Origin of the sequence: Streptomyces sp. 2323.1 (assembly GCF_900221035.1) — a bacterium.
GTDB lineage: Bacteria > Actinomycetota > Actinomycetes > Streptomycetales > Streptomycetaceae > Streptomyces > Streptomyces sioyaensis.
This window is the reverse complement of sequence record NZ_LT907981.1, coordinates 1,143,554-1,258,896: the sequence shown is the minus strand read 5'-3', so window position 1 is coordinate 1,258,896 and position 115,343 is coordinate 1,143,554. Positions and strand designations below refer to the sequence as shown.

Sequence of the window (115,343 nt, the reverse complement as noted above, 5' to 3'; positions counted from 1 at the left end):
GCATCTGCTGCTCACCCCGCAGGACGACGAGGCCCCCGCCCGGGTCGCCCGGCTGCGCGCCCTGGGGATCGGCGAATCCCCGCTGCCCGCGTTCGACGAGTTCGCCCGCAAGCTCGCCCGGACCACCCGGGCGCCGTACTCGATGGTCAACTTCATCGACGAGCGACGGCAGTACTTCGCCGGTCTCTACACGCCCGACCAGGACCGAGCCGTCGAGCTGGGGCCGGCGCCCGCCAGTGCCCAGCCGGGCCGGGTGATGGACCGGGACCACGGCTACTGCCCGCATGTCATCGTCCGCCGCAAGGCCCTGGTGCTGGAGGACGTCTGTGACTATCCGCGGTTCGCCGGCAACCCCGTAGTCGACGAGATCGGCATCCGCTCCTACCTCGGCGCGCCGCTGATCGACCGTACGGGGATGGCGCTGGGCACCGTCTGCGTCGTGGACCTCGAACCGCGCCCCTGGGGGCGGGAGGGGCTGGAGACCATCAAGTCGATGGCGGCCGAACTCGTCGAGCAGATCCACAGCATGGAGAAGCAGCACAGCGACGTGCCCTGACGCGAGCGGTCCCGGCCCCGGAGCGCGGCGTACGGCCCATGGCCGGACGCCCGGCCCGGGGCCGCCGCATGGGCGGGCCCCGGGATGCCGGCCGCGGCTCGGGGGCGCGGCCGGCCGCTCACTTCAGCCCGGTGCACCACGGGCGCCGGCGCGACCCTCCGGTGCGCTGGCCCGGCACCGTGGCCGCGGCGTCCTCACCCGGCACCGGGGCGGGGGTGCGGGCGGCGGCGTCGTCCTCCGGCCATTCCGAGGGCTCCAGCCGCAGCAGATCCGCCAGCCGGCTGGACCACTCGCCCTGCGCCCGGCCCAGGGCCAGCTCACCCAGGCGCAGCAGCTGGATGTCGGAGGTGCCGGCCGGCGCGAAGATGTGATGGGCGTCCCGCAGAAAGCGCTCGATCGGCCGGTCGGTGAACAGCCCGCATGCGGCATGGACGTCCATCGCGTCGCGCGCCGACTCCAGTGCCGATTCCACATTGACCAGCTTGGCGTTCATCAACTCGGCGTCGCAGGGCTGCCCTTGGTCCAGCAGATGCACCGCGTGATAGGCCGAGAGACGGGCCAGCAGCAGCCGCGACTGGATCCGTCCGAGCTTGAGCTTGATGGTGCTCAGATCGGCCAGCGCCTTGCCGTAGCGCTGCCGCTGGGCGCAGAAGGCCGTGGTCTCGTCCAGCACCGCCTGATGGATCCCCAGGGACACGGCGGTCAGATTCGGGCGTCCGTAGAGCACGCTGGAGGAGTAGGCGACCGACAGGCCGTCGCCCTCCCGGCCCAGCAGGTTCGCGGCCGGGACCCGGCAGTTGTCGAAGAACAGCTCACCGAAGCTGAAGCCGTGCAGCCCCATCGCGGGCTGCTGCTCGCCGACCCGGAAGCCGGGGCTGTCGGACTCGACGAGGAAGGCCGACAGGCCCCTGGAGCCCTCACCGGTGCGGACGACCACGCCGTGCAGATCGCCGACATGGCTGTTGCCGACGTAGATCTTCCGGCCGTTGAGGAGGTAGTCGTCGCCGTCGCGGACCGCGGTGGAGGCCATGCCCAGCACGTGGCTGCCGGACTGCGGTTCGGTGACGGCAATGGTCGGCAGGCAGTCGCCGGAGGCTATGGCGGGCAGCCAGGTCTTCTTCTGCTCCTCGCTGCCGAAGTGGACGATCTTCGCCACGCCCAGCTGCGACGCCTGCACCATCGCGCCCATCGCGGCGCTCACCCGGGAGAGCTCCTCGATGATGAGGGTCTTGGCGACGTGGCCGGCGCCCATGCCGCCGTAGGCGCGGTGCACGGTGGCGCCTATCCACCCCTGACGGGCGATCAGGCGGGAGAGATCACGGCAAACGGAACGGTTCTCCTCCATCTCCGCAATCCGGGGGCGGACCTCCCTTTCGGCGAAGTCCCGCACCCGTTTGCGGAGTGCCTCATGTCTCTGGTTCGTGAAATAGCCATGCAAGACGAGCCCCTCCTCCGCGATCTTCTCCGTGCTGGTCGCACCCCGCCTCGGGACGGCACCGGCGGCGCCGTCTGCAGTGAACGTTCCGGAACGTGAGCTATCGCTTACCCCGTGCAATACCCGTTGGCATACCTACTCCGGGCCGCATAAAACATCAACTGGTGGCATTTGGACGAAGAGTTGAAGCGCGAAGAAGATGCGCACCACCCCTTGTTCGACGGGGTCCGTGGCGCGGTTCCGGGGGCTTCGGAACCGCGCCACCCTTCGCCTCCCCAGCCCCTCGTGGTGGGGTGCCGTGGCTCAGTGCGAGGGGTCGCAGCAGGACTCGCGGCGCTGCTGCCGGCCCACCTCCAGCCAGTCGGCGCCGCCCGCCCGCAGCGACCGGTCGGCAGGCGCCGGGAAGGAGTCGATCAGCTGCCGCTGCTCGACGAGCCGGCCACCGCGCAGCACCGCCGAGGTCCGCACCAGCGAGTCGAAGTCCTCGAACGGATCGCCGTCCACCACCGTCATGTCGCCGAGCTTGCCGACCTCCAGCGTCCCCAGATCCCGCTCCGCGCCGAACACCCGGGCGGGCAGGGCGGTCGCGGTGCGCAGCGTCCGGGCCACGCCGAGACCGCCGCGGTGCAGCGCCCGCAGGCACAGATGCAGTCCCAGGCCCACCGGCACCAGCGGCTGATCGGTCCCCAGTGCGACCAGCCCGCCGCCGTCCAGCACCCGTCGGTAGAAGGAGACTTCGGTCCCGATGTCGGCCAGCTGCCCGGGGGTGGGGCGCTGCCCGGCGTGCTCCCGTACGACCGCGGTGTCCCAGGGCGGCATCAGCCTCCCCACCCGCGCATCGTCGGCCAGCGCCGGATCGTCACCGAGCAGTGCGCCCGCCGAGAACGGCGTGGCCAGCAGGTGGAAGTCGGTGCCGGTGTAGACCTCCTCGACGTCCTGGTAGGCGTGCCCGGAGCCGGACACCGCATGCCCGAACTCCAGCCGCTGCGTGGCCTGCAGATGGGTCGTCAGGTCCTGTCCGAGCTGTATGCCCGGGGTGAGCAGATGGCTCCCGCAGCGGACGTGGAGCCGCTGATGGGCGAAGCGCGCGGCCTCCGCCATCACCCAGCCCGGCGCCCGGACGTACGTCTTGACGAAATCCCACTCCAGTGCCGCGCCGCGCTCCAGCGAGCGGCGCAGCCCCGCGCGGGTGCGGTGTGCGCGGCCCATGCTGTAGGCGACCCGGCCGCCGTCCAGCAGCTCTCCGCAGGTCAGCAGCCGCGGCCCGGCGAGCGCACCGTCCGCCACGGCCTCCCTGATGCGGGCCTGTTCATAGGAGAAGCCGCCGCAGGAGACCGCGGTGGTGATGCCGTAGGCGAGCTGCAGCGCGGTCTGCCGTCCGCCGTACGTCGTCTGCCACGGATGGGTGTGCGCATCCCACAGGCCGGGGAGCACGGTCTGCCCGGAGGCGTCCACCCGCCGGGCCGCCCCGGCCCGGCCCGGACGGTGCGGTTCCACGGCGGTGATCCGCCCGTCCCGCACCACCACATCGACATCGGAGTGCACCTCGTCCCCGGTGCCGTCCCAGAACCGGCCCGCGTGCACGACGGTGTCCCGGGCGCGCGCGGGGCGCCGCGTGAGGGACAGCGGAACGGTCCGCGCCGCACCACCGGACACGCCGGTCAGCCGCAGTTTCCCGGCCGAGAGATACAGGAGCGTGCCGGAGTCGCCGGACCACGACGGATGGTCGGCGCTCTCGTCGGTCAGCCGCCGCGGCGCACCGTCCGGCGTCCCGTCCGGGCGCACCGGCAGCACCCACAGCGCGGACTCGGCGATCACCGCCATCCAGCGGCCGTCGGGCGACCACACGGGCCCGGAGTCATGCCGGTCGGCGATCGAGACATGCTCGGCGACCGCATACCGCCGCTCCTTCCCGGTCTCGGCGTCGAGGACCCGGATGATGTTGTAGCCCTCGCGGAATCGGCGGTTGAGGCGGTTGCGGTCGCAGTACGCCAGATAGCGCCCGTCGGGGGACCAGCTGGGGCGGCCGGGCAGGCCGCCGGCGCCCAGTGGTGCGGCCAGCACCTTCTCCGTGCCGTCGGGCAGGGTCCGTACGACGAGGTTCCCCGACATGTCCAGCGCGGCCAGCCGCCCGCCGTCCGGTGCCAGCGCGGGCAGCACCCGGCCGCCGGTGGCCAGCACCGTCTCCGTGCCGGAGGCGAGATCCCGGCGGCGCACCGCGAACAGCCCGTCCCGGTCGTCCGTGTAGAGCAGCGCCCGCCCGTCGCGGGACCAGCTCGGCGCCGAGACGTACCGGGTGGCATCGGCCCGGACCACCCTGCGCGGCGCACCGGAGCCCGAAGTGGGCGCGATCCACAGGGAGTTGAGCGCGCCGAAGGCGACCCGGCGGCCGTCGGGGGAGAGGGCCGGCAGATGGACCCCGCGCACCGGGCCCGCCGCCGTCCGCTCAAAGCCGTAGTCCTTGACGCGGTGGCCGGGGCGGTCCAGCGGCAGCCGCGCGGTGAACGGGATGTGCTCGCTCTGCCGGGGAGCGTCGGCCCGGACGATCCGGAACTGCCCGCCGACCGTCAGCAGCAGCTCCTCGCGCGAGACCCAGCGTGGCGGCACCGGCGCCACATCGCCGTCGACCGCGACCGGCACGCCGTCCACCACCAGGGTGCAGGTCGGCGCCGGATAGTCCGTGGTCCGCAGATGGGCCAGCCGCCCCGCCGGGGACAGGGCCGGCGCCAGCACCTGGGCGGCCGCGGTCTCGGTGTACTCGGTGCGCACCGCGCCCCGCCCGTCGGCCGGCACGGAGGCGACCGTACGGGAGACCAGCGCCGCGCCCGCCACCTGCCCGCGCACGAACACCAGCCGCGAGCCGTCCGGGGACCAGCAGGGGTCGAAGTCCTCCCAGGCACCGTCCTGATGCGGCCCGTCCTGGCCGGGCAGCCCGGTGACCCGGGTCAGCCGGCCGGTGTGCACCTCCAGCACCCATAACCGGTACGGGCTGCCGGCCACCGCATCGCCGCCCCGTTCCGAGGCGAAGGCGAGCCGGGTCCCGTCGGGCGACCAGGCGGGGCCACGGTCGTCCCACGGGCCGTCGGTCAGCTGCCGCAGGCCGGAGCCGTCGGTGCCGAGCGTCCACAGATGGAAGCTGCCGCCGCGGTAGGCGCAGACGGCGAGCGTGCGGCCGTCGGGCGAGTGCACCGGACGGGTGGGCTCCAGATCGGGCGGGGTCAGCGCCACCGCCTCGCCGCCGGCCCGCGGCAGCGACCACAGCACGTTCTGGACCTCGGCGATCAACCGGTCACCGGCCGGGGCGAGGGAGGCCGCGCCATTCGTGGCGGCCGTGAAGGACAGCGCGGCGCCGGACGCTCCGGCGTCCTGCGCCGCTGCTCCGGGGGCGTGGACCCCGGCCAGTCCCGCCACCGCGGCGGCCGAGGCGGTGCCCTGCAGAAATCTGCGGCGGGACAGCGGCGAGGGGGGACGGGGGAAGTTCTCGGAAGAGTCTGCGGTGTCCAACGGTCCTCCTGTGACAGGGAGTTGAGGCGCAGGCGCCGGGAAACAGCCGGCTGATCGTGTCACGCACCGCCGCGGACGGGTCAACTCCGCCACGCGCGCCCCGTGGCGTACCACGGTGCGGCGCGGAAGAGTGGGCGCCGACGACTCGTCAGCCACCGCCCCGGCACTCAGGAGACGACGCCATGCAGGCCATGCAGCCAGCTGTCCACCAGGCCCCGGACGGCGCCCGGATCGCCACCTACACCTGGCTCCCGGAATCCGGCCACCCGCGCGCCCTCGTCCAGATCGCCCACGGCGCCGCCGAACACGGCAGGCGCTACGACCGCTTCGCCCGCTTCCTGACCGGCCACGGCTATGGCGTCCTCGCCTCCGACCACCGGGGCCACGGCGCGACCGCCGCGTCCACCGGCGGCCGCGGAGTGGTCGGCGAGGACGCCTGGCGGGCGATCGTCAGCGACCTCAAGGGCATCGGCAACCACGCGGCCGCCGCCCACCCCGGTGTCCCCCTGGTGCTGCTCGGCCACAGCATGGGCTCGCTGCTGGCCCGCGACTACGCGCAGGAGTACGGTGCCGACCTCGCCGGACTGATCCTCACCGGCACCTTCCGGACCCTGCCCGGCCTGGACATCGAGGGCGCCGTCGCCGAACTGGAGGCGGAGGCCGCCGCGCACGGCCGCGGCGCCCTGTCGGCCTTCATCCCGCGGACCTTCCGCTCCTTCAACGACGCCTTCACCCACCGCACCGGCTTCGAATGGCTCTCCCGCGACGCCGCCGAGGTGGACGCCTACGTCGCCGACGAGGACTGCGGCTTCCCGTTCTGCGCCGGGCTCGCCCTCGACTGGGTACGCGCCATCCGCAAGATCAACGACCCGGACAATCTGGCCCGTATCCCGCGCGGACTGCCCGTCCATGTCGCCGTCGGGGAGCTGGACCCCTGTCATCAGGGGATGACCCTGGTCCATGAACTCCTGGAGGACTTCCGCTATCTGGGCACCCGCGATCTGACCTGGCAGGCCTATCCGGACGCCCGCCACGAGATCCTCAACGAGACCAACCGCGACGAGGTCCAGGCCGATCTCCTGGCCTGGCTCGACAAGCGCATCTGAGCAACCTCAAGCGCGCTTCAGGTCAAGCGTCGGGGCCACGGATCCGGAGATCCGTGGCCCCGACGCGGCCGGGGTCAGACCTTCCCCGGATGGAAGACGTCCTGCTCGATGAGGATCTTGTCGATCCGGGCCTTGTCCACCCGGTTCGTCACCTCCGCGACCTCCTGGCGGTCGCGTACGCACTTGGCCAGCGTGAACGCCGAGGACACCACAAAGATCAGCCCGAGGGCGAGGAACCCGCGCTCCCAGGGGCCCACGGGCAGCCTGGTGATCCCGATCATCAGCGCCGCCAGCGACAGTCCGAACGAGATCGCGGACTGCACGAAAAAGGCCGTGGTCGTCGGCCGCTGAATCGATGGAGTAGTCATGCGCGTAGCGTGGCGGCGCGGTGACAGCCGCGCATGAGTACGGGTACTCATCTCGCCGACCCGGCAGGTGGGGCCGTGCGCTACGAAATGGCAGCACCCACCCTCTGACATGCGGTATTGTTCTCGTGCGCGGTCAGCCGGGACAACCCGGCCAGAACGGGCATCGGGACGTGGCGCAGCTTGGTAGCGCACTTGACTGGGGGTCAAGGGGTCGCAGGTTCAAATCCTGTCGTCCCGACTTGCTTTTGTGCAGGTCGGAGGTCGTTTCCCTGAGGGGAGCGGCCTCTTCTGTATGTTCGCCTGCTGTTTTGCGGGGCGGCGTCCCGCTGTCTTGCGGGGAGAGGTATCGAGTCCGCGGGTGTGTCCGCGGCGTTCCGCCTGCCCGGTTCGTCCGTACGTGGCGAGCTGTCGGTCTCTGAGGGCCCGCGGGTCGTTTGCTCGTGCTGGTGCCGGGCCCTCGGAGCTGAGGGGCGCCGGGCTGTTGTGGCCGCCCTGACGTTCATGGATTCCTCCGCGGCTTACCAACTCCTCGTTTTGCAGCCCCGGTTGGCGTGCGATGCAGAGGGGGCGCACCAACACCCCGGAAATCGCTGTCATGTTGCGGGAGAGGCGCCAGCGGCCGGCTGGGTGGCCGACCGGATGGTTGCCATCGCTCACGCTCTGTGTGACCGCGCCGCCACTCAACTCCCGGTTAAGTCGGTCGGCCCCTACTGTCCGTAAGTGGACTGGTGCACCGCGTTCCCGGCATGACAGGATGAGAGGCGTAATTCCAGCGCCTTAACTGTTCGTTGGGCTCGATCGATGGGGGACGGTGGGCATGAGCGTGGGGGGCGACGGCCGGTCCAAGGAGGCGGGCAGTGCGCTCGCGGAGCGGCTCAACCATCTCTTCGCGAACATGCATCCGCCCGGGGCCCCGTACACCAACTCCTTTGTGGCCGAGGAGATCAGCGGGGGAGCGGAGGAGTACGGCGGGGTCAAGGTCACCGAGCAGTATCTGTCGATGCTGCGCAACAGCCGGCGTACGAACCCGAGTCCGGAACTGCTGCGCGCGCTGGCCAAGTTCTTCGCGGTGCCGGTGGGGTATCTGCTGGGGGACCTCTCGCAGCCGCAGGCCGCGCGGGTGGAGGAGGAGGTGCGCTTCCTCGCCGCGATGCGGGACCAGCGGGTGCGCGCCATCGCGCTGCGCTCCGTGGGGCTGCCGCCGGAGGTGCAGGACAGCCTGACGACGATCATCTGCCAGTTCCGGGAGCAGATGAATCTGCCGGCCGATCCGCCGGAGCAGGGCGGTGACCGGCGCGGTGAGTGAATCGACACGGACCGCTGAGCGCGGCCAGATCTTCGCTACCTGGCAGCGGGCCGGACACGAGGACGGGACGAGCATGCGAGTGGGGCAGATACGCAGGCGGTGCAAGCAGCTGATCAAGGAGCTGGCGCTGCCCGCCGCAATCGATCTGCGCGGGATGTGTGACATCGTCGCCGCGCGTGTGGCGCGGCCCGTCCATCTCGTGCCGATGAGCCTGGGCGGAGTGGTTTCCGGCATGACGGCCGTCACCGACGACGGCTACTGGGTCTTCTACGAGCTCAAGACCTCACCGTGGCACCAGGCGCACATCGTGCTGCACGAACTGAGCCACCTCCTGCTGGGGCACGCCCAGGATCCCGCGGTCACCGAGGACGCCCTGAAGCTGTGGACGCCGTCCGTCGATGTCGCCACCGCCATGCGGCGGATGGGCCTGACCATGGGTTTCGCCCGGCACCACGGCTACGACAACCTCGCCGAGCGGGAGACCGAGGTGCTCGGCACGCTGCTGATGGAGCGGGTCGCACCGTCCGCGGCCGAGCGGGAACTCCCCCTGGAGGGGCAGGCGGCCGAGCTGGCGGCGGCGCTCGGGCCCGCCCTCCAGCACATCCGGCGTCAGCAGGGGGCCCCCGCCGGTGGCGCCGGTGCGGACGGGGGCTCGCGTGTTTGATGTCATCTATCTGTCGTTCGGCCTGGCCGCCTGGGTGATCGTCGGGTACAAATCCGTCGCCTGGTTCCGGGACCGCAGCAATGCGGACCTGGGGCTGGCCTGCGTGATGACCGGCGGGGTGGCGACGGTCTTCCTCTTCTCCGCGCCCAGCCTCTACCGCGCCTTCGACCGGCTGGCCGGTGTGGCCAACCTCGCGATGGTGTTCCTCTACTCCTCCGTCGTGGTGTTCGCCGCGGGTGCGCTGGTGTTGCTGCTGCGCTGGACGGTGGGGGAGGGGTCGGCCGGGAGGGCCCGTGCGCGGACCGGGGCGCGCGTCGCCGTCGGGGGTGTGGCCGCGCTCTGGGCGGTGGCGATCGCCGGCTTCGCGATCGGCCGGCCGGACGCCGTCGAGCACCCCCGCGACTTCAGCACCGCGTACACCGACTCTCCTGGCGTCATGCTGTTCCTGGTGCTGTATCTGGCCATCTTCGGCTTCACCTGTGCGGCCCTGGGGACGCTGTGTCCGCGTTACGCCGCCCGGCTCGGCGGCACGTACCTGGCGCGCGGTCTGCGGGTGCTGGCCGCGGGCTGCTGGCTGGGCCTCGTCTACTGCGCGTGCAAGGTCATCGGGTTCGCCCTGTCCTGGGCGGGCCACCCGGCGCTGTGGCTCTCCAACGGCGTGGCCCCGCTGGGTGCCTCGGTCGCGGCGCTCATGGTCCTCGCCGGGTTCGCGCTGCCGGCGGCCGGCCCGCGGGTCGCCGCCTGGCGCCGGCTGCGCCGCCTCTCCCCGCTCTGGCGGACCGTCACCGCACAGACCCCGGAGGTGACGATGGAAACCTCGGCGTGGTCCGTGCGCTGGCCGTTCGCCGATCTGGAGTGGCGGGCCAACCGGCAGATGGCCGAGATCCGGGACGTCCAGCGCGGTATCCGGCGCCATGTGGAGTCCGACGCCGTGGACATCGCCCGGGAGCGGGCCCGCGCGGTCGCGCTGGACGACCGGCAACTGGCGGCGGTTGCGGAGGCCGCCGCGCTCCGTCGCGGTCTGGAGAACCGTGCGGTCGGTCATGTCCCCGACCACGGCGCGGACAGCGTGGTGGTCGCCAGCGGCAGCGAACCGGCCGAACTCACCGCGGAGTACGAGCACTTGGCCCTGGTGGCGGATGTCTACCACTCGCCGCTGATCGACACCGTGCTCACCGAGCTGCGCCAGCGCAGCGCGGTGGCGCGCAACTGAGGAACACCCCCTGAGACGGGGTGGCCCGGGACGGGGGTCCGGGCCGCCCGAACCACCGAGGCGGCACCGGTTCCTGAACCGGTGCCGCCCTCGCCGGTGTTGTGGGTGTTGCCGGACGGGAGACTACGCAGGGGGACGTCGCGGCCACACCCTAGAGTCGGGCCCATGCAGAACACCGCCCAGACCGGCCCCGACGCCCCCATCGACGTGACGCCCCTGCTCGACGATCCGTACGCCGCCTACGCCGCGCTACGCGAGGCCGGACCGGTGCACCGGATCACCGGCGCGGACGGCAGCCCCGCCTGGCTGGTCACGCGCTACGACGACGTCCGCAGCGCACTCGCCGATCCCCGGCTCTCCCTGGACCGACGCCATGCCGGGCCCGGCGGATACCGCGGTTTCGCGCTGCCGCCCGCGCTGGACGCCAATCTGCTGAACATGGATCCGCCGGACCACACCCGCGTCCGCCGCCTGGTGGTCAAGGCCTTCACCCCGGGCCGGGTCGAGACGCTGCGGGCGCCCGTACGGCGGGTGGCCGACGAACTGCTGGACGCGATGGCCGAGCGCGGCCGCGCGGACCTGATCGCCGACTATGCGGGGCCGTTGCCGATCACCGTGATCTGCGATCTGCTCGGGATCCCGCAGCGCGACCGGCGGGACTTCCTGGCCTGGTCGGACGCGCTGATCACGCCCGATCCGAGCCGGCCGGAGGGGATGAAGCAGGCGATCGGGGCGATGCTGGAGTTCTACACCGGGCTGATCGCGGCCAAGCGCGCCGAGCCGGGCGACGATCTGCTCTCGGACCTGATCGCGGTCCGCGATGACGCGCCCGCCGCCGACGGGAGCGACCGGCTCACCGAGGACGAACTGACCTCGCTCGCCTTCCTCATTCTCTTCGCCGGATACGAGAACACCGTCCACCTCATCGGCAACGCCGTGCTCGCCCTGCTCGACCACCCGGACCTACTCCGTCAGTTGCAGCAGAATCCAGCCGAACTCCCGGCGGCCGTGGAGGAGTTCCTCCGCTACGACGGCCCCGGTCCGCTGGCGATCCGCCGCTTCCCCACCCAGGACGTGGAGATCGGCGGCGTACGGATCCCGGCCGGGGACAGCGTGCTGCTGGCGATCGCGTCCGCGAACCGCGACCCCGCGCGCTTCCCTGCGCCGGACGCGCTGGACCGCGGCCGGGACCTCTCCGGGCACCTCGCGATGGGCCACGGCATCCACTACTGCCTCGGCGCGCCGCTCGCCCGGATGGAGGCGGTGACCGCGCTCGAAGCGCTCCTCGGCCGCTTCCCGGAGCTGCGACTGGACGTCCCGCGTGGTGAATTGCGGCACCGCAGGACCCTCCGGTCGCGTGGCCTGATTTCGCTGCCCGTCGCCTGGGAAACGGCGAGCGAACAAGTTTTTGAGGCATAACCGTTCGCTCATGCGGTAGAAAGGTGTCTGAGCCCGCCCGGTGTGCATCCCCCGTCGCACCGGGCGGGCCTTTCTTTGCACCCGTTGCAGTTGCGATATGCCGGGCGGGTGGCGGCACGATGGCCCGTCTGGCTCAACTGTGCTGCGGGTTGCCGTCCCACTCCATAGCGTGACGGCATGGCAACTCACGCGCGGATGTCCAAGACGGCAGCGGCGACGGCGGCGATCGCCCTCGCCGGGGTCTCACTGACGTGCATACCGGCCGCGGCGGACGGGGCGACGGGCCGTCAGGCCGGCGTGGCCGATGCCGGGGTACAGGCGGTCACCGCCCCCGGCATACCGCGGCTGCCCGGCGGGCTGTCCGCACTGTCCTGGATGGTGGCCGACGCGGACACCGGCAATGTGCTGGCCGCGAAGAGCGCGCACCGCAAGCTCGCCCCGGCCAGCACCCTCAAGACGCTGTTCGCGGTCACCGTCCTTCCGAAGTTCCCGGGCGGCACCGTGCGCCAGGTCAGCTCCGCGGACCTCGAGGGTGTCGGGGCCGGCAGCAGCGTCGTCGGCGTCCGGCAGGGCCGCCGCTACACCGTCGCCGACCTGTGGCGCGGGGTCTTCCTGCGCTCCGGCAACGACGCGGTGCACGTGCTGGCGTCGATGAACGGCGGCTGGCAGACCACCGCGCGGGAGATGCAGCAGACCGCCCGCAGGCTCGGCGCGCGCGACACCACCGTCAAGTCCCCGGACGGTTATGACGCGCCCGGCCAGGTGTCCTCCGCGTACGACCTGACCATCTTCGCCCGCGCCGGACTCGCCAACGCCGACTTCGCCCGCTACTGCGCCACCACCAGTGCCCAGTTCCCCGGCGCCGGCGGCACCACCCGGATCGAGAACACCAACCGCATGCTGGTCGGCTCGCACGGGCTGGCCCGCTACCCCGGCATCATCGGCGTGAAGAACGGCTACACCTCCAAGGCCGGCAACACCCTGATCGCCGCCGCCCGCCGGAACGGCCGCACCCTGCTGGTCACCGTCATGAACCCGCAGTCGACGCAGGCCAACGGTGTCTACAAGGAGGCCGGTTCGCTGCTGGACTGGGGCTTCGACGCCGAGGGCAAGGCCCAGCCGGTGGGCACCCTGCACGCCGTGAGCGCCTCCTACGACGGTGGCGCCCGGCCGGGTCCGGTGGCAGACCGGACGACCGGGGCCGCGGCCCGCGACGGTTCCCCCTGGCGCTCCACCCTGGTCCTGGGGGCGGGCGGCGCCGGCGTCGCGGCGATCGGGCTGGGCGCCCTGCTCACCCGCTGGCGGCAGGCGCGCGGCCGTGGCGGAGCGGGGCGCGGCACGGCGTAGGCCGGCGGCCGGTGGGGCGTACGGCCGGCGAGCGGCGGTGACTGGGCTGGACGGCTGGGGGTAACGGCCGGCGAGCGGCGGTGGCTGTGCCGTACGGCTGGTAGGAGGGCTCCGTCTGTCCCCGCGGAGCCCTCCTCACCCCTCGGCGGTGGGGCGGTTTTCGGTCGTGTCGCCGGTGGTCCGGAGCCGGGGCGCGGTCTCCGCCGCCGGTACGGCCCCGGAGCCGGTCAGACGTCCGGTCAGCTCCCGGGACCAGGCGAGGAGTCCCGCGATGTCGATCCCGTAAGGGGCCGCGTCCGCATACGGGGCGAGGGCCGACGTCCCCCGGTCGAGCAGCGCCGTGCCGCCCACGGCATTGCCGCGTGCCGCATGGGTGAGTCCCACCGCGAGCTGGGCGAGTCCGCGCCACAGCTCGCGCTCCGCCTCCGGCGCCGCCTTCCAGGCGTCCTCCAGCACCTCATGGGCATGGAACGGCATCCCGTCGTCGAGCAGCCGCTGTGCCTCGGCCAGCGATTGTGCGGGTGTCCGCGCCACCCCCTCGGGCTGCCGCGCCACCCCCGGGGAGCCGTAGGGGAGCGGGCGGCCGAGCCCATCGCGGGGGCGGGCGCTGCGGGCCCGCCCCTCCTCGTCGCGGTCCCGGCGGAGTGGCCCTGCGGCCCGCCGCTGGGGGGTGCCGGGGGTCCCGGGCTCGCCGTTCCGGGCCGCGTCGCCTTCGTCCCCGCCCGCGCCGTCCGCCGTCGCGGCGCCGCAGTGCTCGCAGACCTCACCGCCCGGCCGTTCGCGGATCCGGCCGCAGGCCGCACACACCTGGTCCAGCCAGCAGGCCGGATCGCCGCCCTCGGTGCCCGGCCGCGGGGGGCCGGACGTCCGGGTCGGGGGCGGGCCGGGTGTGTCGGGTGTCTTGTCCGCGTCGTTCACCCTTCGATTGTGCGGTGTCGGGCCGGCCGGTGTCAGTCCCGCTCGACCTCGTAGAAGCAGAAATGATCTTTGATCGGGGCGACCTGGTCATGCGGCTCGGGGTAGGCCCACACGACGTCCTCCGGGCCGCCGGGCAGCGACCAGTAGGAGGCCGTGCCCTTGAAGGGGCACACGGTGTGCGTGTCGGAGGGGACCAGCAGCTCGGTCCGTACGTCCTCGGGCGGGAAGTAGTACCGCACCGGGTAGCCGGTCTCCGCGAGCAGGAGCGGGCGGTTGCTCTCGGCGATCAGCCGGCCGTCGATCTCGACGCGGACGTGCTCGCTGCCCTGGGTGACGTCGATGTGGTGGCCTTTAGTCGTGCTCATGGTCGTGTCTCCTTCTCCTTGCCGGATCGGTGGCGGGACCGTCTTCCAGGATGGCACCGGCCCGGGGTGGCGTCCCCGCGCGGCATCCGGCACCCCCGACGGCCGCCCCGCTCCTCACACCTCCCGGATCCCGTGCCCCGCCCACGAGGGCGCCGGAGCGACCAGCCCGATGAGGAAGGCACGGGTGGCCTCCGGCAACGGCGCCGCCCGGCCCGCGGACCGGTCGATGTGCAGGGTGAACAACTCCTCCGTGGCCACCGGGTCGCCCGCCGGCGCACCGGCGAACATCTCGTGGAGGAGGCGGAGCTTCTTGCCGTCCACACCCAACACGGTGGTACGGACGGTGAGTTCGGTGTTGCGGGCCACCTCGTGGAGGTAGCGGACATGTGCCTCGACCGTGTAGAGGGAGCAGCCGGAGCGCTCGCGGTAGGAGGGGCCGAGCCCGGCCGCCGCCATCAGGGCATCGGTCGCGAAGCCGAAGACCAGGACGTAGTAGGCCTCGCTGAGGTGGCCGTTGTAGTCGATCCAGTCGTCCTGGACCCGTCGGCGGAAGAGCGGGAGGCCTCCCGGCGGGTGCGGGCTCATCGTGACGTGTCTCCCAGCCGGCCGGTGGCGCGCAGGACATCGATGACGCCCTGGTCGCGCGCGGCGACCAGGTCCGCATAGCTGCGGTCGCCCGCCGCCTCCGCACAGCCCTCGACCATGGCGTCGCGCAGCGCACGGTCCAGCTCCGGCGCCTCCAGACGGGTCCACGGCGACTTCAGGGACGGGCCGAAGTGGTCGAGCATGTGCGCCATGCCACCCTCGCCGCCGGCCAGCGCGAAGGTCAGGCAGGGGCCCATGAACGCCCAGCGCAGGCCAGGGCCTTCGGTGATCGAGGCGTCGATGTCCGCGACCGAGGCCTCGCCGTTCGCGACCATGTGCAGCGCCTCGCGCCACAGTGCCTCCTGGAGGCGGTTGGCGATGAAGCCCGGCAGTTCGCGGTCCATGGTGAGGACGGACTTGCCCGCCACCTCGTAGAAGCGGGACGCCCAGGTGACGGCCGCGCGGTCGGTCCGTTCGCCGCCGACGACCTCGACCAGTGGGATCAGGTACGGCGGGTTGAAGGGGTGGCCGACGACCAGGCGGCCGGCGTCCCCGGCCGCGGTCTGCATATCGGTCATCGGGTAGCCGGAGGTGGAGGAGGCGATGACCACGCCCGGCCGGGTCGCGGCGGTCAGCTCGGCGAGCAGCGAGCGCTTCAACTCCAGCTTCTCGGGGGCGCTTTCCTGGACGAAGTCCGCGTCGGCGACCGCCTCGGCGAGCGTGCCGGCGACGGTCAGCCGGTCCGGTGCGGCGCCCTCGGCCAGGCCTATCTGTTCCAGCGCGGGCCAGGCGGTGGCCACCAGACGGCGGAGCTTCTCCTCTGCGTCGGGGGCCGGGTCCCAGGCGGTGACGTCGTAGCCGCGGGCGAGGAAGTGGGCGGCCCAGCCGCCGCCGATCACTCCGGCGCCGATACAGGCGACACGGCGTACGTCCTCGGGGGCGCAGGGGGCGGGGAGGGTTTCAGGCATGGTGAGCGGCTCCAGGCGGAGAGGTGGAGGAGGTGTGTGCGGGCGCGGGGTCAGGCGCGCGGCTTCAGCCCCAGCCGGGCACGTGCCTGGTCGGGTGTGGCGACCGTGGCGCCGAGCAACTCGGTGAGCTGTACGGCACGTTCGACCAGCTGCCCGTTGGTGGCCTTGACGCCCTTGCTGAGGTAGAGGTTGTCCTCCAGGCCGACCCGGACGTTGCCGCCGAGAAGGATCGACTGGGCGGCCCACGGCAGCTGCATCCGGCCGAGCGCGAAACTCGCCCACTGCGCGCCCTCGGGCAGCATGTGGACCATGGACTGGAGCACACCCGGGTCGGCCGGGGCGCCCCAGGGGATGCCCATGCACAGCTGGAAGACCGTCGGGTCGTCCAGCAGCCCCTCGCCCAGCAGCTGCTGGGCGAACCACAGCTGACCGGTGTCGAAGATCTCCAACTCGGGCCGTACGCCGAGTTCCTGGATGCGCCGGGCGCCGGCCCGCAGCATGTCGGGGGTGGAGACATAGAGGGTGGATCCGTCGCCGAAGTTGAGCGAGCCGCAGTCCAGGGTGCAGATGTCGGGCAGCAGTTCCTCGACGTGCGGGAGCCGCTCCAGGCCGCCCACCAGGTCCGTACCGGGCAGCTGCCGGAGCGGGCGTTCTGGGTCGATCACCAGGTCGCCGCCCATGCCGGCGGTGAGGTTGATGACGACGTCGGTGCCGGTCTCCTTGATCCGCTCGACGACCTCCGCGTACAGCCGCGGATCGCGGGAGGGGGCGCCGGTCTCGGGGTCCCGTACATGGATGTGCACCACGGCGGCGCCCGCGGACGCCGCTTCGACGGCCGACGCGGCGATCTGCTCGGGCGTCACCGGGACGTGCGGGGAGCGGCGGACGGTGTCACCGGCGCCGGTGAGCGCGCAGGTGATGATGACCTCGTTGTTCACGGGAGTCCCTTCGGTGGGTGTGCTGAGGGGCGGCTTCAACCGGCGGGGGTCAGCTCGCTCTCCACGAAGGCGAGCAGGGCGGCGTGCATGGTGTCGGGGCCGGTGCTGTCCGGTGCCGTGGCCAGCACCTGTGTGGCCAGGCCGTCGATCAGTGCGGTCAGCCGTAGCGCGGTGAACTCCGGATCGACGGCGCGGAAGACGCCCTGGTCGATGCCGCGCCGTACGACGTCGGCGACGGTGCTGCGCCACTGCCGGTAGTAGTGCTCGTGGAGCCGGCCGACGGCGGTGGAGCGGGCCGCCTGGGCCCACAGGTCGAGCCAGACCAGCCACTGGCGGCGCTGCTGTTCGGTGCGCGGGGTCTGCAGCGCGATCAGCTGCCGCAGCTCGGCACCGGCGTCGGGGGCCTCGGCCAGGCCGGCGGCGCGGCGTTCGGTGTCCTCGTCCATGCACCAGCGCACCGCGGCCTCCAGCAGCTCGTCGCGGCCGGGGAAGTGGTAGTGGACGGCGGCGGGGCTGGTGCCGCAGGCGGCCGCGATGTCGGCGACGCGTACGCCGTGGAAGCCGTGTACGGCGATCAGCCGGACGGTCTCCCGCACGATCTGCAGCGGCCGGCCGCCCTCGGGGACGGCTGCCGGCTCGCGGTCGGCCCCCGCGGCGGGCCGGGCCGGGGCGCCGAGCAGCCAGCCGGTGTCGACCGCCCCGATATCGGCGATCCGCACGATCTCGGCGAGGGTGAACCGCCGGGTGCCGCCCAGTGACCGGGACAGCTTCGAGGGGTCCATCACGATCCGGCGGGCGAACTCGCGGTGGCTGCAGCCGAGCCGGCCGATCACCTGCCGGACACGGTCCGTGACATCGCCGGTGTCGTCGGTGACCCGGTCTCCGGGGGCGTCGTCCATGGTCCGGGACCGTAACAGCGCGTTGAGAACATCGCAATAGTGTGGGGGAGGGAGGGGGGGTTCTCATCGCCTTATTCGCACCGAAACAGGCGGTGGGGTGTTGAGGTAGCTGATGCATGAGTCAGTTTGCCGAGGTGGTGGTTCCGGGGCTCTACGGAGGGAATCGACTGGAGACGCCGCAATCCGGGCGAATGTGGCAAAGTGACGTCATGGCTGACCGGGGAGCGAAGCTGCCCGCCGTGTCGGTGCCGGACGACTGGCCCGCCCACCCGGACCTGACCCTGGCCCTCAACGGCATGGGTGGCTTCGACTGGGACCTCGACAGCGGGCTGATGCACATGGATGCGCCCGCCCTCGAGGTGTTCGACATGCTCCCGGCGGACTACGACGACCGTCCGGAGACCCTCAGGTGTCGCCTCCCGTCCCATGAAGCGGCCCGTCTGGACGCCCTGGTCGCCCGGGCGCTCAAGGACGGCAGCGACTCCTACGGCGCGTACTTCCGGGTGCGGCTGCGCGACGGCGAGCTGCGCTGGACCCACAGCCAGGGCAGCATCCGGCGGGACGGCAGAGGCCGGCCCCGGCGCATCATCGGGGTGGTGCGCGACGCCAGCCAGGAGTACACCCACGCGGCGGAGCGGCTCGCCGGCGATGAGGAACGCCGTCGGCACACCAGCGTCGTCGAGCGCACCACCGCCGCCCTGGCACACGCCAGAACGGTCGGTGACGTGATCGCCGTGCTCGCCGACGAGCAGGGGCTGAGCCGGCTGGGCGCGGAGAACGTGATCCTCGGCCTCGTCGAGGCGGGCCGTATCCGGCTGATCTCCGAGGGCAAGGCGGGCAGCTTCGTACCGGACCTCGAATACACGCGGGTGGGGGACGAATTCCCGATGAGCGAGGTCGTCCGCACGCTCACCCCGCGGTATGTGTCCAGCCGTGCGGAGTTCCGGCGCGGCTGGCCGCGGCTGTGGCCGGCCATAGAGCCGCTGAACGTCAACTCCGCGGCCTATCTGCCGCTGATCGCCCAGGGCCGCCCGATCGGTGTGATCGGCCTGTTCTTCGAGCGCGAGAGCGACTTCCGCGACCAGGAACGCAGCGTCCTGCTGGCGCTCGGCAGCAGCATCGCGCAGAGCCTGGCCCGCGCCATGCTCTACGACCAGGAGCACGATCTCGCCGCGGGCCTCCAGCAGGCCATGCTGCCCCGCCGGATCCCCGGCGTCGCAAACGCGCAGATCGCCGTCCGCTACCGCTCCGCCCGGATGGGCCGGGACATCGGCGGCGACTGGTACGACGTTATTCCGCTGCCCGACGGCCGGATCGCCGCCGTCATCGGCGACGTCCAGGGCCATGACACCCAGGCCGCGGCGCTGATGGGCCAGCTGCGGATCGTGCTGCGCGCCTACGCGGCCGAAGGGCACGCCCCGGCCACCGTCATGGCCCGCGCCTCCGCCTTCCTCAACGAGCTCGACACCGACCGCTTCGCCACCTGCACCTATGTCGATGCGGACCTGAGCACCGGCGCGGCCCGGATCGTCCGGGCCGGCCATATCGACCCCCTGTTGCGGCACGCCGAGGGCATCTGCCGCAGACTGCCGGTGGCCGGCGGGCTGCCGCTCGGCATCGCCTCCGAATTCCGCCGGCTCGACTATCCGGTCACCACCGTCCAGCTCGCCCCGGGCGACACCCTGCTGTTGTGCACCGACGGCATCGTCGAACAGCCCGGCACCGATCTCGACGAGGGGATGCGGCAGTTGGCCCGCGAGGTCCGCGACGGCCCCCAGGACGTCCAGCAACTCGCCGACCGGCTCTGCGAGTCGGCGGGCGCCCGGACCGGCGAGGACGACATGGCGCTGCTTCTGCTGCGCCGCCTCGGCGCCCCGGAGCACGACATCGTCGGACGGTTCCGTCAGCACATCGCACCCGCCGACCCCGACGGGCTGTCGGCCGCGCGGCACATGATCCGGGCCGCGGTACGCGCCTGGGGCGCGGCCGAGCGGGCCGAGGAGATCGAGCTGGTCGCCGATGAGCTGATCACCAACGCGCTGCTGCACACCGACGGCGAGGCCGTGGTCAACATCCGTATGCCGCACAGCGTCGGGCGGCTGCTGCGGCTGGAGGTCGAGGACCACTCCAGCAGCCTGCCGCGGCGCCGGGAACCGGGCGAGGCCGGTGTCTCCGGCCGCGGTCTGCTCCTCGTGGACCGCTTGGCCGATGTCTGGGGTGTGGAACCGCGCGGCAGCGGAAAGTGCGTATGGTGCGAGTTCAACTGCTCCTGACCGGCCAGGCATCGGGCTGCGCCGGCCACGGGTGGTCAGCACAGCGGGCGCCGAGGGGTCGGCACGGTCGAGTGAGGACGGATTTATGGGATCGCGGGCGGAACAGCGCGAGGAAGCCCGCCGGCTGGCGGCGCAACTGACCTCGGAGGGCGTCCTGAACGTGGCGCTGACCTGGGTGGACAATGCTGGCATCACCCGGGTCAAGACCGTTCCGGTGCAGCGGTTCGCGGCGGCCGCGGAGCGCGGCGTGGGGATGTCGCCCGTCTTCGACGTCTTCACCTCCGACGACGACATCACCGAATCCGAGCACGTCGGCGGGCCCGACGGGGACCTGCGGCTCTTCCCCGACCTGGACCGCGTCGTCGTCCTCGCGGCACAGCCCGGCTGGGCCTGGGCGCCGGTGGACCGCTACGACCAGCTCGGCCGGCCGCACCCCGCCTGCCAGCGACAGTTCGCCCGGCGGATGGTGGAGCGGGCCGGCGCGGCCGGTCTGGAACTGCGGATGGGCTTCGAAACGGAGTGGGTGGTCACCCGCGCCCCGGCGGGGCACGGCCCGGCCGCCGAGGGCGCGGACGAGGTGCTCGACTACCCCTGCGCGGGCCCCGCCTACGGCATGACGCGCGTCGTCGAACTCTCCGACTACCTCCGGGACGTCACCGAGGCGCTCGCCGTCCAGGGCCTGGACGTACTCCAGCTCCACCCCGAGTACGCCCCGGGCCAGTTCGAGGTCACCACCGCCCCCGCCGATCCGGTGCGCGCCGCCGACGACGTGGTGCTGGTCCGGGAGACCGTCCGCGCCGTCTCCGCCCGGCACGGGCTGCGTGCCTCCTTCGCCCCGTCGGTCGTCGCCGGCCAGGTCGGCAACGGCTGCCACCTCCACCTCGGCCTCTACCGCGACGGGGCGAGCCTGCACCGGACCCCCGGCGCCGAATGGGGCCTGGCGCCGGACGCGGTGGCCTTCCTCGGCGGACTCGTCGACGCCCTGCCCGCCCTGCTCGCCATCGGCTGCCCGTCACCCGCCAGCTATCTGCGGCTGCAGCCCTCCCACTGGGCCGGCGTCTACCAGTGCTGGGGCGTGGAGAACCGGGAGGCGGCGCTGCGGCTGATCACCGGCGCCCCCGACGACCCGGACGGCGGTCACGCCGAGGTCAAGACGTTCGATGCCGCCGCCAATCCGTATCTCGCCGTGGGCACGGTCATCGCCGCCGGACTGCACGGCATCGAATCGGCGGCGCAGCTGCCCGACCCGCAGACCGGCGACCCGGGCGTACTCGGCGTCCGCGAGCGGGCCCGGCGCGGCATCGTACGGCTGCCCGCCACCCTCACCGAGGCCGCCGACCGGCTGGAGAAGTCGGCCCCGCTGCACGAGGCGATGGGAGAGGTGCTGCACGGCGCGGTGCTGGCCGTGCGGCGCGCGGAGGAGGCCCACTTCGCCGAGAGCGAGGCGGAGGAGATCGCCGCCGCCACCCGCTGGCGGTGGTGATGCCCGCCGACGTCGCGGGAGTTGGCCCCGGCGCCGCCGACGGCCTGCCGCCGCTGGTGGACCACCACTGCCACGGCGTGCTCCGGTACGAGCCCGACCCCGGGACGTTCTCCTCGTACCTCACCGAATCGGACCGGCCGCCCGCGACCGGCACCACCTTCTTCGACACCCAGGCCGGTTTCGCGGTACGCCGCTGGTGCCCGCCGCTGCTCGACCTGCCGGCGCACTGCCCGCCCGACCGCTATCTGGCCCGCCGCCGCGACCTGGGCCCGGACGAGACCCGGCGCCGGCTGCTGCGCGCCACCGGCATCGGCAGCTACCTCCTGGACACCGGGCTGCCCGGCGACCTGACCGGCCCCGCCGAGACAGCCGCGGATGGCGGCGGCACCGGCTACGAGGTCGTACGGCTGGAGACGCTGGCCGAGCGCACCGCGGCCGGTGCCCGGGACGCCGAGGAGCTCACCGACGCCCTCGCCCGCGCAGTCCGCGACGCCGCGCGCACCGCCGTCGCTTTCAAGACAGTCGCCGCCTACCGTCACGGGCTCGCGCTGGACCCCGTGCCGCCCGCCCCCGGTGCGGTGCACTCCGCCGTCCGCTCCTGGATGGCCGCGGGCACCCCCCGCCTCACCGACCCGGTCCTGCTGCGCCACCTCATCGAACTGGCCGTGGCCACCGGCCGCCCCCTCCAGCTGCACACCGGATTCGGCGACCCCGACCTCCGCCTCGATCACGCCGACCCCGCGCTGTTGACCGGGCTGGTCCGGGCCACCGCCGACACCGGCACGGACCTGGTGCTGCTGCACTGCTACCCGTACCACCGTCAGGCCGCCTACCTGGCGAGCGTGTTCCCGCACGTGTATGCCGACGTCGGGCTGACGCTCAGTCATACCGGCTCGCGCGCGGCGGCCGTGCTCGCCGAGTTCCTGGAACTCGCGCCCTTCGGCAAGCTGCTCTTCTCCACCGACGCCTACGGCCTGCCGGAGCTGTACGTGGTCGGCAGCGCGCTGTTCCGGACCGCGCTGGCGGCCGTCCTGGGCGACTGGACGGCGTCCGGAGCCTGGTCGGCCGACGACGCCCGGCGGGTCGGCGCGATGATCGCCGCGGGCAACGCGCGCAGGGTGTATGGGCTTCCGGACGATTGAGCGGGGCAGTGGGTCGCTGGCGGAGCGCTGGCGTACGTGGTGGGTGAACGGGCCTGCGGGCCGCTGGCTACTGGGCAGCTGAGCGGGCCTGCGGGCCACTGGCGAACGGGCAGCTGAACGGGCCGGTGGGTCACTGGCGTACCGGGCGGCCGCGGAGGTGGCGCGTAAGGGGTGAGTGCCCCGGGCGCCTCTTCTCGCCCTGTCGTCCCATCCGTCCCGACGGCGTGCTTTACTGCGCCGCGTGGCCCCTACAACAACCTCTGAAAAGGGCGAAATACCCCTGCGCTCCCGGATATTCGCCGATCTGACCCCGCTGCGCACCTCCCCGGACTACCGCCGTCTGTGGTGCGGCAACACCATCTCCTGGATGGGCCAGCAGATGACCGCACTCGCGGTCTCGCTACAGGTCTACGCCCTCACCCACTCCACCTTCTCGGTCGGTCTGGTGGGCCTGTGCGCCCTGGTCCCGCTGGTGGTCTTCGGGCTGTACGGCGGCGCCATCGCCGATACCGTCGACCGCCGCACCCTGGGCCTCTACAGCGCCGCGGGCGCCACCGCGATGTCCCTCACACTGGCCGTCGCCGCACTGGCCGGATTCCACCGGGTCTGGCTGCTGTACGGGGTCGTCGCCGTCCAGGCGGTCTGCTTCGCGTTGAACTCACCGGCCCGCTCGTCGATGATCCCGCGGCTGCTGCCCGCCGAGCAGCTGCCGGCCGCCAATGCCCTCAACTCCCTGACCGGCAACCTCGGTCTGATGTGCGGGCCGATGCTGGGCGGCGTCATCGTCGGTCTGTGGGGCTACCAGACCGCGTACCTGATCGATGTGGTGGCCTTCAGCGGTTCGCTGTATGCGATGTGGCGGCTGCCGTCCATGCGGCCCGACCAGGGGGAGGGGCCGCGGCGCCGGGCCTCCGTACTGGACGGGCTGCGGTTTCTCGCCACCCGGCCGAATCTGCGGATGACGTTCTTCTCCGATCTGGCGGCGATGGTGCTCGCCCAGCCGCGGGCGCTGTTCCCGGCGGTCGCGGTGCTGTGGTTCGCCGGGGACGCCAAGACCGTCGGGCTGCTGGTCGCCGCGCCCGCGGTGGGCGCCGTGCTGGGCGGGCTGTTCTCCGGCTGGCTCGGCAGGATCCGCCGGCACGGTCTGGCCATCCTGCTCGCGGTGGTCTCCTGGGGCGCGGCCGTGGCCTGCTTCGGACTCTCCCGTCAGCTGTGGCTCGGCCTGTTCTTCCTGGCGGTGGCCGGCTGCTCGGACACCGTCTCGATGGTGTTCCGCAGCACCATGCTCCAGGCGGCGACACCGGACGCGATGCGCGGCCGCCTCCAGGGCGTCTTCATCGTCGTGGTCGCGGGCGGGCCGCGGCTGGGCGACTTCCTCGCCGGGTCGGTGGCCGATCTGACGTCCCCGGCGACCGCGGTGATCGGGGGCGGGGTGGCCTGTGTCGTGGTGGTCATCGGACTGGGCCTTGCCCGGCGCGGGTTCGCCCGTTACGACGCCCGGGCGCCACGGGCGTGAGGAGCGGGTGCTGTTCCCCCCCACCCCCGAACCCACCCCCCGCCCCCTCCCCCGAAGGGGGAGGAGGGGGAGGGGGCGGGGGCGGGGGAGAGCTCGCCGGGCCTCGCCGAGGGCTCCGAGCCCCCGAGACCCGAGCCCCTATAACCCCGCCCTTGCCCCCATAACCCTGCCCTTCATAACCCCGCCCTTGCCCCTGTCAGAAGCGGGTCGGCTGCCCCGTCAGTACCGCGTCAGCGCCGTATGCCCATACGCCGTGCCGATGGCGATGTGCGGATGCCGGGACGGCCGTACCCACGACAGGATCCGTGCCATCGCCCCGGCCGGTACGGACACACAGCCGGCCGTGGCGCCCTTGCCGTGGACGTGGAGGAAGATCCCGGCGCCGCGGCCGTGTACCGGACGGTGGTAGTTGAAGCCGGTGACCAGGGCCCGGCTGTATTGCGTGGGGTGGTCCGCCAGCCGTTCGGACTCGGCGGCCGCGCAGTCCGGCGGCAGGGGCGCCACCCAGCGGTTGTAGGAGGCCGAGGCGTTGTCCTCGCACCACCAGGAGTCCGCGCCGACCCGGCGGTAGGGGACGGTGGTGCCGGGCGGCGCCGGGGCGATGCCGAAGGCGAACGGCAGGTCGTACAGGCCGGTCGGGGTGGTCGAGGTGCCCTGCACCCGGGTGCGGCCCTCGGTCAGCCCGTGGGCGCCGAACCGGGCCGGTGCCCAACCGGCCCGCTGCCAGCGGCCGTTGTGGCGCTGCCACCACATCACCGTCCCGGTGGTGGCGCGCGGGGTGCGCGCCTGGGCGGTGATGAGCTGGTCGCTGCCCCCGGTGTCCGCCATACGGGAGGGAAGGGGGACGCGGGAGCCGGCGGGCGGCGGGGCGGCCGCCGGGGCGGGCGCGCAGAGTCCGAGGAGCAGCGCGGCAGTCGCCGCCAGCAGTACGGCGGCCCTGACCCCGGCCGTCCGGCCCGCGCCTCCGGCCGAGGTCCTGGCCCCGGCCGCGGCCGGGTGCATCGTCCTGGTACGCGTACGCGTCATGGGCATGACCGCACGGTAGAGCGCGACGGGCCCGCCGGGCGCCGTCCGATCAGGTCACATACGCCGCCCCCGGCCCGGCGCAATCCGTCCGCCGCAATCCACCGTGCGCCGGGGCCATGGACGGGCGAAACTCGGGTACGGGGCCCATGTGCCACTAGACATCTCATTCTGGAGGCCCACCGTGCAGCGGCAACCCCATACGCGCAGCGATCGCACGCTCGACCGCGAGCCGCAGCCCACCCCGGATCCGGGAGGGCCGCCCCCGAACCCCGTCCCGGACCCGCTGCCCGGCCCGCCGAGCCCGCCCGGCCAGCCGGACCCCATCCCGCCGGAACCGTCGCCGATCCCGCGGCCGCCGGGACCCGATCCCGACCCGGTCCCGGAGCCGTCCCCGGCCCCCTCACCGCTCTCCTAGGAGCCGCCCGGACCGACGCCCCGTACTCCGCGGGTGCCCCGCCCGCACCATCAAGGAGGTGCTGATCATGGCCATCGCCACGGTCAACCCGGCCACCGGCGAGACCCTGAAAACCTTCGATGCGCTCAACGCCGGCGAGATCGAAGACCATCTGGTCCGGGCGGACCAGGCCTTCCAGGAGCACCGCCGCACCAGCTTCGCCCGCCGCAGGGAACTGCTCCGCAAGGCCGCCGAGCTGCTCGACGCCGACCAGGACGGCATCGCCCGCACGATGACCACGGAGATGGGCAAACCGCTGGCCCAGGCGCGCGCGGAGGCCGCGAAGTGCGCCAAGACCATGCGCTGGTACGCCGACCACGCCGAGGAGCTGCTGGCCGACGAGCACCCCGACCCCGCCGACGTCAGCGACTCCGGCGCGGCCCGCGCCGTGGTGCGCTACCGCCCCCTCGGCACCGTCCTCGCGGTGATGCCCTGGAACTTCCCGCTCTGGCAGGTCGTCCGGTTCGCTGCACCCGCCCTGATGGCGGGCAACACCGGGCTGCTCAAGCACGCCTCGAACGTCCCGCAGACCGCGCTGTACATCGAGGAGCTCTTCCGCCGCGCGGGCTACCCCGAGGGCTGTTTCCAGACCCTGCTGATCGGGTCCGGCGCCGTCGAGGACATCCTGCGCGACCCGCGGATCGCCGCCGCGACGCTGACCGGCAGCGAGCCGGCCGGCCGCGCGGTCGCCTCGGTCGCCGGCGACGAGGTCAAGAAGACCGTCCTCGAACTCGGCGGCAGCGACCCGTTCATCGTGCTGCCCTCCGCCGACCTCGACAAGGCGGTCCGCGTCGCGGTCACGGCGCGCGTCCAGAACAACGGTCAGTCGTGCATCGCGGCCAAGCGGTTCCTCGTGCACGACGACATCTACGACGCGTTCGCCGAGCGGTTCACCGACCGGATGGCGGCGCTGACCGTCGGCGATCCGATGGACGAGAAGACCGAGGTCGGGCCGCTCGTCAGCGAACAGGGCCGCTCCGACCTGGAGGAGCTCGTCGACGACGCGGTCCACAAGGGTGCCGCGGCGCTGTGCGGCGGACGGCGGCCGCCACAGCACCGCACGGGCTGGTTCTACGAGCCGACGGTGCTGTCCGGCATCACCCCCGGCATGCGCATCCACTACGAGGAGGCGTTCGGGCCGGTGGCCACGCTCTACCGCGTCGCCGACGTGGACGAGGCGGTGCGGATCGCCAACGACACGCCGTTCGGCCTCAGTTCCAACGCCTGGACCCGGGACCCGGACGAACAGGCCCGGCTCGCCCGCGATGTGCAGGCCGGCGGTGTCTTCTTCAACGGGATGACCGCCTCGCATCCGGGCCTCCCCTTCGGCGGCGCCAAGCGCTCGGGCTACGGGCGGGAGCTGTCCGGGCACGGCATCCGGGAGTTCTGCAATATGACGACGCTGTGGTACGGGCCGGAGGACTGAGCAGCACGGGGCGGGGCCCGACGGGGCGCTCGGCAGGCCGCGACGGACGCCCGGTCACTTCGCCCCAACGCGCCTGCCCCGAAGCGGTTTTCGTCCTGGAGCTCAGGGTGTACCTTCCCGTCAGGCCGAGTCGGCCCACGGCCAGGTCGGCCGGCTCGGCCGCCCCTCTGTGAAGGGCAGCGGACGACCCCAGGGAAGGGCGCGTCCGCCTCCTGATGCGTCGTAGGCGCATGGCGCAAGGTGAGTTGATCCAAGATCAGGCCGGCTCCTCCGGCACCACGAACTCACACCACAGCGCCTTGCCCGCACCGCGTGGCTCCGCGCCCCAGCGGTCCGCGAATGCCTCGACCAGCAGCAGCCCCCGGCCGGAGGTCGCGGTCTCCCCGGGGCTGCGCCGCCGCGGCCAGCGGCTGGAGCGGTCCTCGACCTCCAGCCGGATCCGCCGGGGGGTGCCGGGCAGCAGCTCCACGGAGACCAGGGCACCGCTCTCGGTGTGGGTCAGCGCATTGGCGATCAGCTCGGAGGCGGCGACCTCGATGTGGTGGCTGACCGAGCCCGCCCGCCACTGGTCCAGCGTGCGGCGCAGCGCCGCACGGACCTCCGCGGTGCCCGAGGGGTCGGCCTGATGGACATGCAGCCGTAGCCGGGGTGTGGTCGCGGGCCCGGGGCCGGGGAGCCGGTGCAGCAGCAGGAGAGCCATGTCGTCCTCCGACCCGGGGGTGGCCCACAGCTGGTCCGAGAGCCGGTCGGCCAGCGCCTCCAGCTCCGTGGGGCCCTCGCGGACGGCCTCGGACAGCGCGTCGATGCCGGCGGAGATGTCGTGGCCGGGCTGCTCGACCAGCCCGTCGGTGCACAGCAGCAGCGTCGACCCGGGCTCCAGGAACAGCTGGGTCTCCGGGAAGTGGTCGTGCCCGAAGGCGGTGGCCAGCCCCAGCGGCAGGCCGCCGCGGACCTCGGGCCAGTCGATGTGCCGGGAGGCGTTGCTGATCAGCGGGCCGAGATGGCCGGCCCGGGCGAGGTGCAGCGCCCCGGATTCCAGATCGGCCTGGATGTAGGTGCAGGTGGCGAAGCGTTCGGTGTCCAGCTCGGACAGAAAGCGGGAGGCCCGTACCAGCACCGTCTCCGGCGAGTGCCCCTCGCTGGCGTAGGCCCGCAGCGCGATCCGCAGCTGGCCCATCACGGCGGCCGCATGGGTGTCATGTCCCTGGACGTCGCCGACCACCAGCCCGGTCCGCCCCTGGGGCAGTGCGATCACGTCGTACCAGTCGCCGCCGACGTCCCGTCCGACGCTCGCCGGGTGGTAGCGGACGGTGACCGCGCCGCCGGCGATGGGCGGCAGCCGGCGCGGCAGCATCGTCGCCTGCAGCCCGGTCGCGAACTCCCGTTCCTGGTCGAAGAGGGTCGCCCGCTGCACGGACTGGGCGACCACACCGGCCAGTGCCAGCGCCAGATTCCTGGCCTCCGGCGACGGCACCGCAGGCTCCGCGTTGAACAGCCCCAGCGCCCCGATGACGGCGTCCTGCGCGACCAGCGGCAGGAACGCCGCGCTGCCCGTCGGCAGCACCTCGGTGTACGGGTGCAGCCGCGGAAAGCGGGCGATCATCTCACTCCGGCTGCTGAGGAAGAGCGGGCGCCGCGAGCGCGCCGTGTCGGCCAGCGGCAGGGCGTCGTCCAGCCGCGAGGTCATCATGTCGTCGGGCACCTCGCCCTCCAGACCGGCGGCGGCGATCACCTCGAACCGGTTGTCGGTGACCAGACCCAGCAGCAGCCCGTCCGCGCCGAACCGCCGGGCACCGCCGCTGTCGGTGAGCACCCGGGTCACGTCCTTGACGGACAGCGCGCGGGCCAGCGCCGCGGTGGTCTGCTGCACCATCACGGTCTGCCGCTGCCGCTCCTGCTGGAGCGAGCGCAGCAGCGCGGAGTCCGCCAGTTCGCTGGTCGCCTCCCGGACGATGCCGATGATCCGGTACGGCATGCCGTCCGCGTTGTGCAGGATCCGCCCCTGGGCGTGGGTCCAGCGCTGGGTCCCGTCGCGGCACTGGACCCGGAAGTACGCGCCGTAGGAGGAGTGGCCGTCCCGCAGGGCCTGGGCGAGCGCCTCGTCCAGCCGCAGGCCCTCCTCCGGGGGCACCCGGGTGACCAGGGACATCGGCGCACCGTCGTATTCGTCCGGGCGCAGATCGAAGACGCCCATGGCGCCGGGATCCAGATCCATGAACCCGCGGGCCAGATCCCAGTCGAAGGTGCCCATCCGGTTGAGTGACAGCCGCTCGCGCAGGCCGACGGGCTCATGGTGCGACACCCCGGGCGCGGTCTCGGTGACCGGGCGCCAGTCCCGGTCGGCCAGGGGGTCGTAGTCCTCGCCGGACGGTTCCACGATCCGGCCGGTCATGGCGCGCCACGTCTCGCGGCCCGGCGGTCCGCGGCGCGCCGTCCGACCCCTGCCGGGCAGCCGGGCATCAGGGCAGGCCGCGCCGCGCCGAGCACGTCACGTGCCCTCGGTCGCGGGCCGTTGACCGGGGCCGATATCCACCGGAACGCGGCCATGCGAACACCCTAGGCGCGGGTCGGAAAACCCGCATTTCCGGCGCCGCGACTCCCCTTGCCCTGCTGCTACAGGCGGGGGCAAGGGGAGTCGCGGCGCCGGCCCGGGAACGGCTCCGCCCGTCAGGCGTGGGCGCCCGCCGGCGCGGACACCGGCCGGGTCTGCCGCGTCCGGTGCGCCAGGGTGGCCTTCCGGGTCGCCACGTCCACGGTGTACGCCTCGATGGTCAGCCGCGCGCCGGACACCTTCAGCAGCATGAACCCGTGGTCGGAGAAGTTCTGCCAGGCTGCCGGGTTCCCGAAGTGCGCCTTCCCGTCCTCCGTCTTGGCCGACGCCCCGCACACCACCTGCCGGGTGCCGCCCGTACGGGCCGTCGGCTCCAGGATCTGCAGGGTGTGATCGTGACCGGACAGGATCAGATCCGCCCGGCCGGCCACCACGTTGTCGTACATGTCCTTGAGGTGGACGCCGCTGGTGTAGTTCCCGATCTCGAACCCGTCGTAGGAACCGGCGCTGCCGTGCTTGCCGTTGTTGAGGTACGGGTGGTGACCGATCACCACCTTCCAGCGGGCCCGTGAGGCGCGCAGCGCGCCGTCCAGCCAGCTCCGCTGCTCGCGCATGTACGGCCCGTCCCACCGGTAGTGGGGGTCGATCTGGGCGACGTACGACGACCACGGAATCGTGTCGATCGCGAAGAACTCCACCAGCGGATCGGCGGCCGGCAGCGGCACGCTGTAATAGCGGCTCGGCATGTACCAGCGCCGCGAGGTGGCGGCGTAGGCGACCTCACGGTCACCGCGGGACGGGGCGCCGCCGCTGCCCGGAATGAGCCCGGAGCAGTCGTGATTGCCCAGCACCATCAGCCACGGCACATCGATACCGCTGTTCGGCTTCTCGAATTTGTCCTGGAATTCCGAGTCGTCGTCGGATTCCGGCCCGTTCTCGTAAATGTTGTCGCCGAGGCCCACCGCCAGGCCGACCCGCTCGGCCCGGCAGACATCGCGCGCGGCGGCCGCCACCGCGTACTGCGCCTCGTCGCCCGTCCCCGCGTCTCCGGTGACCAGAATCGCGAACTCGCCCTTGCCATTGGGGTGTTCGGGGAACGGGAAGGCCCCCGGGGCCCCGCGGCGGGCGGCCGCGGAAGCGGGCGACTGCGCCGGCGACGGCAGCACCGCGAGCGCCGCACCGGCCATCGCGCCGCCCAGCAGCGTCCGCCGGTTCACGAAGGGCACCGTGCGCCCCGTCGTGGGCATGGACGGCCCCCCGGCCGTCGTGGCCGAGCCGGTGTGCAGCCACTCCTGCTCGGTCATGTCCGCCTGCGGCGGGATCAGTTCGTCCTCACACATGGAGGGATTTCTTTCACGGCAGGCCGAGGCCGTGGTGACGGATCGATGAAGGGGAAGTGGACGTATGGAGACCGGGAGCCGTGAATCTACGGATCGGTAACATAGCGTGTTCCGGGGGGTGTCAGGGCGTGAGCGAAGCCCCCTGGGCGGACCCGGTGCACGGCCCGGGACGGCTCCTACTGATGACTCGTCAGGCGGCGTAGGGTGCGGCCGAGATGGTGGACGTACCGGCGCTGGAAGAACGGGACCAGCGGGCCGGCGAGGCGGGTGAACGTCCCGGCGGGGCGGCTGAAGGCGGTCACCGTGAACCACACCGAGCCGTCGGCGCGCAGTTCGGCGACGAACGCCTCCTCACCGCACTCGGGATGCCCCGGCCGGGTCCCGTATCCGAAGCCGATGCGGTGCTCCTCGGCCACCGTCCACACCACGGTGCACGGCGCCCGCAGCCGCAGCGGTCCGATGCCCAGCGCGACCTCGACCCGTACGCCCGGCGCGGCCCGCGGGGCGTCGGCCCGGATGCCGGCGCCCGCCGCACGGTGCATCCGGAAGGTGGTGATCGCCTCGCCCGCCGCCGTCAGTGCCGCCCGCCCGTGGCCGATCGGCAGCTCCTCGTGGAGGTGGTGGTAGCCGGGCGGCAGCGGGGTGCGCCGGGTGCCGCCCTCCTCGGGGTAGGTCAGGTCGTTCATGGGTGCTCCTGGCGTGGGCGGCGGGGCGGGACGGCGTGACCGTACGCGGCGAACCGTCCGGCCGCAACGACGTTCGCCCTGCCGGCGAGCAGGGGCGGGCGCGCGGACGTGCCCGCTACCGGAACCGGCGGGCAGGGGTGCGCGGACGTGGCGCTACTGGAGCCGGAGGATCCGGACGGGGCTCCGGCTCAGACGGGGCTCCGGCTCACCCGTCCGCGTCCGCCGCCCCATGTCGCCCCGCCCCCGCGGCGAACCGCGCCGCGCCCTCCCACGCCTCGGCCAGGACGGCCTGCCCGTAGGCGAGTTCCCCGGCCATCGCCGACTCCTCGTCCCGGCCCTCCTGGTCCAGCAGGGAGGCGCGGTCGCTGCGCAGACACGCCTGCGGGAAGCGGGCGATCTCCGCCGCCAGGAGCTCCGCCTCCGCGCGTGCCGAACCGGCCGGCACCACGCGGTGGACCAGTCCGATGTCCAGCGCCTCCGCGGCCGGCACCGGCCGCCCCGTCAGCACCAGGTCCATCGCCCGGCTCGCGCCGATCAGCCGCGGCAGCCGCACCGTGCCTCCGTCGATCAACGGCACGCCCCAGCGCCGGCAGAACACGCCCAGGACCGCGTCCTCCTCGGCCACCCGGAGATCGCACCACAGTGCCAGCTCCAGACCGCCGGCTACCGCATGCCCGGCGATCGCCGCGATCACCGGCTTGCCGAGCCGCATCCGGGTCGGCCCCATCGGCCCGTCCCCGTCCGCCGCCACGCGGTTGCCGCGCTCGGTGCCGATCGTCTTGAGGTCGGCGCCGGAGCAGAACGTCCCGCCCTCGCCCCACAGCACCGCGACCCGCGCCCCGTCATCGGCGTCGAACTCCCGGAAGGCATCGGCCAGTTGCGCGGCCGTCGCGCCGTCCACGGCGTTGCGGGACGTCGGCCGGGAGAGCACCACCGTCGTCACCGGACCGGCGTGCTCCACCCGTACGGACATCAGGCCGCGCTCGCGGGCTGCGGCCGGACGTGCTCCAGGACGGCCGTCAGATCGACGCCGGCCGGCAGCGTGCCGAAGGCATTGCCCCACTCCCCGTCGAGCCGCGAGGCGCAGAACGCATCGGCGAGGGCCGGGTGGCTGTACCGCACCAGCAGCGACCCCTGGAGGACCAGCGCCATCCGCTCCGCCAGCGACCGGGCCATCAGCTGCGCCCGCTCCGGACCGGCCGCCGAGCCGAGCATCTTGCGGAGCCCGGCCACCGCCGCGTCCAGCCGGCGGTCGGCGCCCGTCGCGGTCTCCACCTCGGCGAAGAACGCGTCCAGCGCGGCCGGTTCCTTGCCCAGCGCCCGCAGCACATCGAGCGCCGCGACGTTCCCCGAGCCCTCCCAGATGGACAGCAGCGGCGCCTCCCGGTAGAGCCGCGGCATGCCCGAGTCCTCGACGTAGCCGTTGCCGCCCAGGCACTCCAGCGCCTCCGCCGCATGGGCGCTGCCCCGCTTGCACACCCAGTATTTGCCGGCCGCCAGCGCCAGCCGGCGCAGCGCCGCCTCCCCGGCGTCCCCGGCCTGCGAGCGGTCCACCGCCGTCGCGAGCCGCATCCCCAGCAGCGTCGCCGCCTCCGACTCGATCGCCAGATCCGCGAGCACCGCGCGCATCAGCGGCTGCCGGTCCAGCTCGCGGCCGAACGCCCGCCGGTGCGCGGTGTGGTGCAGCGCCAGCCGGAGCCCGGCCCGCATCCCGGCCGCCGAGCCCAGCACACAGTCCAGCCGGGTCATGTTCACCATCTCGACGATGGTCCGCACCCCACGGCCCGGCTCGCCGACCGGCCAGGCCACCGCCTGGTCGTACTCGATCTCGCTGGACGCGTTGGAGCGGTTGCCCAGTTTGTCCTTGAGCCGCATCAGCCGCATGCCGTTACGTGTGCCGTCCGGCAGCACCCGCGGCACCAGGAAGCAGCCGAGCCCCTCCGCGGTCTGCGCCAGCGCCAGGAAGAGGTCGCTCATCGGCGCGGAGGTGAACCACTTGTGGCCGGTGATGCGGTAGGTGCCGTCGCCGGCCGGCACCGCATGGGTGGTGTTGGCCCGTACGTCGGAGCCGCCCTGCTTCTCCGTCATCGACATGCCCGCGATCAGGCCCGACTTGGTCAGCGGCGCCCGCAGCCCGAAGTCATAGCTGCGCGCGGCCAGCAGCGGCTCGTACTGCGCGGCCAGCTCCGGTGCGGCGCGCAGCGCGGGGACCGCGGCGTACGTCATCGAGACCGGGCAGCCGTGTCCCGGCTCGGCCTGCGACCAGACGTAGAACTTCGCGGCGCGCACCAGATGCGCGCCGGGGCGGTCGTCGGCCCAGGGCGCGGCGTGCAGACCGTGCTCCACGGCGACGGTCATCAGCTGATGCCAGGCCGGGTGGAACTCGACCTCGTCGATGCGGTGGCCGAACCGGTCGTGGGTGTGCAGCCGCGGCGGCTGCTCCTCCGCCCAGCGGGCCTGGTCCTGGACCGCCGCCGAACCGGCCAGCGCACCGAGTTCGGAGACCTCCCGCACGCCCCACCCGGCACCGTCCCGGCGCAGCGCCTCCAGCAGGGCCGGCTCGTCCGCCGTACTGAACCCGGTCAGCGGCGGAGCCTGATTCACGACTTCATGGGTGACGGTCATACCGTTGACGTTACAGAAGCCGAACACCTGTGGGAAGACTGTAATAGAACGGCTGGCTAGAGTTTCGGGCACCTATGAACGACGACGACACCGGTACCCGCGGCGAGCGAGCGGCCGCCGCGCTCGCCCTGCGCCCGCTCACCGCCCGCTCCATCGTGCTGAGCACCCTGCTGGGACATCACCCGCCGCGGCTGCCGGCCCGTGCCCTGGTGCGCGTCGGCGAACTCTTCGGCATCGCCGAGGGCACCGTCCGGGTCGCGCTCTCCCGCATGGTGGCCGCCGGCGACCTGCACCAGAGCGACGGCTCGTACGCACTCACCCCCCGGCTGCTGGCCCGCCAGACCCGGCAGGACGAGAGCCGCTCCCCGCGGACCCGCCCCTGGAGCGGGGACTGGGAGATCGCCGTGATCACCAGCCCGGAGGGCCGGCCGGCCGCCGAGCGCACCGCGCTGCGCCAGGCGATGGCGGCGCTGCGGCTGGCCGAACTGCGCGAGGGCAGCTGGCTGCGCCCCGCCAACCTCGACCGGCCCCGCCCCGCCGTCGTCACCGAGCAGTGCACCTGGCTCACCGGCACCCCGGACGGCGACCCCGTGGCGCTCGCCGGCCGGCTGTGGGACCTGCCCGGCTGGGCGCGACGGGCCCGCGACCTGAGTGCCGCACTGGCCCGTGCCGCGACCCCCGCCGACCGCTTCACCGTCGCGGCCGCCGCCCTCCGTCATCTCCTCGCCGATCCGCTGCTGCCCGCCGGGCTGCTCCCCGAGGACTGGCCCGGCGACCAACTCCGTCTGGACTACGCCGAGTTCGAGAGCGAGCTGAGCGATCTGCTGCGGCAGTACGTGGCCGACTAGGGGCCGCCTCTTCTTAGACTCTGGACGTTTAGTCCAGCCTGGACTTATAGTCCAGCCATGGAGAGCATGGAGGAGAACTCCGACCCCCGGGTGCGGACGTGGGCGCCGGTCTGCCGGGCCGTTGCCCTGCTGCTCGGCCCGTACGCCGAGGTGGTGCTGCACGACCCGGACACCGACCGGATCCTGGCCATCTGGAATCCGATGACCTCCCGAGGGCCGGGGGATCCGTCGCTGCTCGGCGAGCTGGACACGCTCGATCCGACGGCCCGGGACGTGTTCGGGCCCTACGAGAAGCTGCTCGCGGACGGCCGGCGGCTGTCGTCGGTCAGCGCGGTCCTGCGTGACGCGGACGACACGGCGTCGGCGGTGCTGTGCGTGAACCTCGACCGCACACCGCTGGAGCAGGCCGCGGCCGTGCTGTCCGCCTTCGGCGCTCCGTCCGCCCCCCGCCCGGAGCCGCTGTTCGAAGAGGACTGGAGCGAGCGTGTCCAGCACATCGTCGGCGCGTACGTGCGCGAGTGCGGCCGCCCGGTGGAACGGCTGACCCGCCAGGACCGCCTGGCCGTCCTCGCCCGGCTGGAGGAGGCCAAGGTCTTCGCCGTCCGCCGCGCCGCTCCGGTCGTCGCCGGCACCCTGCGGGTCTCCCGCTCCACCCTCTACGGCCTGCTGGCCGAACTGAGAGCATCCAGCGCAAAGGACCAGACGTCATGACCCGGCTGCCCGACTTCCGCCTCGAAACCTACTTCTCCCAGTGGGAGTTCACCGCGCGCCACCACCTGACCGCCTCCGACGTCCAGACGATGACGCTCGGCGAACTGCTCGCGCTGGCCGACGACCAGGACCGCGCCGCGTTCGAGAACCTGTCCCTGGGCTACACCGAGACCTACGGCGATCCGGCGCTGCGCGAGGTGATCGCCCAGACGTACGAGCGGGCGGACGCCGCCGACGTCATCTGTTTCGCCGGCGCCGAGGAGGCCCTGTACCTGGCGATGAACGTGCTGCTGGACGCCGGGGACCATGCGGTGGTGGTGACTCCGAACTACCAGGCGGCCGAGACCGTGCCGTTGGCGCTGTGCGAGGTCACCGGCGTCGCTCTCGACCCGGACCGGGACTGGGCCCTGGACCTCGACCGGGTGAAGGCGGCGATCCGGCCGCACACCCGGGTGGTGTCGGTGAACTTCCCCAACAACCCCACCGGCAAGGTCATCAGCGCCGCGGACTTCACCGAACTGGCGCGGCTGTGCGACGAGCGCGGCATCCACCTGTTCAGCGACGAGGTCTACCGCGGCCTGGAACGCGATCCGGCCCGCACCCTTCCGCAGGCCGCGGACCTGTCCGAGCGCGCCTTGTCGCTGAACGTGACCTCGAAGTCGCTGGGCCTGCCCGGCCTGCGGATCGGCTGGATCACCTGCCGCGACCGGGACCTGCTCACCCGGCTGGAGCGGGCCAAGCACTACACCACCATCTGCAACTCCGCCCCCGGCGAGGTGCTGGCCCGCATCGCGCTCAAGGCCCGGGAGACGATCCTGGACCGCAACCGGGCCCTGATCGAGCGGAACCTGCCGGTCTTCGACGCGTTCTTCGCCGAGTTCGGGGACCTCTTCGAGTGGCAGGCGCCGGACGGCGGCTGCGTCGCCTACCCCCGCTACCGCGGCCAGGAGGGCGTGGAGGAGTTCTGCACCCGCCTGGTGGCGGAAGCCGGCGTCCTGCTGCTGCCCGCGAGCATTTACCGCTCCGAACTCACCCCCACGCCGGCCGACCGTTTCCGTATCGGCATCGGCCGCCGCGATCCGGAGCAGGGCCTGGCCGCCTTCGCGCAGTGGATGCGGGCACGGCGATGACACCGTCCGTCTTCGACGCCGCCGCCATCGAACGGGTCGCCACCACGGACCTGGTCCTCGATGCCGTCCGCGGTGCGCTGATCGCCCACGCCAAGGGACAGACCACCGTGCCGCCCCCGCTGCACCTGCAGTTCCCCGACGCCGACGGGGACTGCCACGTCAAGGCGGGCCTGGTCACCGGCGCCCAGGACTTCACCGTCAAGATCGCCACCGGCTTCTACCGCAACCCCGCAGCCGGACTGCCGTCCCAGCACGGCCTGGTGTGCGTGGTCAGCGCCCGTACGGGCGAGGTGCGCGCGATCCTCGACGACAAGGGGCTGCTGACCTCGTGGCGTACCGCGGCCGCGGGCGCACTGCTCACCCATGCCATGGCCCGTCCGAACGCTGCCACCCTGGCCGTCTTCGGCACCGGAGAACAGGCCCGCCTCCAGGTCGAATGGCTGGCCGGACTCCGTCCGATCAGCACGGTGCTCGTCCACGGACGCGACCCCGGCAGGACCCGGGCGCTGTGCGAGACGTTCACGGCGCAGGGCCACCGGGCCCGGCCCGCCTCCGCCGAAGAAGCCGCGGGCGTCGACATGGTCCTCACCACGACGCCGGCCACCTCCCCGGTCCTGCGGGCCGCGCATGTCCCACCGGGCACGCATGTGACCGGGGTCGGCACCGACATGCCGCACAAGAACGAACTCCCCCCGGAGCTCTTCGCCCGCGCGGCACTGATCGCGACCGACGACCACGAACAGTGCCTGGACCACGGTGACTTCGGCCATGCGGTCCGTGCCGGAGCCACGACCGCCACCGGTGACCTCCCCGCCGGTCTGCTGCTCGACGGGCCCTTCGCGCGTCCGGACGAGGCGGTCACGGTTGCGGACCTGACCGGCGTCGGCGCACTCGACGCAGCCGTCGCCTCAGCCGTCCTGCGGGAATTGACCCGGTAGACCCGGCCTCACAGCGGCAGCACACACACCGGGACCGGTGCCACGAACGGCGCGCCGGCGCTGCACAGCGCCCCGGTCCGGGCGTCCACCGAGAACACCGTCACCGACCCCGACTTCTGGTTCGCCGCGAACAGCCACCGCTGGTCGGGCGAGAAGGCGATCTGCCGGGGGAAGTCCCCGCCCACCGGCACGGTGTCCAGCAGCCGCAGCCGTGCCCCGGCCGCCTCCACGGCATAGCGGGTGAGGCTGTTGTGACCGCGATTGGCGAGATAGGCGAAGCGGCCGTCCCGGGTGACCAGGAACTGCGCCGGAAAGCTGGTGCCCGGTCCGGTCCCCGTGGACTGCGGTGCACCGGGCGTCAGTTGACCCGTCCGGCGGTCGTAGCGGCAGACCACGACCGTGTTGTCGACCTCGTTCGCCAGATAGGTGAAGGCCCCCGAGGGATGAAAGGTCAGGTGCCGGGGGCCGGCGCCGGGCCGCAGCGCCGCCGCCGAGACCTGGACGAGCCGTCCGGCCGGCTCGTCCAGCCGGTAGGTGTAGACGGTGTCATTGCCGAGGTCGACCGCCAGCACGAACCGGCCGTCCGGGCTGGTGATGATCTGGTGGGCATGCGGCCCGTCCTGGCCGGGACCGGGCGGCGGGCTGGAGTGGGTGACCAGGTCCGTGCGTTCGCCCAGCGCGCCCGTGGCCGGGTCGATCGGGTGCACGGCCACGCTGCCGGAGAGGTAGTTGGCGCTGAGCAGCCGGCGCCCGCCGGGATGCACCGACAGGTGACAGGGCCCGGCGCCGCCCGTCGACCGGCTCCCCAGTACGACGGGCGGGCCGTCCGGCCGCAGCGCCATGGCGGTCACCGCGCCCTGCTCCTGCTCATCGACCGCGTAGAGGGTGCGACCGGAGGGTGCCATGGCGAGATAGGAGGGGTCGGCGACCCCCGCCACGACCCCGGTGGTCGTGATCCGCCCGGTCGTGGTGTCGTACGCACCGACTCCGACGCCGGTCCCGCCGCCCGGGCGGGAGGTGTACGTCCCCAGGAAGAGCGGCCGGGTGCCGGCGGGCCGGCGGACGGGGCGGCGGGTGGCGGGTGCGGGCCGCGCGTCCTCCCGGGTCGGCAGCGCCGCACCCGTCCCGGCGGTCGCGGTCAGCCCGGCCGCGGCGCCCAGGAACCGCCTGCGGCCGATTCCTGTCCCGGCCCTCGTCCCCGTACGTGCTGCGCTCATGCCACACCTCGGTGTTCGGCGGCGGTGGTCGGTGATGGGGTGACGTGGCAAGGGTGGCTCGTCCCGCCTGCGGAGGCAAGCGGGGCAGGGGTGCCGGGCCGTGGTGTGCCCCCAAGCCGAAGCCCGCGCACGCTGGTTGACCCTGACGTGCCCCTACACCCTCATGATGACCATCAGCCCACCCGTAGCACTCGAGTCGTACGGCACAACCCATACAGGGACGGACTCGCCGGACCCCTCCTCGCTCATAGGTTCGTGATCAAGGCACGGAAATGATCGGGAGGCCACAGATATATGTACGGCAAGGCATTCGCCCCGGAATACCAGGGCGAGTTGGGCGCGGCACTGGGCGTGAACTCCTCCTACGAGGAGGTGCTGGCCACGGCGAGCCGCGCACAGGCCGACGCGGGAACCGCACTGGAGCGGGCCCGGGCCGCGCTGGCGGTCGCCGAGGCCAACCGGCGGCTCGGCCGGGTGAGCGAGGCGGGCCACGCCTGGCGGGAGAGCTATCGCAGCGCCCGCACCGCCGGTGACCCCGGCGCCATGGCCTGGGCGCTGTGGAGCGGCGGCACGCTGGCCCGGCAGTGCGGAACCCTGCCGCTCGCCCGCCGGCTGCTCGCCCATGCCGTCGCCCTGGCCGAGGGCAGCGGCGACCGTCTCGCCCACGGCTATGCGCTCGCCGGCCTGGCCGAGACCGGCCGCATCCAGGGCGACTACGCCGCGGTCGCCGACCTCCATGAGCAGCTGCTCGAACAGGGCCGCAAGCACGGCGAGGCCCGGCACATGGTCTGGGCGATGTCGGGCATCGCCCAGATGCACCGCAACACCGGCGACTACGACAAGGCCCTGGAGCTCTTCGAGGAATCCGCCCGCATAGCCGCCGACGCCGATGACGCCCGCGGGCGCGCCTGGTCGCTGCGCGGCGTCGCCGATGTCCTGTCCGTCCAGGGCGAGACGGACCGGGCGCTGACGCTGCTGTCAGAGGCGGAGGCCATCTGCCGCACCATGGATCTGGCGAGCGCGCTCGCCTACAACCACAAGATGCGCGCCAACGTCTTCTTCCGCGCCGGACAGTACGTGTCCGCACGTGAGACCTACTCCCTCGCGCTGCGGGAGTTCAGCGAGATGCAGGAGCCGCGCGGGGTGGCCCTCTCTCGCCTCGGCCTGGTCAAGTCCCGCGCCCGCCTGGGCCGTGACCGGGACGAGTCGCTGGCCGAACTCGACACGCTGGAGCGCGACTTCACGAGGATCGGGCTGCGCCACGCCCGCGAGATGGTCATCGCCTTCCGTACAGAGCTGACCGCCCGACCGGCGCCAGAAACTCCCGCTCCTCGGTCCGGTGCCACCACGCTCCGGTCTCCCGCAGTTCCCGCCACGTCGTGAAGCGGTAGCGGAAGACCCGGGCCCTGATCCGGGCCGGCGGCAGATCGGGGAACGGATTGCTGCGCAGCAGCCGCAGGGTGTCCCGGTCGTTCTCCAGCAGCCGCGCCACGAACGGCACGAACCACGCCCGCGCGTAGGCGGGCGACAGTGCGGCGAACCACATCAGCCAGTCCAGCCGCAGGTGGTACGGCGCGAACTGGCGCGGCAGCCGCCGCACCTCGCCCGGCTTGCCGTGGAACTCATACGCATGCCAGGTGGTCTCCGGCCCGGTCACCGCGTCCGCCGTCCCCTCCACCACGATCTCCCGGCGCACCCGGGTGATCGTGCCGAAGGCGCCGTACGAATTGACCAGATGCAGCGACTCGTAGGACGTGTTCATCATCTGCTGCCGGGTCAGCAGATTGCGCGCCGGCCGGTAGCTGAGCACGAGCACACCGGCGGTGGCGAGCAGGACCAGTACCTCGAACCACACGGGGGGCGCGGCGAGCGGCGCGGCGGGCCCGCCCCACAGCGGGGCGGCGGCCGACATGGCGAGCGCGATGGTCACCCAGTTCAGCCAGGCGAAGTTGCCGGACAGCACCAGCCAGAGCTGAGTGATGACCATCGCGGCCGCGGCCCATCCGGCGATCGGCTGCGGAGTGAACAGCAGGACCGGCACGGCGAGTTGGGCGACGTGGTTGGCGGCGGTCTCGACCCGGTGGAGGGGCCGCGGCAGATGGTGGAAGAACCAGCTCAACGGGCCGGGCATCGGCTGGGTCTCGTGGTGGTAGTACAGGCAGGTCAGGTCCCGCCAGCAGCGGTCGCCGCGCATCTTGATCAGCCCGGCCCCGAACTCCACCCGGAACAGCACCCAGCGCAGCAGCCACATGATCAGCACCGGGGGAGCGGTGTCGTCGTTGCCGAGGAACACCGCCAGCGAGCCCGCCTCCAGCAGCAGCGACTCCCAGCCGAAGCCGTACCAGGTCTGCCCGACGTTCACGATGGACAGGTACAGCACCCACAGTGCGGCCCACATCAGCATCGCCGCCCACAGCGGGACGGCGTCCGCGGCCCCCGCGACCACGGCCGCGGACAGCGCGACCCCGCACCACGACCAGAGGGCGAAGAAGCGGTCCGAGTAGTGCCAGTGGAAGACCGAGGGCGCCGCACGGAACGGCACCCGGGCCACAAAATCGGGCACCGGCAACAGGCCGCGTGCCCCGATCAGCGCGCGGAACTGGCGCACCGCCGCGAGGAACGCGCACAGATAGAGCGCGGCCAGCATCCGCTGGAAGACGAGCCGCCCGAGCCAGTAACCGGAATCCGAGAACCATGCCACCCGCCCATGGGTAGCACTGAGCCGCGCGCTCTGCGGCACGGCGCGCGGCCTCGGCGGACGGTATCCCCCGCTCACTCTCCAGCGTAGAGAGCGGGGCGAATGCAGCAACCCGAGGTCCGTTGCGGTGAGTGCGGTGAGGGCCGTTCGGGTGAGTGATGTGCATCACAAATTCCGCCGGATTTCCCGCCGCTTATGGGGGGTGGATTTTCCGCCTTGCCCACGCATTCCCTTCGCGCTGGAAAACGTCGAGCGCGCCGCGTGCGGCGTAGTTACTCTGAGGGTCGACGGACGACCTTTCTGGGAGACGCCAACACCATTGGCCCGTCGCGGGAACGCCACAAACCTTGGCTGACCTCCCGGTTTGTGAATACGGCGCCACCGCGTCAGACCAATACCTCGATGAAGGAGTGCGTGGTGGCTTTGCACAAGGCTCAACACAAGCAGCCCCGTTTGAAGCAGGGCGAGCGGCCAGGCCGGATCAAGGAAGTCCGTAACCTGGAAGCCTGGGATCGCTGTGCCCCGGTGCGTCTGGCCGGCTGCGAGGACGACCCCTCCGAGCCCAATATCTTCCGCGGCATCGACTGATCGGCTGATCCCTGCGCCGGCCCCGACCCCCGGGCGCGTTCGTTCGGGGGTCGGGGCCGGCGCCTCGGTCGCGACAGCGGCCGTCCTCGTGCCCGTCCACCGCCGCGACTGAGGCGCCGTCCCGTACCAGCGGGGCCCCTGCCGCCCGGCGGCCCTGACCCGAACGGCCCAACCGAGGGCGCAGGGGGCCCGCCCCCCGGCCGGCGCGTTCGTCGCCCGTCGTGATCGGCCCGTACGCCCCGGGCGGTCGCGGTCAGTCGGCGTACAGCTGACGCTGCGGCACGAGCTGCTGGGACTGGCTGGGGCTGGACCACAGCAGCTTCAGATAGGCCTCGCCGGCCTGTTCCGTGTGGTCGATCCGGATGCGGTGCCGGTGCCCGGCCTTCAGGGTGACCGTCCCCTTGTCGGCCTTCGGGCCGTGCGGGGTGACGTTGTCGATCACCAAGGTGCCGTCGATCCACAACCGCACCGTGTCGTCGGAGACGGTGGTGAAGGTGTAGGTCTCGTCGAAGCGCGGCTGGATGCTGCCGGTCCAGCGGGTGCTGAAGTGATCGGCGGGGATCTTCGGGTCCGGTGAGCCGTCGAAGCGGTAGGACTTGTTCACCGTCGGGTCGACGGTGGTCACCGCGGGCGGGCCGGTGAAGGAGTCGTTCGCCCAGCTCTGGGCCGTCAGTCCGGTGCCGGTGCCGGCGGGCGCGGCGGCCGGCGGCCGGATCGTGAGCCGGATGACGCTCGCCAGCGGATCGGGAGCGGCGCCGGACGGGGTGAGGTCGAAGCCGTCCCCGGCCGGGGTGACCCTCACCTGCTGCGCACTGCCCAGCACCCGGGCCGCGGTGATCGCGAACGGGCTCCTGGCGGCGAGGTGGAGAGCGGAGCCGGCGGCCGGCCAGGAGGTGACGGAAGCGTACAGCTCGTTGCCCCGGCGGGAGACCGCGCCCCAGGACGGGGCCGCCACCAGCCCGGTGTGCCCGGCGCCGTGGACCGCGGCGCCCTGACCGTGCGCGGCCAGCCACCGGCCGGCCGTGCGCAGCCGGTCGACGGCCGGCTGCGGGAGGCGCCCGAGCCGGTCCGGGCCCACGTTGAGCAGGTAGTTGCCGCCGCGGCTCGTCACCGCCAGCAGATTGCGCAGCACGGTGGCCGGGGACTTCCAATTGCTGTCGTACCTGGCGAAGCCCCAGTGGTCGTTGAGCGTCATACAGCTCTCCCACAGCTGCCCGTCGACCGGCTCCGCGGGGATCTCCTGCTCCGGCGTGCCGAAGTCACCGTCGACCAGCTCGCGTTTGCCGACGCGGTTGTTGACGATCAGACGAGGGTTCAGGGCGTGCAGATACGCCTGGAGATCCGCACCGTCCCGGCGTGACCAGTGGTTGGCGGGGTTGTCCGTGTCCCACTCGCCGTCGAACCACAGCAGCGCCGGATCGTAGTTGTCGATCAGCTCCTTGAGCTGGCCGTACATCCGCTTTTTGTAGCGTGGGAAGGTCTCGGGAGCGGCGAAGTCCGGGTCGTGCCAGTCCCAGATCGAGTAGTAGAAGCCCAGTCTGATCCCGGCGGCGTCGGCGGCCTTCTTCAGCTCGGCGAGGATGTCGCGGTGGGGGTCGAAGGCGGAGTGGTCCCGCAGATTCCAGGTGTTCTGCTTCGTCGGCCACATCGCATAGCCGTCGTGGTGCTTGGCCGTGATGACGATATAGCGCTGCCCGGCCTCCTTCGCGGCCCGGACGATCGCCTCGGCGTCGAAGGCGGACGGGTTGAAGGTGGCGGCCTGCCGCTCGTACGCCTCGTCGGGGATCCGGCACTCCCGCTTGATCCATTCCGCGTTGCGGCACACCGTGCCGTCGGGCCGGGTGTATTCGCCCTCCAGGTTCGAGTACGCGCCGAAGTGGAGGAACAGCCCGAAGCGGCCCTGCCGCCACCACGCGGTGCGTGGTGCGGTGAAGGGGTCGTCGGTCGCGTGGTTGGTGCCGGGTCCGGCGGCGGGCCGGGGCGGGGGCTGGGCCGCGGCCACGGTGCCGCCGGCGGTCAGCAGCAGGGCGCCCAGCACCCCCGCGATTCCCAGCAGCCGGAACGGTCTGGTGCGGCTGTGCATCGCTCGCTCCTCGGGTCAGTTGGTCACGTCGGTGCCTCCTGTGCCATCCCGCATGGTGCAGGCCCTGGCACCCGACCGGAAGACCCTGTACGCGACAAACATCGGAGCAACTTGATGGAAACGGGCGGGAGTTGGGGGAGTTGTTCGGGGAAGTGCCGTGAGACCTCGGACCTCAGGGGAGGGGCGGTATGAGTGGCCGGGACCAGGCGGGCCGGTGGCCGGAGAGCTGACCGGAAGTCGGCGTTTGGCCCGCCGGCCCGGCCTCAACACCCTGGCGGACACCGGCACGTGACGGTTCAATAAGCGGCCAGGTCGCACTCACTGGAGGCACCATGGAAGCCGTCGTCCCGTCCGCCGCCGGCACCCCGGCCATCCGCTGTGCCGGCCACGAACGCGACTATCCGGCCTTCCTCGACCGTGCGGCGCGGATCGCCACCGGCCTGCGGGAAGCGGGCGTGGAGCCCGGCGACCGGATCGCCGTCGTGATGCGCAACGAGCCCGCCCACCTGGAGATCACCGCCGCTGCCGCCCTGCTCGGCGCCTCGGCGGTGCCCGTGAACTGGCACTTCCGGCAGCACGAACTGAGCCATGTGCTCACCGACAGCGGCAGCAAGGTCGTCTTCGCGCACACCGACCTGCTGGCCGGGGTGCGAGCGGTGCTCCCGGAGGGCGTACGGATCGTCGAGGCCGCCGTACCTGCCGGCGTCGCGGCCGCCTGCGGGATCGACGTGCCCGCCCCCACCGGGGACCATCCGCTGCTCGACCCCTGGCTGGCCGGCCACCCCCCGCTCGACCGGACTGCCGGGGAGCACCCGCCCACCGTCATCTACAGCTCCGGAACCACCGGACGCCCCAAGGGAGTGCTGCGCGAACCGGTCGCCCAGGACCGGCTCGACGAAGCGGTGCAGCGGTTCCTGGAGTACTTCGCCGTCGCGCCCGGCGGCCGCACGCTCATCCCCGCCCCGCTCTACCACGCCTCGCCCAGCCAGCATGCCGTCCTCGCCCTCGCGGCCGGACTGGACATCACCCTGATGCCGCGGTTCGACGCCGAGGAGTTCCTGCGGCTGATCGCCCGCCACCGCATCGAGCAGGTGCAGGTGGTCCCCACGATGTTCGTCCGGCTGCTGCGACTGCCCAAGGACGTGCGCGAGCGCTACGACCTGTCGTCGCTCACCTCGGTCGTGCACGCCGCGGCGCCCTGCCCGCCACATGTAAAACACGCCATGATCGACTGGCTGGGACCCATCCTTCGGGAGTACTACGGCGGCAGCGAGACCGGCGCCGTGACATGGTGCGACAGCGCGGAGTGGCTGTCCCATCCCGGCACCGTCGGACGCGCCACCGGCACCTGCGCCGTCGCGGTCCTCGGCCCCGACGGACAGCCGCTGCCGGCCGGCGCCACCGGCGACATCTATCTCAAACCGGGCGACGACTGGCCCCGGTTCACCTACCTCGGCGACCCGGACCGGCGCGCCGCCATGGAAGCGCCGGGCCTGCCCGGGTACGTCACCATCGGCGACATCGGCCAACTCGACGCGGACGGCTATCTCTACCTCAGCGACCGCCGCCACGACATGGTCATCTCCGGCGGCGTCAACATCTACCCCGCCGAGATCGAGGGCTGTCTGCTGGCCCTCGACGGGGTCTGTGACGCGGCGGTCTTCGGCATCCCCGACGAGGAGTTCGGCGAAACCCTCGCCGCCCATCTGCAGACCGAACCCGGCGTGGTGCTCAGCGCCGAGGAGGTACGCACCCATGTCGCCGCGCGGCTCGCCGGGTACAAGGTGCCCCGGGCCGTGGTCTTCGAGGAGCGGCTGCCGCGCGACGAGTCGGGAAAACTCTTCAAACGGCAACTGCGGGATCCGTATTGGGCGGGCCACGACGGCGCGATCTGACCGCTGTGAGCCGCCCGGCGGGGCCCGGTCTCAGCAGGACGGACCGTCGAGGGCCGGTATCAACTGCTCCTCCTCGTAGGTCAGATGGTTCTCCACTCACCGGTGTGGTGATGGTGCAGTTACGCGGCGCAGCGCAGGCCGGCGAAGTGCGTACCCCGTAAGCCGCGCAAGATTAATGCCACGAAGGTGCCTGGGCAGCACCGGGCGGGGTGGGGGGTCCGGTCCGGCCTCACCTTGAACTCATCGGCCAGGCACGGGTGATGGGGCTCCGGCGCGTCAACCGCGACGACGGGCCTGCGGGGTCAAGTGGAGCCCCTCGCTCCCGAACTCCCTCGCGATTACTCGCCCGTTGGGGTGGTTTGGCGCGGGCCGTTGCGGCTCCGAACAGGCCCGATGGATCCGTCCGCGCTTCCGTTTCGGACTCATACGGTGACGGCGCAGTCATTCACCGTGATACTCGCGATATCTGTCCGAACCACCCAAAAGGAGCAAGCCATGTCCTGCCCTCCCCCCGTCGACGCCCGTAAGGCCCTCGATTTCCTGAGGACCAGCGGACTCGTCGACCTCAGCGTCCCGCTGGAGCGCGTCGTCGATCAGGTCAGCCAACTCGATGACGTGGCCGGCTATGTGCTCGCCTGGGAGCGCTACGTCCTGGTGGTCGCCAACCAGGTCGCGGAGTGCGACGACGGCACCGCGGGCAACTGAGGCATTGACAGCACCGATCGCCGGGAGGCATTCGATGGACACGACGCAGCCCGGTGACGGATCGGCACAGAGGCGCGCGGTGGAGTCACGGGCAGTCGCCTGGCTCGCTGCGCGCCGCGATCTGATCGACCCCGCCCAGGCGGCCCCGGACCGGGTGCTGTTCGCCCGTAAGGCCCTCCTCGAAACCGCGTTCCTCGTGGGGCTCCGGGCGCGTCTCGACCCGGCACCGCTGGAGGACGACTATGCGGCCCTCCTCGACACGATCGAGGACATCGCGGCCCGGCCCTCCTACCGCGAGCTGATCGCCCGGGACGAGGCCGCCCTCCTGCTGTACGCGGGCACCTATGCGGCACTGAGGCTCTGCGGGCGGGAGGACCCGGAGTTCCGGAGCATCATCCAGCAGGCCGCGGCGGGCGGCTATGCGGCGGTCTTCGAGCGGATCCCCTACCGGCAGCTCGATCTGCTGCACACCCTGGAGCTGTGCGGCATCCCGCACACCCTGCCGTCCATGGCCGACGTTCTGCCGTTCACCCTGCTCCACAACAGCCCGAATGCCCTCAAGCTCGCCGACCGCGACATCTACGCCCTCACCCACACGATCTTCTACGCCACGGACTTCGGTCTGCGGCGGCCACACGGGCCGCGGAGCTTCGATCCGGGCGCGGCGGTGGAGCTGCTGGAGGCGCTCCTCGTCCTCACCCGGAGCCAGGGCAATGCCGACCTGGTGGGGGAGCTCCTGTGCTGTCTGCTGTGTCTGGGGGTGCGGGACTCCGAAGAGGCCGGCAGGGCATGGGAGTTCCTGCTTTGGGTGCAGGAGGACGAGGGGCGGGTGAACGGCCCGGAGGGCGTGGTCCACCCCGGGCTCACCGACGGCGACGGCGACGACGACTACCGGCACTGGGCCACCGGCTATCACACCACCATCGTCGCCGCCTTGGCCGCGCTCCTGGACCGCAGCCCCAAGGTGCTGCGGACGGCGCGGCCCGCCGCTCCGGAGTGCCGCCAGGAGGTGCGGCAACCACTGCGGCTGGCGGTGGAGTGGCTGGCCGGTACGGTCCGGCGCCATGACCCCGCCAAGTGGCTGCCGGCCGCCGCAGCCGCCGCCCATGCGGCGGAGGCCCTGGGTGAGCCCGAGCTCACCCGGCCGCTGCTGCTCGACTTCTCCGAGCGGCTCGCGGACGCGGACGACGCCGTGTGGCAGGCGCACGGGATGGAGGTCGTCGGCGCATTCGTATCCGGGCTGCGGGCGCACGGCATCACCTGCGTCTCGCTCGACGGATTCCTGAAGTCCACCGCGGCCGCCGTCGAACTCCTGGACACCGTCCCGCCCCAGGCGGTGCCCAGTGTCCAGCGCCTCGCCGGGCTCGGGCTGCTGTCCCCTCGGCGGGCCGCCGCGCTGGCCGGCGGCGACGCGGTGCCGCTCGCACCTCCGGAGCCGGCCGTAGGGGACCTGCCCGAGGCCTGGAAGAACTATCACCTGGGGCAGGTCGCCGGCATCGTCCGTGACCTGGCCCGCAGCGGAGCGGCGGCGCATCGCCTCACCCGTGACGCCGTCGGGTTCCTCCTCGCCCAGCAGAGCCCGTGCGGCGCCTTCGGCCGCCCGGCCTGCGACGACCCGGAGGACAGGGAGCGGGCGATGCTGTCGTGGACGCAGAGCACCGTCACCGCCCTGGCCGCCGTGCACACCGCCCGGGGCGCGGCCACGAGGCCCGGTGGCGCGTCCGCGTCGTTCGGAGCCGGGTCGCCGGGAGCCGGGTCGCTGGTGCGGTAACCGGGCCGGTGGGAACCGCCCGGACCGCGGCCGCCACCCCGGGGCGCATCGCTGCCGGGTGCGCCCGGCTCCATTCCGCGAGGGGCGTCGGGCCGTGCCCTGTACGGGAGTTACCGGGGCGGGTGGCCGCGAATGACCCCGGAGAAAATCGGCCCGTGCGGCCGCGAATGACCCCGAAGGCCCTCGACCCGTGGGCGGTCCATGGAACCGTGGACCTCGACGCACCACCCGCTCACGGGAAAGGCCGAACATGACCGCATACGCCATCGCCCACCTGCGCCCCACCGACCCGCATCCGGAGATCGTCGCGTACATCGAGAAGATCCAGGCGACGCTGGATCCCTTCGGTGGCCGCTTCCTCGTCCACGGCGCCGAGGTGGAGGTCGAGGAAGGCAGCTGGCCCGGAACCGTCGTCGTGCTCGCCTTCCCGGACATGGCGCGGGCCCGCGGCTGGTACGAATCGCCCGCCTATCAGGAGATCCTGCCGTTGCGCACCCGGCACATCGAGGGCGATGTGGTGCTGGTGCCGGGAGTGCCGGACGGCTACGACCCGGCCCGGACGGCGGCGAAACTGCGGGACGCGGCGGCCACATGACGCCGCGTGCGCGCCGGCCGCGGCGGCGGCCGGCGCGCGCCGTGCACCGTGCGCCGAATCTTGTCCACAAGCCGTGACCGGCTTCTTGCTCCCCCGCTAAAGTCGTATGAACAGCGCAGGTGAAGCCGCTTCCGCAGAGATCCGGGGGCAGCGGCCCCGGGGGGAGGACGAAGACCAGTATGAGCCGCCGTTCCCATGGATTAATGGCTGTCTGGGCCGAGGCGCAGCGTCAGCAGCAGCGCCAGCAGGAAGCCCAGCGCCGCGCGCGGGCTCAGCAGCAGCGCGACCAGGAGCGGCAGGCACGGGACGCCGAACGCGCCATGGCGCGGATGCACCGCGAGCGGCAGGCGGCCTACCGGCAGCAGCGTGAGGCCGACGCCCGCCGCCGCACCGAGGAACTGGAGAGCCGGGTCGCCGCGCTCTCCGGCCTGCTCTCCGACGGCTGCCGCGCCCCCGCCTTCACCGCCGCCGCGCTGCTGCGCCCCGAGCGCGTCGAGGAGTTCGCGCCGGGCGCCCTCGCCAGCCCGGTGCCGATGCCCGACCCGGCCCGCTATCGGACACCCACCGGCGGCTGGCAGCTCGGTTCCCGCCGCGACCGCGCCCAGGAAGAGGCCCGCGCCCGCTACGAACAGGACTGGTACGCCGCACAGGCCGCGGAGAGCCGTCGGCAGGCCCAACTCACCGCCTATCGCCGGCAGTACGACCAGTGGGCCGCCGGGGCGCTGCAGGAAATCCGGGCGCACAACTCCGGCATCGAGGAACTCCTCTCCGGCCTGCGCGGCGGCGATGCGGATGCGGCCGTCGAGTACTTCTCGGCCGCGCTGTACTCCTCCACGGCCTGGCCGGAGGGCTTTCCCCGGCAGGTCGCCGCGGCCTACGACCCGACCGCCCGCCAGCTCGTCCTGGACTGGGAACTCCCGGGCTACGACATCGTTCCGCAGACCAGATCCGTCCGGTACATGCCCACCGCCGACCAGGAGAAGGAGACCGCCCGGCCGGCCGCGCAGTGCCGGGCGCTCTACCGCGATGTGCTGGCCCAGAGCGTGCTGCTGGTGCTGCGCGACCTCTTCGCCGCCGACACCTACGGGACGCTGGACTCGGTGGCGCTCAACGGCTTCGTGGACGACGTGGACCCGGCGACCGGCCGCCCGGCCCAGCTGTATCTGGCCACCGTCATGGCGCCCCGCAGCGCCTTCGACCTGCTCCACCTCGAACAGGTCAGTGCGGTGGAGTGCCTGACCGAGGGGCTGCGCGGCCAGCTCTCCGCCCGCCCGGACCAGCGGACCGCGGTGCGCCCCGGACGGCTGCCCAGCGATGTCGGCGGCGGCGAAGCCGTCGTCACGCACGGCACCGACGGCGAGCCCGATCTCTACGAGATGGACCCGATCGCCTTCGAGAATCTGATCGCCGAGCTGTTCCGGGCCATGGGCATGCAGGCCGTGACCACCCAGCGGTCCGGCGACGGCGGCGTCGATGTGGATGCGCTGGATCCCGACCCGGTCCGCGGCGGCAAGATCGTGGTGCAGGTCAAGCGCTACCGCCACACCGTTCCGCCCACCGCCGTCCGCGATCTCTACGGCACCGTCCAGTCCGAGGGCGCCAACAAAGGCGTGCTGGTGACGACCTCCCGGTTCGGTCCCGGCGCCCACACCTTCGCCAACGGCAAACCGCTCGGCCTCATCGCCGGCCCCGAACTCGTCGATCTCCTCGGGCGGTACGGGCTGCGCGGCCGGCTGGGCGCGGCCGCCCCGGCCGGCCCCGACTCCGCCGAGGAACCACCGGACCACAACATCCTCGGCATGAACTGGTCCGGCGAGGTCGCCCTCGATGTCTGTGCCCTGGTGTGCAAGGGGAACAGCGTCCTCAGCGACGACCATTTCGTCTTCTACAACAACCCGCGCAATCCCGATGGTTCGGTGCGGATGCTGCCCGGCTTCGTCCCCGACCGGGCCGCGATGCAGGTGCGGTTCGAGGCGCTGCCGGCGGACGCCGACCGGCTGGTCCTGGTCGCCGCGATCGACCCCCAGGTCAACCCCGACGCCGATCTCTCCGGTTTCACCGATGCCCGGATCCGGCTGCTGGACGCCTCGGGGGAGGAGCTGGGGCAACTGGAGGTCTCGGACGGGCGGCCCGGGGAGACCGCCCTGATACTCGGCTCGTTCCGGCAACGGGCAGGAGGCGACTGGGACTTCGTGATCGGCGGCAAGGGATTCACCGGAGGTCTGGAGGCGCTGGTGCAGGAGTACGGCATCGAGGTCGCCTGAGGGCCGGGGCGGGCGCGGCGCCGCTCACCGGTACGCGGCGGGCGTCTGACCGCCTCGGCGGGGTACTCCCCGCAGCCCGCAGCCCGCAGCCCGCAGCCCGCAGCCCGCAGCCCGCAGCCCGCAGCCCGCAGCCCGCAGCCCGCAGCCCGCAGCCCGCAGCCCGCAGCCCGCAGCCCGCAGCCCGCAGCCCGCCGGAGCCTCCGCGCTGGACACCGTCGGGCTGCGGCACGCCGGCTCGGCGCGCGACGCGGCCGAGCGCGGCAGCCCGGCGCTGCTGCGGGCCCCCGGCGGCGCACGGGTGGCCCAGCTCGCGTACACCGACGGTACCGGGGGCGCCCGCCGCCCGGCGTCCGCGCCTTGGGCGGTCGATCCGCTCGACGCGAGACGGGTCATCGACGATGCCCGGACGGCCCGCCGGGCCGGCGCCGGCGTCGTGGTCGTCAGCCCGTACTGGGGCGCGGCACACCGAACGGCCCCCGACGGCCGGCAGCTCGCGCTGGCCCGTGCGCTCACCGCCTCGACGACCCATGGGCGGCCCGACATCGACCTGATCGTCGGCACCCGGGCGCACACCCCGCAGCCGTACGAGAAGGTCCACGGCACCTGGGCCGTCTACGGGCTCGGTGACCAGATCACCGGCGCCACGAAGAGGCCGCGCGGCACCTGGGGCAGCATCGCCCGCTTCCGGTTCGCCCCGCCGCGCCGGGCCGGCGGGCGCTGGCGGGTCGTCAGGGCCGAGTACCTCCCCCAGCTTGCCGAGCAGGCGGCGCGGGTGCGGGTGCGTAATCTCGCCCGGACCGGTGGCCACGGCCGGGCCCGCAAGAAGATCGCCAAGGCGGTGCTGAGCCGCGGCGCGGCGGCCGACGGGCTGAGGGGTGGGCGATGACCGGGCTGTAAGTCGCAAGGGGTGCAGGGGCTGCAAGGGGGATGGGCCGTAGGGGGAGGCCGAACAGATCCCGTAGGGGGTACCGGCGCCCCTTCGGGGCCTCAACGCGGCAGGCGCAGGCGGTATTCCCGGCCGGCCCCCTCGATCACGGCGTCGGCGCCGGAATGGGCGGGAAATGATCTGGCGCCGGATGAGTGGAAAATGACCTGGTGACACCGGCCCCGCCGCCGGGTGATCGTGGTGGTGGACCGGTCCGCCCGGCCCTGCACACTCCGACAGCCCCATGGAGCCTTCCGTCATGAAAATCACCCTTGCTGCCGACCCGGGCCGCGCCGACGTCCGGCGCGTGCCGATCGCCCCCGCGGCCTTCGACCGGCGCGACGAGGACGGGGTGGTAGTGCCGCCCGCCGCCGCACCGCCCGCCCAGCGGCCGGACGCAGTCCGCGCCGACCCCCGCCCCCCGGCCCCCGTCACCGAGGTCCGCGCATGACCGCCCGGCCGATCGCCGTCGTCGGCGCCTCGGCGGCCGGGCTCGCCGCGGCCGAGGCGCTGCGGCGCTTCGGCTGGCGCGGACCGCTCACCCTCATCGGCGACGAACCCCACCTCCCGTACGACCGGCCGCCGTTGTCCAAGCAGCTGCTGCACGGCGCCTGGGAGCCGGAGAAGCTGCTGCTGCGCACCAAGGACCAGCTCGACCCGCTCGACCTGGACCTACGGCTCGGCACCCGCGCCACCGGCCTCGACGTGGCCACCCGCACCCTCACCCTCGACGGCGGGGAACGGCTCGCCTGCGCCGGCGTGATCATCGCGACCGGTGTCGCGGCCCGCTCGCTGCCCGGTGCCGAGGGCATCGCCGGTGTGCACACCCTGCGCACCCTGGACGACGCGCTGACCCTGCGCGGCCTGCTGGCCGGCGACGGGCGGCGCCTGGTGATCGTCGGAAACGGCGTACTGGGCTGCGAAGCGGCCGCGGTGGCACGGGAGTTGGGGCACGAGGTCACCCTCGTGGGCATCGAGGAGATACCGATGGCCGCGGCCGTCGGCGCGGAGGTCGGTGCGCTGCTCGCCGAGGAGCACCGCGCCCGCGGCGTCCAGCTGCGCACCGGGGCGGTGGACGGGTTCGAGACGGCCCCCGCGAACCCGTCGGGAACGGGCGGCGGGCAGGTCACCGCCGTCCGCCTGGCCAATGGGGGCACCCCCGCCAGTGAGGGCAAAGCCAGTGGGGGTCCGCCCGGCAGTGGGGGCGTAGCCGCCGGGGGAGGGGGAGGCAGCCGACTGCCCGCCGACCTCGTGCTGCTGGCGATCGGCTCCCGGCCCGCCGTCGAGTGGCTGGCCGACCCGGCGCTGGACACCACCGACGGGCTGCGCTGCGACGCGTACTGCGCCGCAGCGCCCGGCATCTACGCGGCGGGTGACGTGGCGCGCTGGGACCATCCGCAGCACGGTCGTCCGCTGCGCTTCGAGCACCGGATGAACGCCACCGAACAGGGCATGGCCGCCGCCCGCAACCTCCTGGCCGAACTCGCCACCGAGGCCCCCGCCGCCGCGGACGGGGACGCCACCCCGGCGCAGGAACGCCGCCCCTTCGCCCCCGTGCCGTATTTCTGGTCCGACCAGTACGACCTCAAGATCCAGGCGTACGGACTCACCGCGGGCGCCGACCGCATCGAGACCACCGTCCTGGACCGGGCGCAGCGACGGGCCGTCGCGCTCTACGGCCGGGACGGCAGCGCGGTCGGCGTGCTCGCCGCCGGGCTCCCGCCCCGCCGGCTGCGCGCGCTGCGTGCGGTCGTCGCCACCCCGCTCGCCTGGGACGAGGCCCGCGAGCAGATCCGCGCCGCCCTCGCGTCCGGCCCGGACACGCCCTGACGGTGCCCGATCATGGGGGGATGACCGACTCGTACGTACGGGTGCGCGGCGCCCGTGAGCACAACCTCCGCAGCGTCGATGTGGACATCCCGAGGGACGCGCTGGTCGCGTTCACCGGGGTGTCCGGATCGGGCAAGTCCTCCCTCGCGTTCGGCACCCTCTACGCCGAGGCGCAGCGCCGCTACTTCGAGTCGGTGGCCCCCTACGCCCGGCGGCTGATCCACCAGGTCGGGGCGCCCAAGGTCGAGGACATCACCGGACTGCCGCCCGCCGTCGCGCTGGAACAGCGGCGCTCCGCGCCCACCTCCCGCTCCTCGGTCGGCACCGTCACCACCCTGTCCAACACCCTGCGCATACTCTTCTCCCGCGCTGGCGACTACCCGCAGGGCGCGGAGCGGCTGGACTCCGACGCCTTCTCGCCCAACACCGCGGCCGGCGCCTGCCCGGAGTGCCACGGTCTGGGCACCGTCCACCGCGTCACCGAGGAGTCCCTGGTCCCCGACCCGTCGCTCTCCGTCCGCGAGGGCGCCATCGCTGCCTGGCCGGGCGCCTGGCAGGGCAAGAACCTCCGCGACATCCTCGCCGCGCTCGGGTACGACATCGACCGGCCCTGGCGGGAGCTGCCGCAGGCCGACCGCGACTGGATCCTGTTCACCGACGAGCAGCCCGTCGTCACCGTGCACCCGGTCCGCGACGTCGGCCGGATCCAGCGCCCCTACAAGGGCCAGTACATGAGCGCCCGACGCTATGTGCTGCACACCTTCGCCGACTCCAAGAGCGAGACGCTGCGCGGGCGCGTCCAGGGGTTCATGGTCGCCGAGCCCTGCCCGGTGTGCCACGGACGGCGGCTGCGCCCCGAGTCCCTGGCCGTCACCTTCGAGGGGCACGACATCGCCACCCTCGCCGGGCAGCCGCTGAGCGCGCTGGCCGAACTGCTGCGGCCCACCGCCGGGCGGGCGGACGACGAGGTGGCCCCGACCCTGGCCCGCGACCTGGTGGCCCGGATCGAGGTGCTCACCGAACTCGGGCTGGGCTACCTCAGCATGGACCGGCCCGCGCCCACCCTGTCCGCCGGTGAACTCCAGCGGCTGCGGCTGGCCACCCAGCTGCGCTCCGGCCTCTTCGGCGTCGTCTACGTCCTGGACGAACCGTCCGCCGGGCTGCACCCCGCCGATACGGAGTCGCTGCTCACGGTGCTGGGCCGGCTCAAGGAAGCGGGCAACTCGCTGTTCGTCGTCGAGCACGACATGGCGGTGGTGCGCCACGCCGACTGGATCGTGGACGTCGGCCCGCGCGCCGGGGAACACGGCGGACAGGTGCTGCACAGCGGCCCCGTCGCCGGGCTCGCCCAGGCCACGGCTTCCGCCACCCGCCGGTTCCTCTTCGCCACCGAACCGCCCCCCGCGCGCACGGTGCGCCGGCCCTCGGGCGCGCTCGCGCTGCGCGGCATCACCCTGCACAACCTGCGCGGTCTGGACGCCACCTTCCCGCTCGGTGTCTTCACCGCCGTCACCGGCGTCTCCGGTTCGGGCAAGTCCACGCTGGTCACCCGCGTCCTCGCGGACGCCGTACGCGACCACCTCGGCACCGGCGACGACCGGCAGACCTCGGCCGGCGGGGACGACACCGAGGCCACCGGCGCCGGCCCGATGGCCCGCGCGGAACTCACCGGCGCCGAGGGGCTGGAGGCGATCGACCGGCTGGTGCGCGTCGACCAGAAGCCGATCGGCCGGACGCCGCGCTCCAACCTCGCCACCTACACCGGGCTGTTCGACGCGGTCCGCAAGGTCTTCGCCGCCACCGACGAGGCCCGCGCCCGCGGTTACACCGCCGGACGGTTCTCCTTCAACGTCGCCGCCGGCCGCTGCGAAACCTGCCAGGGCGAGGGCTTCGTCGCCGTCGAACTGCTCTTCCTGCCCGGCACCTACGCGCCCTGCACCACCTGCCACGGCGCCCGCTACCAGCCCGAGACGCTCCAGATCACCTACCGCGACCGCACCATCGCCGACGTCCTGGAGATGACCGTGGACGACGCGGCCGGCTTCCTGGCCGACGTCCCCGCGGCCGCCCGCAGCCTGCGCACCCTCCAGGACGTGGGCCTGGGCTACCTGCGGCTCGGCCAGCCCGCCACCGAACTGTCCGGCGGCGAGGCCCAGCGCATCAAGCTCGCCTCCGAACTCCAGCGGACCCGCCGCGGCCACACCCTCTACCTGCTCGACGAGCCCACCACCGGACTGCACCCCGCCGACACCGAGGTGCTGCTGCGCCAGCTGCACGGCCTGGTCGACGCCGGGCACACCGTCGTGGTCGTCGAGCACGACATGGGGGTGGTCGTCGGCGCCGACCACGTCATCGACCTCGGTCCCGGCGGCGGCGCGGAGGGTGGCCGGATCGTGGCCACCGGAACGCCCGCCGAGGTGGCGGCGGCGCCGGGCAGCCGTACCGCGCCCTATCTGGCCCGGCAGAGGGCGCGGCCGGACGCCTCTTGACGGTCCGCTAATGTACGCAGGTCAGATCACCAGGCAACAGCACCGCGCAGCACTGCGCAGCATCACGAAGGGGGCACCCTCTCATGGCAGACATCGAGCAGGCCCGGGCGGCGTTCGACCGGTTCGACGCGGACGGCGACGGCCAGGTCACACCGGACGAGTTCAAGCACGCGATGGCCGAGATGGGCGACCCGTACGTCACCGGCCCGATGGCCGAGGCCGTCATCAAGGCCAAGGACACCGACCACGACGGCACGATGTCCTTCGACGAGTTCTGGCAGGCCCTGCAGGGCTGACGCCCGCCCGCCTGCGCTCACACCCCCTGCACCTCCCGGTCGCCCGCGGCCGCGCACAGCGCCGCCATCGCGCGGGCGATCGGGGGCTGTTCCTCCGTTCCGCGCCGGACGGCCGCCACGAACCGCCTGACGGGGAGCGGCTCCCCGCGCAGCGGCACCCGCACAACCGGGCACTGCTCCGGCACGGGTGCCAGCCGCGGCACCAGAGCGATCCCGAAGCCGTGCGCGACCAGGGCCGCGACCGCGTACCAGTCCACCGCATGGTGGCGCACCCGGGGCGTGAAGCCCGCCCTGGCGCAGGCGGTCAGCAGCAGCTGATGCTGATCGGCCGGATCACCGGCGCGGATCCAGCTCTCCCCGCCCGCTTCTGCCAGCGCCACCCCCTGCGGCGCACACCGGGCGAACCGGTGCCCGGCCGGCACCAGCAGGTCCTGCGGCTCCGCCAGGACCGGCCGTTGGACGAAGCGCGCATCGTCGTGCGGGGGCCCGTCCGGCGCCGGAATGACCACGGCGAGGTCCGCCCGGCCGGACAGCAGCAGCTCGAAGCGGTTCTCGTCCGGGTCCTCACCGATCTCCACCGCCAGCCGCGGCAGCTCCTCGCGCAGCCGCGCGACCGCCGGCGCGATCACCGCCGTGATCGCCGTCGCCACCCCCGTGATCCGCAACCGCCCCGCCACCCCGTCCGCGTACTCCGCGAGATCCGCGCGGGCCTCCTCCCAGCGCAGGAACAGCGCATCGGCGTGCTCGACCAGCGCCAACGCCGCCGGAGTCAGGCGCACGTTGCGGCCCGCCGGCTCCAGGAGTCCGAGCCCGAGCCGGGCCGACAGCTGACGCAGCTGCTGGGAGACCGTCGACGGGGTCAGATGCAGGGCCTCGGCGGTCGCGGTGACGGTGCCCAGTTCGTGCAGGACACGCAGGGTCTGCAGCCGGGGATCGATCATGCGCGGAGCATAGGCGGTCCATCGTGCGGCGCTGTCACACGGTGTCGTACGGAAATTTCCGATGGACCCGCACGGTGGTCCCGCCCGACGCTGAACGGCATGACCGAGATACTGACCGACGCCGTTCTGCCGGGGCTCTGGGCGGGTTATGCCCTGGCCGTTCCCGTCGGCGCGCTGGCCGTGCTGCTGGTGAGCCTGACCGCCCGGACGTCGTTTCGGACCGGCGCCGCGGCGGCGCTCGGGGTGGCGAGTGCCGACGGGCTCTACGCGCTGGCCGCGGTGGCCGGCGGCGCCGCTCTCTCCCGCGCCGTCGCCCCGGTCGCGGGTCCGCTGCGCTCGCTCGGCGCCGCCCTCCTGCTCGGCATGGCGGTACGGACCGCCGTGCGGGCACTGCGGCAGCGCGGCACGCCGGACGGCCCGGAGCGGGACGTCCTGGGACGCCCCGCCCGGGCCTACGCCGCCTTCCTGGGGCTGACGTTGATCAACCCGTGGACGGTGGTCTACTTCTCCGCGCTGGTGCTCGCGGGCGGCGCGGGCGCCCTGCACACCGGCCTCGCCGGACCGGCCGCCTTCGTGGCGGCCGTGCTCACCGCCTCCGCGAGCTGGCAGCTGTTCCTGGCCGCCGGCGGAGCCGTGCTCGGCAGGGCGCTGACCGGCCCACGGGGACGGCTCGTTACCGCGCTGGTCTCGGCCGTGGTGATCTCAGCGCTGGCGACCGTGCTGCTGCTGGGCGGCTGAGACGCCCACGGGCGGGGGCGCGGCATGCTCGCCGGTGCCCCAGCCCGACGGCTTCGGCCCCACGGTGAAGGCCAGTTCACGGCCCGAGCGCAGCTCATCGGTGGTGAGGTACGTCCGGTCGCGGTCGGCGCCGTCCAGACTGACCGACTGTACGTAGCGGTTGGCGGAGGACGTACCGGGAGCCGCGACGGTGAAGTGTCCGGACGGGTAGTAGCGCCGGTCCAGCGTCAGGTCCACCCGGTCGAAGACCGGGGTGCTCAGCCCCCAGCTGTCGGTGCCGGGCTGCACCGGGAAGATCCCCATCGAGGAGAGCACCATCCACGACGACATCGTCCCCAGGTCGTCGTTCCCGGTCATCCCGGTGGGGGCGTCGGTGAACAGGGTCAGCGCCGCATGCACCACATCCGTCGTCTTCCAGGGGCGGCCGGTGGCGAGATAGGTGTACGGCGCGATCAGATCGGGCTCGTTCTGCGGGTTGTACTTGTCCGCGTTGTAGTAGTCGTACGGGCCGTTGACCCACACCTCGCGCGCCGTCTTCTCCGGGTCCGCCAGCAGATTCGGGTAGGCGAAGAACGAGTCGAGGCGCGCATCGGCCTTGTCCTTGCCGCCGATGAGTTCCACCATCCCGGGCAGGTCCTGCGGCACCAGCCACTGGTACTGCCAGGCCGTGCCCTCGTGGAAGCCCTCGCTCTTGGCCGGGTCGGCGGGGCCGGTGAAGGCGCCCTGCCCGTCGCGGGCCCGGAAGAAGCCGGTCGAACTGTCGAAGAGGTTGCGGTAGTTCCAGGCGCGGGCCGCATAGCGGTCGGCGTCCCCGCCGTGGCCCAGATCGCGCGCCATCTGGGCCAGCATGGCGTCCGACAGGGCGTATTCGAGGGTCGCCGAGGCGCCCTGGGCGAAGTCGGAGTCGCCGGCCTTGGGATGCGGGGAGTGGCCCTTGAGGTACGGCACGAAGCCGTTCTTCAGATACTGCGCATTGGCCTCCCGACCGACGGCCGGGGAGTCGGCCGGCGGCACCCCGTCGGCGTTCTTCTTCAGCGCCGCGTACGCCTCCTCCTCATGACCCTGCAACAGGCCCTGCTGGTAGGCGTTGGTGAGGAACGGCGTGACCGGATCGCCGGTCATGATGTTGGTTTCGACCGTGCCGTAGCCCCACTTGGGCAGCCAGCCGCCCTCCTTGTCGATCCGCAGCATCGACAACGCCATATCGCGGGACTCACCCGGCGCCAGCAGCGCCAGCAGCTGTGCCTGGGTGCGATAGGTGTCCCACAGCGACCAGTTCTGGTAGTACGTGAAGCCGTCGGCCCGGTGGATGTGCTGGTCCCACCCGGTGTAGCGGCCGTCCACGTCACTGCCGATGTTCGGCGCGAGGAAGGACCGGTACAGCGAGGAGTAGAAGGTGCGACGCAGTGCCGTGCCGCCGCCCCGCGCCTGCACCAGCGCCAGCCGCTGCTCCCAGGCGGAGTCGGCCGCGGCCTTCGTCCGGTCGAAGGAACGGCCGCCCTCGGTACGCAGATTGCGGGCCGCGCCCGCCGCGTCCACATAGCTGATCGCGGTGGTCGCCTCGACGGTCCGGTCGGTGCGGGTGTCGAAGCGGGCGTAGGCCCCGTGCCGGCCGGTGGCGGTGGACCCCGTGGAGCCGGCCGTCACCTTGTCGCCTTCCCAGGTCCCGTACGACGCGAAGGGCCGGTCGAAGCGGGTGAGGGTGTAGACGGTGTACGGCTTGCTGTCCTGGCAGAAGCCGCGGCCGGTGATCGCGGTGCGGATGGTGCGGGAGTCGAGCACCTCGACCCGTGTGGAGACCGTCTTGTGCAGTGACTGCCCCGTATTGAGCAGCACATTGGCCTTGTCCGTGGCCGGGAAGGTGTAGCGCTGCTTGCCGGTGTGTGCGGTGGCGGTCAGTTCGGCGGTGATCCCGCCGTAGGACGTCAGGCCGACGCGGTAGTAGCCGGGGCGGGCCGACTCGTCGTCATGTCCGTAGGCGGCCGCGTACTTCGCATTGTCGGTCTCGGTGAGGTCGCCCGTGGTGGGCAGCACCGGCAGATCACCGCCGATCCCGCAGCCGACACCGGAGAGGTGCACCGCGCTGAAGCCGCGGATGTGGTCGTCGTCGTAGCTGTAGCCGGCGTAGTGGCCGGTGTCGGGGGAGAGTTGCACCATGCCGAACGGGACGGCGGCACCCGGGTAGGTGTTGCCGTCGTTCCGGGTGCCGATGAACGGGTTGACCAGGTCGGTGAGCGGGCCGGTGGCCGGCTCGGCCTGCGCGGCGGGTGCCGTGAGCGCACCCCCGAGGAGCGCGGCCGCCAGCACCGCGCCCGCGGTACGCAGCCGGGTACGACTGAGCCATGGCATGGATGGGGACCTCCGGGTCGGGTTGTCGCCGCACAGCCGCCGGGCACACGGGAAGGTCCGCACCCGGAGTTCGACAACGTTGTCAGAGCGCGCTCATTCTTGGTGCCGGTCAGGTGCGCGTCAAGAGGGCGGGTGCGAGTAACTCCGGTGTACCCAGAACCCGGACGGGCTGCCGGTACGGCCCTGGCGGCGACGCGGCGCGACGGGCGAGAAGCGGTACGCCGGCCGCGAGGCGCAGGCCACGCAGCCGAAAATCATGCGGTGCTTGCCTTGCTCTCTTCAGGGGTGCGTGCCTCAATGGGCAGCGATATACGGGTTGCTGACCTATCGTCAGATCATGGCGGTGTGGTCGGCACGGGGTCCGGCCGAGGCCCCCGCGTGGCTGCCTGCCGTTCCCTCGCGTACCCCTCGACGGCCGGTGCCATGGACCCGCACCCCCCTCATGAAGGCGGTACCCCCATGAGACACCTCAGACCCGGCAGACTCGGCTTCGGTACGGCGCTCGGCGTCGCGCTCGCCACGGCGGGCACGCTCGCCATGGCGCCCGCCGCCACCGCGGTGACACCCGGCACCGCGACCCTCACGTTCGACTGCGGCTGGTACGGCTCCGGTACGGCGACGCTGACCGCGACCCAGAACGGCACGGCCGCGACCATCAGCCTGGCCACCAAGGCGATCAGCTCACCGATAAACATCGGCGCGAACTCGGTCACCTCCACCCTCACGCTCACCAAGAACGGCTCGGGGACCACGCAGTTCAAGGGCAGTTCCAACCCGGCGATCCCGGCCGGCAGCGAGGTCTCCACCGGCCCCCTCACCGGCACGGTCGCCCCCGGGGACAGCCTGGAGGCCACCTCCCTGAAGGTCGTGGTGCTGGGCATCACGGCCACCTGCAAGGCCACCTCCCGGCAGTCGCCGGGGCCGTTCGTCTTCTGACCGCAGGCGGGGACCGGCGGCTGGTGTCCGCCGGTCCCCGTCGTGTGCCGGCGCCTAGGCCAGCGGCCGTGGCGCTTACGGTGTCCCGCCTTCGTCCGCCCCGGAGGCGTTCTGCCCCTCGGCCCGCGCCAGGTTCGAACGGCGGTAGGAGTACGAGAAGTAGATGACCATGCCGACCAGGAACCACACCACGAAGCGGACCCAGGTCTGCCACGCCAGGAACGTGATCAGCCAGATCGAGAAGCACACCCCGATCGCCGGCACCACCGGCATCCCGGGGGTACGGAACGTCCGGGGCAGTTCGGGGTGCTTGTAGCGGAGCACGATGACCGCGATGCAGACCACCACGAACGCGAGCAGGATGCCGATGTTCGTCAGCTCGGCGGCCTCCCCGATCGGCAGGAAGCCCGCGATGGCCGCGGAGGCGAAGCCGACGATCCAGGTCACCCGGGTCGGCACATGGTGCTTGGGGCTGGTCTTGGCGAACCACTTCGGCAGCAGCCCGTCCCGGCTCATCGAGAACCACACCCGGGTCACCCCGAGCATGAAGGTGAACATGACGGTCAGAATGCCGATGATCGCGCCGACCGCGATGACGTCCGCCAGGCTGCTCAGGCCCACCGACTTGAAGGCCGAGGAGAACCCGCTTTCCGGGTCGATGTGCTTGTAGTTCTGCATCCCCGTCAGGACCAGGCAGGCCAGGACGTACAGCACCATCGAGATGGCCAGCGAGTACATGATCGCCTTCGGCATGTGGCGCTGGGCGTCCTTGGACTCCTCGGCCGCCGTGCTCATCGCGTCATAGCCGAAGACCGCGAAGAAGACGGTGGCCGCGCCGGTGAAGGCGCCGGTCACCCCGAACGGGAAGAACGGGGTGTAGTTCGCGGTGTTGATGTGGAAGAAGCCGACCGCGATCACCACGATGACGACCAGGACCTTCAGGCCCACCACGACCGTCTCGAAGCGCGCGGCGTTCTTGATGCCCAGGGTCAGCAGATAGGCGATCAGCAGACACAGTACCGCCGCGAAGAGGTCCACCCGGTGCCCCGGACCGGTGCCCGGCGCCCCCAGCATCCAGGAGGGCAGATTGAGGCCCAGCTCGCCGAGGAGAAAGCCGAAATAGCCGGAGATGCCGATCGCGACCACCGCCACGATCGCGGTGTACTCCAGCAGCAGGTCCCAGCCGATGAACCAGCCCGCCACCTCGCCGAGGACCGCATAGCCATAGGTGTAGGCCGAGCCCGCCTTCGGGATCAGCCCGGCGAACTCGGCGTAGGAGAAGGCCGCCGCGGCGCTCGCGACGCCGGCGATCAGGAAGGAGATCACCACGGCGGGGCCGGCCTTGCCGTTCGCGACGGTGCCGGCCAGGGTGAAGATGCCCGCGCCGATGATGCCGCCGACCCCGATGGCCGTCAGCTGCCACAGGCCGAGCGCCCGGGTGAGCTGCTGACTCGCGCTGCCTTCCGCCTCTTCAATGTGTTCAATCGGTTTACGGCGCAGTACGCCCTGTCCCGCGCGCAGCCCCATGCCTCATCCCTCCGTCGCTCCGTTGTGGTCCGACGGCGGCTCATCATGGACCCTCGGGGGCGTCTTAGGAAGGCGACTCCACCGGATAGGGCGTAGTCCTGCGGGACTCGCCGGGAGTCGTACACGGGAGGAGTGTTATTCGGGCTCCTCCAGGCGGAAGCCGACCTTCAGACCGACCTGGTAGTGATCGATCGCGCCGTCGACGATATGCCCGCGGACCTGGGTGATCTCGAACCAGTCGAGGTTGCGCAGGGTCTCCGAGGCGCGCTTGATGCCATTTTTGACCGCGGCGTCCATGCTCTGCTGGGACGTTCCGACGATCTCGGTCACGCGATACGTGCGGTCGGTCACGGTGGTCTCCCTCGCCGGGGCGGCGCTCCGCCCGTCCACTGTCCACCGTGCCTCAGGGTGCCCGGGCCCACCAGCGGAGCGGGGGCCGGTCGGGACGTTGCGGACCTGTCCTAGGGGACGACGGTGACCGGCCAGCGCCCGGCCTTGACCAGGCGTACCGCGACCGAGCCCATGATGCGGTGCCCGGCCGACTCCGAGGCGCCGACGACCACCGCGTCGGCCGTGAGCTCGTCGGCCATCTGCACCATCCCGTTGTACGGGTCGCCACGCAGCGTGTGGAACTCCCAGCGCAGGTGGTACAGCCCCGCCAGCCGCTCGGTCGCCCGGCGGATCTCGGTCATCAGCTCCTCGGCCACCTCGTCCGTGGCATCGGCGACCGGCGCCCCCATCGCCGCTCCGGCGGGCAGCACCGGCTGGACGTAGACCAGGGCGAGCTTCGAGGACTGACGCCGGGCCAGTCCCGCCGCATAGGCCGCGGCGCGCCACGACGAGTCGGAGCCGTCGATGCCCACGACGATGACCTTCGGGCCGTCCGTTCCGCGCTCGAACTGCGCGGCTGTGTTCTCGTCCACACGACGGAGGTTATCCGTACAGGTGTGCTGCCCGGTCGGCGGGCAGGGGGGCAGGCCCCGCGGTCCGCCCCGGCCGGCCGGTCAGGCGGGTGCCGGCGGCCAGCTGTCCGGCGACAGCACGCCCAGCACGTACGCCCTGGCGACCAGCGCGTTACGGCCCTGGACCCGCCAGCGGCGGGCCAGCCGGGTGAGGTGGTAGTTCACCCCGTCGACGGTCAGCCCCAGCGCCGTCCCGATCGACGCCGTGGTCGCGCCGCCCGCGGCCAGCGCCAGGATCTGCGTCTCCACCGGGCTGGCCGAGCCGCGCGGCGCGGGCGGCGGGGCGGTCTCGCGCACCCGCAGCAGCGCCAGCAGCGCGGGCGGGTGCACCGAGGGATCGCCGACCGGATCGATCGTCAGCTCCCCTTCCCTCTCGGTGCCCTCCGGGCCGACGGGCCAGCGCACCTCGACCGGATAGCGTGACCGGCGCCCCAGCCGCAGGGCCTCGGTGAGCCGGTCGAGCTGTGCCTTCGCCCGGGGCTCGAAGAGGTCCAGCAGATTGCGGCCGCGCAGCTGTCCCGGGGCCGCGCCCCACTCGGTGGCCATGGCCGGATTGGCGATCAGCACCTCACCGTCGGCCTTGCACACCGCGATCGGCGTGGGGATGCGGTCCAGCAGGATCAGGAAGTAGTTGCGCCAGGGGCCGCCCGCGTAAGGACCGGCCGGATCGGGATAGCCGTGCGCACAGAGCGGATTGCCGGTGTCCCCGGCGTCCGGCGTCCCGTCGGCGGTCTCGTTGTCCATTGCCTCTCTTTCCGGTCCGTGCGCAAGAGCGAGTGGCGGAAAACCACTGCACAATCATGCAGTGGTCCGGCTTCGTCCTGAGCGTGGGGGCCTGCACGCTGGAGTCATGACCGACACCATCGCGCTCCACAGTGCCGAACGCGCCGCCGATGACGGCGTTCCGGTGGCCGACCTCACCGAGGCCGGGCTCACGCATACGCCCATCCAGCAGTCCATGGGCCTGGCCCGGATCCACGGCCCGGTCTACGCGCGCAAGTTCGGCGAGCACCGGACGCTGTTCGTCTCCTCGCTCGACCTGGTCACCGAGGTCGCCGACGAATCCCGCTTCCGCAAGGGGGTGTCGGTCGTGCTGGAGAACGTCCGGGAGTTCGCGGGTGACGGTCTGTTCACCGCGTACAACGACGAGCCGAACTGGGCCAAGGCGCACGAGGTCCTGATGCCGGCGTTCGCGCTCGGCTCGATGCGTACGTACCATCCGGCGATGCTCAAGGTGGCCCGCCGGGTCATGGCGTCCTGGGACCGCCGGGTGGCCGACGGCACGCCCGTCCAGGTCGCCGAGGACATGACCCGGATGACGCTGGACACCATCGGGCTGGCCGGCTTCGGCTTCGACTTCGAGTCGTTCTCCCGCGGCGACACCCCGCATCCGTTCGTCGAGGCGATGGTGCGCTGCCTGGAATGGAGCATGACGAAGTTCTCCCGGGATCCCGCTGCCGACCACTCCGCGGCGGATGCGGCGTTCCGGGCCGACGCGGACTACCTCGCGTCCGTGGTCGACGAGGTCATCGCCGCCCGGACGGCGGGCGGCGAGTCCGGCGACGACGATCTGCTGGGCCTGATGCTCGGCGCCCGGGACCTGGGGGACGCGGCAGCGGCGGACGGCCCCACCCTCGACCTCGCCAATATCCGCAACCAGGTCATCACCTTCCTGATCGCGGGCCACGAGACCACCTCGGGCGCGCTCTCCTTCGCCCTCTACCACCTGCTCAAGGACCCGCTGGCGCTGCGCATGGTCCAGCGCGAGGCCGATGAACTGTGGGGCGACCAGGCCGACCCCGACCCGTCGTTCGAGGACATCGGCCGGCTGCCGTTCACCCGTCAGGTGCTCAACGAGGCGCTGCGGCTGTGGCCCACCGCCGCCGCCTTCACCCGCCAGGCGCGCGAGGACACCCTGCTCGGCGGCCGCTACCCGGTGCAGGCGGGCGAGCTGGTCACCGTGCTCACCCCGATGCTGCACCGCGACCCGGCCTGGGGCGACAACCCCGAGCTGTTCGACCCCTCCCGCTTCAGCCCGGAGGCCGAGGCGGCCCGCTCCCCGCACGCGTACAAGCCGTTCGGCACCGGTGAACGCGCCTGCATCGGGCGGCAGTTCGCGCTGCACGAGGCGACCATGCTGCTCGCCCTGCTCGCGCACCGCTACCGGCTCATCGACCACGCCGACTACCGGCTGCGCATCAAGGAGACGCTCACCCTCAAGCCGGACGGGTTCACGCTGACCCTGGCCGCCCGTACGCCCGCCGACCGGGCCGCGGTCCGCACCGCGCTGGCCGTCCTCCCGGGCGGCGGCACGGACACCGAGGGCGGCGCCGCGACCGACGACGGGCTGCCGACCCGCGTCCCCCAGGGCACCGGCCTGCTGGTGCTGCACGGCAGCAACTACGGCACCTGCCGCGAATTCGCCGAGCGGCTCGCCGACGAGGCCACCGGGCTGGGCTTCGCCCCCGACGTGGCGCCGCTGGCCGCCGCCGCCGGCGCGCTGCCCGCCGACCGGCCCGTCGTCATCGTGGCCGCCTCCTACAACGGCCGGCCCACCGATGACGCGGCGGCCTTCGTGCAGTGGCTGAACACCGCGCCGGACGGCGCCGCGGCCGCCGTCCCGTTCGCCGTCCTCGGCGTCGGCGACCGCAACTGGGCCGCCACCTACCAGCACATACCGACCCTCATCGACGACCGGCTGGACGCCCTCGGCGCACACCGGCTGCTGCCGCGCGCCGAGGCCGACGCCTCCGGCGACCTGGGCGGCACCGTCAAGGAGTTCACCGCGGCGCTGCGCACCGAACTGCTGACCCGCTACGGCGACCCGGCCACCGTCGGCGCCGCCCGGCCGGCGGCGGAGGACACCGGCTACACCGTCACCGAGATCACCGGCGGCCCGCTGGACGCGCTCGCCGCCCGCCACGACCTGGTCCCGATGACCGTCACCGAGGCCTACGACCTGACCGCCGAGGACTGGCCCCGGCCCAAGCGCTTCCTGCGGATCGCGCTGCCGGACGGCGTCGGCTACCGCACCGCGGACCACCTCGCCGTGCTGCCGGCCAACGCCCCGGCCGCCGTCGAGCGCGCCGCCCGGGCCCTCGGTGCGGACCCGGAGACCGTTCTCGCACTGCACACGGCCGGCCGCGCTGCCCGGGACACCCTGCCCGTCGACCGCCCCGTGACGGTACGTCAACTCCTCACGCACCACCTGGAGCTGGGCCTGCGGCCCACCCCCGCGCAGGTCGCCGTGCTCGCCGCGCACAACCCGTGCCCGCCCGAGCGGCGCGCCCTGGAGACCCTCGCCGAGGACGACCCGCGCACCCTGATCGAGCTGATCGAGGCGCACCCCGCGCTGCGCGGTGCGCTGCCCTGGCCGACGGTCCTGGAGCTGCTGCCGCCGCTGCGCATCCGGCACTACTCGCTGTCGTCCTCGCCGGCCACCGATGCCCGGCACGCCGACCTGATGGTGTCGCTACTGCCCGGCGGCACCGGCTCGACCCACCTGCACTCGCTGCGGCCCGGCGACACCGTCCTGGCCCGCGTCCAGCCCTGCCGCGAGGCCTTCCGCCTCGATCCGGCCGACGACACCCCGGTGATCCTGGTCGCGGCGGGCACCGGCCTCGCGCCCTTCCGCGGCGCCGTCGCCGACCGGCTCGCCGCCGGTCAAATGGCGCCCGCCCGGCTCTACTTCGGCTGTGACGACCCGGACGGCGACTTCCTGCACGTCGCGGAGTTCGCCGCCGCCGAAGCCGCCGGGGTGATCTCCGTGCGGCCCGTCTTCAGCGCCCGCCCGGAGCACGGCCACCGGTTCGTCCAGCACCGGATCGCCGCCGAGGCCGCCGAGGTGTGGGAGCTGCTGCAGGCCGGCGCGCGGGTGTACGTCTGCGGCGACGGCAGCCGGATGGCGCCCGGTGTCCGGGCGGCCTTCCGGGAGCTGCACGGTGCGCAAACGGGCGCCTCCGCACAGGAATCCGAGGCCTGGCTGCGGGAACTGACCGCCTCCGGCCGCTACATCGAGGACGTGTACGCGGCGGGCTGACGCAGCGTCCCGCCCGGCGGGCAAGGGCCTGTCCGGTGGATCATGGCCGGGTCCGCGGCGTCTGGCGCGGCACCTCGCGGCGTTGCCGAAGCGTCCGCATAGCTCCGCTATGAGGACGCTCCGGCGCCTTGCGATGCACCACACCAGACTCCGCGGCCTTTCCGACCCTGATCCACCGGACAGGCCCTGGATCTCCGGGCCCGCCGGGGCCAAGGTGGGTGGGTGCGGCCAACCCGGGCCGCACCGCTCGCCGTCCGCGACCGGGGCGGCGACCCGACCGGGGGGATGACGACGACATGACCAAAGCCCTGATCATCGGTGGTGGCATCGCGGGGGCGGTGACCGCGATGGCGCTGCAGAAGGCAGGCATCGACGCGGAGATCTTCGAGGCCTATCCGACCGGCGCCGACGACGTCGGCGCCTTTCTCGTGCTCTTCGCCAACGGCCTCGAAGCGCTCCGGGTGATCGACGCACACGGCCCCGTCGCCGCGCACTCCTTCCCGGCGCAGCGGGTGGAGTTCCTCGACGGCAGCGGGCAGCGCCTGGGGGAGCGGCCCATCGCCGGCGCCGCCCAGGGCACCGACCTCGGCCCGCGCACCCTGCGGCGGGCCACGCTCTATCAGGTGCTGCACGCCGAGGCGGCCCGCCGTCAGATCGCCGTACGGCACGGCAAGCGGCTGGTCGGCGCGGAGACCGTGCGCGCCGCGGGCGGCACGCGGGTCATCGCGGCCTTCGCCGACGGCAGCCGCGCCGAGGGTGACCTCCTCATCGGCGCCGACGGCCTGCACTCCGTCACCCGCACCCTGATCGACCCGGCCGCGCCCCGCCCCCGCTACACCGGCCAGAACACCGTCTGCGGCTACGTCCGCGACACCGAGGTGCCGCTCCCGCCGGACACCTACACCATGATCCGCGGCAAGCGGGCCTTCTTCGGCTGCACCCGCGCCCCCGACGGCGCGGTCTGGTGGTTCGCCAACGTCCCCGGCACGGAACTCGACCGGACCGGCCCGTCGGCCACCACCCCCGGCGCCTGGCGCGAGCGGGTGGCCGAGCTGTTCGCGGACGACCACACCCCGGCCGCCGCCCTCGTCCGCGCCAGCGGCGACCGCGTCATCGCCTCCAGCTCCTACGACCTCGCCACCATTCCGACCTGGCACACCGACACCATGGTCGTCCTCGGCGACGCCGCGCACGCCGCCGCACCCAACGCCGCCCAGGGCGCCTCCATGGCCATCGAGGACAGCATCGTGCTCGCCAGGTGTCTGCGCGACCGGCCCGACCCGCACAGCGCCTTCGCCGCGTACGAAGAGCTGCGCAGGGAGCGGGTGGAGAAGGTCGTCGCGGCGAGCGCGGGGATGGCCAAGCTCACCGCGACGGGGGCCACCCGCCCGGCGCCCAGCGACAGCGCGGGCCCCGGCGACTGGCTGACGGGGTACCGGATCGAGTGGTGAGGCGCGCCCGGGAGACGCGGGCTGCGCGCAAGAAGGCGCACAGGGGGTGGGGTCTCCCCGTTGACCTGCTGCCGCTCCGCCGCCACCGGCTGTTCCCCCACTCTCCCTCGTCTCCGGGGTCCCTTCCGTACCCAACTCCCGTACGCTGCTGCCCGATCGTCCGGATGACCAACCGGACGAGCGGCGTCCGGACCGGTGCCGGACGGCCGATGACCTCAGGAAAGCGGGGAACATGAACGGGAAGCGGTGTGTGGGAACGGTCGCCGTCGCGGCGGCGGCGGTGTTCACGATGACCGGTCCGGCCGGTGCCGAGCCGGCTGGTACGACCTACGGCACCAGTACGTCCGTAGGGGTGCACAACGCCTACGACAAGGAGAAGTACCCCTACTTCGCGGACGCCCTGGACTCCGGCGCCGCACTGCTCGAACTCGACCTCTGGACGAACGGACTGGGCAGGTCCTGGCGGGTCTCGCACGCCAACCCGCTCGGGAACAACAACAACTGCGCGGGTGCCGCCAACGCCTCGCAGCTGCGCACCAAGGACCGCAACCAGGACTTCGCCGGCTGCCTCGCCGACATGAAGGCCTGGCACGACGCCCACCCCGGCCACCGCCCGATTCTGCTCAAGGTCGAGATGAAGGACGGTTTCAACGCCAAGGGCGGCCGAGGACCCGCCGAGTTCGACGCGCTGGTGCGGCAGAAGCTGGGCGATGCGGTCTACGGCCCCGGGGACCTCACCGCCGGGCACGCCACCCTGGACGAGGCGGTGCGGACCCGCGGCTGGCCCGCCCGCGCCGACCTGGCCGGCAAGTTCCTGTTCGAGTTGATACCGGGCACGGTCGAGGAGAAGAACCCGTTCGACAAGCTGTGGACGGACGTGGAGTACGCCGGACACCTCAAGAACCTCGCGGCGCAGGGGAAGCTGGCGCAGTCCACGGCGTTCCCCGCCGTGCACGGTGCGGCCGCCGGTGACCCCCGCCGGCGCTACGCCGACCGGACACTGCGCCCCTGGTTCGTGGTCTTCGACGGTGACGCCGCGACCTATCTGAACGGCAGTATCGACACCGCCTGGTACGACACCCGCCACTACCTGCTCATCATGACCGACGCCCACAATGTGCCGCCGGTCATCGACGCCACCCACCCGACCGAGGCGCAGGCCCTGGCCCGGGTCGGTCAGCTCGCCTCGGCACATGCGAGCTTCGCCACCGCCGACTGGTATCCGCTGCCGTCCGTCCTCAAGACCGTGGTGCCGCGCGGGGCGTGACGCCGAGGGCCTCGGTCCCGGAGGCCGGCCGGGCCGCCTTCGTGGCCGGCTCCGTGATCGCCCGCCGGTAGAGCGCGGCCACCTCCGCACCGAACCGGCTGCTGTACGAGACGAGGTCGTCACCGCCCTCGTCGAGACCGCCTATCACGCCGATCAGCGAGCCGGTGCCGGTGGCCGGGTCGAGGTCGGTGAGCATTGGCCCCCCGCTGGTCCCGTTCGGGAACCCCGGGCAGGCGAACCGGAGTTGGGTCGCGCTCTGCAGGTCCGCCGTGTGCCGGCAGCTGACCGGTCTGTCCCGGTCCTCGGGATAGCCGGTCAGCTGCGCCGGGCGCCCGGGCGCCGCATCGAAGCGGAGCCGTTCGGCACCCGTGACGTCCTCGATCCGGCCGCCGCCCCGCCCCGCCCTGCGCACCCGCAGGAACGCCACATCGTGGTCGGGGTCCCGGCTGCTGATCCAGCGCGGGTCGACATCGATCCGGCTGGGCACCCACAGTCCGTACGGCGCCACCCCGTCGTGCAGACCGGGCGCGAACACCAGCCGGGTACGGAAGCCCTCGTCGTGCACACAGTGCGCCGCGGTGACGACCAGGTCTCCCGACGGGGCGTGCACCACGCTGGCCGTGCAGTGGTGGACCGGACTGCCGTCCTCGTCGGGGGAGAAGAGCGCGCCGACCGCCGGCGCGGGGTCCGCCGGGGCCGCCATCAGCGGCCGGGACGCCGACGACGGGGCCGCCTTGGCCCTGTTGCTCCGGGCCGGTACCAGCGGCCCCGGCCGCTCCACGTAGGGCCCGGCGAGCACGGCCGCGGCGGCCCGGTCCCCCTCGGCCGGAGGGGCGAGATACGCACCGGTGGCGGGGTCCCCGGCGGCCAGGTAGGGATCGCGCGACGAGGAGCCCAGCACCAGTGCTGTGCTGCCCACCACGATCGCCACCACGCTGAGCGCCAGGGTCGTCCGCAGCGGAACGCCGTGCCGGCCGCGCCCCGTGCACGGCAGCCCGCCGGGACCCGGGCAGTCGGGGGCCGCCGGTGCTCCGGCGCCCTCGTCCGCCCGCCCGGCGCTGTCCGCCGGCGCGGTCCCGCGTTCGCTCGTCGCCACCAGCCGCCGCCTCCCCACATCAGCCGGTGTCACCCCGTCGGACGCGGAGGCGGCACCGGAACCAGACATTTCACCCAGTCTGATGCAGGGCGGGGTGACGCGGTTGGCTCACCTGGGGGAATCCTTGGTGCCGGGGGCGGAGATCACGCCCATACCGCATCGGACCACCCGTCACCTCCGTGGCCCAGTGGGCCAGATGGCCGGTCCGTCCGGCGGGGGAGGGCGGCGCGGTACGGGCCGGTCCCGTTAGCCCGGTCGAGTGAACCCGTGGCGGCGCCCCGCACCGACGTCGGCGCCGCTCTTCGCGGGTCCACGGACCCCGCCGGACGAGCGCGGGACGCAGCCCACGGGACCCGGCTCAGCGGGTGAGCCGTACCCCCTGCCCCGCGAGGTTGTGCGCGATCAGCGTCTCGGCCAGCCCGACCTCGTTCGGGAAGTCCATCGGGACGATGCCCAGGCCGGTCCAGTGGCTGCCCTCCGGGCCCGTCAGCAGCTGCTTGACCTGCGGGTTGAGGCGGTCCGCGTTGGAGCGGGGCGGGAGCCAGGCGGAGGTGCTGACGTAGTTGACGAAGAGCTTGCCCGGCTGGGTGACGGCCTTGCGGAACTGGGCCTCGATCTTCGGGTACTTCCCGAACGGCTCCGCCATGTAGTCGTCCTGGATGTCGAAGAGCTGCGGATCGGCGTAACGGACGCCGCCGAGGCCGTCGGAGTCCGCCAGCAGCACGACCCTGCCGCGGGCCCCGCCCAGCGTCGGCAGATCGCCGTCCAGCCGGAACAGCGGACGGTAGCCCTTGTCGTCCAGGTAGCTGACGAAGATCCGGCGGAACTCGTCGGCGGAGACCTCCGAGTACTCCTGCTTGACCCGCATCAGCACCGTCTCGGAGGGGTGCGCCTGGAGGAACGCCCGGCAGGCGTTGAGCACATCACCGAACATCAGCTGCTGGTAGAACGCGCCGTGATGGATGGCGAAGACACCGTCGACGGCCCGGCAGCGGACGTCCAGGAAGCGGATGCCGGAGGCGAGTTGGGCGTCGACGGGGGTGTTCTGGCAGGCGACCCAGGGGCCGCCGATCCGGGCACCGGAGTCATGGGTGCCGGGGATCGTCAGCCGCTGGACGGGGGTGCCGTCGCCGAGCGCCGACATCCAGTCCGCCGCCGACAGCGCGCGGGCGCGCCGTGGTGCCGCGCCGGCCGTGAACTGCCCGCTGCCGATGCCCGTCAGCACCCCGGCGGCCGACAGCCCGGCCGCGCCCCTGAGGAAACCCCGCCGATCCAGTCCGAGCCCCATGCCGCGTCCCCTGTCCGTCGAGTCTGCGTGCCCCCGCACCGGACGCTCCGGTGCGCAGCGCGGTCGGGGCATCGAACCACATCGACCGTGGACATGACACCCGGCCGACGGGACCCTCTGGTCACGCCGGCCGGGCAGGGGTGGAGTTCAGACGCGGAAGGCCAGCGACAGCGCGAAACGGTCCGCGCTGTCCGTCCACCAGCTGTTCAACTCCAGTCCGGCCGCGGCGAGTTCCTTGCGCACGCCCTCCTGGCGGAACTTTGCCGAGACCTCGGTCCGCATCTCCTCGCCCGCGGCAAACGTCACCGCGAGGTCCACGCCGGGGATCTTCACGGTCAGGTCCTTGCGGGCCCGCAGCCGCATCTCGATCCACTCCTGCCGGGCGTCCCACACGGCGACATGGTCGAAGTCCGCCGGGTCGAAGTCGCCGCCCAGCTCGCGGTTGATGACCTCCAGGACGTTCTTGTTGAACGCGGCCGTCACCCGCTGCGGATCGTCATAGGCGGCCACCAGGGTGGCCTCGTCCTTGACCAGGTCGGTGCCGAGCAGCAGGGCGTCGCCCGGGGACAGCATGGCGTGCACCGAGCGCAGGAAGGCCGCGCGCTCGTCCGGCAGCAGATTCCCGAGAGTGCCGCCGAGGAAGGCGAGCAGCCGCGGGCCGGGCGTGGCGGGGAGCTCGATGCCCTGCTGGAAGTCGGCGACCAGCGCGTGCACGGTGAGGCCGGGATGGTCGGCCAGCAGCGCCTCGCCCGCCGCGGCCAGCGCGGATTCGCTGACGTCGATGGGCACATAGGTGTGCAGCGAGCCGAGCGCACCGATCAGATGGCGGGTCTTGTCGGAGGAGCCGGAGCCCAGCTCGACCAGCGTGCGGGCCTGGGTGGCCGCGGCGATGTGGTCGGCGCGGGTGAGCAGGATCTCCCGCTCGGCCCGGGTCGGGTAGTAGTCGGGCAGCTTGGTGATGTCCTCGAACAGCTCGCTGCCGCGGGCGTCGTAGAACCACTTGGGCGGCAGTTGTTTGGGGGTACGGGACAGGCCCTGCGTGACATCGGTGCGCAGCGCGGCCGCGGTGGCGTCGGCAGGGAGGGTGCGGGTGATGCTGAGCGGGCTCACGTGACGGGCTCCTTGAGCGGGGTGAGGTGGACCTCGGTCCGGGTCGCGCGCAGCAGGGTGCGGTCCGGGACCTCGGTCCAGTGGGGGGAATCGTCGTACGGTTCGGAGGCGACGGCCGTGCCGCCTCCGGGGACGGCCAGGTGGTAGAGCGTGTCGCCCCAGGTGGTGGCGGCGATGGTGGTGCCGTCGGTGAGCAGCAGATTGAGCCGGGAGCCGGGTGCCGCCCCGGCGACGGCCGTGACGGTGCCGGCCAGCGCGTCGCCCAGCTCGTCACCGCGCTCCAGCCGGTGCCGGACCAGCGCCCACAGGAACGCCGCATCGCAGCGGGCCGGCAGCCGCAGCAGCTCCGCGGGCGGCAGCTCCGCGGCCAGTGGGGCGAGCGAGTCCGGCCAGCCGGTCACGGCGCCGTTGTGGCTGAACAGATGGCGTCCGGCGGCGTACGGCGCGGCCGCGGCCTCGGCGTCCGCGCCGGACACCGTGGCGTCCCGGACGGCGGCGAGCAGCGCGCCGGTACGCACCACCCGGGCCAGGTCCGGCAGCTGCTCGTCGCCCCAGATCGGCCCGGCCCGCCGGTAGCGGGCGGGCACCGGGTCGTCCGGCGCGTACCAGCCGACGCCGAAGCCGTCCGCGTTGACCGTGCCGTGCCGCTGGTGGCGCGGGGCCCACGACTGCCGGAAGAGGCTGTGCGGCGGGGCCAGCACCAGCTGCCCGAAGGGTATCTCCGGTCCCAGATACGCAAGATGACGGCACATCAGGCAGTGACCTCCCGGGCCGGACGGGCCGCGGGCCTCATGCGCCCGCCCCTGGGTCGGCGTCCCGGGCGGTACGGAACCCGGAGAAGATCTGCCGCCGGACCGGCAGGTCCCAGTTGCGGAAGGTGCCCCGACAGGCCACCGGGTCGACCGCGAACGACCCGCCGCGCAGCACCTTGTACTCGTCGCCGAAGAACACCTCCGAGTACTCCCGGTAGGGGAAGGCGGCGAAGCCCGGGTACGGCAGGAAGTCGCTCGCCGTCCACTCCCACACATCGCCGATCAGCTGCCGTACGCCCAGCGGTGACTGCCCGTCCGGGTAGCTGCCGATGGGGGCGGGCCGCAGATGCCGCTGGCCGAGGTTGGCGTGGGCCGGCGTGGGGTCCTCGTCGCCCCAGGGGTAGCGCATCGTCCGGCCGGTCGCCGGGTCGTACCGGGCGGCCTTCTCCCACTCGACCTCGGACGGCAGCCGCCGCCCCGCCCAGCGGGCATAGGCATCCGCCTCGTACCAGCTCACGTGCAGCACCGGCTCGTCCGGCGGCACCGGCTCGGTCACCCCGAACCTCCGGCGCAGCCACTGGCCGCCGTCCCGCTTCCAGAACAGCGGGGCGTGCAGGGAGTGTTCCTGTACCTGCGCCCAGCCCTCGGGGGTCCACCAGCGCGGGTCCTCGTAGCCGCCGGCCTCGATGAAGCGCTGGTAGGCACCGTTGCTGACCGGGGTGGTGTCGATGAGGAAGGCGGGGACCAGCCGGCGGTGGGCGGGCCGTTCGTTGTCCAGCGCCCAGGGCTCGGTGGAGGTGCCCATGGTGAACGGGCCGCCGGGAACCAGGACTTCGGCCGGAATGATCTCGTCGGAGACGGGCGGCGGCTCGGGCGCGGTGAGCACGGCCGCACCCCGGCGCAGCTGGTGTGTGATGAGCATGGTCTCGTCGTGCTGCTGCTCGTGCTGGGCGATCATGCCGAAGGCGAAGCCGGAGTCCAGCAGCGGACCGCCGTGCAGCGGGGTGCGCTCCAGGATGTCCAGCACCCGGCCGCGGACCTCGGCGACATAGCCGTGCGCCTCGTCCGGTGCCAGCAGCGGCAGCGAGGGACGGGTCGCCCGGGGGTGCTCGAAGGCGTCGTAGACGGAGTCGATGTCGGGGCGCAGCGCGTCACGGCCGCCGACGGTGCGCAGCAGCCACTGCTCCTCCTGGTTGCCTATGTGTGCCAGGTCCCACACCAGCGGGGACATCAGCGGGGAGTGCTGGGCGACGAGATCGGGATGCTCGACGCAGGTGGTCAGCAGGCGGGTGCGGTCGCGGGCGGCCAGCAGCGCCGAGGCCGCCCGCTCACGAAGGAGCTCGGGGTCGATGGTCACTGGCTGTCCTTCCCAACGGTGAGGTCGCCCTCCATGGCGTACAGGGCGTCGAGATGGTCGTCCGCGGGGCAGCGGCCGCGCGCCACATAGCGCTCGGTGAACTCCGCGACCGCCGCGCACACCTCGGCCGAGGCGCCGAGCCGCGGCAGCGCCTCCTGCGCGGCGGCGAAACAGGCCACCGCCGCGGCGTGCAGCTCCGGATCGGTCAGCGCCCCGCGGGCGGCCCGCCGCCACAGCGGATTGCGCGGCGCCGGCCGTGAACCGGCGGTCTCCGCTAGGGGCTTGACGATGCGGTAGGCAGACTCCGTGGCCTCCGGGTCGTCGAACAGCGCGGCCGTGACGGCCAGCGGCACGATCCACCCGGCCTCGCCCGACTGCGCGTCGATCATGCGCAGCTCCAGATGGCCGCGCGGCCGTACGGGCGGGAAGAGCGTGGTGACGTGGTAGTCCAGATCCTCCTGGGTGGGCGGCCGGGGCACGCCGGTACGGACCCACTCCCGGAACGTGAGCCCCTCGGGTGCGTCCCACGGGCCGTCCTCGGCGCGCAGGCACATCACCGGAGCGTCCATGACGTAGCGCACCCAGGCGGCGCGCGGCTCCGGCCCCATCGGCGGGGCGAGCGTACGGGCCGGGTCGAGCTGGGACCAGACGACCTGACGGGTGGTGCGGTACCCGGTGGGGCAGCCCTCGCTGGTCGGCGAGTTGGCGAACGCCGCGGCCAGCACCGCACCCAGCAGATGCGCCAGCAGCCAGCGCCGGCCGTGCCCGAGCGGGCCGGGCTCCTCGTACCCGGCATCCACACACACCTGCACGGAGGCGGTGGCGCACATCATCGACCGCCCGGCGGAGCCCCAGCGGTCGAAGTACGCCTCCATGGCGTCGTAGCGCGGTTCGGTCAGCACCCGCTGCGGGCGGTGCCAGGGATTGTGGCCGTGGCCGGCCATGCCCAGACCCATCGCCCGCATGGCGGGGCGGACCAGGGCGAGATCGGCGGTGACGGCCTCGATGCAGCCGGTGAGGGAGGTGGCGGCGGGCGAGCTGAGTTCCAGCTGGCCGCCCGGTTCGAAGGTCAGCAGGGACCTGAGGGGGAGTGCGCGCAGGGTCGTGGCCGCGCTGCGCAGCCGAGCCGGTTCGACCGGACATCGGGGGTTGCGCGCGTCATGCACCAGCCACTCGATCTCGACCCCGAGACGACGCGGGGGCCCCGTCTTGAAACATATTCCGCGCAGGTGAGCCTCAAGCTCCGCTTCCGTGACAGCAGGCCGTACGGGCATGGAATCCCTCTCCCTTGTGGGGTAGCGGCAGGATTGCCGCCCTCCACCTAATCTGTTGCGGGCGATGCGCTCAAGGGCGCATCCGCCGCCGGGACGGCGACGGAGGGGCTCTCACCGGGCCGACGGGCCGTCCGGACCGGGAGACTTCCGAAGGGTGCCACGGCGCCTCCTGGGCGCCAGGACGGCCGCTCCGCCCGCCGTGGGGCCCGGGGTCCCGCCGGGCGAGCGGCGGACGGGGGCGAGCGGCACGTACGGCTGTTCGAGTGAGTGCGGTGCGGGGTGTGCTGTGACGGCGGATTCACGCGTGCTTCATGCGGCCGGTGAGTCTTCCGGTCGGCTCGCCTCGTGGCGGGACGGGTGCGGCACTCGCACCCGCGGCGCCACTGCGGGGAGCGGACGGATTCACCTCTGCCGTGAAGCGGTCGTTCATACCGTGAAGTAGTCGTTCCAGGCGTCGACGAGCATTTGCCGGACCGCCTGGTCCGCCTGTTGTGCCGCCTGATTGAACGTGCCGGTCACGCCGTAGTAGTAATAGGCTCCGTCATTCGTCGCCATATGGTCGTCGGCGGGGTTGTCGACGTGGCGGCTGAAATGGAGATTCGCGAAGGCCGCCGCGGCGGAACAGATGTAGTACACCCAGTTCCCCGTCCGGTTCTCCATGGCATTCGTGATACGCCAGTTGTCCATGGGCATGCTGATCCCATCCCCCTCTTTCGCTTCCGATTCCGCTCTGTCGCTGACGATTCCGCGGATCAGACCGCGGACAGCGCGATGTCGCCCGTGGTGCTGACCGTCATGCGGTAGTCCTGCGGGCTGTGCTCGACCTTGGCGAGGACGACCTCACCCCTGCCGTCGTCCCACTGCCCCTTGATCTTCCAGTCGTCGTCCCAGATGATGCACCTGCCCCGGCCGGTCTGCACGCTCAGCGGCTTGTCCTTGTGCTGCGAGATCCATGCGTAGGCGTCGCTGTACGACCTCGGGGACACGGACTCGCTGTCCCCGGCGTGCTCTTCGTTGACGAAGGACACATACGAGTTCGACTGGTTGTCGCAACCCTTGATTCCAGTGGTCATGCGGGATCGCTTTCCTTTCGCTGGGCATCACGAATTCGACGTGCCGGCCCTGGCGATGGCTTCGCAACATCCGAATGCCGCGCCTTCGGGCCGGCCGTGTCGAGGAACAGCACAAAAACTACCGAGGTGCCGGGGCCTTTGCGGGGCAACGAAGGTAATCGGCTGGAAAGTTGATCCTGGCCGGTTGGGTGCTCTTGCGCAGAATCGGAATGGCGAATGTCATCTGCCGTGACCGCAGAGGTTTTTGTGCCGGCGCTTTCCCGCCCGCGCGCCCTCTTCTGCCATCTCCTGCTCTCTTATGGGCGCTCCCGCGGGCCCCGGGGATCGCGCCCCGCATCGCCATCGCGTACCATCGCCTGTCCCTCGCACAGGGAATCGATATCGCCCGGATCGCGGTCACCACGGCCCGAGGCATCCTGCGGAGACGACGGAAACGGAAGAGGACGACGACAGCATGACGGCACGCCCCTTGGCGGTCTTCGACCTGGACGGCACGCTCGCCGACGCCGGCCACCGGCAGCATCTGCTGGAGCGCACCCCACGGGACTGGAAGGCCTTCTTCGCGGCGGCCACCGAGGACCCGCCGCTCGCCGAGGGGGTGGCCCTGGCCCTCCGCAGCACCGAGGACTGCGAGGTGGTCTACCTCACCGGCCGTCCGGAGCGCTGCCGTCGCGACACGCTGGCCTGGCTCGCCCAACACGGCCTGCCCGAGGGCCGGTTGTGGATGCGACCCGACCACGACCGTCGCCCGGCCCGGCTCACCAAGCTGGAAATCCTGCGCCGCATCGCCCGAGACCGTCAGGTCCGGCATGTGGTCGATGACGACGAACTCGTCTGTGACGCCTGCGAAAAGGCCGGCTTCCCGGTGATCCGGGCCCGCTGGTCCACCCCGTCCGACACCTTGCGGGACGCCCAGCAGCGGGCCGGGCGTACCTAGATCGTCTCGTTCGGCCAGTTCGGCGGCCCGGGCCGGGGGCGGTAGCAGGGCAAGGGGACCCCGATCGGGATCCCCTTGCCGAGTTCCACTGCCACCCGCCGGCCCGTACGGGCCGGACAGGCCGCCGAGGTCAGACCACCGGAGCCGGGTAGGTCGGGTACTCCACCCCGGAGACGTGCTGGACGACGCGGATGACCTGGCAGGAGTAGCCGAACTCGTTGTCGTACCAGAGGTAGAGGATGGCGTTGTCGCCCTCGACCTTGGTGGCGCCGGCGTCGACGATCGAGGCGTGGCGCGAGCCGATGAAGTCGTTCGAGACCGCGTCGGGGGCGCTGGTGAAGTCGATCTGGCGCTTGAGCGGCGAGGTCAGCGACACATTGCGGAGGTAGTCGAGGACCTCCTCGCGGTTGGTCTCGCGCGCGAGCTGGAGGTTGAGGATCGCGATCGAGACATCCGGCACCGGGACGCGGATCGAGCTGCCGGTGATCTTCGCTTCGAGGTCGGGCAGCGCCTTGGCGACGGCGGAGGCGGCACCGGTCTCGGTGATGACCATGTTGAGCGGCGCCGAGCGGCCGCGGCGGTCGGAGTTGTGGTAGTTGTCCAGCAGGTTCTGGTCGTTGGTGAACGAGTGGACGGTCTCCACGTGACCGCGCAGGACGCCGTACTCGTCCGCCATCGCCTTCAGCGGCGGGACGATCGCGTTGGTGGTGCAGGACGCGCAGGACAGGATCTGCTCGTCCGGCTTGATCGTGTCGTGGTTGACCCCATGGACGACGTTGGGGACGTCACCCTTGCCCGGGGCGGTCAGGACGACCTTGTCGATGCCGGGGCGCAGGTGCTTCGAGAGGCCCTCGCGGTCGCGCCACTTGCCCGTGTTGTCGATGAGGATGGCGTCCTTGATGCCGTACGCCGTGTAGTCGACCTCCGACGGGTCGCTCGCGTAGATCACCTTGATCTCGTTGCCGTTGGCGATGATCTTGCTGTTCGCCTCGTCGACGGTGATCGTGCCCTGGAACTGGCCGTGGATGGAGTCCCGGCGCAGCAGCGAGGCGCGCTTGACGATGTCCTGGTCGCCGCCCTGGCGGACGACGACGGCGCGCAGCCGCAGGCCGTTGCCGGAGCCGGCCTTCTCGATGAGCAGGCGGGCGACGAGACGGCCGATCCGGCCGAACCCGTAGAGGACGACGTCGCGCGGCTCGCGGCGCTCGATCTTGTCGGCACCCGTGGCACCGGCGACGGCCTCGGCGGTGAACTCCTCCACCGACAGACCGCGGTCGTCGCTCCGGTACGTCTCGGCGAGCATCGCGATGTCGATCTGGGACGGGCCGAGATCGAGCGTGGTGAGCGCCTGCAGGAACGGCAGCGTCTCGGTGACCGAGAGTTCCTCGCCGGCGATCTGCCGGGCGAATCGGTGGGTCTTGAGGATGCTGACCACCGACTTGTTCACCAAGGAGCGGCTGTGCAGCAGGACCGTGACGTCCCGCTCCCGGTGCAGCTTCCCGATGATCGGGATCATCGACTCCGCGATCTCTTCGCGGTTTTTCCAGTTGGTGAACGAGTCGTCATTGACAGTCACAGGTTTATCTTTCGAGCTAGGCGGTGCTCATATGCTAACCCGACGCCTGTTCGCTCCTTCAAGGGGTGCCGTCATGAGGGCGCACCGGGATCGGATCCATGGTCATTCCGGGTGGGGGGCAGGGTGCGGTGCGGGGGCTTCCGTGCCGCGCCGCCGGCCGCGTCCGGGATCTGCCCGCCACTCCGTCCGCCACTCCGCCCGCCATGTGGTACGTCTCCCCGTTCGGCGCATCTGACGGTGCGTCAGTTGTGGTGCCGGGTGACGCTCGGATCATGGAACAGGCTTCGGGATCCCGGCTGCGCACCGGTCTTGCGCTCCTGCTGGCCCTCGCGGCGCTCCTCGCGCCCTGGTCGCCGGCGGCCGCTACGGCGCGGGAACCGAGGGCCGGCGGGCGTACCGGCTCCGCCTGGCTGCCCTACTGGGGCGACACCGACGCCGCCTACCGCGACGCGCTGCGGCACGCCTCCCAGCTGCACACGGTCAGCCCCTTCTGGTACCAGGCCACGTCGGACACCACCGTCGCGGGACATGAAGGGGCGGGCCGGCGCAGCGTCATCGACGGGCTGCACGACGCCGGGATCGATGTCGTCCCGACCGTGACCGAGACCCTCGGCGCCGAGGAGATGGCCGGTCTGATGCATGATCCGCAGCGGCGCGCGGACCATGTCGAGGCGCTGCTGCGGATCGTGGAGAGCCGGGCGTACGACGGGCTCGATCTGGACTACGAGTCGATGGCGGTCACCCGTGACAAGGAGGTCCGCGCACGGGTGCGCACGGGGTACAGCGCGCTGGTCGAGCAGCTGTGTGCGCGGCTGCACGCCCGTGAGGCGCAGTGTGTGGTCACGGTGCCCGCCCGGGTCCGCGGGTCGGGTGAGGCGTTCGACTACGAGGAACTCGGCAGATACGCCGACCGGGTCCGGATCATGGGCTATGACCTGCACTGGTCGGGCGGCGAGGCGGGGCCGCTGTCCGCCAGGGACTGGTACGGCGAATTCCTGCGCTACGCCACCGACACCATCCCCCGGAACAAGATCGAGGTGGCCTTCCCGGGCTACGGCTGGGACTGGGTCACCGGCGTCACCGGCCACGCCGCACACCGGACCTGGAAGGAGGCCGAGGCGCTGCGCGAGCGGGAAGACGCCGAGTACCTCTTCGATGAGCGCTCCGGTACGCCGCACTTCACCTACCGCAAGGACGGCGAGGATCACGAGGTCTGGTACCAGGACGCGCGCGGGGTCCGGGAGCTGATGCCGCTGCTGGGGAAGTACGGGGTGCGCGGCACCGGGCTGTGGGCGCTCGGCTTCGAGGACCCGGAGACCTGGGCCGCGCTCCGCGGGGAGTAGCCGCCCGGCGCAAGCCACAGCGCCGCACCGGACAATGGGCTCGCCGCTCGCCGCTCGCCGCTCGCCGCCTGTCGCCGTGTGGCGCAGACTGTTCCCTCAGGGATACCGACCGCTTAGTATGTCGCTGGCGAGGGGGACCGGTATGCCCTTCGCCCCACCGCGTATCCAAGTCTGTGGAGGCACCAGGTGAAGGCATGGCGCGTACACGCGAACGGCGAGCCGCGTGAAGTGATGCGGCTGGAGGAGGTGCCGGATCCGCAGCCGGGCCCCGGGCAGCTGCTGCTGCGGGTGCGGGCCGCCAACGTCAACTTCCCGGACGCGCTGCTGTGCCGCGGGCTCTACCAGGTGCGGCCGCCGCTGCCGTTCACGCCGGGCGTGGAGATCTGCGGCGAGATCCTCGCCGTGGGGGAGGGGGCGGCCGGGGACATCGGCGCGCGGGTGCTCGCCCAGCCGCCGCTGCCCGACGGGGGCCTGGCCGAACTCGCGGTCGTCGACGCGGCGAGTGTCCGCCCGGCGCCCGAGGCCCTGGACGACGCCGAGGCCGCGGCGCTGCACATCGGCTACCAGACCGGCTGGTTCGGGCTGCACCGCCGGGCCCGGCTCCAGCCGGGCGAGACCCTGCTGGTGCATGCGGCCGCGGGCGGCGTCGGCAGTGCCGCCGTCCAGCTCGGCAAGGCCGCCGGCGCGCGGGTCATCGGCGTCGTGGGCGGCGCGGACAAGGCCCGTACCGCCCGCGAGCTGGGCTGTGACCTCGTCCTCGACCGGCGCGTCGACGACATCGTCGCCGCCGTCAAGGAAGCCACCGGCGGCCGCGGCGCCGATGTCGTCTACGACCCGGTGGGCGGCGAGGCGTACGCCAAGTCCGTCAAGTGCATCGCCTTCGAGGGCCGGATCGTCGTCGTCGGCTTCGCCGGCGGAGCCATCCCCACCCCGGCCCTCAACCACGCCCTGGTGAAGAACTACGCGATCCTGGGCCTGCATTGGGGCCTGTACCAGACCAAGGAACCGGCCGCGATCGACGCCTGCCACGAGGAGCTGACCAAGCTCGCCGCGCAGGGCACCGTCAAGCCGCTCATCGGCGGGCGGGTCCCGCTGGCCGCGGCCGCCGACGCCGTACAGCGGGTCGCCGACGGGACGTCCGTCGGCCGGCTCGTGGTGCTCCCCGGAGCGGAGGAGGCGCGATGACCGACGCCGCAGACCTGCGACGGCGCACCGCCGCGCTGCTCGCCGCCCACCCTCCGGCCGCCACCGGCCGGCTGGAGTTCCTGCGGGCCCGCTTCGACGCCGGGCTCGCCTGGGTCCACTTCCCCGAGGGCCTCGGCGGGCTGGACGCGCCCCGCTCCCTGCAGTCCGTCGTGGACGCCGAACTCACGGCCGCCGGCGCCCCCGACAACGACCCGGGACGGATCGGGATCGGCCTCGGCATGGCCGCGCCGACCATCCTGCGCTTCGGCTCCGACGAGCAGCAGCAGCGCTGGCTGCGTCCCCTGTGGACCGGCGAGGAAGTGTGGTGCCAGCTGTTCAGCGAGCCCGGAGCCGGCTCCGACCTGGCGGCGCTGGCGACCCGCGCGGTACGGGACGAGGAGGGCGGCTGGGTCGTCGACGGCCAGAAGGTCTGGACGTCCAGCGCGCATCTGGCCCGCTGGGCGATCCTGATCGCCCGCACCGACCCCGCGGTGCCCAAACACCGCGGCATCAGCTACTTCGTGTGCGATATGACCGACCCCGGTGTCGAGGTGCGGCCGCTGCGGCAGATCACCGGCGAGGCCGAGTTCAACGAGGTCTTCCTCACCGGTGTCCGGATCCCCGACGCCCACCGCCTCGGCGAGATCGGCGAGGGCTGGAAGGTCGCCCAGACCACGCTGATGAACGAGCGGGTCGCCATCGGCGGCTCCCGCATCCCCCGCGAGGGCGGCATGATCGGCGTCGCCGCCGAGGACTGGCGCGCCCGCCCCGAACTGCGCACCCACGACCTGCACCAGCGGCTGCTGTCGCTGTGGGTGGAGGCCGAGGTCGCCCGGCTGACCGGAGAGCGGCTGCGCCAGCAGCTGTCCCCCACTCTCAACTCCGTTCGAGCGGGAGGTGCCCCCACGGGCCAGCCCGGCCCCGAGGGCAGCGGCATGAAGCTGGCCTTCGCCCGGCTCGCCCAGGAGATCAGCGGCTGGGAGGTGGAGTTCCTCGCCGAGGACGGGCTGACCTACGACGACTGGACGATGCGCCGGCCCGACGGCGTCGACTTCACCGGCCGTGAGGCCGGCTACCGCTACCTGCGCGCCAAGGGGAACTCCATCGAAGGAGGCACCTCGGAAGTGCTGCTCAACATCGTCGCCGAACGTGTGCTGGGGCTGCCGCCCGAGCCGCGCACCGACAAGGACGTCGCGTGGAAGGACCTCCCCCGATGACCGCCGAGACCCTCCCGTCGAGCGCCCCGGCGCCCGACCCCGATCTCCTCTACTCCGAAGAGGAGGAGGCGCTGCGCGCCGCCGTACGGTCGCTGCTCGCCGACCGCAGCGCTCCGGCCACCGTGCTCGCCGGCCTGGAGTCCGACGTCGCCTACGACACCGGCCTGTGGCGGGCGCTCGCCACGGAGATCGGCACCGCGGGACTGCTGGTCCCCGAGAAGCTCGGCGGACAGGGCGCGAGCGCCCGCGAGGCCGCCGTGGTCCTGGAGGAGCTGGGCCGCTCCGTTGCGCCCGTGCCCTACCTGACCAGCGCCGTCATCGCGGTGACCGCACTGCTCGGCTGCGGCGACAGCGCGGAGGCCGCCGCGCCGCTCGCCGCCCTCGCCGCCGGCCGCACCGTCGCCGTACTGGCCCTCCCGCTGCCCACCGCTCCGGGCGCCCTGCCGGCCCCGGCCGTACGGGCCGCGGCGGACGGCGCCCTCACCGGCCGGGTGACCTCGGTCGCCGACGCCGCGTCCGCCGAGCTGCTGCTCGTCCCGGCGCAGCGCCCCGACGGACCGGCGCTGTACGCGGTCGAGGCCGCGGCGGACGGCGTGCGCACCGACACCGTCACCCCGCTCGACCTCACCCGCCCCCTCGGCCATCTCACCTTCGACGGCGCCCGCGGCCGCCTCCTGGCCACCGGGGACCGCGCCCGCGCCGCCGTGGACCGCGCCCTGCTCACCGGCGCCGGGCTGCTCGCCTCGGAACAGCTGGGCGTCGCCGAATGGTGCCTGGCCGAGACCGTGCGCCACACCGCCGAGCGCACCCAGTTCGGCCGCCCCGTCGGCTCGTTCCAGGCGCTCAAGCACCGGATGGCCGCGCTCTGGCTGGAGGTCGCCTCGGCCCGCGCCGCCGCCCGTTACGCCGCCGACGCCCTGGCCGCCGGGAGCCCCGACGCCCCGGTGGCGGTGGCCGTCGCCCAGGCGTACTGCGCGCCGGTGGCGGTCCGCGCCGCCGAGGAGTGCGTCCAGCTGCACGGCGGCATCGGCATGACCTGGGAGCACCCGGCTCATCTGTTCCTCAAGCGGGCCAAGAGCGATGAGCTCGCCCTCGGCTCGCCGGGCCGGCACCGGGACGCCCTGGCCGGACTGGTCGGGATCGACGCACCGTAGGGACGGGCCCCCGCGGCCGGCGGCGGTCACGCGGTGATGGCGAAGGTCCGGCTGACACCGCGGACCGCGCCGTCACCGGCGGTGGCCACCTCCAGGAAGTAATGGGGGCCCGGCGGCACGTTGGGCAGCGTCACCAGCGCCTCGCCGGTCGGCCCGTCGCCGGCCCGGGGCGCCACCACCGCCACCCGCTGCGCCCGGCCCTGGCCGGTCTCCGCGTACAGCCAGATGTCCACCTGCTCACCCGTGGTGTTCTTCCAGGCCACCGTGAAGCTGCCGTTGGCCTTGTAGTCGACGCCGGGCGCCGGGGCGGTCACCACGATCCGCCCCGTCGGGGGCGAGGTGAACTGCTCGTCCTCCGGGCCGGCGGCGGTCGCGCCCAGGGCCGAGGTGGCGGCCCGCGCGGCCGAGCCCGCGTGGCCGGACGTGGCGGCCACCGCACTGCCGTCCGGGCGCCAGCTCTTCCCGGACTCGGGGTGCGACGGCGCCAGCGAGATCACCAGCATGCAGCCGACGGCGGTGGTGGCGACGGCGACGGCCAGATTGGTGGCCATCGAGGTGGCCCTAGACATCGTCTCCTCGTTTCCTGGGGGGAGGCACGAGCGGGTACATCCCCGGCACTTCGATCATCAAAAACGACGCGCTGAGCGATCACCTGGATGGACATCTCCGGCGCGACAGCCTCCCGGGGATGCGGGAAAATCCCCCGATGTGAACGGCGTCGGTCGCAACATCGGTGATGTCCCGAAAGTGTGGTTCGGGTAGCGTCGAACACATGAAGACCGCAACTCGACGTGCGCTGATCGGTCCGGTTCTGCTGCTGGTGGCCGCGCTGCTGGCGGTGGCCGCCGCGATGGCCCCGGGAGCCCGGGCCGCCGGCGGGCTCGACGACGCCGCGACCACCCTGAAGAAGGGCCCGGTCTACGTCGATCCGCGCGCCGCGAACCAGTTCACCTCCGCCCAGGCGGATGCGCTGGCCAAGAAGATCAAGGACGCGGACAAGCCGGTCTTCGTCGCCGTACTCCCGCGGACCGCCGACTACCCGCCCAGCACCCTGCTGCGGGACCTGCGCACCAAAGTCGGCATCAGTGGCGTCTACGCCGTCGAACTCGGCGACGGCTTCAACGCCGGCGCCGACCCGCGGGTGATGTCGCACAGCTCGGTGCAGAACCTCGTCGGATCGGTCAAGCGCTCCCATTACCCGACCGTCAGCGCCCGGCTGAACAGCTTCGTCGACACCGCGAACCAGTCGGCCAACGGCCAGGCCCCGGCCTCCTGGGGCGGGTCCGCGGGCTCCGGCTTCGACACCGGCACGGCGATCGGGCTCGGGGTGCTGGTGGTCGTCGGCGGTGGCGGCGCGTACGCCATCGCCCGCCGCAACCGCAAGCGGCGGGCCGAGGAGGAGCGGGCCGCGCTGGAGGAGCTGCGGGTCGTCGTCGACGAGGACATCACCGCCTTCGGCGAGGAGCTGGACCGGCTCGACTTCCACCCCGGTGAGGCCGGCGCCGACGACGCGATGCGCACGGACTACAGCCGTGCGCTGGACTCGTACGAGAACGCCAAGTCGTCGATGGCGGCGGCCCAGCACCCCGGCGAGGTGCAGGCCGTGACCCAGGCCCTGGAGGACGGCCGGTTCTCGCTGGCCACCCTCGCCGCGCGCCGGGAGGGCAAGCCGCTGCCCGAGCGCCGGCTGCCCTGCTTCTTCGACCCGCGCCACGGCCCGTCCGTCACCGATGCCGCCTGGGCGCCGGCGGGCGGTGCCCAGCGCACCGTACCGGTCTGCGCCGCGGACAAGAGCCGCCTGGACGACGGCCTGGAGCCGCTGGCCCGTACGGTCCGCACGGCGAGCGGCGACCGTCCCTACTGGGACGCGGGACCGGCCTACGCCCCCTGGGCCGGCGGCTACTTCGGCGGCGGGCTGCTGCCCGGACTCCTGGTGGGCACGCTGCTCGGCAACATGATGATGTCGTCGGACGCCTACGGCGCCGACTTCGGCGGCATGGGCGCCGACGGCGGTGACTACTCCGGATCCGACTTCAACCCCGACGACTTCGGCGGCGGGTTCGGTGACGGGGGCGGGTTCGGCGACGGCGGCGGTTTCGGTGGCGACGGCGGCGGCTTCTGAGCCGTCACGAGCCCGTCGCGCGCACCACCCGCTTGGCACCGAGGAACCGCCGGTAGCGCGGCCGCGCCGCGAAGTCCGCATAGCGCCAGACGGCGGGCCGGCCGGCCTCCCGGCACAGATGCAGGACCTGGTCGGGCCCCAGATGGACGCCCACATGCGCGCCGAACCCCGGGGGCCGGCCGGCGGCCGGGCCGGCGTCGAACAGCACCAGGTCCAGCGGTTGCGGCGACCCGGCTCGCCGGGTCGCCCGGTCGTCCGCCCAGAGCTCCGCCGAGCGCAACGGCGGTACCAGCAGCCCGAAGTGGCGCAGCACGGCGTAGGCGTAGCGCTGGCAGTTGGCGCCGCCGGACAGGTCGGCGAAGGCGTCGGGGGCGGCCGGGACGGTGGCACCGGCGGCCCCCTGCGGCAGGTGTGACGGGCATTCAGGTGCCCCGGCTCCCGGATGGCGGGCACCCGAGTAGGTCACCTTGCGCAGCACCTCCGGCAACTGCGCGAACGCTACCGCGCCGTCGGCGGCGGGGACTTGGTGTCGGTGCTCGTCGGTCATCCGGACATGGTGCACGGGGTCTCCCTCATGCCGCACCCCGCGGTGTCGCGCAGGCTCGCTCCATCGGATCCGACGTGCACTCGACACCGCGAGGAGACCCCGATGGAACGCCGCTCTCGCAAGGCCGCTCTCTGGGGGGCGACCGTGGCCGCCGTCCTGGCGGCCGCCGGCCCGCTCAGCCCGGCACACGCCGGGCCCCGGCCCGGCCCGTCGCCCTCGCCGTCACCGCGCGGCATGCTCGATGCGATGCGGCGGGACCTCGGGCTGACGGCGGCGCAGGTGCGGACCCGGCTCGCGCAGGAGGCCGACGCACGCCGTTCGGTGGCCGCCGTGCGCCGGGCGCTGAGCGCGCCGCCCGCCGGCATGTGGTTCGACAAGTCGACCGGCCGGCTCGTCGTCGCGGTCACCGGCGCCGCCGACGCACAGCGGGTACGGGACGTCGGGGCGGTGCCCAAGACGGTGCCGCACAGTCGGGCCGCGCTCACCGGGCTGATGCGCCGGATCACCGGCCGGGCCGGCGACGGAGTGCCGGGCGTCACCGGGTGGGGGGTGGACGAGCGCGCCAACGGCGTCGTACTCCGGGTGGACCGAAAACGGCGCGGCCCGCGGACCGACGCCTTCGAGCACACCGTCCGCGGTCTCGGTGCGCGCGCGAAGATCCCGGTCACCGTCGAGCGCAGCGACCAGACGCCGCGGCAGCAGGGCGGCTCGGTGGTGGGCGGGGAGCGGTGGATGCCCGGCAGCGAGGGCATCTGCTCGATCGGCTTCACGGTGACCGGACCCGGCGACTTCCAGGGCTTTCTGACGGCCGGTCACTGCACCCTCACCGCCGATCAGGCCGCCTACGGCAAGGACGGCAGCCGCATGGGGACCTCCAACAAGGGCGGCGGGCACAGCGTGAACGACCGCGAGGGTGACTTCGGACTGGTCGGGGTCGACCAGCCGGGCTGGACCGTCAGCTCGAACGTGGCGGGCCAGGGCGGTACGCCGGTCGCCGTCACCGGATCCCAGGAGGGGCTGGTCGGGATGTCGATGTGCCGCTCCGGCCAGAGCAGCGGCTGGCACTGCGGGGAGATCACCCGCGTCGACCAGACCGTGGACTACGGCAACACGGTCATCGAGGGCCTCTCGTTCACCAACGCCTGCTCGGCGCCCGGCGATTCGGGCGGCTCGTACGTCACCCAGCCCAACGCCCCGATGGCGCTCGGCATGCACTCCGGGGGAGGCCCCGCGACCTGCGGCAACTTCGGCGGCCCCACCCTGACCATCTTCCAGCCGGTCGGCGAGGCCCTGGCCAAGTGGAATCTGAAGTTGAAGACGGGCAGTCCGTAACGCGTGCCCTTCTGGGGGCGCGGCGGCGACCCCGGCAGCAGTGGCGATCGCCGGCGGACCCCGTCACGGCCCCCGTCACGGCCCGTGACCGGCCCCGCCCGCAGGCCGTCCCGAAAGGGTGAATCCGTGCACCCATTGCGACGCCTCGATGTCCTCCCCCGAGCGGCGCCGCTCCTACGTTTGAAGCCTTCGGGGGCATCCACTCCCGCCCAGTGAGAGGCCTTCGATGGACACCAAGATCGCCCAGGTGAAGATCCACCCTGCCATCGGCATAGCCCGGGTCGGCAACAGTGACAAGCCGCCCTTCCTCGGCCCGGAGTCACCGGACCAGCCGCCGCCGGCCGCCGGCTCGTGCAAGGACAGCTCGGGGAAGATCATCCGGCAGGCCGCCCGCTTCCGGATCTACGGCTACAACCAGGCGGGCGAGGTCGTCCGGGAGCTCAAGCTGGGCGACGCGGAGGTCACCGAGATCAAGTGGTCGGTGCACCTGGCCAACAAGAAGGCCGCCTGGTACCAGTTCCACCTCCCGCTCGACATCCCCGAGGCTCTCGCCCTGCCGGACACCCAGCGGCGCCGGCGGAACTTCGGCGTCAGGGGAGCGGAGCGCAAGAAGCTCGTCAACGACCCCGGCCGGCAGACCATCCGCGCCTCCGTGCACGAGACCGCCACCTTCGCCGGGAAGATCATGAACCGGGCGGTCCCGCTCGGCTCGATCTCCACCCAGAGCGACGGCCGCCTGCTGGTCGTCGGTGGTGTCGGCAAGTCGGCTTCCTACACCACGCCCGAGACACCGATCTCCGGCGTCACCAACAACGACACCTGGTACGACGATGTCTCCGACGGCCCGGTCACGGCGGAGGTCACCCTCAGCGGCGGCACGAAGACCGCGACCCCCGCCTGGGTCGTGGTCGCCCCGCCGCACTTCGCACCCGGCGTGAAGACCGTCCGCACCCTCTACGACCTGCTCTACGACGTGTTCGTCGCCGAGCACACGCTGCCCGCCGCGCAGCAGGTCTCGTACCCGGACCACATCGAACCGCTCCTGCGGCGGTTCTGCGATCTGCAGTGGGTCAACCACGGCTTCGCCGCCCAGTTCGGCTGGGCCGGCCCGCACGACTTCCTCGAACCGGCCCTGCGCAAGCGGCTCGCCGACCCGGGCGAGGCCAGCCGGGAACTCCGCCGCCAGATCTACGTCCAGATACGCGACTACGAGCGGGACGGGACGTCCCCCCTGCCCTGGCCCTGGCTCTACGGCGACGCGATGGCCAGCGGCAAGCCCACGTCCGTGCGGCAGCACATCACGCTCTCCCCGGCCCAGGACCGGATGCTGGCCCAGTGGGCCGACGGCCACTTCACCACCGGCCCGCCCCGTACGGGCTTCCCGGTCGTGGACGACGCGCCGCCCGCCGAACAGCCGCACCTGCTGGACCGGGCGGCGCTGGAGAACTGCGCCGCCGATGCGTTCCACCCCGGCATCGAGGTCACCTGGCCGATGCGGCACAAGACCCTGTACGCCGAGCCCTTCCGCATCCTGCACCGCGCGCCGGACACCCCGGAACGCGACTACGGCGACGTCCTCACGGTCCAGGACGCCCTGGGCAAGAACGGCCCGCTGCATGCGCAGGGGCCGGGCGACCTCACCCGCTGGATGGCCGCCCCCTGGCAGTGCGACGCGGCGAGCTGCCGCTCCGGCTACCAGGTGCGGTCCGGGCTCGGCCCCCGCTACAGCCCCTACCTGCCCACCTTCTGGCCCGCCCAGATCCCCAACCACGTGCTCACACAGTCGGACTTCAGCACCGTCAACACCCCGCCGACCGGCTCCGACGACAGCGCCAGGGAGAAAGCCTTCGAGAACCGGGCGGTGTGGCTGCGGGGGCTCCAGGGCGCCGACTTCAACAAGCAGCGCCGGCAGATGATCGACGACTGGTTCAAGTTCGGCATCGTCGAGACCCGCGAATACACCGTGGGTGACGCGAAGTTCCCCCGGTACCTCCATGTGGAGTCCGAGCCCGGTTATCCGCCGGCCCCCGACCACGCCAACCTCATCAACATCCAGGTACCCGAGGCGGGCGTGCCCCAACTGGCCGGGGTGGCCGGTACCTGGACCGGGGAGGTCCCGGCCGAGACCGTGGAGTCCATGCTCGTGCAGCAGGCGGTCCTGGAGGTCAAGGAGGCGACCGGCCAGGACGAGGCGGCGATCGCCGCCGGGTACCTGGAGAAGCTCGACCCCTTCCACGGCGCCCAGTGACCCCCGCACCCGGCTACGACGTCGTGGTCGCGGGCGGTGGGCCGGCCGGCTGCGCCGCCGCGCTCGCCCTCGTACGGGCCGGGCGCACCGTCCTGCTCGCCGACGCCGGCACCGGCCCGCCCAAGACCGGCGAGGCGCTGGTGTCCGTGGGGCGGCTGCTCCTGGCCGACCTCGGCGTCGCGGGGCCGGTCCTGGGCAGCGGCCATCTGCCCTGCCACGGCAACCTGTCGGCCTGGGGCTCGGCCGCACTGCACGCCGTGGACTTCCTCCACGACCCCTACGGTCACGGCTGGCACCTCGACCGTCCGCTCTTCGACCGGCGGTTGCGCGCCGCCGCCCACGCGGCGGGCGCCGACGTCGCCGAGCACACCGTCGTACGACGCCCCTCCCGCCAGCCGGACGGCACCTGGCGGCTCACCCTGTGCGACCGCACCGGCGGCGGGGAGCGTACGGTCCGCTGCCGCTGGGTGGTGGACGCCACCGGGCGGCGCGCCGCGATCGCCGTCCGCTCCGGTGCCCGGCGGTGCACCGGAGACCGGCTCACCGCCCTCCACCTCCTCCTCGACCCGGCCCCGCAGCCCCCCACCGACGGCCGTTCGCTGGTCGAGTCCGACGAGGACGGCTGGTGGTACACCGCGCTGCTGCCCTCCCGGCACCGCCTGGTCGCCTACTTCACCGACCCCGACCTCCCCGTCGCCGCCGCCCGCGGCCCCGAGCGGTTCCGCGACCGGCTGCTGGCCACCCGGCACCTCTCCCGCCGGGCCCGCCCGCACGGCCTCAGCACCCTGCGGCCACCCCGCCGGGCCCCCGCGCACAGCGCCCATCTGGACCGGGTGCACGGCGACGGCTGGACGGCCGCCGGAGACGCGGCGGCCGCCTTCGACCCGCTCAGCTCCCAGGGCATCCTCACCGCCCTCTACACCGGGCTGAGCGCGGGCCAGGCGGTCGACGCCCGGCTGTACGGCGACCGGGCGGCCCTGGCCGACTACGCGGCGAAGGTGGCCGCGGCCCGGGTCGCCTACCACGACGGCCACCGTGCCGTGCACGCCCAGGAAACCCGCTGGGCCGACCGCCCCTTCTGGGCCCGGCGGCAGCGGACCGCCGGACCGGGATGCGGGGGATGCCAGGGGAAGCGGTTATCGGCCACCCCTGGGGCCGGTGGGCGATAACGGGCCGGTGGGGAGTGAGGGGCCCGGGGGCGCCGGTGTGACGGCGCGTGGGCAGGGGCCTTCTGCCGCACGGCGGCAGGAGCGGAACGGGCCGGGCGGGGACCGGCCGTGCGCCACCGGACGGTGCACCCGGCCCGGTCCTGCCGGGCGGCCGCGCGAGGCGCTGCACCTCGGAGCGGGGACGGCGGCCGAAACGGTGGATCGCACGGCGCGCGGGTGACCTTGGCGGAATCAACTACCGCCTGGCGCAGAGTCGTTGACAGTGCAAGGGGGTGGCCCCACGATGCAACGCGGCAATCAGCGGGCTACCACTGGGTAGCGCAGGTGGCAGTGGTCAGCGTGTTCGCCCCCCTCCGGCAGAAGGAGCGCCCGTGGTCCCCCCGCCCCCGTTCCCCGGCACCCCTCTCCCCAGATCTTCCGCCCCCGCTTCTTCGTCCGTCGGCGCGCGTACGGACGCCCCCGCACGTGACGGTGACGCGCCCGGCGGCCGGGCCGCGGGAGCCGTACGGACCGGCCCCGCCCCCGCCGGGCCCCCGCGTCCGGAGGCCCCCGACCGCGATCTCGTCGTCGTGCTCTCGCCGTTCGAGGAGCCGGACGAGCGGATCGTCGTGGCGGCCGCCCGCGCGGGCGCGCTCGGCCTGCTGGACCTCGGCCGGGACGCCGGTACGGCGCGTGCGGCGCTGGCCCGGGCCGGGCGGCTGCCGTACGGCGTGCGGATACCGGTGGGGTGCCCCTGCACCCCCGCCGACCTGCCCGTTGAGGTCGACACCGTGCTGCTCGCCGATCCACGGGCGTACGCCGCGGCCGTGCCGCACGGTGCCCCCGCCCTGCCCTCGTTACCCACCCCGCAGGACTGGGCCGACGGCGGCCGCCGCCGCGTATGGGCCGAGGTCACCACCCCCGAGGAGGCCGCGGCGGCCTGTGCCGCCGGCGCCGGTGCGCTCGTCGCCCGCGGCCATGAGTCGGGCGGCCGGGTGGGCGAACTCACCACCTGTGTCCTGCTCCAGCGGATACTCGCCGACCCGGCCGTGACCGTGCCCGTCCTCGCCGCCGGGGGCATCGGTCCGCACACCGCCGCCGCGGCCGTCGCCGGCGGGGCCGCCGGTGTGCTGCTCGACTCCCAGCTCGCGCTCACCACCGAGGGCGCGGCCCGGCTGCCCCGGGCGGTCGCGGCCGCGATCCGGGCCATGGACGGCAGCGAGACCACGGTCGTTGCGGGCCACCGGGTCCTCCTGCGCCCGGGCTTCGCGCTGCCGGGCCTCGCCACCGGCGGCGGGGCGGCCGCCGCCCACGACCTCGGCCCGGCAGATCTCACCGGTCTCCTCGGCGCCCGCGATCTGTCCACCCAGCTGCTTCCCATCGGCCAGGACGGTGCGTTCGCCGCCCGGCTCGCCGCACGCCACCGCACCACCGCAGGCGTCGTACAGGCCGTACGCGCCGCCGTCACCGGCCACCTCGCGGCGGCGGCCCGTACCCGCCCGCTGGCCCGCCGCCCCGGGGCCCGTCATCTCCCCGTGGCCCAGGGGCCGATGACCCGGGTCAGTGACGAGGCAGCCTTCGCCGCCGCCGTGGCCGCCGAGGGCGGGCTGCCCTTCCTCGCCCTGGCCGTCATGGACGGCGAGCAGGTGCGCCGGCTGCTGGCCGAGACCGCCGAACGGCTGGGCGCCAAGCCCTGGGGCGTCGGCCTGCTCGGCTTCGCGCCGCCCGCGCTCCGGACCGAACAGCTCGCCGCCGTGGCCGAGTTCGCCCCCGATTACGCCCTGATCGCCGGCGGCCGGCCCGCCCAGGCCGCGCCCCTCGAAGCAGCCGGCACCCGGACCTACCTCCATGTCCCCTCGCCCGGTCTGCTGGAGCGCTACCTCGCGGAGGGCGCCCGCCGATTCGTCTTCGAAGGCCAGGAGTGCGGGGGCCACATCGGCCCCCGGGCCAGCTTCCCGCTGTGGGAGGAGCAGATCGAGGGCCTGCTGGCACACGTACGAGCACACGGCGGGACGGCGGACGAGCTGGACGTGCTCTTCGCCGGCGGCATCCACGACGCCCGGTCGGCCGCCATGGCCATGGCCGCCGCCGCCCCGCTCGCCGAGCACGGCGCCACCCTCGGGGTCCTGATGGGCACCGCCTACCTCTTCACCGAGGAGGCCGTGGCCACCGGCGCCGTCCTCCCGGGCTTCCAGCAGACCGCGCTGGCCTGCGACCGGACCGTACTGCTGCGGACCGCACCGGGCCATGCCACCCGCTGCGCCGAGACCGCCTACGCCGACGAGTTCGCGGCGGCCGAACGGCGGCTGGCCGCGGACGGCACGGACCCGCGGGCCCGCTGGGAGGAGCTGGAGCGGCGCAACCTCGGACGGCTGCGCCTCGCGAGCAAGGGCCTGCGGCACACCGACGGCGGGCGCCCGGCGCCGGTGGGGGAGCCGGAACAGCGCCGCGAGGGCCTGTACATGCTGGGCCAGGCCGCCACCACCCGCAGCGCCACCACCACCCTCGCCGCGCTGCACCGCGAGGTGACCGACGGGGCCACCGCTCTGCTCGGCGCACGAGCGGAGGAGTTCCGGCCGCCCGCCCGACGCCCGGACCCGGAGGCGGACCCGCTGGACATCGCCATCGTCGGCATGGCCTGCTGCTTCCCGGGCGCGGCCGACACCGCCCGCTACTGGTCCCATGTCGTCCACGGCGTCGACGCCGTCACCGAGGTGCCCGCCGAGCGCTGGGACGCCGCGACCTACCACGACCCGGACCCCGCACGGGCGGGCGAGCGCACCCCCTCGCGCTGGGGCGGTTTCCTGCCGCCGGTCCCCTTCGACGCCCTCGCCCACGGCATCCCCCCGGCCTCCCTCGCCGGCATCGAACCGGTGCAGCTGCTCGCCCTCGACGCGGCGGCCAAGGCCCTGGCGGACGCCGGATACGCCGAGCGGGACTTCGACCGCGCCCGCACCGGCGTCGTCTTCGGCGCGGAAGCGGGCACCGAACTCGCCGGTGCCTACGGGCTGCGCGCGCTGCACCCGGCCTACCTCGGAGCGCTGCCGCCCGCCCTCGACGCCGCACTGCCCCGGCTGACCGAGGACTCCTTCCCCGGCGTGCTCGCCAACGTCATCGCCGGGCGGATCGCCGGCCGCCTCGACCTGGGCGGCGCCAACTGCACCGTGGACGCCGCCTGCGCCTCCTCGCTCGCCGCGCTCGACCTGGCCTGCCGGCAACTGCGCGACCACGACAGCGACATGGTCCTGTGCGGCGGCGCCGATGTGCACAACGGCATCAACGACTACCTGATGTTCGCGTCCGTCCGCGCCCTGTCGCCCACCGGCCGCTGCCGCCCGTTCGACGCCGCGGCCGACGGGATCGCGCTGGGCGAGGGCGTCGGCTGCCTGGTGCTGCGGCGCCTCGCGGACGCCGAACGGGACGGCGACCGGATCTACGCGGTCGTCAAGGCGGTCGGCACCTCCAGCGACGGACGCTCCCTGGGCCTCACCGCCCCACGGCCCGAGGGGCAGCGGCGCGCCCTGGAACGTGCCTACCGGCGCGCCGGGATCAGCCCCGCACAGGTGGGCCTGCTCGAAGCCCACGGCACCGGCACCGTCGTCGGCGACAGCACCGAACTCGCCGTCCTCACCGAGCTGTTCGACGCCGCGGGCGCGGCGCCGGGCAGCTGCTCGCTGGGTTCGGTCAAGTCGCAGATCGGGCACACCAAATGCGCGGCCGGCCTGGCCGGGCTCATCAAGGCCGCGCGCGCCGTGCACACGGGCGTGCGGCCGCCCACCCTGCATCTGACCCGCCCGGCCGCGGACGACGCCGCGGCCACCGGCCCGTTCCGCTTCGACACCGTCAGCGCCCGCCCCTGGCCGGTCCCCGTGGAGCGGCGCATCGCCGGGGTGAGCGCCTTCGGCTTCGGCGGCACCAACTACCACGCCGTGCTGGCCGGTTACGGCGGTGCCCCCGAGCCCGCGCACGCCCTGGAGGACTGGCCCGCCGAACTCTTCTGCTTCCGCGGGGCCGACCGTGCCGCCGCCGTACGGGCCGTGGAGCGGCTCGCCGCGCGGCTGGCCGACAACGACGCCGCCGGACGGCCGTGGCCGCTGCGCGACCTGGCCGCCGAGACCGCCGCGGCGCCGGGGCCGGTACAGATCTGTGTGGTGGCCGAGGACCTCGACGACCTCGCCGGCAAACTGACGGCGGCCCGCGGGCTCACCGCCGCCGACGGGGTGTACCTGCGCACCCGGGACGCCGACCCCGGCCTGGTGTCCTTCCTCTTCCCCGGCCAGGGCAGCCAGCGCACCGGCATGCTGGCGGAGTTGTTCACCGCCTTTCCCGCGCTGCGCGCCCTCCTGGACGGTGCCGACCCGCGGTGGACCGCGGCCATGTTCCCGCCCGCCGCCTTCACCGCCGGACAGCGGAGCGCCCAGCAGGCCGCCCTCACCGACACCCGCGTCGCCCAGCCGGCGCTCGGCCTCGCCTCCGCCGCCGCACACCGGCTGCTCACCACCCTCGGGGTGCGCCCCGACTGCGCCGCGGGGCACTCCTACGGCGAGCTGACCGCCCTGTGGGCCGCGGGCGCCTTCGACACCGAGGCGCTGCTCCGGCTCAGCGCCCGCCGCGCCGACGCGATCCTCACGGCCGCCGGGGACGACCCCGGGGCGATGGCTGCCGTGGCGGCCGCGCCCGACCGGGTGGCAGAGCTGACCGGGGGCACCGGCGTCGTCGTCGCCAACCACAACGCCCCTGCCCAGAGCGTGCTCTCGGGGCCGACGGACGCCGTGGACCGCGCCGTGGCGGCCCTGCACACGGCCGGTGTCGACGCCCGGCGGCTGCCGGTCGCCTGCGCGTTCCACAGCCCGCAGCTCGCCGCCGCCCGAGAGGCGCTCGCCGCCGAACTGGACGCCACCGCGGTGTCCGCGCCCGCCTTCCCGGTCTGGTCCGGCGCCACCGCCCGTCCCTACGACGGCGCCCCGGCCGCGCTGCGGAGCACCCTGGCGGGCCAGGTCGCCGCGCCGGTGCGCTTCGTGGACCAGATCGAGGACATGTACGCCGCCGGGGTGCGCACCTTCGTGGAGGCCGGCCCCGGCCGGGTCCTCACCGGGCTCGTCGGGCAGATCCTGGGGGAACGCCCGCACACCGCCGTGCCGCTGGACGTACCGGGCGAGTCCGCGCTCGCCCGGCTGCCGCACGTCCTGGCCCGGCTCGCCGCGGCCGGGGTCCCCCTCGACCCGGAGGCGCTGTTCCACGGGCGGACGCAGATCCTGCCGGACACCGCACCGCGCCGCCCGGGATGGCTGGTGGACGGGCACTTGGTGCGCACCGCCGACGGCGCCTGTCTGCCGGGCGGGCTGCGCCCGGCACGGCGGGTGGACACCCCCGGGGACACCGCGGCCGCGACCCACGAAGGGAGCGCCGCGGTCGGCGGCCTCGTCCGGCAGGATGCGGTACTGGAGTATCTGCGGACCACGCGGGAGCTGGTCGCCGCCCAACGGGACGTCGTAATGCGCTACTTGGGGGAGGGTGCGGCTTCCGGGCCGGTGTCCGAGGCGGAGCGCGCCGTTCCGTCGTACGCCGTGGCCGCCCTGCCGGCGCCGGAACCCGCCGGGGCCGCCGACCCACCCGCGCCGGCCTCCGCCGAGGCCGAGCCGCTGAGCCCCGACGAACTCCTCGACGCCGTACGGGAGATCATCCACACCCGGACCGGCTATCCGCGCGAGATGCTCGACGCCGGGCTCGACCTGGAGGCCGACCTCTCGGTGGACTCCATCAAGCGGGTGGAGATCATCGGCGCGCTGGCCGACCGGATCGGACTGCCGCAGGACGCCGGCGGGGCCACGGAATCGGCGGTGGAACAGCTCGCCCGGGTCAAGACCATCAGCGGCATCGTCGACTGGATCGCCGCCGCGCGCGCCGAGCCCGCACCGGCCCCGGAGCCGGCCGGGCCCGCACCGGCGGTGGTCCCCATTCCCGCCCCGCACACCACCGTGGGCCCCGCCGGACCGGACGAACCCGGCGGCGGCCCGGCCCCGTTGCCCCCGACCCGTTCCCTGGTCCGGGCCGTCCCTCTCGGCCCGCCTGCCGGCCGGCCGCCCGCCGAGGTGGTGGCCGGGGTCGACTTCGCGGTGGTCGAGGACGGCCAGGGAGTGGCGCTGGCCCTCACCGCCCTCCTGGAGAGCCATGGCGCACGGGTGCGCACCGTCCCCGCTGAGCGGCTGGCCGGTCTCACCGGTGACGGGGTGGCCGGAGTGGTGGACCTCAGCGCGCTGCGGGCGGGCCACGCAGCCGTCCTGCCCGGACAGTACGCCGCACTGCGCGGCGCCCTGACCGGCGGGAGCCGGTGGCTGCTGCTGGCCACCGCGGCCGGCGGCACCTTCGGCCAGGACACCGCCGGCGACGCCCCCGATCCGCTGCCCGGCGCCGGCCTGCGCGGCTTCGCCCGGACGGCCGCCCTCGAATACCCCGACGCCCTGATCCGCGCCGTGGACATCGACCCCAAGGACCGCCCCGAACGGATCGCCGCCCGCCTCCTCGCCGAACTCTGCGCCCCCGGCGAGCCGGTCGTCGTCGGCCACGCCCGGGGCGCCCGTACCACCCTGCGCACCGTCCCCGCACCGCTGCCCCACGACGGCACCGCCACCGGCCGGCCACCGCTCGGCCCCGGCTCCGTGGTGCTGCTGACCGGCGGAGCCCGCGGGATCACCGCCCGTACGGCCCTCGCCCTGGCCCGCGCCCATGGCTGCCACGTCGAACTCCTGGGCCGCACACCCCTGGGGGACACCCCCGAGGACCCGGCACTCGCGCACGCCCACGACCGCATCGCGCTGCGCGCCGCGCTGATCGCCCAGGGCCTGCGCCGGCCCGCCGAGATCGAGGCGGCGGCCGGCCGGGTGCTGGCCCGGCGCGAGATCGCCGGCACCCTCGCCGCCCTGGAACCGCTCGCCGCCTCCGTCCGCTACCACGCCGCCGATGTCACCGACGAGAGCGCCGTACGCGCCGTGGTGGACGACATCCGGGACCGGCACGGCCGCCTCGACGGGATCGTGCACGGTGCGGGCACCCTGGAGGACAAGCTGCTGCGGGACAAGGACCCGGCCTCGTTCGCCCGGGTCTTCGCCACCAAGGTCGACGGCGCCCGCCATCTGCTGTCGGCCGCCGGCGAGGACACCGGCTTCGTCGTCCTGTTCGGCAGCGTCGCCGGGGTCTTCGGCAACCGCGGCCAGGCCGACTACGCCGCCGCCAACGACGCCCTGGACACCCTCGCCGGGGCCTGGTCGGCCCGGATGCCCGGCCGCGTCCTCGCCGTCGACTGGGGCCCCTGGGCCGCCACCGGCGGCGGCATGGTCACCGAGGAACTGGAGCGCGCCTACGCCCGCCGCGGTGTCGCGCTCCTGGATCCCGACGCCGCGGCCGCCGCCCTCCTGGACGAACTGGCCCGGGGCACCGCGGCCCAGGTCGTGCTGGCGGCGGAGGCCAACGGCCGGGCGGCGGACGATGAGTGAGGCCCCGTTCCGTCCCTCCGGGCCCCGGCCCACGGACGCCGCGATCGTCGGCATGGGGGCGCTCTTCCCCGGCGCCGGCGACCTCGCCGCCTACTGGCGCAACGTGGTGGCCGGTACGGACTGCATCACCGACGTGCCGCCCGGCCGCTGGGACCCGGAGGTCTACTACGACCCGCACGGCGCCGAGGGCCCCGCCCGCAGCGACCGCTTCTACTGCCGGCGGGGCGGCTTCCTGGACGAGCTGGCCGTCATCGACCCCACCCGCTTCGGCATCATGCCCGCCGCGGTCCCGGGAGCCGAGCCCGATCAGCTGCTCGCCCTGCGGGTGATCGCCGACGCCATCGCCGACGCGGGCGGCCAGGAGCGGCTGCCCGCCGACCGCTCCCGTATCGGCGTCATCCTCGGCCGCGGCGGCTACATGGGCGTGGCCACCGCCCGCCTCGACCAGCGCGTCCGTACGGCCCACCAGCTCGCCGCCACCCTGCACGAACTCGCCCCGGAACTGGGGGAGGAGAAGATCGCGGCCGTCCGGGAGGCCTTCCAAGCCAGCCTGGGGCCCGAGGCGCCGGAGGCCTCCATCGGCCTGGTCCCCAGCTTCACCGCCGCCCGGACCGCCAACCGGCTGGACTTCCGCGGTCCCGCCTACACCCTCGACGCGGCCTGCGCCTCCTCCCTGCTGGCCGTGGCACAGGCCGTCGATCTGCTGGCCGCCGGCCGCTGCGACCTCATGGTCGCCGGAGCCGTACACCACTGCCATATCGCCACCCTGTGGAGCGTCTTCACCCAGCTGCGCGCGCTCAGCCCCACCCAGCACATCCGCCCCTTCGACCGCCGGGCCGACGGGACCCTGCTGTCCGAAGGCACCGGTGTCGTCCTGCTCAAGCGGCTGGCCGACGCCGAGCGCGACGGGGACCGGGTGTACGCGGTGATCCGCGGGGTGGGAGTGGCGGGGGACGGGCGTACCGCGAGCCTGATGAGCCCCGAGGTCGAGGGCCAGGTCCAGGCGCTGACGCAGGCCTGGCACGGTGCGGGCCTCGACCCGGCGGCCCCCGGAGCGCTCGGGCTGCTGGAGGCGCACGGCACCGGTACCCCGGTGGGCGACCGCACCGAACTGGCCACCCTGGCGAGGGTGTTCGGGCCGCCCGGGGCGGGCCTGGCGCCGGTCGGCCTGGGCTCGGTGAAGTCGATGCTCGGCCACACCATGCAGGCCGCCGGCATCGCCGGACTCATCAAGGCCGCCCTCGCCGTCCACCACCGCACCCTGCCGCCGACCCTGCACCTCGACGAGCCGCACGAGGACCTGGCACGCACCCGTATGCGGCCGGTCACCGCGGCCGAACCCTGGGACGCCGGACCGGCGCCACTGCGGGCGGGCGTCAACGCCTTCGGCTTCGGCGGGATCAACGCCCACGCCGTCCTGGAGGAAGCACCGGGAGCATCGGGAGCACCAGGGCGACACCGCCCCGATGCACCGCCCGTGCGCCGGAACTCCCGGTTGCGGACGACGGAGCCGGAGCGCACCTACTGGCTCACCGCGGACACCCCCGGCGAACTGGCCGAGGAATTGCGGAAGGCGGGGGACCGGGGCGCGGACGCGGACACCGGCGTCCCCGCGCACCACCGCCCCTGCCGGCTCGCGCTGCCCGACCCCACCCCGCAGCGCCGCGCCCTGGCCGCCAAGATCCTCGCGCGCGGCCTGCCCTGGCGCGGCCGCGGCGAGGTGTGGTTCACCCCGGCCCCCTTCTTCGGTCCGTACGCCGCGGAGCCGGGAGCCCGGCTCGCGTTCCTCTTCCCGGGGCTGGAGGCCGAATTGCCGCCTCCGGTGGACGAGATCGCCGACCTGCTGGCCCTGCCCCGGCCCCGGGTCACCGGCGGCGCGGGACTGGTCGAGCGGGCCGTCGACACCCTCACCACCGGACGGCTGCTCGCCCGCGCACTGCGCGAACTGGGCATCGCCCCCGATCTGCTGGCGGGCCAAAGCCTCGGCGAATGGACCGCGATGGTGGTCGCCGGCATGTATCCGCCGCAGGCCGTGGACGCCTTCCTCGGCTCGCTGAGACCGACCTCGCTCGCCGTACCCGACCTGGTCTATGCGGCCCTGGGCTGCGGCGCCGCACAGGCGGCCGAGGCGCTGGCGGGGCTGGACCGGGTCGCGGTCAGCCATGACAACTGCCCGCACCAGTCGGTGATCTGCGGGGACCCCGGGCAACTGGCCGAGGCGGTGCGCAGACTCGCGGAGCAGGGCGTACACGCCCAGGAGATGCCCTTCCGCTCCGGCTTCCACACGCCGATGTGGGCGCCCTACCTGGACCAGGTGGGCGCCGCGTTCGACGCCCTGCCGCAACGGGACCCGCAGCTCCCCGTGTGGTCGGCCACCACGGTCGCCACGTTTCCCGAAGACCCGCCCGCGGTACGCCGGCTGGTGCTGCGCCACCTGCTGGAGCCGGTCCGCTTCCAGGAGCTGACCAGGCGCCTGTACGAGACGGGCGTACGCGCCTTCGTCCAGGTCGGCGCCGGCAGCCTCACGGGGTTTGTGGCCGACACGCTCCACGGACGGGAGCATCTCGCCGTCGCGGCGGCGGGCGTTGGCGACGGTGGAACGGGAGCGCTGCGGCGGCTGGCAGCGGCTCTGTGGGCGGAGGGGGTGAACCTGCGGTGGGATCGGATGGGGGGTGTCGCGGGTGCCGGGGCGCTCGGCACTGTGCCGTCTGCGGCGCCTACCGCCATGCCGTCTGCGGCGTCCGCCACGGTCCTGTCCGCGATGCCCGGTACCGTCCCGCCCGCGGCGTCCGCCACCGTGCCGTCCGCGGTGTCCGGCCCCGTCCTGCCCGCGGCGTCCGCCACCGTCCCGGCGGCATCCGGCCCGCCGGTCCGGCTGGACCTCGGCTCACCGCTGGTCCGGCTGGGCGAGACGGTGCCGAGGACGGGGATTTTCGCGCCTGCGGGCCCACCCCCACCCCCGAACCCACCCCCCGCCCCCTCCCCCGAAGGGGGAGGAGGGGGAGGGGGCGGGGGAGCGCTGTCGCACGCACGTCCGCCCGTCGCCGAACCCGTCCGGCAGGCCCTCGACGCGCTCCTCGCCGAGACCCGCGCCGCCAGCCGGACCGTCGCCGCCGCGGCCGCGGCCCACGCTTCCCCCCACGTCGCCCCGGCCCCCGCAGCCGCCCCCGCTGCCGCCGTACCGGCCGCCGCCGCCGTACCGGCCGCCGCCCCCGCCGCAGCACCGCCCGACGCCCACGCCGCGCCTGCCCACCCAGCCCCGCCCCCCACCCTCCGCCACCTCTCCCTCGAAACCCTCCCCTACGTCCGCGACCACTGCGTCTACCTCCAGCCCGACGACTGGCCCGAGCCCGCCGACCGCTTCCCCGTCGTCCCGATGACCACCCTGCTCGAACTGGCGGCGGAGGAGGCCCGGCAGGTGGCCCCGGGGCAGACCGTCACCGGCTACTCCGACGTACGGGCCCTGCGCTGGCTGCCCGTCGCCCCGCCCGTCGCCCTGACCGTCACCACCACCCCCGCCGGGGACGGCCGGATACGGGTCGGCCTCGGCGACTACGCCTCCGTCACCGTGCACCTCGCGGGGCGCCACCCGGCGCCACCGCCCCCTGACAGCTCGCCCCTGACCTCCGGCGGGCCGGCGCCGGTGAGTGCTGCGGCGCTCTACCGGGACCGGTGGATGTTCCACGGCCCGGCGTTCGCCGGCGTCCACGAGGTCAGCACGCTCGCCGCCGACGGCATCCGCGGCACCCTGCGCGCCCTGCCCGCGCCCGGCGCCCTCCTGGACGCCGCGGGCCAACTCCTCGGCCACTGGATGCAGCTGAAGCTCTCCGGCGACCGGCTGGTCTTCCCCGCGACCCTGGACCGGGTACGGCTCTACGGGCCCCCGCCCCGCGAGGGTGCGCTGCTGGCGGCCACCGCCCGGATCCGTGCGGTACGCCCCGGCACGGTGCGTGGCGACGTGGAGCTGTGCCGCGCCGACGGCGCCGTATGGGCGCGGCTGGAGGGGTGGACGTACCGGCGCTTCGGGGCCGACGAGCGGGTGTGGCCGATGAAGTTCACCCCGGAGGTGTGCGGCATCGGCGAACCCCGGCCGGGCGGCTGGTGTCTGGCCCGCCGCCGCTGGTCGGACCCGGCCTCGCAGGAGCTGGTCATGCGCCGCTATCTGGGCGCGGCCGAACGCGCACGCTACGAACGGTGCGCGCCGCACGCCCGCACGGCCTGGCTGCTGGGCCGGATCGCGGCCAAGGACGCGGTCCGTGAACTGCTGTGGGACGAGGGGGCCGGGCCGGTCTTCCCGGCCGAGGTCGCCGTCGTCAACGACGACCACGGCCGCCCCCGCCCCGACGGCCCGCTCACCCGCGGCATCCATCTCTCGCTCGCCCACAGGGACCGGATCGCCGTCGCCCTCGCCCACCGGTCGGGCCCCGTCGGGATCGACATCGAGACCGTCACGGACGATCCGGGCGCCCTCGAACGGATCGCCCTCACCCCGGCCGAACGCCGCCTGGCGGACGGCCTGCACGCCCGCGACGCGGCCGGCGGCCGCGCCCACTGGCTCACCGCCCTGTGGTGCGCGAAGGAGGCCGCGGCGAAGGCGGCCGGCAGCGGCCGCGGCGGCCGGCCGCAGGCGTGGGCCGTGACCCCGGCACCGGGCGGCGCCCTGTGGGTGACCGGCCCGGACGGCCGCCGCCACCTCGTCCACCTCGACTCTGTCCACGACCCGTCCGCACGCCACGTCGTCGCCTGGACCGGGCCGCCGCCCGGGGTCCGTACGGGCACCGACACCCCCACACTCCCGGAGGCCATCCATGACAGCTGAGCCCCGCACCGAGCGCACCCGGACGATCGTGGACGAGATCACCGACATGCTGGTGAGCGTCGTCGGCGACGAACTCCTCGTCGTCGGGGAGATCGGCCCCGCCACCACCTTCAACGACGATCTCGCCCTGGAGAGCATCGAGTTCGTTGCCCTGGCCGAGCTGCTCCAGGAGCGCTACGGCCCGTCGGTGGACTTTCTCGGCTTCCTCGCCGAGAAGGACATCGACCAGATCCTGGCCATGTCGGTCGGTGAACTCGCCGCGCACGTCGACCGGGTCACCACCGCCGGCCGGGCCTGCGCGAGCTGAGCGCGCCATGGCCCACACCCCCGCAAACGGGCTGCGCCTGCACACCCAGCGGCTGCCGGGCCGCGGCGACGGCCCCACCGTGGTCTTCCTCCACGGGCTGGTGATGGACAACCTGTCGAGCTTCTACTGCACCCTCGCCGGCCCCGTCTCCCGCGCCGGCCACCCGGTGCTCCTCTACGACCAGCGCGGCCACGGCCGCAGCGAGCGGCCGGCCGGCGGCTACGACCGGGACACCGCGGTGGCCGACCTCACCGCCCTGCTCGCCGCCCTCGGGCTCGACCGCCGCCCGGTCCATCTGGTCGGCAACAGCTACGGCGGTGTACTGGCCCTGCACACCGCGCTCCGCCGGCCCGACCTGGTCGCCTCGCTGGTGCTGATCGACGCCCAGCTGACCGGCGACTGGGTCGAGGACATGACCGACACCCTCTCCGTCGCGGCCCTCGGCCTCGAACACAGCGGGCTGCCCGAACAGCTCGCCGCGCTCGGGCGGCGCAAGGAGGCCCGGCTGGCGGCCGGGGCCGACGCCCTGCTCAACCACACCACCCTGATCGAGGACCTCGCCTCGGTGACCGCCTTCACCGCCCGCGACTTCGCCCGGCTGCGCTGCCCGGTCCTCGCCGTCTACGGCGCGCACTCCGAACTTCTGCCCGGGGCATACGAGTTGGCGCGCAGCGCGCCGGACTGCGAGCTGTGTGTGCTGCCCGGCGTCGGGCACACCGTGCTCAACGAGGCCACCCAAGGGCTGTGCGCCGCGGTGCTGACCCGGCTCGGCGCCCGGGCCGGGGCGGTGGCCGGATGAGAGTGCTCTTCGTCGTCCCGCCGCTGGCCGGGCATGTCAACCCCACCGTCGCCGTCGCCGCCGAACTCACCGCCCGCGGCCACCAAGTCGCCTGGGCCGGCCCCGCCGTCGCCCTGGATCCGCTGCTCCCTGCGGGCGCCCTGCTGTATGCGGCGGGGGACCGGAGCGCGGCCGAGGGGCATGACGTGCTGCATGCGCGCTGGCGCGATCTGCGGGGCGTGGCGGCGCTGCGGTTCCTGTGGGCGGAGGTACTCATCCCGCTCGCCCGGGCGATGCTGCCCGGGGTGCACAGCGCCGTCGCCGCCTTCCGGCCCGATGTGCTGGTGGCCGACCAACAGGCCCTCGCCGGGGCCCTGGTGGCGCGCCGGCACGGACTGCCCTGGGTGACCTCGGCGACCACCTCGGCGGAGTTCACCCGGCCGTTCGCCGGGGTCCCGAAGGTGGGGGAGTGGGTCGCGCAGAGCATCGCGGCGCTGCTCGCCGACTGCGGCGCACCCGCCGGCTGGGACCCGCGCTTCTCCCCGCACCTCGTCCTGGTCTTCTCCACCCCCGAACTCATCGGCCCCGGCGGGACGGACCAGGACGCGCCATCCGCCGGCCCGGGCGACCACGGCGCGAGCGGATACCCGCCCCACTACGCCTTCGTCGGCCCCGCCTTCGGCGCCCGCCCGCCGGCCGGCGACTTCCCCTGGCGCCGGCTGGATCCCGCCCGGCCCCGGGTCCTGGTCTCCCTGGGCACCCTCAACCGCGAGGCGGGCGCCCGCTTCTACCCCGCGGTCCTGCGTGCCGCGGACGTCCTCGCCGACCGGGCCCAGCTGATCCTCGCCGCCCCCGGCGACCTCATCGGGACCCTCCCGCACCACGTGGTGCACCAGGAGTACGTCCCCCAGCTGAAGCTGCTGCCGCACCTGGACGCGGTGCTGTGCCACGGCGGCCACAACACCGTGTGCGAGGCGCTCGCCCACGGGCTGCCGCTGGTCGTGGCGCCGGTCCGCGACGACCAGCCGATCGTCGCCCGCCAGGTGACCGAGGCCGGCGCGGGCGTACGGGTGCGCTTCGGCCGGGCCCGCGCGGAAGAACTGCACCGGGCGCTGTCCGCCGTCCTGGACGACCCGGCCCACCGCCGCGCGGCCCGCCGCATCCAGGCGTCCTTCGCCGAGGCGGGCGGCGCCCCCGCCGCGGCCGACCGCCTGGAGAAACTGCCGCCCGGGCCGCGCCTGCACCCGCCCGCCCCCGGCACCGCCCCGACCGTGACCGAGAAGGGACCGTGAGCCAGATGACGCCAGCGCACCGTTCGGGACGACGCACGCGATGGGTGGCGGCCGCCGCCGTCACGGCCCTGGGCGCGGGCACCGTACGCGCCCGCCGCCGGCTCGCCGCGCTGCCCGTGCTCGACCTCGCCCCGCACGACCCCCCGCCGCTGCTGGGCTGGCAGCTGATCACCGCGCCCGGTGTCACGGCCGACGAGGCCACCCTGCGCGCCGCGGTCGCCCACGCCGTACGCGAAGGACTCCAGGTCCTGGACCTCGTCCCGGCACAGCTGGACGCCGAGAGCACCCTCGGGCTGCTCCGGCTGCTCGACCCCGCCGCCCACCGCACCGACCGCTGCGCTCCGGGCCACGGCGCGGGCCATGCGCTGCTGGTGGCCGACGCGGTCCTCGGGCGGGCCGGGCTCGACGACGCGGAGCCGCCGCGCTCGGCGGCCGACCTGATCCGCCTCGTGCGCACCCTCAAGGAGTACGCCCCCGAGGCCACCGGCTGGGCCCTCGCACCCGGCGTGACGGCGCCGCCCCCCGACCCAGGCTGGCGCGCCGAGGAGCTGCGCGCCCGCGGCCTGCCGCCGGGCCTGCTGTCCGCAGCCCAGCTCGCCGGGCTCGCCCTGCTGGTGAAGTGCTGTGTCTCGGCGCCGCGTTGGGGCCTGGCCGCGGCCGCCCTGTACTGGCTGCAGCCCGCCGCCGTACTGGCCCCGGCCCGCGGACCGCGCCCCGCGGGGCTGGCCCGCGCCACCGCGGTCCGTCCGCTGCGCTCCCTGACCACCGCGCTGCGGACCCTGCGGACGCCCTCCGCGAATCCGCCCGAACCGGCCGGCACCGCGGCGCGCCGGGCCGCCTACCTCAACGAACTCGTCGCCGGCACCGAGCGGTTCTTCGAACCCCGCCGCACCGACTGCCCCTGGTGCGCGGCACCGGACCTCACCGTGCGGGTCCGAATGCCCGACCTGCTCCAGGGCAAGCCCGGCCGCTTCACCCTGGAGGAGTGCCGCCGCTGCGGCCACGTCTTCCAGAACCCCCGCCTCACCCCGGACGGACTGGACTTCTACTACCGCGACTTCTACGAGGGCCTCGGCGGCGAGGGCGCCGCCCTGGTCCTGGGCCGGATGAGCGGCACCTACCGCGACCGTGCCGCACTGCTGCGGCCCTTCACCACCCCCAGGGCCTGGCTCGACGTCGGCACCGCCGCCGGGCACTTCTGCAACGCGGCGCGCACCGTATGGCCCGACACCCGATTCGACGGCCTGGACATGGGCGAGGGGGTGCACGAGGCCGCCCGCCGGGGCTGGATCACCACCGGCTACCAGGGCCAGTTCCCCGACCTGGCCGACCGGCTCGCCGGCCGCTACGACACGGTGAGCATGCACCACTACCTCGAACACACCCGGGACCCCTTCGCCGAACTCGACGCGGCCGTCAAGGTCCTGGCCCCCGGCGGCCATCTGCTGATCGAGCTCCCCGACCCCGAGTCCCGTACGGGGCGACTGCTCGGCCCCTACTGGCTGCCCTGGTTCCAGCCCCAGCACCAGCACCTGATGCCGGTCGGCAACCTCAAACAGGCCCTGACCGCCCGGGGCTTCACCGTCCTCGCCGAGCAGCACGGCGCGGCGCACCAGGGCAACGGCGACTTCCTCGCGGCCGTCGCCCTCCTCGCGAACCGGCTCGCCCCCGACCCGCGCGCCCCCTGGGCCGGCGTCACCGACACCCCGGGCCGCCGCGCCGCCCGAAGTGCTGTCCAGGCCATGGCCGTTCCCTGCTACGCCGCCGCCTTCGCCCTGGACGTCCTGGGCACCGTCGCGGCTCGGGCCACCGACGGCGGCAACGCCTACCGGCTGCTGGCCCGCAAAGCACTGGGGTGAGCGCGGTGGACCTGGCCCGGCGCGCGACGGCGGACCCGCTGCTGCGGCTGCTCGCGCACGGCTTCGCGACCACGTACCGGCGGCCGCCCGGCGCGGTGTGGCGGGCCCCGTACGCCTTCCGGCTCGCCGCCTCCGCCGTCGAGCCCGCCGTGCCGCTCACCGAGACGGGCCCGCGGACCGACTGGGTCGCGGCGGCCAACTGGTATGTCGCCGCGGCCGTCTCCCCGCGCGCCGACGGCCTGCTCCGCTGCGGCTCGCTCAACCACCCGGCCGAGTCCGCCGAGCTGCCCCTGACCGGACCGGCCGCCCGGGCCCCCGGCTGGGCGGCCCGCCCCTACGCCGTGCTGCGGGCGCTCGCCGCCGCCGGCTTCGGCCGGGGCGGCGCCGACCTGCACGTGAACGCCACCCTGCCCGATGCCGTGGGGCTGCCCGTCGCCGAACCGCTGGAGTGCGCGGTCGCGCTGGCCCTCGCGGACGTGCACGCCGCGCGGGGGGCCCGCCCGCTGCCCCGCGCGCAGCTGGCCGAACTCCTCGGCGCCGCCGTACCCGGCGACCACGGGCTGCGCCGCGCGGTGCTCTTCGGCCGGACCGGTCAGCTCCTGGCGGCCGACGGCAGCGCCCGCCGGCCGCTGCCCGCCCCGGACGGCGGCCCCGCTCCCTGTCTGCTGCTCCTGACGGCCCGCATGGGCACCGGCGGCGATACGGAGGACACCGGTGCTGCGGCCGTGGCCACCGGCCTGGCCTCCGCGGTCCGCGAAGCCCTGCGGGCCGGTGCCCGGTCCGCCTGCTGGCCGGGCACCCGCCCGGGGCACAGCGTCCTGCTGCTGTTGCCCCCGGACCGGCGCGCGGCCGTCCGCACTGCCGTCATCGACGCCTTTCGCCGCTGCGACCTGCCCGTACCGCGCCTGCTGCGGATCGCCGTCACGGCCGCCGCCCGCCGCGAGAACTGACACCCCCCACCTGCCGGCTTCCCCCAGAGGAGTGAGAGCTGATGAGACGAACAGTGAGCCGCAGACGCCGGGCGATCGCCGCGGCGCTCGGTGCGCTCGGCCTGATCGCCGTCGCCACCACGGCGGACGCCCACACCGGCCGGTCCGCGCTGCCGTCCTACGACCACGTCGTGGTCGTCGTCTTCGAGAACAAGCAGTACGGCGAGATCATCGGCAACCGCGACGCGCCCTACCTCAACGAACTCGCCCAGAGCGGCGCCGACCTCACCGCAATGAAGGCGCTGACCCACCCCAGCCAGCCGAACTACTTCAACCTCTTCTCCGGCGCCACCCAGGGCATCACCAGTGACGGCTGCTACTCCGCCCAGTCGATGACCGCGCCCAACCTCGCCCAGGAGCTGATCGCGGCCGGCAAGACCTTCGCGAGCTACAACGAGGGCCTGCCCGCCCAGGGCTCCACCACCTGCTCCGACGGCCGGTATGCGCAACGGCACAACCCCTGGTTCGCCTTCCGGAACGTGCCCCTGGACACCGGCCGGACCTTCGCGCAGTTCCCCCGGGACGACTTCGGCACGCTGCCGACCCTCTCGTTCGTCATCCCGGACAGGTGCAACGACATGCACGACTGCGCCGTCGGCAGCGGCGACGCCTGGCTGAAGAACAACCTCGCCGGATACGCCCGGTGGGCCGAGGACCACAACAGCCTGCTGATGGTGACCTGGGACGAGGACAACTACTTCGGTTCCAACCGGATCGCGACCATCTTCCACGGCGCCCACGTCAAACGCGGCAGCGTCAGCGGCGACTACAACCACTACAACCTGCTGCGGACCTTCGAGGACATGTACGGCACCGGGCACGCGGGCAATGCGGCCACCGCCGCCCCCGTCACCGGGGTCTTCGACACCGGCGGTACCGAACCGCCCGGCGGCGGCCTCGAACTCGCCACCCCCGGCCCGCAGACCTGCCGCTTCGCCCAGGAGTGCACCGTCAAGCTCACCGCCACCGGCGGCAGGACCCCGCTCACCTACCGTGTCACCGGTCTGCCGTTCGGCCTGTCCGCCGACGCGGGCGGCGGCCGGATCGGCGGCAGACCCTGGCAGACCGGCACCTTCCCGGTCACGGCGACGGTCACCGACGCGGCCGGCGCCACGGCCACCGCTTCCTTCCCGCTCACCGTCAACTGGTTCTGACGGGCGGCCGCAAAGGAAAAAAGGCCCGGGCCCGCCACCTGTGCGGTGGCGGGCCCGGGCCGGGTGCCGGCAGGCCGGCTGCGCTCAGCGGCGCCGCACCAGCGGGAACGGCAGCGTCTCGCGGATCGACAGACCGGTGAGGAACATGACCAGCCGGTCCACGCCGATGCCCAGACCACCGGTCGGCGGCATCGCGTACTCCAGCGCCTGGAGGAAGTCCTCGTCCAGCTCCATGGCCTCCGGGTCACCGCCGGCCGCCAGCAGCGACTGGGCGGTGAGCCGCCGGCGCTGCTCGACCGGGTCGGTCAACTCCGAGTAGGCGGTGCCCAGTTCGGTGCCGAACGCGACCAGGTCCCAGCGCTCGGCGAGCCGCGGATCCCGCCGGTGCTGTCGGGTCAGCGGGGACACATCGGTCGGGAAGTCCTTGTAGAAGGTGGGAAGGGTGGTCTTCTCTTCGACCAGGCGCTCGTACATCTCCAGCACGATGTCGCCCCGGCCGCTCTCCGGCTTGACCGGCACGCCCGACGTCGCGCACAGACGGCGCAGCACCTCCGGGTTCGTGTCGGCGTCGACCTCCTCGCCCAGCGCCTCCGAGATCGCGCCGTAGACGGTCTTGACCGGCCAGATCCCCGAGATGTCGTGCTCGACCAGCCGGCCGCGCTCGTCGGCCTTACGGGCGGTGGCGCTGCCGAACGCGGCGACGGCCGCGCTCTGGATCAGCTCCCGGGTCAGATCGAGCATCACGTCGTAGTCGGCGAACGCCTGGTAGGCCTCCAGCATCGTGAACTCGGGGTTGTGCTTGTAGGAGATGCCCTCGTTGCGGAAGGTCCGCCCCATCTCGAAGACCTTCTCCATGCCGCCCACACACAGCCGCTTGAGATACAGCTCCGGCGCGATCCGCAGATACAGGTCGAGGTCGTAGGCGTTGATGTGGGTGTGGAACGGGCGGGCGTTGGCGCCACCGTGGATCTGCTGCAGCATCGGCGTCTCGACCTCGAGGTAGCCCCGGTCGATCAGCCCCTGGCGCAGCGCCTGCACGGCGGTGCTGCGGGCCCGCAGGTTGTCCCGCGCGTCCGTCGAGACGACCAGGTCCACATACCGCTGGCGGACCTTGGCCTCCGGGTCGGACAGTCCGCGCCGCTTGTCCGGCAGCGGCCGCAGGCACTTGGCGGTCAGCCGCCACGTGCTGACGAAGACCGTCAGCTCACCGCGGTCGCTGGCGCCGATCTCGCCCTCCACCTCGACATGGTCACCGAGGTCGATGTCCGAGCCGAAGCGGTCCAGTCCGGCCCCGCTGCCGTCCCGGGTCAGCGCGATCTGCAGATCGCCCGACCAGTCCCGCAGCACCGCGAAGAGCACCCCGCCGTGGTCGCGGGTGAGCAGCACCCGGCCGGCAAGGGTGACGGACTTGCCGGTCCGCGCCCCGGCCTTGAGGTCGGGGAACTCACTGCGGACCTCGCCCAGGGTGTGCGTACGGTGCACGCCCACCGGGTACGGGTCGGTGCCGTCCTCCCGCAGCCGCTCCAGCTTCCGGTGGCGCACCCGCACCTGCTCGGGCAGCGCGGCGAGCTCCTGTTCGTGCAGCTCCTCCTCGGTGGCCGGGCCCGTCTGGACCAGACCGAGTTCGTCCAGCGACGGCAGGCCCGCGGTGCTCGCCGGGGCCAGCAGCCGCTTCTTGTGGCCCTTGCCCCACAGCTTGCCCAGGCTCGGTACGGCGACGAAGCCCTCGGCGATACCGGAGGCCAGACCGATCCGGGCCAGCGCGCCGGCGTCCGCGTAGCACAGGAACCGCGGGTACCACTCCGGGTTGTACTTCGCGTTGGAGCGGTACAGGGCCTCCAGCTGCCACCACTTGGAGAAGAACAGCAGCAGCCGGCGCCAGAACTTCAGCACCGGACCGGCACCGATCCGGGCGCCCTCCTCGAAGGCGGACCGGAACACCGCGAAGTTCAGCGAGATCCGGCGCACGCCCATCGCCCCGGCCTGTGCGCACAGCCGGGCCACCATGAACTCCATGACGCCGTTGGGCGCGGTGCGGTCACGGCGCATGAGGTCCAGCGAGATGCCGTCCTTGCCCCACGGCACGAAGGACAGCAGCGCGATCATGTTGCCGTCGCCGTCGTACGCCTCGGCCAGCAGGCAGTCCCCGTCCTCCGGGTCGCCCAGCCGGTCCAGGGCCATCGAGAAGCCGCGCTCGGTCTCGGTGTCCCGCCAGGCGTCCGCCCGGTGGATGACTTCCTGCATCTCCTCGTCGGTCAGCGCGGAGTGGCGCCGCAGACGGAAGGTCGCGCCGGTCCGCTCGACGCGGTTGACGGCCTGGCGGGTGACCCGCATCTCCCGGCCGTCCAGGTCGAAGTCCTTCACATGCAAGATCGCTTCGTCGCCGAGCTGCAGCGCACCGAGGCCGCAGCGCGCGAACGCCTTGGCGCCGCTCTCGCTGGCGCCCATGACGGCCGGCTGCCAGCCGTAGCGCCCGGCGACCTCCAGCCAGGCCTCGATGGCCTGGGTCCAGGCCTCGCGGTCACCGACCGGGTCACCGCTGGCCAGACAGACACCGGCCTCGACGCGGTAGGTGACGGCGGCCTTG

Annotated in this window: 86 protein-coding genes and 1 tRNA gene (2 of these 87 running past the window's edge); 51 read left to right on the top strand and 36 right to left on the bottom strand. The window is 73.3% G+C overall.

Going from position 1 to position 115,343, the window contains the following annotated elements; genetic code table 11:
• Positions 1-556 carry the 3' portion of a GAF domain-containing protein gene (locus tag CPH93_RS04800; protein ID WP_173909716.1) on the top strand. Its footprint begins 50 nt before the window's first position, so 556 of the gene's 606 nt are visible here — the last part of the coding sequence; its start codon lies off the left edge, out of view; it ends in the stop codon at positions 554-556.
• A gap of 118 nt (positions 557-674) precedes the next feature.
• Here the strand turns inward: CPH93_RS04800 and CPH93_RS04795 are convergent, their stop codons facing one another.
• Entirely contained in the window at positions 675-1,994 is a 1,320-nt protein-coding gene (locus CPH93_RS04795) for an acyl-CoA dehydrogenase family protein (protein WP_093486801.1), read from the bottom strand.
• 300 nt (positions 1,995-2,294) lie between these two features.
• Complete coding sequence (locus CPH93_RS04790; RefSeq protein WP_096212057.1) at positions 2,295-5,495, bottom strand: amidohydrolase family protein; 3,201 nt, start codon at positions 5,493-5,495, stop codon at positions 2,295-2,297.
• Positions 5,496-5,677: 182 nt separating this feature from the next.
• Here CPH93_RS04790 and CPH93_RS04785 point away from each other — a divergent pair, with 182 nt between their 5' ends.
• Positions 5,678-6,601 (top strand): alpha/beta fold hydrolase, encoded by a 924-nt coding sequence (locus CPH93_RS04785; protein WP_096212056.1) that lies wholly within the window; start codon positions 5,678-5,680, stop codon positions 6,599-6,601.
• A 74-nt stretch (positions 6,602-6,675) separates the two neighbouring features.
• On the opposite strand, the gene CPH93_RS04780 is transcribed toward CPH93_RS04785, so the two are convergent.
• On the bottom strand, positions 6,676-6,969 hold the full coding sequence (locus tag CPH93_RS04780; RefSeq protein ID WP_173909715.1) for a YiaA/YiaB family inner membrane protein: 294 nt from the start codon (positions 6,967-6,969) through the stop codon (positions 6,676-6,678).
• 164 nt (positions 6,970-7,133) lie between these two features.
• On the opposite strand from CPH93_RS04780, the gene CPH93_RS04775 reads away from it, so the two are divergent.
• The 6 genes from CPH93_RS04775 (at position 7,134) to CPH93_RS04750 (ending at position 12,918) form a co-directional block, all read left to right on the top strand.
• Positions 7,134-7,207 (top strand) — tRNA-Pro (locus CPH93_RS04775).
• 579 nt (positions 7,208-7,786) lie between these two features.
• On the top strand, positions 7,787-8,275 hold the full coding sequence (locus tag CPH93_RS04770; protein ID WP_006601984.1) for a helix-turn-helix domain-containing protein: 489 nt from the start codon (positions 7,787-7,789) through the stop codon (positions 8,273-8,275).
• Positions 8,276-8,354: 79 nt separating this feature from the next.
• Positions 8,355-8,939 carry a hypothetical protein gene (locus CPH93_RS04765; RefSeq protein ID WP_096215312.1) on the top strand — a complete coding sequence of 195 codons (585 nt, stop codon included), beginning with the start codon at positions 8,355-8,357 and terminating at the stop codon, positions 8,937-8,939.
• A complete protein-coding gene (locus tag CPH93_RS04760; RefSeq protein ID WP_096212055.1) occupies positions 8,932-10,152 on the top strand; it encodes an MAB_1171c family putative transporter in 1,221 nt (406 codons plus the stop codon). The genes CPH93_RS04765 and CPH93_RS04760 overlap by 8 nt, the downstream gene beginning before the upstream one ends.
• A gap of 165 nt (positions 10,153-10,317) precedes the next feature.
• Positions 10,318-11,571 (top strand): cytochrome P450 family protein, encoded by a 1,254-nt coding sequence (locus CPH93_RS04755; protein WP_096212054.1) that lies wholly within the window; start codon positions 10,318-10,320, stop codon positions 11,569-11,571.
• A 177-nt stretch (positions 11,572-11,748) separates the two neighbouring features.
• Positions 11,749-12,918: a D-alanyl-D-alanine carboxypeptidase family protein gene (locus CPH93_RS04750; RefSeq protein ID WP_231977183.1), complete on the top strand. Its 1,170-nt coding sequence runs from the start codon at positions 11,749-11,751 to the stop codon at positions 12,916-12,918.
• Positions 12,919-13,053: 135 nt separating this feature from the next.
• Here CPH93_RS04750 and CPH93_RS04745 read toward each other — a convergent pair whose 3' ends face one another.
• The 6 genes from CPH93_RS04745 to CPH93_RS04720 form a co-directional block, all read right to left on the bottom strand.
• Positions 13,054-13,836 (bottom strand): DUF309 domain-containing protein, encoded by a 783-nt coding sequence (locus CPH93_RS04745; protein ID WP_096212052.1) that lies wholly within the window; start codon positions 13,834-13,836, stop codon positions 13,054-13,056.
• A 32-nt stretch (positions 13,837-13,868) separates the two neighbouring features.
• Entirely contained in the window at positions 13,869-14,201 is a 333-nt protein-coding gene (locus CPH93_RS04740) for a DUF427 domain-containing protein (RefSeq protein ID WP_093486817.1), read from the bottom strand.
• 114 nt (positions 14,202-14,315) lie between these two features.
• Positions 14,316-14,786, bottom strand: a complete 471-nt coding sequence (locus tag CPH93_RS04735; protein WP_093486819.1) for a thioesterase family protein — start codon at positions 14,784-14,786, stop codon at positions 14,316-14,318.
• Positions 14,783-15,754: a 3-hydroxyacyl-CoA dehydrogenase NAD-binding domain-containing protein gene (locus CPH93_RS04730; protein ID WP_096212051.1), complete on the bottom strand. Its 972-nt coding sequence runs from the start codon at positions 15,752-15,754 to the stop codon at positions 14,783-14,785. The genes CPH93_RS04735 and CPH93_RS04730 overlap by 4 nt, the downstream gene beginning before the upstream one ends.
• 50 nt (positions 15,755-15,804) lie before the next feature.
• A complete protein-coding gene (locus tag CPH93_RS04725; RefSeq protein WP_096212050.1) occupies positions 15,805-16,692 on the bottom strand; it encodes a 3-keto-5-aminohexanoate cleavage protein in 888 nt (295 codons plus the stop codon).
• Between the two features lie 35 nt (positions 16,693-16,727).
• Positions 16,728-17,591 carry a TetR family transcriptional regulator C-terminal domain-containing protein gene (locus CPH93_RS04720; RefSeq protein ID WP_093486825.1) on the bottom strand — a complete coding sequence of 288 codons (864 nt, stop codon included), beginning with the start codon at positions 17,589-17,591 and terminating at the stop codon, positions 16,728-16,730.
• 209 nt (positions 17,592-17,800) lie between these two features.
• On the opposite strand from CPH93_RS04720, the gene CPH93_RS04715 reads away from it, so the two are divergent.
• The 4 genes from CPH93_RS04715 (at position 17,801) to CPH93_RS04700 (ending at position 24,005) form a co-directional block, all read left to right on the top strand.
• Entirely contained in the window at positions 17,801-19,864 is a 2,064-nt protein-coding gene (locus CPH93_RS04715; RefSeq protein ID WP_096215311.1) for a SpoIIE family protein phosphatase, read from the top strand.
• Positions 19,865-19,949: 85 nt separating this feature from the next.
• Complete coding sequence (locus CPH93_RS04710; protein WP_096212049.1) at positions 19,950-21,347, top strand: glutamine synthetase family protein; 1,398 nt, start codon at positions 19,950-19,952, stop codon at positions 21,345-21,347.
• Complete coding sequence (locus tag CPH93_RS04705) at positions 21,347-22,489, top strand: amidohydrolase family protein (RefSeq protein WP_096215310.1); 1,143 nt, start codon at positions 21,347-21,349, stop codon at positions 22,487-22,489. The genes CPH93_RS04710 and CPH93_RS04705 overlap by 1 nt, the downstream gene beginning before the upstream one ends.
• A gap of 241 nt (positions 22,490-22,730) precedes the next feature.
• Entirely contained in the window at positions 22,731-24,005 is a 1,275-nt protein-coding gene (locus tag CPH93_RS04700; protein ID WP_096212048.1) for an MFS transporter, read from the top strand.
• 219 nt (positions 24,006-24,224) lie between these two features.
• Here CPH93_RS04700 and CPH93_RS04695 read toward each other — a convergent pair whose 3' ends face one another.
• The gene (locus CPH93_RS04695) at positions 24,225-25,037 is read right to left on the bottom strand and encodes a L,D-transpeptidase family protein (RefSeq protein ID WP_443031432.1); all 813 of its coding nucleotides are present in this window, start codon (positions 25,035-25,037) and stop codon (positions 24,225-24,227) included.
• Between the two features lie 476 nt (positions 25,038-25,513).
• Here CPH93_RS04695 and CPH93_RS04685 point away from each other — a divergent pair, with 476 nt between their 5' ends.
• Entirely contained in the window at positions 25,514-26,911 is a 1,398-nt protein-coding gene (locus CPH93_RS04685; RefSeq protein ID WP_096215309.1) for an NADP-dependent succinic semialdehyde dehydrogenase, read from the top strand.
• Positions 26,912-27,167: 256 nt separating this feature from the next.
• On the opposite strand, the gene CPH93_RS04680 is transcribed toward CPH93_RS04685, so the two are convergent.
• The 5 genes from CPH93_RS04680 to CPH93_RS04660 all read right to left on the bottom strand — a co-directional run bounded on the left by CPH93_RS04680 (position 27,168) and on the right by CPH93_RS04660 (position 34,113).
• The gene (locus CPH93_RS04680; RefSeq protein ID WP_096212046.1) at positions 27,168-29,303 is read right to left on the bottom strand and encodes a SpoIIE family protein phosphatase; all 2,136 of its coding nucleotides are present in this window, start codon (positions 29,301-29,303) and stop codon (positions 27,168-27,170) included.
• 275 nt (positions 29,304-29,578) lie between these two features.
• Positions 29,579-30,802: a metallophosphoesterase gene (locus CPH93_RS04675; protein ID WP_096212045.1), complete on the bottom strand. Its 1,224-nt coding sequence runs from the start codon at positions 30,800-30,802 to the stop codon at positions 29,579-29,581.
• 176 nt (positions 30,803-30,978) lie between these two features.
• On the bottom strand, positions 30,979-31,488 hold the full coding sequence (locus CPH93_RS04670) for a DUF1990 family protein (RefSeq protein ID WP_093486839.1): 510 nt from the start codon (positions 31,486-31,488) through the stop codon (positions 30,979-30,981).
• A 205-nt stretch (positions 31,489-31,693) separates the two neighbouring features.
• Entirely contained in the window at positions 31,694-32,461 is a 768-nt protein-coding gene (locus CPH93_RS04665) for a crotonase/enoyl-CoA hydratase family protein (RefSeq protein ID WP_096212044.1), read from the bottom strand.
• Positions 32,461-34,113 (bottom strand): acyl-CoA dehydrogenase family protein, encoded by a 1,653-nt coding sequence (locus CPH93_RS04660; protein WP_096212043.1) that lies wholly within the window; start codon positions 34,111-34,113, stop codon positions 32,461-32,463. The genes CPH93_RS04665 and CPH93_RS04660 overlap by 1 nt, the downstream gene beginning before the upstream one ends.
• A 74-nt stretch (positions 34,114-34,187) precedes the next feature.
• Here CPH93_RS04660 and CPH93_RS04655 point away from each other — a divergent pair, with 74 nt between their 5' ends.
• Genes CPH93_RS04655 through CPH93_RS04640 form a run of 4 tightly spaced genes read left to right on the top strand, consistent with a single transcriptional unit; the run spans position 34,188 to position 37,740 of the window.
• Positions 34,188-34,961 carry a PaaX family transcriptional regulator C-terminal domain-containing protein gene (locus CPH93_RS04655; protein ID WP_096212042.1) on the top strand — a complete coding sequence of 258 codons (774 nt, stop codon included), beginning with the start codon at positions 34,188-34,190 and terminating at the stop codon, positions 34,959-34,961.
• 57 nt (positions 34,962-35,018) lie between these two features.
• Complete coding sequence (locus CPH93_RS04650) at positions 35,019-35,672, top strand: helix-turn-helix transcriptional regulator (RefSeq protein ID WP_093486847.1); 654 nt, start codon at positions 35,019-35,021, stop codon at positions 35,670-35,672.
• Complete coding sequence (locus CPH93_RS04645; protein ID WP_096212041.1) at positions 35,669-36,802, top strand: aminotransferase class I/II-fold pyridoxal phosphate-dependent enzyme; 1,134 nt, start codon at positions 35,669-35,671, stop codon at positions 36,800-36,802. The genes CPH93_RS04650 and CPH93_RS04645 overlap by 4 nt, the downstream gene beginning before the upstream one ends.
• The gene (locus CPH93_RS04640; RefSeq protein ID WP_096215308.1) at positions 36,799-37,740 is read left to right on the top strand and encodes an ornithine cyclodeaminase family protein; all 942 of its coding nucleotides are present in this window, start codon (positions 36,799-36,801) and stop codon (positions 37,738-37,740) included. Before CPH93_RS04645 ends, CPH93_RS04640 begins: the two co-directional genes overlap by 4 nt.
• 8 nt (positions 37,741-37,748) lie before the next feature.
• Here the strand turns inward: CPH93_RS04640 and CPH93_RS04635 are convergent, their stop codons facing one another.
• Positions 37,749-38,957, bottom strand: coding sequence for a lactonase family protein (locus CPH93_RS04635; RefSeq protein WP_096212040.1), 1,209 nt, complete (start codon positions 38,955-38,957; stop codon positions 37,749-37,751).
• 294 nt (positions 38,958-39,251) lie between these two features.
• On the opposite strand from CPH93_RS04635, the gene CPH93_RS04630 reads away from it, so the two are divergent.
• On the top strand, positions 39,252-40,340 hold the full coding sequence (locus CPH93_RS04630; RefSeq protein ID WP_093486855.1) for a tetratricopeptide repeat protein: 1,089 nt from the start codon (positions 39,252-39,254) through the stop codon (positions 40,338-40,340).
• Here the strand turns inward: CPH93_RS04630 and CPH93_RS04625 are convergent.
• A complete protein-coding gene (locus tag CPH93_RS04625) occupies positions 40,234-41,658 on the bottom strand; it encodes a lipase maturation factor family protein (protein WP_096212039.1) in 1,425 nt (474 codons plus the stop codon). The genes CPH93_RS04630 and CPH93_RS04625 overlap by 107 nt on opposite strands.
• Before the next feature lie 414 nt (positions 41,659-42,072).
• On the opposite strand from CPH93_RS04625, the gene CPH93_RS35670 reads away from it, so the two are divergent.
• Positions 42,073-42,243: a hypothetical protein gene (locus CPH93_RS35670; protein WP_159032280.1), complete on the top strand. Its 171-nt coding sequence runs from the start codon at positions 42,073-42,075 to the stop codon at positions 42,241-42,243.
• A gap of 253 nt (positions 42,244-42,496) precedes the next feature.
• Here CPH93_RS35670 and CPH93_RS04620 read toward each other — a convergent pair whose 3' ends face one another.
• A complete protein-coding gene (locus CPH93_RS04620) occupies positions 42,497-44,326 on the bottom strand; it encodes an alpha-L-fucosidase (protein ID WP_096212038.1) in 1,830 nt (609 codons plus the stop codon).
• A gap of 332 nt (positions 44,327-44,658) precedes the next feature.
• On the opposite strand from CPH93_RS04620, the gene CPH93_RS04615 reads away from it, so the two are divergent.
• From CPH93_RS04615 to CPH93_RS04565, 10 genes are all read left to right on the top strand, one after another.
• The gene (locus tag CPH93_RS04615; RefSeq protein WP_096212037.1) at positions 44,659-46,221 is read left to right on the top strand and encodes an AMP-binding protein; all 1,563 of its coding nucleotides are present in this window, start codon (positions 44,659-44,661) and stop codon (positions 46,219-46,221) included.
• Positions 46,222-46,716: 495 nt separating this feature from the next.
• Positions 46,717-46,926 carry a hypothetical protein gene (locus CPH93_RS04610; protein ID WP_006601955.1) on the top strand — a complete coding sequence of 70 codons (210 nt, stop codon included), beginning with the start codon at positions 46,717-46,719 and terminating at the stop codon, positions 46,924-46,926.
• Positions 46,927-46,960: 34 nt separating this feature from the next.
• Complete coding sequence (locus CPH93_RS04605; protein WP_096212036.1) at positions 46,961-48,697, top strand: DUF6895 family protein; 1,737 nt, start codon at positions 46,961-46,963, stop codon at positions 48,695-48,697.
• Between the two features lie 250 nt (positions 48,698-48,947).
• Entirely contained in the window at positions 48,948-49,292 is a 345-nt protein-coding gene (locus CPH93_RS04600; protein ID WP_093486863.1) for a DUF1330 domain-containing protein, read from the top strand.
• A gap of 179 nt (positions 49,293-49,471) precedes the next feature.
• Complete coding sequence (locus tag CPH93_RS04595) at positions 49,472-51,556, top strand: restriction endonuclease (protein ID WP_096212035.1); 2,085 nt, start codon at positions 49,472-49,474, stop codon at positions 51,554-51,556.
• Between the two features lie 205 nt (positions 51,557-51,761).
• Positions 51,762-52,442, top strand: a complete 681-nt coding sequence (locus CPH93_RS04585; protein WP_331716994.1) for a CapA family protein — start codon at positions 51,762-51,764, stop codon at positions 52,440-52,442.
• Positions 52,443-52,740: 298 nt separating this feature from the next.
• Complete coding sequence (locus CPH93_RS04580) at positions 52,741-52,932, top strand: ferredoxin (protein WP_096212033.1); 192 nt, start codon at positions 52,741-52,743, stop codon at positions 52,930-52,932.
• Positions 52,929-54,311 (top strand): NAD(P)/FAD-dependent oxidoreductase, encoded by a 1,383-nt coding sequence (locus CPH93_RS04575; protein ID WP_096212032.1) that lies wholly within the window; start codon positions 52,929-52,931, stop codon positions 54,309-54,311. The genes CPH93_RS04580 and CPH93_RS04575 overlap by 4 nt, the downstream gene beginning before the upstream one ends.
• Before the next feature lie 20 nt (positions 54,312-54,331).
• On the top strand, positions 54,332-56,800 hold the full coding sequence (uvrA, locus tag CPH93_RS04570; protein WP_096212031.1) for an excinuclease ABC subunit UvrA: 2,469 nt from the start codon (positions 54,332-54,334) through the stop codon (positions 56,798-56,800).
• Between the two features lie 83 nt (positions 56,801-56,883).
• On the top strand, positions 56,884-57,096 hold the full coding sequence (locus tag CPH93_RS04565) for an EF-hand domain-containing protein (RefSeq protein ID WP_096212030.1): 213 nt from the start codon (positions 56,884-56,886) through the stop codon (positions 57,094-57,096).
• Between the two features lie 17 nt (positions 57,097-57,113).
• Here CPH93_RS04565 and CPH93_RS04560 read toward each other — a convergent pair whose 3' ends face one another.
• Positions 57,114-58,037, bottom strand: a complete 924-nt coding sequence (locus CPH93_RS04560) for a LysR family transcriptional regulator (protein ID WP_096212029.1) — start codon at positions 58,035-58,037, stop codon at positions 57,114-57,116.
• Positions 58,038-58,136: 99 nt separating this feature from the next.
• Here CPH93_RS04560 and CPH93_RS04555 point away from each other — a divergent pair, with 99 nt between their 5' ends.
• Positions 58,137-58,775, top strand: coding sequence for a LysE family transporter (locus CPH93_RS04555; RefSeq protein ID WP_096212028.1), 639 nt, complete (start codon positions 58,137-58,139; stop codon positions 58,773-58,775).
• Here the strand turns inward: CPH93_RS04555 and CPH93_RS04550 are convergent.
• The gene (locus CPH93_RS04550) at positions 58,740-61,124 is read right to left on the bottom strand and encodes a GH92 family glycosyl hydrolase (RefSeq protein WP_096212027.1); all 2,385 of its coding nucleotides are present in this window, start codon (positions 61,122-61,124) and stop codon (positions 58,740-58,742) included. The two genes, CPH93_RS04555 and CPH93_RS04550, sit on opposite strands and share 36 nt — an antisense overlap.
• Positions 61,125-61,583: 459 nt before the next feature.
• Here CPH93_RS04550 and CPH93_RS04545 point away from each other — a divergent pair, with 459 nt between their 5' ends.
• The gene (locus CPH93_RS04545; protein ID WP_093486877.1) at positions 61,584-62,060 is read left to right on the top strand and encodes a hypothetical protein; all 477 of its coding nucleotides are present in this window, start codon (positions 61,584-61,586) and stop codon (positions 62,058-62,060) included.
• Between the two features lie 75 nt (positions 62,061-62,135).
• Here CPH93_RS04545 and CPH93_RS04540 read toward each other — a convergent pair whose 3' ends face one another.
• The 4 genes from CPH93_RS04540 to CPH93_RS04525 all read right to left on the bottom strand — a co-directional run bounded on the left by CPH93_RS04540 (position 62,136) and on the right by CPH93_RS04525 (position 65,293).
• Positions 62,136-63,587, bottom strand: coding sequence for an amino acid permease (locus tag CPH93_RS04540; protein WP_093486879.1), 1,452 nt, complete (start codon positions 63,585-63,587; stop codon positions 62,136-62,138).
• 135 nt (positions 63,588-63,722) lie between these two features.
• Positions 63,723-63,938 carry a dodecin gene (locus CPH93_RS04535; RefSeq protein WP_093486881.1) on the bottom strand — a complete coding sequence of 72 codons (216 nt, stop codon included), beginning with the start codon at positions 63,936-63,938 and terminating at the stop codon, positions 63,723-63,725.
• 110 nt (positions 63,939-64,048) lie between these two features.
• Entirely contained in the window at positions 64,049-64,510 is a 462-nt protein-coding gene (locus CPH93_RS04530; protein WP_093486883.1) for a universal stress protein, read from the bottom strand.
• Positions 64,511-64,591: 81 nt separating this feature from the next.
• A complete protein-coding gene (locus tag CPH93_RS04525) occupies positions 64,592-65,293 on the bottom strand; it encodes a PAS domain-containing protein (protein WP_093486885.1) in 702 nt (233 codons plus the stop codon).
• Between the two features lie 106 nt (positions 65,294-65,399).
• Here CPH93_RS04525 and CPH93_RS04520 point away from each other — a divergent pair, with 106 nt between their 5' ends.
• From CPH93_RS04520 to CPH93_RS04505, 3 genes are all read left to right on the top strand, one after another.
• Positions 65,400-68,588, top strand: a complete 3,189-nt coding sequence (locus CPH93_RS04520) for a cytochrome P450 (protein WP_096212026.1) — start codon at positions 65,400-65,402, stop codon at positions 68,586-68,588.
• A gap of 296 nt (positions 68,589-68,884) precedes the next feature.
• Positions 68,885-70,039 carry an FAD-dependent monooxygenase gene (locus CPH93_RS04510; RefSeq protein ID WP_096212025.1) on the top strand — a complete coding sequence of 385 codons (1,155 nt, stop codon included), beginning with the start codon at positions 68,885-68,887 and terminating at the stop codon, positions 70,037-70,039.
• Positions 70,040-70,271: 232 nt separating this feature from the next.
• Positions 70,272-71,306: a phosphatidylinositol-specific phospholipase C domain-containing protein gene (locus CPH93_RS04505; protein WP_096212024.1), complete on the top strand. Its 1,035-nt coding sequence runs from the start codon at positions 70,272-70,274 to the stop codon at positions 71,304-71,306.
• On the opposite strand, the gene CPH93_RS04500 is transcribed toward CPH93_RS04505, so the two are convergent.
• From CPH93_RS04500 to CPH93_RS04465, 8 genes are all read right to left on the bottom strand, one after another.
• Positions 71,278-72,402: a trypsin-like serine peptidase gene (locus CPH93_RS04500; RefSeq protein ID WP_096212023.1), complete on the bottom strand. Its 1,125-nt coding sequence runs from the start codon at positions 72,400-72,402 to the stop codon at positions 71,278-71,280. The genes CPH93_RS04505 and CPH93_RS04500 overlap by 29 nt on opposite strands.
• A gap of 358 nt (positions 72,403-72,760) precedes the next feature.
• Positions 72,761-73,690, bottom strand: a complete 930-nt coding sequence (locus CPH93_RS04495; RefSeq protein ID WP_096212022.1) for a phosphatidylinositol-specific phospholipase C — start codon at positions 73,688-73,690, stop codon at positions 72,761-72,763.
• Between the two features lie 147 nt (positions 73,691-73,837).
• On the bottom strand, positions 73,838-74,800 hold the full coding sequence (gene egtD, locus CPH93_RS04490) for an L-histidine N(alpha)-methyltransferase (protein WP_096212021.1): 963 nt from the start codon (positions 74,798-74,800) through the stop codon (positions 73,838-73,840).
• Positions 74,797-75,552: an ergothioneine biosynthesis protein EgtC gene (egtC, locus tag CPH93_RS04485; protein ID WP_093486897.1), complete on the bottom strand. Its 756-nt coding sequence runs from the start codon at positions 75,550-75,552 to the stop codon at positions 74,797-74,799. The genes egtD and egtC overlap by 4 nt, the downstream gene beginning before the upstream one ends.
• 37 nt (positions 75,553-75,589) lie before the next feature.
• Entirely contained in the window at positions 75,590-76,909 is a 1,320-nt protein-coding gene (gene egtB / locus CPH93_RS04480) for an ergothioneine biosynthesis protein EgtB (protein ID WP_093486899.1), read from the bottom strand.
• Complete coding sequence (egtA, locus tag CPH93_RS04475) at positions 76,906-78,183, bottom strand: ergothioneine biosynthesis glutamate--cysteine ligase EgtA (RefSeq protein ID WP_096212020.1); 1,278 nt, start codon at positions 78,181-78,183, stop codon at positions 76,906-76,908. The genes egtB and egtA overlap by 4 nt, the downstream gene beginning before the upstream one ends.
• 426 nt (positions 78,184-78,609) lie before the next feature.
• Complete coding sequence (locus CPH93_RS04470; protein ID WP_197708736.1) at positions 78,610-78,876, bottom strand: hypothetical protein; 267 nt, start codon at positions 78,874-78,876, stop codon at positions 78,610-78,612.
• A 59-nt stretch (positions 78,877-78,935) separates the two neighbouring features.
• Positions 78,936-79,256 (bottom strand): hypothetical protein, encoded by a 321-nt coding sequence (locus CPH93_RS04465; protein WP_093486903.1) that lies wholly within the window; start codon positions 79,254-79,256, stop codon positions 78,936-78,938.
• 454 nt (positions 79,257-79,710) lie between these two features.
• On the opposite strand from CPH93_RS04465, the gene CPH93_RS04460 reads away from it, so the two are divergent.
• Positions 79,711-80,193: a phosphatase domain-containing protein gene (locus CPH93_RS04460; protein WP_093486905.1), complete on the top strand. Its 483-nt coding sequence runs from the start codon at positions 79,711-79,713 to the stop codon at positions 80,191-80,193.
• 130 nt (positions 80,194-80,323) lie between these two features.
• Here CPH93_RS04460 and CPH93_RS04455 read toward each other — a convergent pair whose 3' ends face one another.
• Positions 80,324-81,769, bottom strand: coding sequence for a glyceraldehyde-3-phosphate dehydrogenase (locus CPH93_RS04455; RefSeq protein ID WP_006601925.1), 1,446 nt, complete (start codon positions 81,767-81,769; stop codon positions 80,324-80,326).
• Between the two features lie 272 nt (positions 81,770-82,041).
• Here CPH93_RS04455 and CPH93_RS04450 point away from each other — a divergent pair, with 272 nt between their 5' ends.
• The 4 genes from CPH93_RS04450 (at position 82,042) to CPH93_RS04435 (ending at position 86,668) form a co-directional block, all read left to right on the top strand.
• The gene (locus tag CPH93_RS04450; protein ID WP_096212019.1) at positions 82,042-83,112 is read left to right on the top strand and encodes a glycosyl hydrolase family 18 protein; all 1,071 of its coding nucleotides are present in this window, start codon (positions 82,042-82,044) and stop codon (positions 83,110-83,112) included.
• A 186-nt stretch (positions 83,113-83,298) separates the two neighbouring features.
• Entirely contained in the window at positions 83,299-84,297 is a 999-nt protein-coding gene (locus CPH93_RS04445) for an NADPH:quinone oxidoreductase family protein (protein WP_096212018.1), read from the top strand.
• Positions 84,294-85,514: an acyl-CoA dehydrogenase family protein gene (locus tag CPH93_RS04440; RefSeq protein WP_096212017.1), complete on the top strand. Its 1,221-nt coding sequence runs from the start codon at positions 84,294-84,296 to the stop codon at positions 85,512-85,514. The genes CPH93_RS04445 and CPH93_RS04440 overlap by 4 nt, the downstream gene beginning before the upstream one ends.
• Positions 85,511-86,668: an acyl-CoA dehydrogenase family protein gene (locus CPH93_RS04435; RefSeq protein WP_096212016.1), complete on the top strand. Its 1,158-nt coding sequence runs from the start codon at positions 85,511-85,513 to the stop codon at positions 86,666-86,668. The genes CPH93_RS04440 and CPH93_RS04435 overlap by 4 nt, the downstream gene beginning before the upstream one ends.
• A 26-nt stretch (positions 86,669-86,694) precedes the next feature.
• Here CPH93_RS04435 and CPH93_RS04430 read toward each other — a convergent pair whose 3' ends face one another.
• Positions 86,695-87,237: a GPI anchored serine-threonine rich family protein gene (locus CPH93_RS04430; RefSeq protein ID WP_231977180.1), complete on the bottom strand. Its 543-nt coding sequence runs from the start codon at positions 87,235-87,237 to the stop codon at positions 86,695-86,697.
• Positions 87,238-87,440: 203 nt separating this feature from the next.
• On the opposite strand from CPH93_RS04430, the gene CPH93_RS04425 reads away from it, so the two are divergent.
• Complete coding sequence (locus CPH93_RS04425; protein ID WP_096212014.1) at positions 87,441-88,790, top strand: hypothetical protein; 1,350 nt, start codon at positions 87,441-87,443, stop codon at positions 88,788-88,790.
• A gap of 4 nt (positions 88,791-88,794) precedes the next feature.
• Here the strand turns inward: CPH93_RS04425 and CPH93_RS04420 are convergent, their stop codons facing one another.
• Positions 88,795-89,337 carry a cell wall hydrolase gene (locus tag CPH93_RS04420; protein WP_096215307.1) on the bottom strand — a complete coding sequence of 181 codons (543 nt, stop codon included), beginning with the start codon at positions 89,335-89,337 and terminating at the stop codon, positions 88,795-88,797.
• A 102-nt stretch (positions 89,338-89,439) separates the two neighbouring features.
• On the opposite strand from CPH93_RS04420, the gene CPH93_RS04415 reads away from it, so the two are divergent.
• The 11 genes from CPH93_RS04415 (at position 89,440) to CPH93_RS04365 (ending at position 112,756) form a co-directional block, all read left to right on the top strand.
• Positions 89,440-90,669: a S1 family peptidase gene (locus CPH93_RS04415; RefSeq protein WP_096212013.1), complete on the top strand. Its 1,230-nt coding sequence runs from the start codon at positions 89,440-89,442 to the stop codon at positions 90,667-90,669.
• A 226-nt stretch (positions 90,670-90,895) separates the two neighbouring features.
• Positions 90,896-92,917 (top strand): LodA/GoxA family CTQ-dependent oxidase, encoded by a 2,022-nt coding sequence (locus CPH93_RS04410; RefSeq protein WP_096212012.1) that lies wholly within the window; start codon positions 90,896-90,898, stop codon positions 92,915-92,917.
• Entirely contained in the window at positions 92,914-94,086 is a 1,173-nt protein-coding gene (locus tag CPH93_RS04405; RefSeq protein ID WP_096212011.1) for an NAD(P)/FAD-dependent oxidoreductase, read from the top strand. Before CPH93_RS04410 ends, CPH93_RS04405 begins: the two co-directional genes overlap by 4 nt.
• Before the next feature lie 371 nt (positions 94,087-94,457).
• Entirely contained in the window at positions 94,458-101,558 is a 7,101-nt protein-coding gene (locus CPH93_RS04400; RefSeq protein ID WP_096212010.1) for a type I polyketide synthase, read from the top strand.
• The gene (locus tag CPH93_RS04395) at positions 101,551-106,377 is read left to right on the top strand and encodes a type I polyketide synthase (protein ID WP_096212009.1); all 4,827 of its coding nucleotides are present in this window, start codon (positions 101,551-101,553) and stop codon (positions 106,375-106,377) included. The genes CPH93_RS04400 and CPH93_RS04395 overlap by 8 nt, the downstream gene beginning before the upstream one ends.
• Positions 106,367-106,684, top strand: a complete 318-nt coding sequence (locus CPH93_RS04390) for a phosphopantetheine-binding protein (protein WP_093486928.1) — start codon at positions 106,367-106,369, stop codon at positions 106,682-106,684. Before CPH93_RS04395 ends, CPH93_RS04390 begins: the two co-directional genes overlap by 11 nt.
• Positions 106,685-106,691: 7 nt before the next feature.
• The gene (locus CPH93_RS04385) at positions 106,692-107,483 is read left to right on the top strand and encodes an alpha/beta fold hydrolase (protein ID WP_096212008.1); all 792 of its coding nucleotides are present in this window, start codon (positions 106,692-106,694) and stop codon (positions 107,481-107,483) included.
• On the top strand, positions 107,480-108,754 hold the full coding sequence (locus CPH93_RS04380; RefSeq protein WP_443031431.1) for a glycosyltransferase: 1,275 nt from the start codon (positions 107,480-107,482) through the stop codon (positions 108,752-108,754). Before CPH93_RS04385 ends, CPH93_RS04380 begins: the two co-directional genes overlap by 4 nt.
• A 5-nt stretch (positions 108,755-108,759) precedes the next feature.
• Positions 108,760-110,613 (top strand): class I SAM-dependent methyltransferase, encoded by a 1,854-nt coding sequence (locus CPH93_RS04375; protein WP_231977179.1) that lies wholly within the window; start codon positions 108,760-108,762, stop codon positions 110,611-110,613.
• Positions 110,610-111,563: a galactokinase gene (locus CPH93_RS04370; protein ID WP_231977178.1), complete on the top strand. Its 954-nt coding sequence runs from the start codon at positions 110,610-110,612 to the stop codon at positions 111,561-111,563. The genes CPH93_RS04375 and CPH93_RS04370 overlap by 4 nt, the downstream gene beginning before the upstream one ends.
• A gap of 41 nt (positions 111,564-111,604) precedes the next feature.
• Positions 111,605-112,756: an alkaline phosphatase family protein gene (locus tag CPH93_RS04365; RefSeq protein WP_096212004.1), complete on the top strand. Its 1,152-nt coding sequence runs from the start codon at positions 111,605-111,607 to the stop codon at positions 112,754-112,756.
• A gap of 84 nt (positions 112,757-112,840) precedes the next feature.
• On the opposite strand, the gene lysX is transcribed toward CPH93_RS04365, so the two are convergent.
• Positions 112,841-115,343, bottom strand: partial view of a bifunctional lysylphosphatidylglycerol synthetase/lysine--tRNA ligase LysX gene (lysX, locus tag CPH93_RS04360; RefSeq protein WP_093486940.1) — the 3' portion only. 812 nt of this gene lie beyond the right edge of the window; only the last 2,503 of its 3,315 coding nucleotides appear in the window; the start codon falls outside the window, past its right edge; the stop codon is at positions 112,841-112,843.

Coding starts and splice junctions, on each gene's coding strand:
- CPH93_RS04420 (WP_096215307.1), bottom strand. CDS start 89,337: ATGACCGACGAGCACCGACACCAAGTCCCCGCCGCCGACGGCGCGGTA.
- CPH93_RS04580 (WP_096212033.1), top strand. CDS start 52,741: ATGAAAATCACCCTTGCTGCCGACCCGGGCCGCGCCGACGTCCGGCGC.
- CPH93_RS04635 (WP_096212040.1), bottom strand. CDS start 38,957: ATGAGCGCAGCACGTACGGGGACGAGGGCCGGGACAGGAATCGGCCGC.
- CPH93_RS04770 (WP_006601984.1), top strand. CDS start 7,787: ATGAGCGTGGGGGGCGACGGCCGGTCCAAGGAGGCGGGCAGTGCGCTC.
- CPH93_RS04410 (WP_096212012.1), top strand. CDS start 90,896: ATGGACACCAAGATCGCCCAGGTGAAGATCCACCCTGCCATCGGCATA.
- CPH93_RS04680 (WP_096212046.1), bottom strand. CDS start 29,303: ATGACCGGCCGGATCGTGGAACCGTCCGGCGAGGACTACGACCCCCTG.
- CPH93_RS04575 (WP_096212032.1), top strand. CDS start 52,929: ATGACCGCCCGGCCGATCGCCGTCGTCGGCGCCTCGGCGGCCGGGCTC.
- CPH93_RS04730 (WP_096212051.1), bottom strand. CDS start 15,754: ATGCCTGAAACCCTCCCCGCCCCCTGCGCCCCCGAGGACGTACGCCGT.
- uvrA (WP_096212031.1), top strand. CDS start 54,332: ATGACCGACTCGTACGTACGGGTGCGCGGCGCCCGTGAGCACAACCTC.
- CPH93_RS04465 (WP_093486903.1), bottom strand. CDS start 79,256: ATGACCACTGGAATCAAGGGTTGCGACAACCAGTCGAACTCGTATGTG.
- CPH93_RS04390 (WP_093486928.1), top strand. CDS start 106,367: ATGACAGCTGAGCCCCGCACCGAGCGCACCCGGACGATCGTGGACGAG.
- CPH93_RS04665 (WP_096212044.1), bottom strand. CDS start 32,461: ATGTCCGTACGGGTGGAGCACGCCGGTCCGGTGACGACGGTGGTGCTC.
- CPH93_RS04655 (WP_096212042.1), top strand. CDS start 34,188: ATGAACGACGACGACACCGGTACCCGCGGCGAGCGAGCGGCCGCCGCG.
- CPH93_RS04645 (WP_096212041.1), top strand. CDS start 35,669: ATGACCCGGCTGCCCGACTTCCGCCTCGAAACCTACTTCTCCCAGTGG.
- CPH93_RS04650 (WP_093486847.1), top strand. CDS start 35,019: ATGGAGAGCATGGAGGAGAACTCCGACCCCCGGGTGCGGACGTGGGCG.
- CPH93_RS04375 (WP_231977179.1), top strand. CDS start 108,760: ATGACGCCAGCGCACCGTTCGGGACGACGCACGCGATGGGTGGCGGCC.
- CPH93_RS04605 (WP_096212036.1), top strand. CDS start 46,961: ATGGACACGACGCAGCCCGGTGACGGATCGGCACAGAGGCGCGCGGTG.
- CPH93_RS04720 (WP_093486825.1), bottom strand. CDS start 17,591: ATGGACGACGCCCCCGGAGACCGGGTCACCGACGACACCGGCGATGTC.
- CPH93_RS04750 (WP_231977183.1), top strand. CDS start 11,749: ATGGCAACTCACGCGCGGATGTCCAAGACGGCAGCGGCGACGGCGGCG.
- CPH93_RS04610 (WP_006601955.1), top strand. CDS start 46,717: ATGTCCTGCCCTCCCCCCGTCGACGCCCGTAAGGCCCTCGATTTCCTG.
- CPH93_RS04525 (WP_093486885.1), bottom strand. CDS start 65,293: ATGGACAACGAGACCGCCGACGGGACGCCGGACGCCGGGGACACCGGC.
- CPH93_RS04415 (WP_096212013.1), top strand. CDS start 89,440: ATGGAACGCCGCTCTCGCAAGGCCGCTCTCTGGGGGGCGACCGTGGCC.
- CPH93_RS04435 (WP_096212016.1), top strand. CDS start 85,511: ATGACCGCCGAGACCCTCCCGTCGAGCGCCCCGGCGCCCGACCCCGAT.
- CPH93_RS04385 (WP_096212008.1), top strand. CDS start 106,692: ATGGCCCACACCCCCGCAAACGGGCTGCGCCTGCACACCCAGCGGCTG.
- CPH93_RS04460 (WP_093486905.1), top strand. CDS start 79,711: ATGACGGCACGCCCCTTGGCGGTCTTCGACCTGGACGGCACGCTCGCC.
- CPH93_RS04430 (WP_231977180.1), bottom strand. CDS start 87,237: ATGTCTAGGGCCACCTCGATGGCCACCAATCTGGCCGTCGCCGTCGCC.
- CPH93_RS04600 (WP_093486863.1), top strand. CDS start 48,948: ATGACCGCATACGCCATCGCCCACCTGCGCCCCACCGACCCGCATCCG.
- CPH93_RS04380 (WP_443031431.1), top strand. CDS start 107,480: ATGAGAGTGCTCTTCGTCGTCCCGCCGCTGGCCGGGCATGTCAACCCC.
- CPH93_RS04450 (WP_096212019.1), top strand. CDS start 82,042: ATGGAACAGGCTTCGGGATCCCGGCTGCGCACCGGTCTTGCGCTCCTG.
- CPH93_RS04715 (WP_096215311.1), top strand. CDS start 17,801: ATGGCTGACCGGGGAGCGAAGCTGCCCGCCGTGTCGGTGCCGGACGAC.
- CPH93_RS04565 (WP_096212030.1), top strand. CDS start 56,884: ATGGCAGACATCGAGCAGGCCCGGGCGGCGTTCGACCGGTTCGACGCG.
- CPH93_RS04670 (WP_093486839.1), bottom strand. CDS start 31,488: ATGAACGACCTGACCTACCCCGAGGAGGGCGGCACCCGGCGCACCCCG.
- CPH93_RS04740 (WP_093486817.1), bottom strand. CDS start 14,201: ATGAGCACGACTAAAGGCCACCACATCGACGTCACCCAGGGCAGCGAG.
- CPH93_RS04540 (WP_093486879.1), bottom strand. CDS start 63,587: ATGGGGCTGCGCGCGGGACAGGGCGTACTGCGCCGTAAACCGATTGAA.
- CPH93_RS04495 (WP_096212022.1), bottom strand. CDS start 73,690: ATGGGGCTCGGACTGGATCGGCGGGGTTTCCTCAGGGGCGCGGCCGGG.
- CPH93_RS04560 (WP_096212029.1), bottom strand. CDS start 58,037: ATGATCGATCCCCGGCTGCAGACCCTGCGTGTCCTGCACGAACTGGGC.
- CPH93_RS04705 (WP_096215310.1), top strand. CDS start 21,347: ATGCCCGCCGACGTCGCGGGAGTTGGCCCCGGCGCCGCCGACGGCCTG.
- CPH93_RS04520 (WP_096212026.1), top strand. CDS start 65,400: ATGACCGACACCATCGCGCTCCACAGTGCCGAACGCGCCGCCGATGAC.
- CPH93_RS04660 (WP_096212043.1), bottom strand. CDS start 34,113: ATGACCGTCACCCATGAAGTCGTGAATCAGGCTCCGCCGCTGACCGGG.
- CPH93_RS04510 (WP_096212025.1), top strand. CDS start 68,885: ATGACCAAAGCCCTGATCATCGGTGGTGGCATCGCGGGGGCGGTGACC.
- CPH93_RS04615 (WP_096212037.1), top strand. CDS start 44,659: ATGGAAGCCGTCGTCCCGTCCGCCGCCGGCACCCCGGCCATCCGCTGT.
- CPH93_RS04780 (WP_173909715.1), bottom strand. CDS start 6,969: ATGACTACTCCATCGATTCAGCGGCCGACGACCACGGCCTTTTTCGTG.
- CPH93_RS04550 (WP_096212027.1), bottom strand. CDS start 61,124: ATGCCATGGCTCAGTCGTACCCGGCTGCGTACCGCGGGCGCGGTGCTG.
- CPH93_RS04785 (WP_096212056.1), top strand. CDS start 5,678: ATGCAGGCCATGCAGCCAGCTGTCCACCAGGCCCCGGACGGCGCCCGG.
- CPH93_RS04545 (WP_093486877.1), top strand. CDS start 61,584: ATGAGACACCTCAGACCCGGCAGACTCGGCTTCGGTACGGCGCTCGGC.
- CPH93_RS04735 (WP_093486819.1), bottom strand. CDS start 14,786: ATGAGCCCGCACCCGCCGGGAGGCCTCCCGCTCTTCCGCCGACGGGTC.
- CPH93_RS04695 (WP_443031432.1), bottom strand. CDS start 25,037: ATGCCCATGACGCGTACGCGTACCAGGACGATGCACCCGGCCGCGGCC.
- CPH93_RS04685 (WP_096215309.1), top strand. CDS start 25,514: ATGGCCATCGCCACGGTCAACCCGGCCACCGGCGAGACCCTGAAAACC.
- CPH93_RS04620 (WP_096212038.1), bottom strand. CDS start 44,326: ATGCACAGCCGCACCAGACCGTTCCGGCTGCTGGGAATCGCGGGGGTG.
- CPH93_RS04755 (WP_096212054.1), top strand. CDS start 10,318: ATGCAGAACACCGCCCAGACCGGCCCCGACGCCCCCATCGACGTGACG.
- CPH93_RS04555 (WP_096212028.1), top strand. CDS start 58,137: ATGACCGAGATACTGACCGACGCCGTTCTGCCGGGGCTCTGGGCGGGT.
- CPH93_RS04395 (WP_096212009.1), top strand. CDS start 101,551: ATGAGTGAGGCCCCGTTCCGTCCCTCCGGGCCCCGGCCCACGGACGCC.
- CPH93_RS04640 (WP_096215308.1), top strand. CDS start 36,799: ATGACACCGTCCGTCTTCGACGCCGCCGCCATCGAACGGGTCGCCACC.
- CPH93_RS04595 (WP_096212035.1), top strand. CDS start 49,472: ATGAGCCGCCGTTCCCATGGATTAATGGCTGTCTGGGCCGAGGCGCAG.
- CPH93_RS04470 (WP_197708736.1), bottom strand. CDS start 78,876: ATGCCCATGGACAACTGGCGTATCACGAATGCCATGGAGAACCGGACG.
- CPH93_RS04440 (WP_096212017.1), top strand. CDS start 84,294: ATGACCGACGCCGCAGACCTGCGACGGCGCACCGCCGCGCTGCTCGCC.
- CPH93_RS04505 (WP_096212024.1), top strand. CDS start 70,272: ATGAACGGGAAGCGGTGTGTGGGAACGGTCGCCGTCGCGGCGGCGGCG.
- CPH93_RS04630 (WP_093486855.1), top strand. CDS start 39,252: ATGTACGGCAAGGCATTCGCCCCGGAATACCAGGGCGAGTTGGGCGCG.
- CPH93_RS04710 (WP_096212049.1), top strand. CDS start 19,950: ATGGGATCGCGGGCGGAACAGCGCGAGGAAGCCCGCCGGCTGGCGGCG.
- egtC (WP_093486897.1), bottom strand. CDS start 75,552: ATGTGCCGTCATCTTGCGTATCTGGGACCGGAGATACCCTTCGGGCAG.
- egtA (WP_096212020.1), bottom strand. CDS start 78,183: ATGCCCGTACGGCCTGCTGTCACGGAAGCGGAGCTTGAGGCTCACCTG.
- CPH93_RS04365 (WP_096212004.1), top strand. CDS start 111,605: ATGAGACGAACAGTGAGCCGCAGACGCCGGGCGATCGCCGCGGCGCTC.
- CPH93_RS04425 (WP_096212014.1), top strand. CDS start 87,441: ATGAAGACCGCAACTCGACGTGCGCTGATCGGTCCGGTTCTGCTGCTG.
- CPH93_RS04675 (WP_096212045.1), bottom strand. CDS start 30,802: ATGTGTGAGGACGAACTGATCCCGCCGCAGGCGGACATGACCGAGCAG.